This is a genomic window from Trichococcus sp., from assembly GCF_049684335.1.
In the GTDB taxonomy this organism is placed as follows: domain Bacteria; phylum Bacillota; class Bacilli; order Lactobacillales; family Aerococcaceae; genus Trichococcus.
Map to the genome: position 1 here is coordinate 1 of NZ_JBAVFV010000043.1, position 98,535 is coordinate 98,535.

Here is a 98,535-nt window from a genome sequence, read left to right on the forward strand (position 1 = left end):
ATAACTTAAGGAACCATCTAAATACTCTTTTACAACTTTCAATTTAAATTCTGCACTAAATTTCTTCATAAATTATGACCCCCAAAATGTTTGATTTCACTCTAACTTTTGGGGGGCGGGACCATGCTGAGTGACATTCGACAATTTCGGTAAAATTCTTCTTCTGTTTCTCGAATAAGTGACACTTATTCGAGTTTTTGGCCCGGATCTTAGTCCATAGTCCAGCTAAAAGGTTTGAACAGCCGGCTAGTTTTTAGTTTCTTCCGGTGGGCAATCGTTTTTTTCCTCAAGGCTTTCTTCAGTTTGTTCGGGCTTCATCGCTCCCAATGGGAAGGTCGGTAGGATTTCTTCCGATCCTTTCAAGCGATACTTCAGCGCTCCGGATGGGCAGGTATGGATGACACGTGCCACTTCTTCAGGCGAATCTGCATCAGCCAAGATCCAAGGTTTTCTTTTCGTGTCAAAGATGGCATTGTTCCCCCGCACGCAGTTACCGGAGTACGTGCAGACGCTTAAGTTGAAGTAGACATCGACCTTTTCTCCTGTATATTTTCGGTAACCGTTCGCTAACAGTTCAGACTCATTCATAATGGTGCCTCCTCTTTTGGGTCGCTTTTTGAAAGCGAGTTCATTTGCATCTATTATATCATTCTGACCTTGAAATCAGTACAGGAATGGTGGCCATATGCGGTGATAAGTAGTAGACTAGGTTTGGAGAGTAGGGAACTTTTCGATGTCCCTGTGTGGCATAAAGAACAAACAGATTGAGGTGAGGTCAAATGGACGCAGATAGTAGTCAGGGTATAGCAGACAAACCACCTAGGTGCGGTTTTTGCCTGAATGGTTCCGAGTGGAGCCAGCCATCAGGTCTGTTTGTATCCTCAGCCCAAACGCAGATAATATAAACCGGAAACTTGTCATCTAGAATCCGTCTGTTATGCCTTCAAAAAGATGAATCAATTTGGAGGTGTAGACATGGAATTGAACGAATTGTTGTTGAACGCAGTAGCAAACCAAAATGTTACGGAATTGAAAGAGCTCATCGGTGATCACTATCCTGTGGATGTCGCAACGGCTCTGTTTGAATTTGAAGATGAAGAATTGGCCGGCTTGCTTAATTTATTGGATGCGAAGGGAATCGCCGCCATCATAGAGGAGGCGGAAGAAGAACTCCAGCAAGGCATGATCGGTCTGCTGGACTCGAAAAAAATCGTTAAGTTCTTCGCCTATATGTCGCCAGATGACATTACCGACATCCTGGGAACGATCGGTGTCGGACAACGCAAAGAAATTTTGGGGATGATGAAAAAAAGCGACTCGAATGAGATCCAGATGCTGTTGGGGTATGGACCTGACACGGCTGGGGGGCTCATGACGACGAAATACATCGCCTTGAGAAGCGAACTCAGCATGAAAAATGTGCTGCAGGAAATCCGGCGCATCGGCCCTAAAACAGAAATTATCGAAACGATTTTTGTCGTCGATAAAGCGAATGAACTGATTGGATCGGCCGACTTGCGGGATATTTTGGCATCCGCTGAAGATGTCAGTTTGGAAGAAATCATGAACGACAATGTACTCTCTGTCCGCCCGGAAACCGACCAGGAGGAAGTCTCGCTTATCGTTTCCAAATACGATCTGAAAGTCATCCCTGTCGTGAACCGCCGAAACGCCATCCTCGGCATCATCACGATCGATGACATCATCGACGTCATCGTCGAAGAACAAACAGAAGATTTGCTGATGCTGTCAGGGGTAAGCAAGGATGAAAAGGTCGGCAACAAAATCAGCACTTCTGTTGTCAGACGGCTGCCTTGGTTGGTCATCAATTTGATGACTGCCTTCCTGGCTTCCTTTACGGTCGGGATGTTCGAGGATGTCATCATTCAAGTAGTCGCCCTTGCGGCTGCGATGCCGATTGTTACCGGAATGGGCGGGAATGCCGGCTCCCAGACGTTATCCGTGGTCATAAGGAGCATCGCGTTGGGGGAAGTGGATATAAAGAACGATTGGAAATATGTTTTCAACGAGGTCGGCTTAGGGTTAATCAACGGGGCGGTGACTGGTTTGATAACTGGCATCATTCTTTACTTGAGATACGATAATTTCTTTTTGGGACTCATCATTTTCATAGCCATGATCGGAAATCTCATCATCGCGGGTTTCTTTGGATTCTTGATTCCCTTAGTCTTAAAAAAATGGGATTTGGATCCCGCAATTTCTTCATCCATTTTCCTCACTACGGCTACTGATGTATTCGGGTTCTTTCTCTTTTTGAGCTTGGCAAAAATGTTCTTGCCGCACTTGTTGTGAGAGGAAGCTAATTTTGTATTCAATAAGGACTATCCGAGAGGTGCTTACGAGATAAGCGGCCTCTCTTTCTTTCGATTTATGGCAGGTGTTATATAATGTGAGTAAATCAGTTTTCTTGCAAGTTTCCCTATGACATTTTGGAGGGATGGACGATGTTCAATAGAAACCACAGGATGAAAGTCCTTTTTGCAACACTAATAATAGTGACGGCTATGGCAGGCTGTGCGAAGGAACCATACAGGGATTCCGCGATCGAAGAATCGGTGGCAACAAAAGATGCTCCTCATACATTGGATGTATTCCATATAGCCTTTGCCCCCGGAGCGGATGAAACGGAGCGGACTTTCAGTTGGCATACCCGGGGCATGAACAAAAAAGCCGTAGTGGAGCTGAGCCAATTGGATGAAGAAGGCAATGTCCTGTCGAGCGAAACGTTTGAGGCGGCTGTCGAAGGTATTTTACGCGGTTTTTCAAGCCACAAAGCCACCATCACCGGACTGGAGGAGAAACAGCTTTATTCCTACCGCTTCGGTGATGGCCACCGTGCCTGGTCGGAATCCTATACATTCCGGACGCAGGCGACCGAGGACGATGACTTCAACTTCCTGTTCTTCGGCGATCCGCAGATTGGAGCGGGCGATGGCACCCGGATCGATGCGGATAGATGGGACCGGACGGTGACGACCGCGACGGAAATGTTTCCCGACACAGACTTTCTTGTATCAGCGGGTGATCAGGTGAACACAGCCTACAATCTGAAACAATATGATGGCTGGTTCTTCCCGGAAGAGCTGACCGCCTTTCCCATCATTCCGATTGTCGGGAACCATGATGCTGCCTCGTTTGCGGAGTATTTCAATGTGCCGAATGAAACATGTTGGGGAGGTGACTCCGAAGGCAGCGATTTTTACTTTTCCTATGAAAACACTTTGTTCATAGCGCTGAATTCCCAAAGCGGCGATGTCGAGGAGCACCGTAAAGCGATGAAACTGGCGATTGCGGCAAATCCAGATGCTGTCCATCGGATCGTGCTCATGCACAAATCGATCTACAGCAGCGCGGACCATGCGCTCGACGAAGATGTCCTGGCCGTGCGCGCCGGTCTGGTGCCTGCATTCGATGAATTGAATATCGATGCCGTACTGATGGGGCACGACCACGTGTATGTGCGGACCCACCAGATGAAAGGCAATGCGGTAGTCGGTGAAACCACCTACAACGAGGAGGGCGCGGCCGTCGATCCGAACGGCACCGTCTACCTGACCGGCAATTCAGCCTCCGGTTCGAAATATTACGATATGCGGGAGCCATCGGTTTACGAGCGCTATGCCGCTGTCGCGCTGCAGCTTGAGGAGCCGACCTACATGAACGTCGAAGTGACCGACGATTCGCTCACCTTCACAACGTACAAAGTATCCGATCTGTCGGTGGTGGATGAGTACAGCATTATTAAGACGGTTGGAGAATAATAGATAGAGCGCCTTTTTGTTGGTATCAGAGATACTTTTCTCCTGATATCAATGAAAAGGTTTTTTAGTGCTTGATGTTAGGGCAGAAAGATGTTCTAATTTACTCATAAAAGAATTGCAGAAACAGAAATGAGGGAACACACTGTGAATCTAAGCCAAAGCCACAATCTGACCCAGACGCAGACACAAAAGCAAGCGCTTTCCCAAAGGGCGCTGCAGGGGATTCATTTGCTGCAATTGGGCAGATTGGATTTACGTGATTATCTGGAAAACAAGGTTCTGGAAAATCCTTTCCTGCAGCTGGAAGTCAGGGAGTCGCGAACTTCGGGAAACAAAAGCCAAGCCAATGATCTGAGCTGGATACCCGACCGCAAACAATCCCTTTTTGAATACGTTACGGAGCAAGTTATGCTGACTTACCGCGATACGTATCTCCGCACGTTGATTTTTTGGTGGATCAACCAGTTGAACGATAAAGGCTATGTCATCAAAAGCCTCGAAGAAGCAGTTGCCGAAACAAAGGCTGCCCCCATCCAATTGATGGATGCCCTGACGTTGCTGCAGCAACTGGATCCGCCGGGCATCGGCGCACGCAATCTGCAGGAGTGCTTGATGTTGCAGACAGAACGGCGGGAGGATGCGCCCGACATCGCTTATCTTGTATTAGAAGAATCATTCGATGATCTGATCAACAGAAAATGGGGCGCCATTTCCAAAAGGTATGCGGTATCGATGGAGAATATCCAAGCGGTTTTTGACTTTATCCAGCATCTGAATCCTTCTCCCGGGGCAGCTTTCCAAGCTGAAGAGCAGATTTCCGTCAGGCCGGATATCATCGTCACCATCAAAGACTCGCAGCTGATGATAAGAGAAACCAAATATGGCGTGCCTATTCTGTCCTTCAACAAAGAATACGCGGGGGAGGTGGGGCAACTCCAAGATAAAGAAGTAGAGCAATACATTAAAGACAAAAAGAAGGAATACGAAGTGTTGCAGGAAAGTTTGGCGCTCCGCAGCGAAACAATCTTACGCGTCAGTACGGCAGTCGTGCACAGACAGGCCGCTTTTTTCTTTGATGAAGCCCATCCGCTTGTTCCGCTGCAATTGAAGGATATCGCGGATGAGCTGGGTCTGCACGAGTCCACCATCAGTCGCGCAATCAACGATACGTACATTCAAACGGATTCTGGCATCTATGAACTGAAACACTTTTTCTCGCGGAAAGCAAAAACGGAAAACGAAGATGCACTCTCCACAACATCAGTCCAACAGATGATCCAAAAACTGATTGATGAAGAGGACAAACGCAAACCTCTGTCCGATCAGAAAATAGTCGATCTATTGGTAAAGGAACAAATTGATATTTCTAGGCGGACAGTGGCTAAGTACCGGACAGAACTCAACATTCCCGCCACTTCCAAAAGAAAAAGATTCGATTGACCCTTTGTTTTTGACATTCTTTTTGACTGACCGGCAAGCCGCGAAAATCGGCTTGCTTTTTTATGTTTTATACTTTACTATTACGATGTAATCCGCTTTCTTTCTTATGGATGTTTCTTTCTCTCACACACAACATTTATGAAAGAAGGTTTTACTGTGATTTATGATTATGTGAAAAATTTGGATGTGTACGCAGCTTTGCTGCCAAGGATCGAAAACTACATCAAGTTTATGGTTGATTCCTGGGATTTGCCTGTCGGCCGCTATGAATTGAGTGACGGCGATTTTGTTCTTGTTCAGGAAGGGGCCACAAAACCTGTTTCTGAAGGCAAATTTGAGGCGCATAAAAACTTTTTGGATCTGCAGGTAGTAGTTGCCGGCAAAGAAAACATCAAGTGGCAAAATATCGCTTTCCTTAACGAGACTGTACCTTACGATGAAGCCGTCGATAAAGTGAATTTTTCCGGTGAGGGAGATACCCTGAGCATCAATGAAGGCATGTTTTACATCATGTTTCCGGAGGACGGGCATATGGCTTGTGTGCATCTTGACGCACCTAGCTCCTATCGGAAATTGGTTATAAAAATCAAATTGTAGACCTTTAATATAGAAAAACCGCATTGAAACGGGGAATGAAACCTCGTTTAATGCGGTTTTTGCATAAACCCTCATGACTGGAGGCATCGCGGATGGCTGGAATTGTATTCATCAGTCCTTATCAAGAGTTGACGAATACCGTCAACAGAGTAATCGAAAAGTATCAAATCACCAATATGGAGGTTCTTGAAGGCAATCTGGATCAGGGGCTGATTTTGGCGCAAAAAGCGGTCAATGACGGCGCGACAATCGTCATTTCCCGGGGAGGGACCTACAAATTATTAAAAAGTAAACTGCATACGATCGTGTTGGAACTGAAGCTGACGATTTTCGATATCGAGAACAGCATCGGGACGATCGTGAAATCAGAAGAAGATATCGCGATCATGGGCTATGATAATATGATCCAGGCCTACAGAATGTTGGCCAACCTGAACCACGATCACATCCATATCCATCAGCTGCAATACGACGAGAAAGTGGAACCCTACATCAAGAATTTCGTGAAGAAAGGGATCCATTCTTTTATTGGGGATACGATCGTAACGGAGCACTGCAGGAGGCTGGGCTATCCTTGCCAAATCATCGCGAGCAGCGATGAGTCCGTCAAGATGGTTATCGATGATGCCCAAGCCGTTCTGGAAGGGCAAAAAAAAGAGAGCGAGTTCAACAAACGCTACACAGCTCTGATGGACAGTGTGCATGATGGCTTTATCGCAACGGATGAGAAAGAAACTGTGATTGCCTGCAACCTGATGGCTGAAAAGATTCTGAATCTGGACAAGAATCATCTGATCGGAAAGACGATCCGATCAGTGCCTGAACTGAAGGATTTCTTGAAGATATACAGCGAAGAAGAAACCGTCATCGAAGAGCTGGCCCTTATCGACGGCAGGAATATGGCCGTCAGCAATGTACCGATCCAAGTGCAGAACGTAAATCGCGGTTCCGTTCTGATTTTCCAGGAAGTGGCCACGCTGCAAAAATTCGAGAATAAAATCCGGAAAAAGGTTCTGGGAACGGGCTTTGCGGCTAAATATCTACTTTCGGACATCAAGCACAGTAGCCGCATCATGCGGGAGTGCATCATCCGCGCAAAAAAATACAGTCAATATGACAGCACAATCCTGATTGAAGGAGCGACCGGCGTCGGCAAGGAACTGTTCGCCCAAGGGATCCACAATCAGAGCTCGCGGAGGTATCAACCGTTTGTGGCTGTGAACTGTGCGGCGCTGCCTGAAAGCTTGATAGAGAGCGAATTGTTCGGTTATGAAGAAGGTGCCTTTACGGGAAGCCGGAAAGGCGGTCGGCCGGGCATGTTTGAAATGGCCCATAACGGCACGATCTTTTTGGATGAAATAAGTGAATTGCCGCTTCAAACCCAAGGGCATCTGCTTCGCGTGCTGCAAGAACGCCAGATTGTGCGGGTAGGCGGGACCTCGATTGTGCCGATCGATGTGCGCATCGTTTGTGCTTCGAACAAAAACCTGGAGAAGGAAGCGGCGGCAGGAAGGTTCCGCGAGGACCTACTGTATCGTGTGAATATTTTGAGCCTGAAGATCCCGCATTTAGATGAGCGCAAGGAAGATATCCCTATCTTGATGAATTTTTACCTAAGTAAATACAGCAGAAAATACGATAAAAAAGGACTCGGTTTCAGCGAAGAAGTCGTTGAATATCTGACCGACTATCATTACAAGGGCAATGTCCGCGAACTTGAAGGGTTGATCGAAAGAGGGGTCATTCTGGCGGATGACGACAAAATCGCATTAGCCGATATCCAGAAAGAATCCTCCGTTAATGATAGCGTGCAGCTCAAAAAGACCGAAATAAAATCGGTTGAGGGATTATTTGCGGATTTGCCGACCCTGAAAGCATTGGAAGAAGAATATATCGCGTATCTGCAAAATAAGGTATCGACCACAAACGAATTGAGTGAAATTTTAGGGATCAACCGATCCACTTTGTACCGAAAATTGAACGAGAACAAGAAATGATGCAAAAGAAGAACATGAATGTTGCATAATGATACAAATTTAACATCGAGAAGTGATGAAAAAAAGCGGAAAGCTTGATTTCATCACTTTTTGTGTTGAATGAAAAAGTTGGCACGCTACTTGCTAATATATAAGTGTGAGAGAAAGAAACGAATACAGATAAAGGAGGGCGGGGCATGATTTTTATTATTGCTGATGATTTGACGGGCGCCAATGATAGCGCAATCCAGTTCAAGAAAAACGGATTTGCGACCTATGTTGCGATAACAGCCAATAATTTGGATCAAAACCAAATATCCGATTATGGCGCGGTCGCCATCAACACTGATACCAGAGCGGTAACGCCGACAGATGCGTTTGCTGCGGTCTACCGGTTGGTTAAGGAACAAAGAGCAGCATTCCCTGATGCAGAATACTACAAAAAAATAGACTCCCTATTTCGTGGGAATCCTGTTCAGGAAATTGAAGCACTTATGGATGCCGGTGCTTATAATTTTGCTTATGTAGTACCAGCGTTCCCTGAAGGCAACCGCAGCATGAAGCATGGGGAAATTTTGAATCTGGGAAAAACGATTGAAGTGACAGAGTTGTTCAACAATGAATCGATTAAAAAAATCGGGCATGTCGCTATCGAGGTGATCCGTGAAGGAAAAGAGCATTTACTTGCCTTTGTGGAAGACTTAAAATGTAAAGGTTGTCAAATTATTTTGTTTGACGGTGAAAACAGCTCTGATCTGGAAACGGTCCATTCGGTTTTTGAAGAAACAAGCAACGATGTTCTGTTGTGCGGAAGCGCCGGAATCGCAAGCTACATTAAAAATCAGTCCGATCAGTCTCAACCTATTCAATCGCCGAACGTAAGAGAAGGTATTTTGCTGTATGCCATCGGGTCAAGGAGTCAGGTGACAGCAAAGCAAGTGAGCTATCTGATGAAAGAGAGCTCAGACCTCAGCATAGCGATCCTCAATGCTGAAGAAATCAAGCAGGGGGATGCAGCAAAGGAAGTCGACAAAGCTCTGGAAGAACTTTTTAAAGAAGATTTGAAAGAGGAATGCCTGCTTGTCTTGGACAGTCTTTTTGAAGAATCAGCTTTTGACTTGAAAGTCACTGCGGAAATGGAAACAGCAGCCAAGAAAATAATGAAAGCAATCGGTGATATAGCTGTTCAGATCAATGCCAACAAACCCATTTCCAAAATCATTGCGACAGGAGGGGACACAGCCCTCGAAATATGCAAAACTTTCGGAGCCAGCGGTATCATCCTTAGGGAAGAAATCCTGCCGGGTATCCCATACGGGGAAATCGTCGGAGGCGACCTGGATGGAGCGGTCATTGCCACGAAGTCGGGTGGCTTTGGAGAAGAACAAGCACTCATTGATATAAGGAATTTCTTCCTAAATACATCGAAAGAGGTAATAAAATGGCAATCAATCAATTAAAAGTACCAGGAAAGGTATTCTCCGGAAATGATTCCTATCTGAAAATGAAGGACATCATCGAAAGCGAAGCAGTGAAAAATGTCCTGCTTATCACTGACAAAGGAATCGAGGGAGCGGGCATCATCCAGCCTGTTCTGGAGTTGCTGCGTGAAGCGGGAGTGAACACGGAAATATTCTATCATGTCCAAGCAGAGCCTACCCATAATGACGTGACACAGCTTGTCAGCGAGATTGGGGATACGCCAGCCGATTATATCGTCGCAGTAGGCGGAGGAAGCGTTTTGGATGTCGCAAAATTGGTTAGCGTCCTTAAAGGAGCGACTTATTCAATCGGAAATCTGTTGGAAACGCCGGGAATCGCCAAGAAACAAGTGAAATCATTATTGATCCCAACAACATGCGGGACGGGATCTGAAGCAACCTGCAACGCAATCGTCGGGGTTCCTGAAAAAGGAATCAAAATCGGAATCGTCAATGATGCCTTGATTCCGGATGCAGCAATCTTGGATGCGGTCTTCGTTAAAAATCTGCCGCAAAAACATTTGGCAGCCGCAGCGGTTGATGCGTTATGCCATTGCGTGGAGTGCTATACATCCAACAAAGCGAATGCATTCAGTGATATGTTTGCCGCTGAAGGGGCAAAGCTGATCTTCCACAATATCCGTGAAGCTTATGCCAATCCGGCGAATCTGGAAGCACGCTCGCAACTGTTGATCGGATCTTTCTATGGCGGGGTTGCCATCACTTCTTCCGGCACTACCGCGGTGCATGCGTTGTCCTATCCTTTGGGCGGGGAGTTCCATATCCCGCATGGCGTAGCGAATGCGATTTTGTTTGAAAAGGTGATGCGGGTCAATAAACCGGATATAACCAATGAACTGGCTGCTTTATGTGATACGGTTTACCCTGAAAAGGCGACGTTGTCCATAAACGAAAAAGCTGAAGTTATGATTGAGGACATCGCAGATATCGTCCAAAAATTGGACATTCCTACCGATTTGGCAGGGTTTGGCGTAGAACTGAAAGACTTGGATTTCCTTGTCGAAGCCGGAAGCGGTGTGCGCAGACTGTTGGACAACAACAAGCGCGCATTGACAAAAGAAGAGATCACGGAAATCTATCTGTCTGTACTGAATGATCAAACTGGGGGCGAAAAGAATGAGTAAAACGTTACCGATTATAGGAATCACGATGGGAGATCCTTCAGGAATCGGGCCTGAAATTGGCGTAAAAGCGTTGCTTGATGGATCGCTGTATGAACGCTGCAGACCATTATTCGTAGGTGACCCGAAAGTTTTTGAAAAGGCAGCTGGCTTCATTGGAGTGACAGATATTGAAATCATACCGATCAAAGAGGTTTCTGAAGCGAAGTTCGAACCGAACAAAATCGAAGTGATCGATATCGCTACTGAGGAATTCGATTACCCGATCGGAAAGGTATCAGCGCAATCCGGGGACATTGCTTTCAGAAGCATTGTTAAGGTCATTGATCTGGCCATGAAAAATGAAATAGATGCAACAGTGACAAATCCGATCAATAAAGAAGCAATGAACTTGGCGGGCCATCACTTCGCAGGGCATACGGAAGTCTATTCCCATTATACGAATACACCGAAATATTCCATGATGCTAGCGCATGAAGATTTAAGAGTCGTTCATGTGTCCACCCATGTTTCATTGCGCCAGGCCTGCGATCTCGTCAAAAAAGAGCGTGTGCTGGAAGTCATCAAATTAGCGAATACCGCTTGTAAAGGCTTGGGGATTGCGGAGCCTAAAATCGGGGTGGCGGGTTTGAACCCTCATTGCGGTGAAGGCGGCCTTTTCGGAACAGAAGACATCGAGGAAATCCTACCGGCTGTGGAAGCGGCTAAGGCTGCTGGGATAAATGCAGAAGGCCCGATTCCAGCGGATACGATTTTCTCGAAGGCTCGCGGCGGTTGGTACGACATCGTTGTTGCTATGTATCATGACCAAGGACATATTCCTTTGAAGGTTGTCGGCTTTGTCTATAATCGCGAAAAAGGCCAATGGGATGATGTTAGCGGAGTTAATGTGACGCTAGGTCTGCCGATCATCCGCGCCTCAGTCGATCACGGAACAGCGTTTGATAATGCGGGAAAAGGAATATCAAGTGCAGCAAGCTTGGTGAATGCAATCGATTATGCTTGTATGTTATCTGAAAATAAATAGGACCGGGAGGAAAAAATAGTGGTAGATATTAAGGGAATCATTTCCGCAAACGTAACACCGATGGATGCAAACGAGGACATCAACGAAAAAGAACTCCGCAACCATGTGAACCGTTCGTTGGCTGCCGGTGTGGATGGCGTGTTTTGCCTAGGAACAAACGGTGAGGCTTACGCCCTCAACAAGGAAGAGAAAAAATTCGTAATCGAAGCTTTTGTTGATGAGGTGAAAGGAAGAGTTCCTGTCTATGCAGGGACCGGAGCTGCCACAACAAGAGAAACAATAGAATTGTCGAAAATCGCTGAAGCTGCGGGTGCGGATGTATTGTCGATTGTAGCGCCATTTTTCGCCGCTGCTTCACAACAGGAAATCTACAACCACTATGAAGCAATCGCCAAGAGCGTGAACTTGCCGATCGTGATGTACAACATTCCTGCTCGTGCCGGGAATGCGATTGCTCCGGAAACCGTTCAGAGACTTGCGCAACTGGATAACATCGTTGGCGTGAAGGATTCAAGCGGGAACTTTGACAATATCCTGCAGTATATCGAGTTGACAGATCCAAAAGAATTCGCTGTCCTATCGGGCAATGATTCGTTGATCCTGTGGACGCTTCAAGCCGGGGGAGCGGGCGGCATCACAGCTGTAGCCAACCTGCTACCGGAAATCATGGTTTCAATCTATTCCAAGTTCTTGGAAGGCGATTTCCAAGGAGCCAAAGTGTTCCAGGATTCCATCCGCCCGATCAGAAATTGCTTTAAATACGGCAACCCGAATACAATCATTAAAAATGCAACCAATATGCTTGGTATGCCTGTAGGTAATAATCGGGCGCCATTCAATTATATTTCACCGGAAGCGAAAGATGCGATCCAAGCGACGTTGGAGCAATATTACTCTGAATATTTCGTGAAATAAGTCATAAACAAGCCGGCATGGGCCTTGTAACCATGCCGCTTGTGACTCGAACGAATGTAACCGTTAGCAAAATTAGATTCAGAATATAAACCAGAAGAATTCAATTATAGGAGGAATTATAGTGGCAGTAAAATTACCGAGTGTTAGACAATCTGAACCAAATGGTGTGGTGTATCATGATGAATTTTTGAATGTGGACTATGCTTTGATTCCAACAGGAGGAAAAAATACAGCGCATGCTCCAGCTTTGATCGAAACCGAAGATGGCGGTCTGTTATGTGCTTGGTTTGCCGGAAGTTTTGAAGGCAGTGGCGACATCTCTATCACTGTTTCAAAATTGGACCCGGAAACGCAAGTCTGGTCAGTGCCTGAAATTGTGTCCAGAGGTGTTGATCGCAGTGAACAAAACCCTGCTTTCTTCAGAGCACCGGATGGCCAAATTTGGTTGATCTACACTTCTCAAGTAAGCCGTCAAGAAGGCAAAGACAATATGCAATTCACTTCCATCATTATGGTTCAAAAATCAAGTGATGAAGGCCAATCTTGGGGAGATCCGGAAGTGCTGTTTACAAGCGAGGGAACTTTCTCAAGACAAGCTATTCAAATATTAAGCAATGGGCGTTGGATTTTCGCCACTTGGCTATGCGAAGACTCGCCAGAAGGGTTGACCAATGACCCGACCGAATTTCAAGTGTCTGATGATCAAGGCCAAACTTGGAAAGCGGTGCGCATGCCGGACAGCAACGGTCGCGTGCATGCCAATGTGGTTGAAGTCGAAGAAGGGCATCTAGTAGCCTTCATGCGCAGCCGTTTCGCTGACCATGTGTATACGAGTGAATCCCATGATTTCGGGGATACTTGGACTGTTCCGGAAGCGAATGTATTGCCCAACAACAATGCAAGCATCAGCGCCATTAAACTGCAATCCGGTGAAATCGCTTTAGCTTATAATGTGAACGCAGCCAACAATGCCGAATTCGGAAAAGTAGCTTGGCCGGGCCTGCGTAACCCGGTAGCCGTTTCCGTTTCGGAAGACTTCGGCAAAACATGGCCGATTGGAAGAGTGTTCGAGTGTGCAGAAGGATTTATCGGAATCGAAAACAAGACGAACAATGCCCAATACGAATATCCTACACTTTACCAAGACAGCAAAGGCGTTCTGCACCTGGTGTATGCATACAAAAACAGACTTTGCGTAAAATATGTTCGTTTTACAGTTGAAGATCTGTTTGGAGAAAAGAGAGAGACGGAAGGATTGTACAATCCGACTTCCGGAGAAGGCGTAGAAAAATAATAAGGCCCGGTCCGACGCGGTCAGCAGCTGACCGCGTCGAGACAAAGCCAAGTCAACAAAATATCCAATCAACTTAGTCATGAAAGAAAGAGGAGATGTAAAAATGACACTACAAATGATTCTCGCCCTTGGTATCCTGATTCTTATGATCGTAATGATCATGTCCGACAAATTTGCTTTCGGAGCACCGCCCCTTATGGCCTGTCTTCTTTTGGTAGTCACTGGTCTGTCCACTGTCCAGGAAGCTTTCGCAGGTTTCATCAACCCAAGTGTCGTCATGGTAGCTGGGTTTATGGTCGTGATGGCCGCGCTGATGAAAACCAGCTTGATCAGTAAGGTTCAGTCCGCTATGGTCGCTCTTGTAAACAAGGGCGGATATAAGAGTTATGCCCTTTTGCTCATCGTTGTTATGCTGGGTGCCAGCCTTGCGGGCGCCGGTGCCACTGGTTATTATGTACTTATTCTATCCTTAGTATCCACTATCCCTTACAATAAAAAAATGCCTACTTCTAAGCTGATGATGCCATTGGGATTTGCGACCAACCATCCTTTGATTCCTTTCAATGTAGCGCTCTTCTATGGAGTAACTGTTAGCGTGCTTGAGACCGCAGGTTATAGCGGTGGACTTTCCATGCCAAGATTTGCTATCGTGAATTTCATCTTGGCTCTTGGGTTCTTGGCATGGAGTCTGGTTGCTTATCGTCTGCTGCCGGATCATCCAATCATGCAAGCTTCTGAAGAAAGTGCGGCGGCGCAGCAACAAAATGCAGCACCAGTGATGCCTGCATGGAAAGAAACCATCACCATCGCTGCCTTCATCATCAGTGTTATCGGTATGATGATGATGAGCGTTTTGGGAAATGCAGCCTTTGTCATTCCTGGTATTGCAGGAGCAGTCTTGCTGATCATCGACGTGCTTGACTTCAAGGAAGTCCGTGACAATATGGGTGCACCTGTAATCATTATGATGGCTGGTGTAATCGGTGTGGCTGACGCTTTGGCCAACTCTGGATTCACCGTTATGATTGGGGATGTTGTGGCGAACACATTGGGCAACAATATCAATCCATTCATTCTTATCCTTATCTTCGCGCTTCTGACAAGTACAAGTGCTACTTTTACGGGATCAAATATGGGTTCTGTCTACATCTTTGCGCCAATCGCGATTGCAACCAGCATGAGCTTGGGACTTAATCCTGTCGCGGCTGCAGCTGCAGTTGTCGTATCCGGATGGAACGGCGGCTACATGCCAGTCGATGGCATGCCTGCTATGATCTTGGGTATGGGTAAATACAAACTTCCGGAGTTCTGGAAGTTCTCAGTGCCAATGTACCTGATCCGCATTCTTGCGCTGTGTGTAGCTGCTATGGTTATGTTCCCTGTGAACGGATAATCTTACAGTAGGAGCATTTTGTTAAAGGGGCTGTCTCATTCGAGACAGCCTTTTATACGTTACTTTCAATACGACTGGGAAGGGTGAATCTGATGGTTGATATTATTTCCACAAAAGCACTTTATTATTATATTTCCAGTAAGGCAGGCTGTGATCCATGTAAAACCATATATCTTTGCGCACCAACCGAAGCATCCACTTCAATAGAATCTGCTGAACAGTTTGCATTGAAGTCTGGTTGGCAAGCAATTGCAGAAGAACAGGGAGCAATACTGGTGGTTCCTGTGGCATTGAACGGGTGGAATGCAGAAGCGGTATCTCTCTTGATGGACATCTATAATGAGTCCAAAAACAGCTTCCACACTCGCAGTGGAGAATCTATCTGGGGACGCACGGGAACCTTATGGTGTTGGGAAACGATCCTATATCTGGTAGGTTATGAAGAGGGTGCAACGTTTGCTGGCAACGTACTGGTCAGTCATCCGAATATGTTTGCAGGAGTGGCATTGGTCAACGGTTTACCCAATGACTACTCTAAAGCAGAGGCACCGTCCAGTCATTGGATGATAAAAACTGTGAGTGAAGACTACGCTGTAAAGAACAGTGAAATTCCTGTACATCTTTGGTTGTTTGAAGAAAACGAAGAAGTAGCGCAAAAAGCAGTAGACTACTTTGGCAACAGCAGATCCGACGATAACCCGGCAGAACAGGTTCGTCTTTTCGTGGGTGACTATTCCTCGGAGGACACTAGGCTGAGTAAGATGATTTTTGAAGAATGCTTCAACCATGTCATTCGCTGGAAGAATAGCCCGGATGGGACTCTTGCTCAGATAGACAGTAAGAAAGAATTTTATGCAGATCCTCGTTTTATCCGAAAAAAAGCAGTTGTAGGGGAGCTCAGTTATGATTATTTTATTCATCTGCCAGAGAAGAAGACTGCCAATCAGGTTACGGGGCTTCCACTGGTGTTTACGCTTCATGGAAGAGGGGAACCGGCTTGGATGTTCACAACAAAAAACGGATGGGACCTATTAGCGGATGAGACCCAGGAATTTGTACTAGTGTCTCTTGATTCGCCGGGCAATATTTGGTTTATGCTTCGAGATAATGAATTGTTCGAGAAAGTAATTGCACAGATGATTGAGGACTATCGAATCGATGAAACTCGTGTATATTTGACAGGTTTCTCTAACGGAGCAATAATGGCTCGTGAAATGGCATATTGCCGACCTCATCTATTTGCCGGCATCTCGCCAAGCAATGGTCCGTGGTTTGATTCACGCAGTATGCAGCTAAAGAATGATTCCAAACCGCCAAAAGAAATGGCGCCAGAAGTATCTCAGATGATGAAAGAGTTTGAAAAGTCCGGATGGGAAATGCCTTGTGCTTTTTTCTATGGGGATAATGATCCTGCTGCAAATTCGCAGGAAAATTCAGCACTTGAATTCATGCTGCGAGTGAACCACTGTGAAGAAGGCTTATCCCGAGCATACACAGAGGAAAATTACTTTACACTGGGTAAAGGATATAAAGAGGGCGATCGGTTTCAAACAGAAGTATATTTCCGGGAAGATCAGAGCGCTCGTGTCTGTGTCACAGTGATGAAGAACATGCCACACGGTGCAATCGCAGAAGAGGCACGCTTTACGTGGGGATTTTTGAAACAATTTTATCGGCCTAAGGGGAGCAAAAAAGTATCTGAGATTTTAGGCATTAAATAAAATTTGGAAGGGTGAATCCGATGATAGATACGATGAATGAAGTTACGCTAATCTCACCGTTGGCCGGGAAATTGTTCCTGGAAAAGGTGGAAGGAAATGTCGCAGCTCAGAATACCCCTGAAAACAATATAGAGGTTGCTGTCGGGGAAAATCGGACGATGTATGTGTATGCCCCCGCATCAGGCTGCTTCGATCCTAAGCAGACGCAGGTGCTGATGATATTGAGGGATGAGGCGGATGAGGAATCCGCAGCAAGGTTGATGGTCTCTTTCGGTCTCGATAAATTGGCTGAGGAGAAACATTTGATTTTGTTGTTCCCGAATCCAACTGAGCTGGGGTGGAACTACGCAGAGAAGCAAGATCTTGAAAATGATATGGAGTTCCTGAAGCGCTGCTTTGTGAGTCTGGCTTTAGGTAAAGCAGGCGTAGCCGGGTTCAATGGGATGATTTTCTATCTCGCAACATCGGAATCCGCTTCTGCCATGATATTTACCTTGGCATCCCTTTCGCCTGTAGATGCTGCCGGAATCATGATCTCGGATTTTCCATCCGATTATCGGATTCCTTCCGGTGCACTGTACGCTCCGCAAGTGGCTTACATCAATAGCGAAAACAAATTGGCGGAAGAATACTTGCGGAAAAGCAACGGCATCTGCGGGATGAATAGCATAGAGGGTGGACGGCTCGCTTATTCAAACAGCAACAACGAATGCATCAGAAATGTCGTTTCCAGAAATAAGCTGGATCAGGAGGAAGTTTGGTTCGCTTGGGAATATCTTTTTTCCGAAACCAGACGTTGGCGAAATGATATTTTTGGCACATATCAGAGACGGACAAACTTCTCGGAGCGCGGTTTTGAACCGCATGTCAATGAATCCTTTCCTGATTTGACGGATGGCTCAACGCACACGTGGTATGAATATGTTCCCCCGCAACTGAGGGATAGCCAAGAAAAAGTCCCGTTGGTCATCTATTTCCATGGCATCGGCTGTGTGCCGCTGTATGGTGCCGAGCAAAGTGGGTGGCATGATATAGCCGACAGGGATAATTTCATAGTGGTTTATCCCGAGCCTTCGATAGAAAAAAGATGGAATGTTTGGGACGATGACCGTTTGCCAAGCGACTTTGATTTCATTTTTGCTTTGATTACGTATATGGAAAAGAAATATGCCATCGATCCCACACGAATCTATCTTTCCGGCTTCTCGATGGGGAGCATGATGACGAATGCCTTGGCAGCCGCGTACCCGGAAAAATTTGCGGCAGCGGCACCCTGCAATGCGCCGCATCTGGGCTATTTATCAACGCTATCCGGGATGGTACCGCTCATCATGAAATTGAATCCCAAATCGAATGTCCGCAATCTTACGTTGGAGCCGGAAGGTAAGGAGTCCGCAGTGAAAAGACTGGCGGATTCCAAAAAGCAGGCATTTGATTACCGGATGCCGGTCATCCAAAATATCGGTCTGTTGGATTTGGAATGGTCCTTGACGGATCCGGACGGGCCATGGCGAAAAACGTTCGATTACTGGAAGGAATATAACGGCATTGCCGACCAAGACCGTGAGACTGAGAGTCCGTATGAATCAGGTTTGATTGCGGATGAAAATGTGTATGATGATCTGAATCTGGATCAACGTTTTTTGCATCACAAATGGCACAGCGAAGATTTTCCGAGCAAGCCGCTCTATGAATTGATCTATGCGAAAAGGATGCCGCATGCTGTTGATCTCAGGCAGATTGAACTGGCATGGGAGTTCATGAAGCAGTTTTCAAGGAACGCGGATGGCTCGTTGACTTTGGTGCATGAGCGAACTTAATGAGTGTGTGAGGAGTGTGAGAAGATGAATAGCGATTCATTCAAAGATAAAATCGTTCTGATCACTGGTGGCGGCCAGGGCATCGGTAAGGGAATTGCGCTGACATTGGCAAAGGAAGGGGCTTCGCTGGCAATAATCGGCAGAAATCTTGCTGCGTTGGAAGAGACTCAAAAAGAGATCAGGAATTTAGGCGGAGAATGCCACTGTTTCCAAGGGGACATTTCGGAGGAACAAGCTTGTCAGGAAATAGTCGGAAAAGTAGTGGACACCTACGGAAGAATCGATGTTTTGATAAATAATGCTGGGATAATGAAGAGGGAGAGCACACTGGATACAAGCAATGATGATTGGCGAAGCGTCATTGATGTGAACCTCAACGGCGTTTTTTACTTGTCGAAGCTTGTATTGGCTGGAATGAAGGAAAGAAAAACAGGCAACATCATCAACATCACCTCCGCTAATGGCGTCACGCCGCATTCGAACGCTGCTCCCAGTTATGGGGCTTCCAAGGCTGCCGTGACCTATTTGACCAGGCATTTCGCAATGGAATTTGCGGGTGACGGCATTCGCGTGAATGCCATCCAATGCGGTCCGATAGAGTCTAAGATGACGGATCAATGGTCAGATGAATACCGTCAAAAATCACTGGGGAATATTCCTTTAGCAAGGTTAGGGACTGCGCAGGACGTGGCTGCTGCCGCTCTATTTTTAGCGTCCGAAGAGGCCGCATTCATAACCGGCACAAGCCTGAATCTGAGCGGGGGCAAGTTGATGCAGTAGAGGGCGTGCTCTCCCCCAATACAAGACGAAATCACAGAAAACAAGCTGATTGCGACTATGCAATCAGCTTGTTTCTGTGGAACAAGTTTTTTATTCTGGGTGTTACGCTTGGATGGCTGCTTCCAGCGCAACTATAATCATATCGTTGAATGTGGTTTGTCTTTCTTCGCTGGAGGTCAATTCGCCGGTGATTAGGTGATCGCTGACTGTCAGAATGCTGAGTGCGTTGACATGGAATTTAGAAGCCAAGTAATAAAGCCCAGCTGTTTCCATTTCGACGCCAAGCACGCCGTATTTGCTCATATTGTCTGTGATATTGGAATCACTGTAAAAGCTGTCAGATGAGTAGACATTTCCGACATGGATGTTCATTCCTTGTTCTTTCCCGAGCGTGTAGGCTTTATTGATTAAGTCATAATTTCCGATCGGTGGGAAAAAGGCTGGCGCGAAATCTTTGTAGATCATGGAAGAGTCCGTTGCCGCAGCTTGCGCAATGATGACGTCGCGGATATGTACATCTTCTTGGATAGCGCCGCATGTACCGATACGGATTAAGTTCTTGGCGTCAAAATCGTTGATCAATTCATGGATGTACAAGGTTGCGGACGGCATCCCCATTCCCGTACCTTGTACCGATATTTTTTTGCCTTTATAAGTGCCCGTATAGCCCAGCATATTCCTGACGGTGTTATAGCAAACCGCATCATCCAAAAATGTTTCTGCGATATACTTCGCACGAAGCGGATCCCCCGGTAATAGAACGATTTCCGCGATTTGCCCTTTTTCTGCATCAATGTGAAGACTCATAATAATTTCCTCCTCTTTAGTGGTTAGTACCAATGATAGAGCAAAGGAGGATGAAGCGTTATGAAATCGCTCTCATAGTAAGTGTGAGGATGTTCACACTTATTTTGTTAAAGGGTTCATTTTTAGAAAGCGTTTTCTTTGTTAACATGAAGGCACGACATCAGATACTTAGATGTTTGCGTAAGCTTCCAACTTAGAAAGGTTTAAGATGCGGATTTTTTTTGATTCCAAAGCAATGATTTTTTCATCCTGCAGATCTTTGAACGTCTTTGAGACGGATTCACGAGTCGCGCCGATAATGCTGGCAATCGTACTTTGGTTCGTATGCTGGATGATCAAATCAGTGGAAGCCTCACTGTTTTCGATAAAGTCAAGCAGGGTACGACAGACACGGGTGTGGACGCTATGGAATGTGAGATTCTGTATTTGTCTGTTCAATGCTTTAAATCGTTGGTTATAAATACGGAAGATATTTTTCAGAAGGGCATTATTTTCATAGATCAAGGTAGTGAAATCTGCTTGGGATAAATAGTAAATTTCTCCATCCTCAATCACTTCAACAGAAGATAGGGCATTGCCGTCTGAAAAAAGTTCGATTTCGCCAAGTACTTCGTGTTTTTTTACGAAACCGAGTATGAGTTCTTTACCCTCATGCATACGATATACCTTCAGCATGCCGCTCTTGATGATGTAAATTTTTTCGATTGGGTCATCCTCAAAGATAAGCATATGGTTTTTCTTGTACTTCCTCGATGGGAGTTTTGAAAGGATGGTTTGTACTTGTTCGTCGGTCATACCATCAAATAATTGAATGCTTTTACTCATAATTTCACCTCGTTCAAAATTGTAACATGAAACAGAAAGGAAGGATATCGTGAAAAGTAAACGAATACATTTGATCGTATTGGACTCTGTTGGGATCGGGGAGGCACCGGATTCGGCAGTTTTTCATGATAGCGGAGCACACACCATAGGCCACATTGCCGAGAATCTGGCATTGCGACTGCCCCATCTCGAAAGCTTGGGGTTAGGCAATATCGCAGACATAAAAGGGATAGAAAAGGTGAACCCAAGCAAAGCCTATTGGACAAAGCTGGCTGAAAAGAGTGCAGGAAAAGACACGATGACAGGCCATTGGGAAATTGCGGGCCTGCAGATCGATACGCCCTTCAGGGTATTCCCGGATGGCTTCCCCGAGGAACTGTTGGAAAAAATATCGTCCTACTCAGGAAGGGAAATTATCGGCAACAAACCGGCTTCGGGAACAGCCATCCTGGATGAGCTGGGACCGGAACAAATGGAGACGGGAGCATTGATCGTCTACACATCCGCTGACCCTGTCCTTCAAATCGCAGCACATGAGGGTATCATCCCATTGGATGAACTGTATGATATCTGCGAATATACGCGCCAAATCACAAAAGATGATCCCTATATGATCGGCCGGATCATCGCACGGCCCTACATCGGCGAACCCGGTTCCTTTCAAAGAACGGCTAACCGACATGATTATGCACTGAACCCATTCGGGAAGACCGTGTTGGATCAGCTGAAAGACAATGGGAAAGACGTCATCGCTGTCGGGAAAATCAACGACATCTTCAATGGCCAAGGCATCACCGAGGCCATCCGGACAAAGAGCAATATGGACGGCGTGGACCAGTTGCTGAAGGTTATGGATGAAACGTTCGAAGGGCTTTCATTTACAAACTTGGTTGACTTCGATGCGCTTTACGGGCATCGCCGGGATGTTCAAGGATATGGGGAAGCATTGATGGCATTTGATGCACGAATGCCGGAAATACTTGATCAAATGGCCGAAGATGACTTATTGATCATTACGGCAGATCATGGAAACGATCCGACAGCACCAGGAACGGATCACACGCGTGAATATGTACCGTTGCTGGTTTACTCGAAGCAATTGGTTCAAGCAGGAGAATTGACCACAGCCCATCATTTTGCGGATATTTCCGCAACCATCGCGGATAATTTTGATGTGCCACAAGCCGAACACGGAAAAAGTTTTTTGGCGGAGCTAAAATAAAAAAATCATAGGAGTGATTCAGATGAAAAAATTTACAGTTAGAACGATTGGTCTTTCTTTATTGGCAACAACCCTGTTAGCGGCCTGCGGAAACGGCGGCTCAAGCGACAGCAGCGAAAGCGGCACAACTGCCGGGAAAGAGTTTAAAGTCGGAATGGTAACGGATATGGGCAGTGTGAATGACAAGTCCTTCAACCAAAGCGCCTGGGAAGGATTGCAAAAATTACAAGCAGACTTCGGCTACGATGTGAAATATCTTGAACCACAATCCGATGCGGAAGTGGAACCGAGCTTGCTGCAATTCGTCAACAGCGGCACGGACTTGACATGGGCAACGGCAGCAACGTTAGCGGATGCCGTTACAAACATAGCCAAAAACAATCCCGATGCCAAGTTGGGAATCGTCGATGCCGATATCGAAGGGATCGACAATATTGTATCGATTTCATTCAAGGAGAATGAAGGGGCATTCCTGGCGGGGGTTGTTGCAGCGAGTATGTCTGAAACGGATAAGATCGGATTTATCGGTGGAATGGAAATCCCTGTTATCCAACGCTTCCAAGCCGGTTTTGAAGCCGGAGTCCGTGAAATCAATCCGGATGCGCAAATTGTTGTTAACTATGCGGGGGTATTCAACCGTGTGGATATCGGGAAATCCGCTGCCTCCACCATGTACAACGATGGTGTGGACGTCATCTTCCATGCTGCAGGCGGAACTGGAAACGGCATTTTCAACGAAGCACAAGAACGCTTCAAAGCTGGTGAAAAAGTTTGGGTCATCGGTGTCGATAAAGATCAGTCCTTGGAATTTGGGAATGATGTAACGTTGACATCCATGATCAAAAATGTCGACAATGCAGTCTATAAAATATCCAAACAAGCAGCCGACGGGGAATTCCCGGGTGGACAGGTGGTGCGTCTAGGATTGGCTGAAAATGGCGTCGGTTTGGCTGATACTTCCGATATCAATGTGCCAAAAGAAGTACTGGATGTAGTGGAAAGCTATAAGGAAAAAATCATTTCTGAAGAAATCACAGTGCCTGAACAGCCGTAAGGAGAATACTATGATGAATCAAACGAAGGTCGAGAAAGTATTGGAATTGAAGCACATCACAAAGAAATTTGGGGACTTTGTCGCTAATGATGATATTTCACTGACAGTAGGACGTGGAGAAATCCACGCTCTGCTTGGTGAAAATGGGGCTGGAAAATCCACTTTGATGAATGTGGTGTTTGGGATGTATCAACCAGATGGCGGTGCCATATCCGTTTATGAAAATAAAACGAAGATTGAGAATCCGAATCATGCCATTCACCTCGGCATCGGGATGGTCCATCAACATTTTAAACTGATCGAAAATTTTACCGTGACCGAAAACATCATTTTAGGGATGGAACCAAAGGACGGAATCCGGATTAATATGAAGGCGGCGGTGAAGGAAGTCAGTGATATCTCCACGAAATACGGATTGAAGGTGAATCCGACCAGTAAAATCGAGGATTTGCCCGTGGGTATGCAACAAAAAGTTGAAATCTTGAAATGCCTTTATCGCGGTGCCAATCTGTTGATTTTTGATGAACCGACTGCGGTATTGACCCCCGATGAAATTGGGGAACTGCTCCAGATAATGAAAAAATTAGTGGCAGAAGGCAAGTCCATCATTCTGATCACCCACAAATTGAATGAAATCATGAAAGTAGCCGACAAATGCACCGTCATCCGCAAAGGGAAATTCATCGCCAGCGTGGATGTGGCTGAAACGAATGAAGAACAGCTTGCCGAGTTGATGGTCGGAAAGAATCTTTCCCGTGAAATCGAGAAAGCAGCATACAATCCACAAGCGACCGTATTGGAAATCAAGCACCTTACCTCGTTCAGTGCCAGTAAAAAGCGTATTCTTGATGACATTAATCTGACTGTTGCGGCCGGCGAAATTTTGGGAATCGCTGGGGTGGACGGGAATGGGCAGAGTGAGTTAGTGGAAGCGATCGTTAAAATGCGCGCATTCGATGAGGGCGATGTCCTTATCAATGGTATTTCCACCAAAGATAAATCCACGCGTGAAATTTATGAATCCGGTGTGAGTTATGTGCCGGCCGACAGACATAAACATGGCCTTGTTTTGGATAACGACATAGCCGAAAACCTGATCTTGATCGAATATTACAAGAGCAAGCATAACCAAGGAATCAAACTGGACAAAGTACAGATGTATGAAGAAGCGCGTGAAGCGATGCAAAACTATGATATCCGTGCTGAAAATGAATATACGGTTGTGCGGGGCATGTCCGGCGGTAATCAACAAAAAGTCATCCTGTCGAGGGAAATCAGCCGCGACCCGAAACTCCTTATCATCGTGCAGCCGACAAGAGGTTTGGACATAGGCGCCATCGATTTTATCCATCGCCAAATCGTGCGTTTGCGTGACAAAGGAGTCGCTATCTTATTAGTTTCTTTCGAATTGGAGGAAATTTTGACCTTGTCAGACCGGATAGCAATCATCTTCGACGGTAAAATCGTTGGGGAAACAAAACCAGAGACAACTAACGACAGAGAGCTGGGTCTGATGATGGCTGGTAAAGGATCGGGTGAGGAATGATACCATGGGAAAAGTGAAAAAAAAGACAAAAAACAGTAATGTAATGGTTCCGATCATCGCTGTACTGATTGCACTCGTTATCGGAGCAATCGTGATGGTCATCGGTGGGTACAATCCGTTGGTTGCCTATCAGTCGTTGGTTACAAAAGTATTCGGCTCGGTTTATGATATCGGGGAAACGATTCGTGCCATCATTCCGCTGCTTTTAAGTGGCCTTGCTGTTGCAGTGGCCAATAAAGCTGGTGTATTCAACCTCGGGGTGGATGGTCAGATCATTATGGGTGCCGTCAGTTCCCTTTTGGTCGGGACGCTTATCGAGATGCCGCCTATTTTGCACGGAATTGTGGCAATCTTTGTCGGTGTCGTTGCGGGTGGATTATGGGGCGTTTTGGTTGCGGGTCTCAAGACCAAATTTGGGATCAATGAGGTCATCAGCTCGATCATGCTGAACTATATCGCTTTGTATTTCAGCCATATTTTGATCAAGAATTTCGCGGCGCAGGAAGGAACGGCACGTTCTGCCATGATCAAAGAATCTGCTGGCATCACGTTCCCTTCCTTGAACGAAGTGTTTGATGGCGCGCGGATCCATTGGGGATTCTTTCTGGTCCCATTCATCATCTTTGCTTTCTACTTCTTCTTTGAGAAGACCCGCTGGGGATATGAAACCAAAGTCGTGGGCTTGAATCCGAATGCAGCTTTCTATGCCGGCATCCGCGTGAACCGCATCCTGACACGCACGATGTTCCTTTCAGGGGCTTTGGGTGGATTGATCGGTACTTTGGATACGCTGGGTGTTTATGGATATGTCGCAATCAGTTCCTCCACAAGCGGTATAGGCTTCGATGGTGTGGCCATTGCGTTGCTTGGCGGGAATTCCGCGTTGGGAACTACCTTGTCCGGGATCCTGATCGGGGCTTTGAATTACGGTTCTCAAGGGATGCAGTTCGGTGCGGGCGTGCCGAGCGAAATCATTGGTATTGTGATATCGCTGATTATTTTCTTTGTGGCAGCACCCGGAATCGTCAAAGCAGTATTGCCAAAGAAACCATTGCATAAAGAGGAGGCGAAATAGATGGTAGCCAATATTATAAGCGGCAGTTTGATTTTTGCTACAGCACTGTTGTTCGGTGCGCTCGGCGGGATGCTCAGCGAGCGGGCCGGCGTCACCAACTTAGGGGTGGAAGGATTCATGATTTCTGGGGCTTTCTTCTCCGCTATCGGCGCCAACTTCGCCGAATCGATGGGAATGGGCGGGTTCAGTCCATGGATAGGGTTGTTATCAGCCTTTGTGTTCACTTCTTTGTTCTCAGCGATGCATGCGCTGGCGACACTGAAATACAAGGCTGATCATGTCATCAGCGGGGTGGTCGTCAACCTGTTGGCAGCGAACTTCACCTTTTTCTTGGTGAAATTGTTGTTTGATGGGGCGGCAGATACACCACGCTTACGGAATATGTTCGAAAAAGTGAACATACCGGTATTATCCGACATACCGTTCATTGGTGATGCTCTATTCCATTCCTATCCTACAACCTATTTGGCCTTCCTTATGGTCTTTGCCACCGGCTTTTACTTCTTCCGCACACCTGCAGGCTTACGTCTGAGAGGGGTCGGCGAAAATCCTGGATCCATCGACACTGCCGGGATCAACGTCATGAAAATTAAATTCTGGGCTGTGATGCTCAGTGGTTCGATCTCTTCTTTGGGAGGAGCGACCATTGTCTTGACGACAAACGGAAACTTTTCGTTCAATACGATTGCGGGGCAAGGTTTTATCGCGATTGCGGCAGTCATTCTGGGACGCTGGAACCCATACGGCGTCATGATGGGCGCGTTACTTTTTGGATTCGCACAAGCCATCAAGGACCAAATCCAAATCTTGGACTTTTCGAGTGCCATCCCGACTGAATTCTTCTATATGTTGCCATACATCGTGACCTTATTGGCGCTTATCTTCACAGGAAGAAAAACGCGGGGACCAAAAGCGCTGGGTGTCCATTATGACGCGAGCGTGAGATGATGGAGCTATTGCAAGAACTGTTTCATGTGAAAGAGAAAGGAAGTTCCTTACGAACCGAAATGTTGGCGAGTGCGACTTCCTTCTTCTCTATTGTGTATATTGTGGCTGTCAATGCGCTGATTTTGTCTCAAGCAGGCATGGATTATAATTCTGTTGTGATTGCGACGATACTGACAACGGCCATCAGTAACATTATGATGGGTCTGTATGCCAATTCCCCTTTGATACTGGCCCCAGGAATGAGCGACAATGCGTTCTTCACCTATATCTTGGTTGGTGCCTTTGCGTTTACTTGGCAAGAAAGCTTATCGATTATCTTTATCGTCGGTTTGCTCTTCTTCCTGTTGACGCATTTCAATGTGGTCGATCAACTCCTTCGCTCCATCCCGGTGACCTTGATCAAAGGGATGAGTGCGGGAGTCGGTTTTTTCTTGATATTCCTTGGCTTGAAGAACGGCGGAATCATCGTATCATCAGAGGGTACGATCGTGGCACTGAATAATATTTTTCAACCGGTGCCGTTGACGCTGTTGGCAACACTTCTGGTCGGATTGATTTTGTTCGTCAGAAATGTAAAAGGCAATTTTTTATTGACGATTATTTTCGGTGTTCTCATTTCCATTGCTTTAGGGGTAACGGACATCGGCTCATTTTCCTATTCTTTTATCGACCTGCGTTCTTTGGAGCCGTTTATCTTCCAACTTGATTTTTCGAGTGTTCTGTCGATGGACTATTGGGTGGCCGTATTTTCGCTCTTGATTTTGGTCGTTTTTCAGAATTTAGGGACGCAGGTCAGTTTTTTGACATCCGAACAGCCTAAAGTGCTGAAACGAACGCTGGAATCAAATGCGTTGTCAGTGATGATTGCTGGTTTATTGGGATGCAGCTCTACCTGCACGAGTGCGGAAGGCGCAACGGGCATCGCTGTGGGAGGTAGGAGCGGATTGACTTCCTTTATGGTGGGCGTTTATTTTCTGTTCACCATTGTGTTGATCCCCTTCATTGCCCTTATCCCGCTTGCGGTCATCTCGGCTTTGCTCATTATTGTGGGGTCACTGTTGGCTGCCAACAATCTGAAAGGCATCAATTTTGATGATTTCACGGAATATTTTCCGGCTATTCTGATGGTGCTGCTGATGGTGTTGACGTTCAACATCGCGGATGGTATCGGCTGGGGATTTATTCTGTACACGTTCATCAAAGTGTTTTCGGGTGATCGGCAAGCTGTGTCAAAAATGATGTATGGATTGACGGGTATCTTTGTTCTGTATTTTGTATTGAAATTCATTTAAAAAATGCAAAAAGCTGGTCTCTTTTGGAGATTGGCTTTTTGCCTTTTGAGCGATATCAGGATTGCGGGGGCTTATACGGAGTAAATCGCTGTATTCACCGATTCTGCACCTGAAAAAAACTGTATAGGATGAGATTGTCGAATAGTTGGAGTCTATTCGACAATTTTTCCTTAGCGGGGTTGCGATGCGACTCTTGTAGGCGAACTGATCTCCTTTTTTAACAGGCATAAACTTTTTACAACTAGGGGTTGCAAACGATTTCAAGTCGTGCTATATTGTTTGTGTAATCGGTTACACATTTACGGCTGATGGAGGTGAAGGAGAATGGCGACTATCAAGGAAGTGGCAGAACTGGCGGGTGTATCCGTCGCAACCGTTTCAAGATTCATGAACAACAGCGGATATGTAGGGAAGGCTTCACGCGAAAAGGTCGAAAAAGCAATCAAGCTATTGGATTTTTCACCGAATGAAGTGGCGCGCTCGCTCTACCAAAAAAAATCCAAGCTGATCGGGTTGCTGCTGCCGGATATCGCAAACCCATTCTTCCCATTGGTTGCTAAAGGTGTGGAAGATAAGATAAATGAACTTGGCTACAGCCTCATCTTGGGGAATGTTCAAGGCGATCTGGATAAGGAAAAGGAGTACTTAAAAATTTTCGCGCAGAATAATGTGGCGGGAGTACTGTCCGCAGTACAAGGGAGCACAAAAGAATTCCATGGCATGCCATATGTGTTGTTGGATCGGGTCAGTGAGGATATCGAATTTGCTGTTCATACCGACGATTTTCACGGTGGTGAATTGGCGGCGCAAGCCATCAGCGAGAGACAAGCAAAACATGTCGTTATCATGGTTGGGCCGAAAGATGTGCCAAGCTCACATGACCGGCTTTCCGGAAATCTGAAGGTATTGAACGAAAAAAATATTCCTTACCAACTGTACCAAACTGATACATATCAATTTGATTCGGCGGAAAAAACTGCGCAGCATTTTTTGGATCAATTTCCTCATGCGGACAGCGTGATTGCTTCCAATGACGTGTACGCATTGGCAGTCATGAAGGAAGCTATCAAAAGAGGAATCCGTATCCCTGAGGAACTTCAGATCATCGGCTATGACGATATGCCATTCGCCGCACTGATGTTTCCTGGGCTTTCCACAATTGCGCAACCAGCTTATGAAATAGGCTATCAAGCTGCAGATCTTCTTTGCAGACATATCGAAAACAAAATCATTCCGAAAAAAAGAATACAATTGCCTGTAACGTTAAAAATAAGAGAATCATTGAGGGAGAAGATTGAAAATGGGTAATATTATGGTGTTAGGAAGCATTTCAACTGATTTTGTCGTCACAGCCGACAGACGCCCTGAAACCGGGGAGACCATTACAGGGAAGGACTTCAGAACCACATTCGGAGGGAAAGGCGCTAACCAAGCAGTTGCCAGTGCACGCTTGGGCGGACACGTTTCGATGGTAGGGACTGTAGGCAATGACCTGTTCGGTACGGAACTGATTGAAAATTTGAAACGAAATGGGATTGATGCAAGAAATGTGGAACGGGTTACACATTTGCCTTCAGGATCAGCCCACATCACGATTGTCGACGGCGATAACGCGATCATCTATATCCCGGGTGCGAACAACGCATTCGAAAGCGCACGGCTGCAACACCTGGAAACAGAACTGGAGAAAGTCGAGCTGATGGTTATCCAGAATGAGGTGCCGCAGGAGATTGTCGAAGCCGTTATCGGACTGTGCTATGAGAAAGGTGTAAAAGTGCTCTACAACCCTGCACCCGCAAGAAAAGTGGATGAAGCTTTATTGGAGAAAGTTACCTTCATGACACCGAATGAGAGCGAATACAAAATTATGTTTCCTGAATTATCCCTTTCGGAAGGAATCAAGAAATACCCTGGAAAACTCATTGTGACACTAGGCTCTAAAGGCGTTTGTTACCATGATGGCTCAGTTGAGCGGAACGTTCCGGCATATGTTGTCGGACCAGTGGACACTACCGGAGCGGGAGACACGTTTAATGGTGCATTTGCGGTAGGCATCGCATCAGGATTGGATATCGAAGCCAGTCTGCAACTCGGAAATCTGGCAGCGGCATTATCCGTACAGAAATTTGGAGCGCAAGGCGGCATGCCGACACTAGCTGAACTGAAGGAGAATGAACATTATGAAAAAACATGGAATCTTGAATAGTGATATTGCAAAAGTTTTGGCGGATTTGGGACACACAGATAAAGTTGTGATCGGTGATGCGGGCCTGCCGATACCGGAAGGCGTCAAAAAGATCGATTTATCCATACGTTTGCACGAGCCTGCCTTTCAGACGATTCTGGAGCTGCTGATGGAAGAGATGGAAGTGGAAAAAGTATTTTTGGCTGAGGAGATAAAGGAGCAGAATCCGGACCAATTCGAGCGGACTATGGAGCGGTTGGCGGGCGTTGAGGTTGCCTTCGTCACTCATGAGACCTTTAAGGAAATGACGGGTGATGCTAAAGCCATTATCCGCACAGGGGAAGCGACACCTTATTCCAATATCATACTGCAATCAGGGGTCCTATTTTAGGAGGGAAAGAAATGGAAGTTGTGATGAAAGGAATCACGAAAAGCTTTGGCACCAACTACGTGTTGAGGGGAGTTGACTTCACCATCAAAGCGGGAGAAGTGCATGCCTTGATGGGGGAAAATGGGGCCGGCAAATCGACCCTGATGAATATTTTGACTGGACTTCATAAGCCGGATGCAGGAGAAATCTTGATTGATGGTACCCCAAAGCAATTTGATAGCCCTAAGGAAGCGGAGAAATTCGGGTTGAGCTTTATTCATCAAGAAATGAACACGTGGCCGGAAATGACGGTAGTCGAAAATTTATTTTTGGGAAATGAAATCCAAAACGCTATCGGATGGATCGACAACAAGAAAATGAGAGCGCTTGCCACTGAGACGTTCCGTGAGCTGGGGGTAACCTTGGATCTGGATGAAGAAGTGAAGAACTTGTCGGTAGGGCAGCAACAGATGATCGAAATAGCGAAGTCCTTACTTTCCGACGGCGAAGTGATCATTATGGACGAACCTACAGCAGCCCTGACGGAAAGGGAAATCGAGGTATTGTTCAGGATTATCCAGAACCTGAAGCAAAAGAATGTGGCCATCATCTATATTTCCCACAGGATGGAAGAAATTTTCAAAATCAGTGACCGCATCACGGTCATGCGTGACGGTGTATCCGTTGACACGAAGCGGACAGCTGATACTAGCAACGATGAAGTGGTGCGTAAAATGGTCGGCAGGGACCTCGCTGATTATTATCCGGCGAAGACCTCCAAAATCGGACCTATCGTTTTCGAAGCAAAGAAACTTTCATCTGAACGGAAATTCCAGGATGTGTCCTTCCAAGTGAAAGCAGGGGAAATCGTTGGTTTTTCGGGACTTATGGGAGCAGGACGGACTGAAATCATGCGGAGCATCTTTGGGATCGATCCGCTTTACGGAGGTGAAATGTATCTTGAAGACAAGAAAATAACCATTTCGAATCCAAATGATGCCATTCGGCAAGGCATAGGTTTCTTGACGGAGAACCGGAAAGAAGAAGGCTTGATTCTTGATTATTCCATCAGTGAAAACATCAGCCTTCCTTCAATAGACGGTTTCCGCAAGAATGGGCTGATCGACACACAAGCCGAGAAGGCTTTTGTTGAACTGCTGATGCAACGTTTGCAGGTCAAATCCGAAGGGAGCGACGATATCGTGTCCGGATTATCCGGAGGGAACCAACAGAAAGTCGTTTTGGCCAAATGGATCGGCATCGGCTCCAAAGTTTTGATTTTGGACGAACCGACGCGCGGTGTGGATGTAGGTGCCAAACGCGAAATCTATCAATTAATGAACGAACTTGCTGACAGAGGCGTTGCAATCATCATGGTTTCAAGTGATTTGCCTGAGGTACTTGGTGTCAGTGATCGCATTGTAGTTGTCCATGAAGGAAAAATATCCGGTGAGCTGCAGCGTGGAGAGGCGACAGAAGAGAAAATCATGAAATTAGCAACGGGGGTAATGTAAATGAATCTAGGAATACAAACCTTAAAAAGTAACAAAGAAAAGGGACCAGCAAAAAAAAGGCTGAATAAATTGGGGCCTTTGCTCGCATTAGTTGTGCTGGTCATATTTGTCACCATCATGAACCCGAGCTTCATGTCACCCACCAATCTCCTGAACCTTTTGAGACAAGTTTCCACAAATGCACTTATCGCTTTCGGTATGACCTTTGTCATCATCACGGGTGGGATTGACCTTTCTGTAGGTTCAACGCTTGCGCTCAGCAGTGCTTTGATGGCGGGCCTGATCGCTTCCGGTCTGAATCCTGTCCTTGCGATGGGAGTGGGCTTGGTGCTTGGTGCCTTTTTGGGAGCCTGCAATGGTGTAATGATCACAAAAGGGAAGATGGCGCCATTCATTGCGACGCTTGCAACGATGACGATCTATCGCGGACTTACTTTAGTGTACACAGATGGGAATCCAATCACCGGTATCGGAGACAGCTTCATATTCAAATACATGGGCCGAGGTTATCTTTTCGGCATTCCTTTCCCCGTAGTTGTGATGCTGCTCTTCTTCGGAGTATTGTATGTACTTTTGCATAAAATGACATTCGGCAGAAAGACCTTTGCGCTTGGTGGGAATGAGAAGGCCGCTTTCATTGCCGGCATCAAGAGCGACCGCATAAAAATTGCCATCTATTCCATTTCCGGACTGATGGCTGCAGTCGCCGGTATCATCATCACTTCACGTTTGAACTCTGCTCAACCGACTGCCGGTAATGCCTATGAAATGGACGCAATCGCATCCGTTGTTCTAGGCGGAACAAGTCTATCCGGAGGACGCGGAAGATTGGTGGGGACATTGATCGGAGCATTGATTATCGGTACGCTGAACAACGGTTTGAACCTGTTGGGCGTATCAAGTTTCTATCAGCAAGTGGTTAAAGGGGTTGTCATCATCATCGCTGTTTTATTGGATCGTAAGAACAAAAAATAGGAGGAATAAAAATGAAAAAATTATTGGGATTGACTGCTGCTTCTTTGTTACTGTTGGCTGGATGCGGAGGCGCTACATTGGAAGGCGACAACGCAGAAAGTGTTGCTGTGGAAGAGAAGGAAGCTTCCGAATTGGTTGTGGGAGCCTCTATTTCAACTTTGAATAATCCGTTCTTTGTTTCACTGGAAGCCGGTATCACTGGACTAGCGGAAGAAAATGGCACGAAAATCATCAGTGTCGATGCCCAGGATGATACGGCAAAACAGACGAATGATGTGGATGACCTTATCCAGCAGGGAGTCGATGTATTGCTGATCAATCCGGTTGATTCGGCTGCGATTGCTCCTGCTGTGGAAGCCGCAAACAGCGCAGGCATCCCTGTCATTACAATCGATCGTTCCAGCGACGGCGGAGAAGTAGTTACCTTGGTTGCCTCAGATAATGCAGCCGGAGGAGAGTTGGCTGCGCAATACATTGTCGAATTATCAGGAGAAGGAGCCAACACAGTCCAATTGGAAGGCGTTCCTGGTGCTTCTGCAACCCGTGAAAGAGGAGAAGGCTTTGCGAAAATCGCTGAGGAGGCATTGAATCTGTTGGACAGCCAAACAGCCAATTTTGACCGCGCTGAAGGACTGACGGTTATGGAAAACATGCTGCAGGCACATGCGGATATCCAAGCGGTATTTGCTCAAAATGATGAAATGGCATTGGGTGCCATTGAAGCCATCGAAGCTGCCGGTTTGACAGGGAAAATCCAAGTGGTTGGATTTGACGGAACGGAAGATGGCATGAATGCCGTTGAAGAAGGAAAAATGAGTGCGACAGTCGCACAACAACCTGAAGAAATGGGCAGATTGGCTTTACAAGCAGCCTTTGATTTCTTTGCCGGCAAGGAAGTAGATGCGTACATCGCTTCTCCGCTTGAGTTGGTCAAAAAATAAATAAAGAGTGTCTTGCAGGACCTCGAAGTGACTGCAAGTAAAGAAAGCCCCTGCCCTCGCGCCTTAATTGCGTGAGGGCAGGGGCTTTTTGGTGCAAGCCAGTTGTGTGTGCTGTGCATGCCTTTCGAGGTGCTGGATTTTAGCGGTCTTAGTTGATCAGAATAGTTCCTCTATTGTATCAATATTTTCCCTTTCCAACTGAAAAACGCTTGTAAATAGGCCGTCATAATGGTACATTCTCATTATAATCTAATCATCGGAAGAAAGAAGGGAACCCCATGAATTACGTTTTTATCTCTCCCCATTTTCCCAGTAATTTCAAGAATTTCGCAGTCGGTCTGAAGCGTGCGGGCGTGAATGTCTTCGGTGTCGCTAGCGAGCCGTTTGAGATGTTGGATGCTGACTTGCGCGAGAGCCTGACCGAATATTATCGCGTCAATGATATGGAAAATTATGACGAAATGCTGCGTGCGGTGGCTTACTTGACTTACAAGCACGGCAAGATGGACCGCATCGAATCGCACAACGAATACTGGCTGGCGCAGGATGCGCGTCTGCGCACCGATTTCAACGTCTTCGGCTTCAAAAACGAGGATATGGCCTTCGTAAAACTGAAGTCTGCCATGAAAGAAAAATTCAGAGAAATCGGCATCCGGGTAGCGCGTGGGCGTGTCATCGGCGATTATCATGATGCTCTCGGATTATGCCACGAATACGGATTTCCGGTCTGCATCAAGCCTGATTCCGGTGTAGGTGCGGCGGATACGCACAAGATCCGTTCCGAAGAAGAGCTCGGGCACTTTTTCCATGTGAAGAATCCATATGAGTCCTATATTTTGGAGGAATTCATCGACGGCAAGATCGTCACATATGACGGTCTGACCGATGCCGCAGGGAATATCCTTTTCGATGCCACGCTTGTTTACGAAAAAGCAGTGTTGGAAATCGTTGAAAAGAATGCGGATATGTTCTACTATGTGGACCGCAATATGCCGGGTGATCTGCGCGAAGTCGGAATCCAGCTCGTTCAAGCCTTCAATGTCCGCGAGCGTTTCTTCCATTTTGAGTTTTTCCGTTTACCTGATGGCAGCCTTGTTGCCCTGGAAGCCAACCTGCGTCCGCCTGGCGGGCATACGATGGACATGTGGAACTGGGCAAATGATGTCGATCTGTATGCAGCTTATGGAAATCTGGTTGCGACCGGCAATTTCACGGCGCAGATGAACACGCCTTACTACTGCTGCTACGTCAGCCGCAAGGGCGTCCATCCTTACCGCTTCACGCATGAGGAAGTGATCGCCCGTTACGGAGGCAACGTGGTCCTGTTTGAAGAAATGCCGGGAATTTTTGCGGCTATCATGGGTGATTTTGGTTATGTCATCCGTGCGGCAGAATATCAAGAACTGATGGACATTATCCATATGATTTCCATAACCGAATAGACTGGGGGAAATAAAATGCACGTAGAATATTCATCACAATGGAGCGGTCACTTGAACCGTGAGATGCGTTTCAATCGCTATGGACATGCGGGTAAACCGATCATCGTCTTCCCATCATCCGGAGGCAGCCACAACGAATACGCGGACTTCGGCATGATCGAAGCCTGCCAATGGTTCATCGACCAAGGCTTAGTGCAGTTTTATACACCGGACAGCATGGACAACGAATCTTGGCTGTGTGAATGGAAAAGTCCGTACGACCGCGCCAACATGCACGAACGCTATGACCGCTACATCATCGAAGAACTGGTGCCGCACATCAAGCATCAGACGAACCATCAGGGACCGATGATTACTACCGGCTGCAGCATGGGCGGCTATCACAGCCTGAACTTTTACCTGCGCCATCCGGACGTTTTCGACAGCGTCATCGCCTTGAGCGGCCTTTACGATGTCCGTTATTTCTTCGGGGACTACCATGACCGCAACGTTTACGAAAATTCCCCGATCGATTACCTTTGGAATCTGAACGACGGCTGGTTCTTGGACAAATACCGTTCCGGCAACATCATCGTCGCGACCGGCCAAGGCAACTGGGAAGAAGTCAGCATTAAAGACACACGCAAGATTGAAGAAGTGATGCGCTTCAAGAACATCCCCGCCTGGATTGATTTCTGGGGCGAGAACGTCCACCACGACTGGGAATGGTGGCGCGTCCAGATGCCGTATTTCCTGGGCAAACTGAATGAGCAAGGCAAGCTATAATAAATTAGAAATTTCTGTCCTTTCAGCGCTTCGCTGGGAGGGCTTTTTGTTGCGTGGGGATAAAACGGTCGGGGCCGAGGTCGGGTCGGTCGCCTTTTTTGCGCGTAAACATGGATAACTGGCCGGTATTCATGTTTTTCGTCCGGCGGCGGCTCAAAAAGATGGATTAATAAATTTTATTCATCTTTTTCATATGCCAGACACTCGAAAAGATGAATACTTGAACTTTATTCATGGTTTATCGATCCATAACCAACCCAAGCAAATCGTTGAACGTTTTTGCCTATCAACAGTGATCGATAATCCAGATTATCACAAAATTTAGATAGATGTTATGATAAACAAACACAAATGTAAATACGAATAATTAATTGGATATAATATAATGCGAAAAAGTGCCCAGGGGGAACGATATGAGAAGAGAAAAATGGTTGTTTTCAACAACATTGGCTATTAGTTTGGTACTTGCAGGTTGCTCGACAGGAGGAGCTGAAAGTGCAGGAAGTGATGCTGCAAGTAACTCCACGGCGAAAGCGGAAGTGGAACAGGTCATCACCGTGACGAACAGCGGTGAATTGGGAACTTTGGATAACGCCTTGGCTCCTGATATATCGAGTATGGTCGTCATCGGGAACGCTATTGAAGGCTTGTATCGTATCGGTGCTGATGGCGCATTGGAACTTGGGGTTGCTTCCGAGGAACCAAGCGTCAGCGAGGACGGTCTGGAATATACTTTTAAGATCAAGGAGGATGCGAACTGGTCCAACGGAGATCCGGTTACGGCGGAGGATTTTGTTTATACCTATCAAAAAATTGTGGATGCGAATACCGGCTCTCCAAATGTAAACAAGTTTTATGTCTTGAAGAATGCCCAAGCGATCAATGGCGGTACAGTGGATAAAACGGAATTAGGTGTGGAAGCCATCGATGAAAAAACAGTTAAATTCACTTTGGCGTATCCTACCACTTATTTCAAGGAACTCTTAGGGATGGTAGCTTACCTTCCTCAGAACCATACAGTGGCTACCGAATTGGACAGCAAGTACGGAACGAACAGTGAAAATACCGTCTACAACGGGCCTTTCATCGTGGAAGGCTGGGAAGGCACAGACCTAAACTGGTCATTTGTTCCGAATGAAGCATATTGGGATGTTGAAAATGTGCAACTCGACCAGATCAATTGGGAAGTCACGAAGGATGTAGCGACGAACGTCAATCTTTTTGAATCAGGCGATGTACAATTTACCCAAATCGGTAACCCGCATATAGAACAATATGAAGGCTCCGACGCTTTGGTCACTGAACCTAAAGCTTTGGTCGGCTATCTGTGGTTCAATCAAGATCGAACAAGTACGGGAAATGTTCATTTGAGAAAAGCCTTGTCGCAGTCTTTCGACAAGGAGGCATATGTTGAAACGGTCCTGAATGACGGATCTGTTCCTTTAAACGGCCACGTTCCTTCAAACTATGCCTATAATCCGGAGACGGAAGAAGATTTCCGTGCAGAAAATGGAGACTTGAGCGTGACTGATATTGAAGCTGCCCAAGCAGAATGGGAACTTGCCAAAGCCGAATTGGGCATTGAGACATTGGAAATCGAACTGTTGACATCCGATGCCGATACCTCCAAGACGACTTCTGAATTCCTGCAGGCTGAGTGGCAAAAAAATCTGCCTGGACTGACCGTCACAATCCGGAATGTTCCTTTGAAGAGTCGTCTGGAAGCTACTGCCAATGGTGAATACGACATTGCCTACGGTACCTCAACTCCTAGCTATGCGGATCCGATTGCCTTCTTGGACATGTACGAATCGACGAATGCTATGAATAGCTCCAATTACGCCAATGAGGAATACGATGCATTGCTTGCCGACACAAGAGGTGCATACGCAAACGATCCGGAAAAACGTTGGGGAGCTTTGCTGGCTGCCGAGAAATTATTGCTGACCGAAGATGCTGCGGCAGCGCCGATTTATCAGGGAGCCAACGCAAACTTGGTTGATCCTTCTTTGAAAGATGTCCAAATACAACCGGTCGGTATTCCTATGTACTTCCGTACGGCCTATGTCGCAGAATGATGAAGTGATATAAAGAGAAACTCCCGCCCTTTCAGGTGAACCTGAAGGGACGGGAGTTTTTTTCAGGAATGACAAAGATTGCCTTTTACCCAAGCCACGCCCCCACTGTTCGGTTTTCCCTGTCAACCCTGTTCGGAATCGTGTGCTTTTCAGGCCGTGGCTGCGGTGATAGACTGTGTCTATGAATCAAAGCCATACAGAAAAAAGCAAAGAAGAGGAAAGTACTTGTTGGATAGTCCTTCAGAGAGCTCTTGGTCGGTGGAAAAGAGCGGACGGCAGCACAGGAAAAATGGCCTCAGAGTTGATGCGCTGACAGGGAGTTTCCTTCAGGCGCGTCCGGATGCCCCCGTTAGACAGGCAGCAGTATCGGAGGCGATGAATCCCTCTGTACTGATTGAGATGGCAGTCGTAAGATTGTCATGAAGCAAGGTGGTAACGCGATCTAACCGTCGTCCTTTCTGGAATCGATCCAGGGAGGGCGACTTTTTATTTACACTTTAGGAGGAAAATATATGACAGACAATAACAGAAGAAAATTGATTTTTGACGCTTTCGACAACAAAGAAACGGAGCGTGTGCCGGTTGGCTTTTGGTTTCACTTTGTTTTCGGTGATGATCAATTCCGTGGTTTGGAGGACAGATTGGTTTTGGATCGAGTGATCGACGGGCACAAGGATTTCTATGATGCCTTCAACCCGGATTTCGTGAAAATTATGAGCGACGGCTTCTTCGGGCATCCGAGCCTTTTGGAAAAAAAAATCGAGCATGCGGATGACTTATACAACGTCAAGGCTGTGGGGCCGAACCACCCTTGGATAACGGAGCAGGTCAAGACGGTCAAACAAATCAAGGAATCCTTCAACGGCGAAATCGCAACCTTCTATAATATCTTTTCGCCAGCAAACTATATCCGGATTGCCTTCGAAGCGTGGGATAAGGATCCCGAAAAATTCACCCGTTTCTTTGAGACGGACCCGGGCGCTCTCGCTTATGCGGCTAATGAAATCGCCAAGGACGTGGCGCTTCTGACAAGGAAAGTCATCGAAGAGGCAGGTGCGGACGGCATCTACTTGAGCGTGCAGAATGTCCAAACAAGTGCAGCCACAAAAGAAGCCTACCACACCTATATCGCGCCGAGTGAATTGGATGTATTGGGGGCGGCGAACGCAGTCAGCGACTACAACATCCTGCACATCTGCGGCTATGAGCATAATCAAAACAATTTGTCGTACTACCGGGACTATGAAGCAAAAGCCTACAACTGGGCGGTCCACACTGAAAAAATCAGCCTGAAGGAAGGCAAAGATTTCTTCGGGAACAAAGCGGTGATCGGCGGCTTCGACAATAACGCCGGTACGCTGTTGGATGCAGGAAACGAAACGGACATCGCCCAGTTCACCGCCGACCTCATCCATGAAATCGGCGATACAGGCGTTATCATCGGAGCGGACTGCACAGTCAATCCAGAAATCGAACTAGAGCGTTTGGCCTTGGTCCGAGAAACAGCTGCAGGCGTGTCGGGCAAGAACCGCAAACAAGCGACTCCCTCGGCATAATTGAATTGACCGCCTGTGCCGGTGTTCGGCACAGGCGGTCAACCCTGATAGACAATCGGTATTATTTTTAAAAGAGCAGCCGTGATAGAATCAAGCACATAACTAAAACAGCCGTCTTCCGAAGAATCGGAAGGCAAAGAAAGGAGGGGTCCTATGGTCGGGGTTGTCATTATCGGTTGCGGGGATGTTTCGAAACAGAGGCACGCCCCTCTAAGCCACAAAAACGAAAAAGTCGATCTGATTGGATTCTATAACCGAACGATTGCCAAAGCAGAAGCTTTCCAAAAGAAGTACGGCGGAAAAGTCTACCGAAACCTTGAGGAAATCTGGGATGACGGAACGGTCGATGCCGTCATCGTTGCTACGAACGAACAATCGCACAGCCCCATCACCATCGCTGCACTTGAAGCAGGTAAGCATGTGCTGTGTGAAAAGCCAATGGCGGATTCGGTGGCCGAGGCAGAACGAATGCAGCAGGCAGCCGAAAAAACGGGCAAAAAGCTGATGATCATCCATAACCAACGGCTTTATCCCGCACATCAGCTGCTGAAAAAATTACTGGCGGAAGGTACACTCGGAAGGGTCCATGCTTACCGGACGACATTGGCCAACCAAGGCCAGGAAAATGACGGTTGGGGTACGGCATTCCCTGATTTCTACGACCGCATCGGCCATACGAACGGGGCTTTGGCTCAAGTGGGCGTCCACCGCATTGACTTGTTGAACTACTTGTTCAGTGAAGATCCCGTCATCGCAGTATTGGCTCACACCATGACGCAAGGCAAGCAGTTGGAGGACGGAAGCCCGGTTCCTTATGAGGATTACGCGGTACTGCAACTCCAACATCGCTCAGGCATCCAAGGGACCTTGCTGACCCACTGGTTCGATTATTCGAACGAAAGGCAGACCGTCATCTACGGAGAAAAGGCTACTGCCGTTACTTATGCGGACGGGCACCCGGTGGCAATCTACCGGAAGAACGGGGAAAAGACATACTTGGATGATCCGTCGCAGGACGGCTTGTACGTAGAACCATTGACACCAATCGTCGACAAGTTTGTCGAAAGCATCGAACAGGACACCATCCCTTTTGTGACAGCGGAACAGGGGATAACGGCATTGCGCATTCTTGACGCTGCCTACCGGTCGCAGGAAACGCAGACATGGACACCAATCGAACAGGAGGACGCACAACATGACAGAAACATTTAATGGAAGAAAAAGAATAGAAGCAGCACTCGCAAAGCAACCTTTGGACAGACCGGCCATCTCGGGTTGGCGCCACATGCCATTGGTCGATCGGGACGTCGAGGCATTTGCCGCAGCGACGATCGCCTTCACGGATGAGAACGATTGGGATCTGATCAAGCTGATGTCACAAGGGCAATTCTTCGCTGAATCCTACGGAACTCCTATCGAATTCTCGAAGGATGCGAAGGAATGGGCAGGCAAAATCCTGGAGTATCTGATCCGGAACGCGGAAGATTTGACGCGCTTGAAGCCGTTGCAAGCCGATAACTCTGTTCTCCAACGCGAAGCCGCTTTTGCCAAGGAAATCGTGAATCATTATCGAGGCGAAAAAGTGGTCGTCGGCACCGTGTTCTCGCCTTTGTCATGGGTGAAGCAATTTGCACCGGGTAACGATTCGATTGCGCATATCGTCGACGGACCTGAAGAAAGCCCAATCGCAGATTTTCTGGAAAACCACCGTGAGGAATTGAAGGCAGCCCTCGATGTGCTGCATGCCTCCAATAAGGTATTTGTGGATGAATTGATCGCTGCCGGCGTGGACGGTTTCTTCATCGCCGAGCAATACAGCCAACGCGGCGATATTTCCGAAGCGGACTACGCAGCTTTCGCCAAGCCTTATACGGATGACCTGTTGGCATACATCAACGACCGCACCTGGTTCAATATCCTGCATGCACATGGGCATGTCGATCTGGCTGTGGAACGTTTTATTGATTACGATGTCCAGGCCATCAACTGGGAAGACGGCAGCGATCACGCTGAAGACCCAACCCGGTTGAGTTTCCGGAAGCTGCGGGCGTTGACTGACAAGCTGCTGATCGGCGGTATCTCACCGAAAACTGATCTGACATTTTCGGACAATGCCCAGAAAGTCGAGGACTTGCTGGTCGATCGATTGGCGGACGTCCTCGCCGAAACAGGCGATACGGGCATCGTATTTGCACCGGGCTGCGCAATTTCATTGGAAGCCAACCCGGATTTTTATCAACGCATCAACGCTGCCGCCCAAAAAGTGAGCGCGACAACCATAAACGCAACGAACCATTAAACAAATCGGAAACATACAGGAGGAGCAAATTATATGAAGAGAAGAAGATTATTGACGACAGTAAGTTTATTGGGAGCGGCATTTTTGGCCGGATGCGGCCAGACGGATGCGGAAACGACGAGTGAGGCAACAAGCAGTTCCGTAGCTGAGACGGTGGAAGTGACAACAGTGACAGTCGCGCATACGCAAAGTTCAGCACCGATGAATTATGTGGATGAGAACGGCGAATCCACCGGCTATGAAGTCAGCGTTTTGAAAGCCATCGACGAGCTGTTGCCGCAGTATGAATTCGAATATGTGCCGACATCCGACGAGGATCTGCTGATCGGAATCGAATCCGGCAAGTACGATGTCGGAACCAAAGGCGCTTGGTACACAGAGGAACGCGCCCAGAAATTTATATTCCCTGAGAATTATATCGGTGCCAGCAGTATCGGGGTGCTGATCCGTTCGGAAGATGCCGAAGAAATCACCGACTTGGAGTCCTTTGCGGCTGCGGGCAAGAGCCTGGTTCCGATTTCGCCGAACAATGCCCAGTACAACGTGATCGAGGACTTCAATGCGGAACATCCGGATACACCAATCGAATTGACTGCGGCTGATGTATTCGAAATCGCCGATGCCTATACATGGTTGTTGGAAGGGCGCTATGATGGCTACTTCGCCGTCAAGACCGCTTATGAAGTAAATGTACTGGCAGAAGGCGCGCCGTACAGCCAATATAAGGATGACTTCTCTTACTTTGTCTACGAAGCGCTGCCAACTTGGCCGTTGTTCAACAAAGAACAGCAGGAACTGGCTGACGCATATGATGAAGCCTTCCTGCAATTGGAAGAGGACGGTACGATCGATGATTTGATGATCGAGTTCCTTGGCGAAAACACATTCCAATACGTGAAGGAATAAGCATAATAGTGCCGATGGGGACGGGTGTGCCGGGGAAAGCATCTGGATCAGCCGCAGACCCGGAAAATTTCCGAATAGTAGGGGGACATCCGACAAATTTGGCTCGATTATAGGTGGATTTGTCGAATGCAGACAGACATCCGACAAATCGACACCGACCACAAGAAAAATTCTCGAATGACAGACAGATATCCGACAAATCGGGTCTCCTGGCGTTGGCGGAGAACAGGAACAGGACAGACAAAGCTACAAAAGGAGGCTAAATGATGAATCGTCCATTTGACATCACTTATATTTGGAAGGCCGTGCCGGAAATTTTATCGGGTCTCGGCGTAACGTTGCAATTTTTGATCGGTACGATCGTGATCGGGGGGCTTTTGGGATTCTTGGCTACCTGGGCAAGGATCAGCGGTCCGAAATGGCTGCGGGCAATCGTCCTTAGCTACATCTGGATCATCCGCTGCACGCCTTCGATCGTCATGATGTTCTTGGTCTTCTACGGCTTGCCGGAGGTGCTGTTGGGCGTCTTCGACATCGACATCAACAGCTGGAATCGCCTCTACTTTGTCGTCATCGCCCTGTCGCTCCTGTTCTCGGCGCCTTGTTCGGAAATCATGCGTTCGGCTTACTCGGCAGTCGCTAAAGTTCAGCGTGAGGCTGCCCTCAGTATCGGCCTCAGCGAAGCGCAAGCGTTCAGAAGGATTATTTTGCCCCAGGCTCTGGTGAGTGCGTTGCCGAACCTCGGCAATTCTTTCATCCTGTTGATGAAAGAGGGGGCTTTGGCCTACACCATCGGCATCGTCGACATCATGGGTAAAGGCCAGCTGATCATCGGGCGCAATCTCGGCGGTTATTCGATCGAGACCTATATCGCATTGGCGGGCATCTATTGGCTCTTGACGCTGGCAATCGAGAAGGCGTTCAAGCTGGCGGAAGACAAATTATCGGCAGGAAAACAACCGTTGCGCGCGGCATAAGAGAGAGGAGCAAGACGCATGACCATTGATTTAGCCTATGTGAAGGAAATTTTGATCCTTGTGTTGAAGGGCATCCCGACAACGCTGCGCTTGACCTTTATACCGTTGCTCATCGCGTTGCCGTTCGCTTTCCTGATTGCGGTGGCGAGACAGCGGAACGTCAAGGTATTGGCCCGCATTTCCCAAATTTATGTGTCCTTCATCAGAGGGACGCCCTTGATCGTCCAGATTCTGGTGATGTACAGCCTAATCCCGAGTTTGTTGAACGTTCTCGTGAAAAGATGGGGACTCGATTACGATGTCTTCGGCATCAATCCGATCTATTACGCCTACATCGTCTTTACCTTGAATACAATCGCGATCCTGTCCGAGGTTTTCCGTTCGGCCCTCGAAACAGTCGACAAACGCCAGCTGGAGGCGGCCCTTTCGATCGGTCTGCTGCCGGTTCAGGCCTACAGTCGGATTGTGATTCCGCAAGCGTTGGTGGCGGCCACGCCGAACTTGTGCAACAGCACCGTCAATCTGCTGAAATCGACATCGCTGGCCTTTCTGATGTCGGTTCAGGACATCACGGCCATCGCCAAGACGGAAGCGGCATTCGGCTACAACTATCTTGAGTCTTACCTGGTGATTTTCATTGTGTACATTGTCCTTTGCTCGCTCGTTCAGGTGTTTTTCCAACTGCTGGAGCAGCATTTGTCCCTCTACAAGCGTGGACGTAAAATTACGGTAAAATCAGAAAATGATAAGCAGCCGGAGTATTTTGAAGATGCACGAAAGGAGCGATACCATGCTGGAATTGAGGAATATTCATAAAAAATTCGGCGAATTGGAAGTACTGAAAGGTGTGGACATAGAAGTCGAAAAAGGCGATATCGTCGTGATCCTGGGCCCAAGCGGTTCGGGCAAGACGACCTTGTTGCGCTGCATCAACTTTCTGGAGCGAGCGGACGAAGGATCGTTGCATTTCGATGAAATCCAGACCGAATTTTCGAAAGCAAGCAAGAAGGACATCAACGCGGTAAGGAAAAAATCGGCATTCGTTTTCCAAAATTATGGCCTGTTCGACAACAAGACGGTGCTGGATAATGTCACCGAGGGCCTGATCATCGGAAGGAAAGTGCCGAAGAAGGAAGCCATTGAGATTAGCATCCGCGCATTGGAAAAAGTCGGCTTGAGCGATCGCTTGGCTTACTACCCTTCGCAATTGTCAGGAGGCCAGCAGCAACGGGTGGGCATCGCCCGCGCCTTGGCTGTGAATCCGGATGTCATCCTGTTCGACGAACCCACTTCGGCTTTGGATCCGGAACTGGTCGGCGAAGTGCTGCAGGTCATCCGCAAACTGGCCGAGGAAGGGACCACCATGGTAATCGTCACGCATGAGATGACCTTCGCCAAGGAAGTGGCCAACCGGGTCATCTTCATGGACCAGGGCGTCATCGTGGAAGAAGGCACGCCGGAGGATATTTTCGGCAATCCGAAAGAAGCCCGCACCAGAGGGTTCCTGCAGCGGATTCTGGCCCGGGCTTGAGCCCGGAGCAATCCCCTGCATCGCTCGTCCTGCCGTTCACAACGGGGGACGGGCTTTTTCTGTTTTGTGATGTATCGCTTTTACCTATCACACGTGTTCGGAAATCGGAATTATCCTTAAGCCAGTCTGAATGGTAAGCTACTTGTACATACATATAAAAGAAATGAATTCCAATATAGGAATAAAAATAATGAAAATCGTCAGGAGGAACAGTATGTTAAAAGATAAATGGGTCATCACTACAACGCTAGCGATAAGTTTGGTGTTGGCGGGCTGTTCGACTGGTGATGCCGCAAATACAGAAAGCAGCGAAGGCACAGCTACTTCATCTACTACCAACGCTGCAGAGCAAGTCATCTCGGTCACGAACACGGGAGATTTGGCATCCTTGGATAATGCAGTCTCCGCGGACAACGCAAGCTTGGTGGTGCTTGAGAACGCGAACGAAGGTCTTTACCGCGTCGGCGACGATGGTGCATTTGAATTGGGTATCGCCGCCGAAGAGCCGGTTGTCAGCGAAGACGGACTGGAATATACTTTCAAGATAAGAGAAGATGCAAATTGGTCGAACGGGGATCCGGTGACCGCGGAAGATTTCGTCTATACCTATCAAAAAATCGTGGATCCGGCGACGGCTTCCCCGAACGTCAATAAACTGTATCCCTTGAAGAATGCGGAAGCGATCAACAATGGGGAGTTGGATAAGGCGGAACTGGGAATCGAAGCAATCGATGAGAAGACCGTGAAGTTCACTTTGGGTAATCCGACCGCTTATTTCAAGGATTTGTTGGGGACGTCTTCCTATTTACCGCAGAACCACCAAGTGGCGAGCGAATTGGGCAACGCCTACGGAACGAACAGTGAAAACACTGTGTACAACGGACCTTTCATCGTGGAAGGTTGGGAAGGCACGGATCTGAACTGGTCGATGGTTCCGAACGAAGCCTATTGGGACGCGGAAAATGTCCAATTGGATCAAATCAACTGGGAAGTCAGCAAAGAAATCGCCACGAACATCAATCTGTTCGAGTCCGGTGAGGTCCAATTGACGCAGATCAGCAATCCTTACATTGAACAGTATGCAGGATCCGACGCTTTGGTGACGGAACCGAAAGCTCTGTCCGGCTATGTCTGGTTCAACCAAGGCCGCACGAGCACAGCCAATGTCCATCTGCGGAAAGCCTTGTCCTATTCATTCGACAAGGAAGCATATGTGGATACCGTTTTGAATGACGGTTCCGTTCCTTCAAATGGTTTTGTGCTTTCCAATTACGCCTTCAATCCGGAAACCGATGAAGATTTCCGCGAAGAGAGTGGAGATTTGGCCGTTTACGATGTGGAAACGGCTCAGACCGAATGGGAAACCGCAAAGGAAGAATTGGGCATCGAAACGCTGTCGATTGAATTGCTGACTTCCGATACGGAAACATCCAAAACAACTGCCGAATTCCTGCAATCGCAATGGCAAGAGAACCTGCCGGGCTTGACGATCACGATCCGCAATGTGCCTTTGAAGAGCCGGATGGAGTCAACCACGAACGGTGACTATGACATCGCCTATGGAACGTATACGCCGAGTTATGCCGATCCGATCGCTTTTTTGGAGATGTATGAATCAACAAGTGGCCTGAACAGTTCCCGCTTTGCGGATGAAGGCTACGATGCTTTGCTGGATGACACCAGAAGCACGTACGCCAACGATCCGGAAGGCCGTTGGGAAGCACTGTTGGCGGCTGAAGAAACACTGATAGCCGAGAACGCCGTGAATGCGCCAATCTATCAAGGCGCCAACGCCAACTTGGTCGATCCATCCTTGAAGGATGTGCAGATCCAACCTGTAGGTGCAGCGATGTATTTCCGCACGGCTTACGTGGAAGATTAAACTGAAAGCAGACTGAAATCAAGCACTTGAGAAAATATCCGCTTAACGGACTGCCTTCAGAAGGCGGCCGTTAGTCGGATATTTCCTTATATAGATACTAGAAGCGTCTAGGAAAGGCGGATGAGGAATATGAACGAAAAACTATTGGAAAGATTCATCGCATACGCAAAGGTCGACACGCGTTCGGACGACAGCAGTTACACGGTACCGTCCACGCACAGCCAAGTGACATTCGCCCTGGAATTGGCGAAAGAATTGATTGCGATCGGTTTGGAAGAGGTCGAATACAATGAAACGAACGGCTTCCTGACGGCGACCTTGCCGAGCAATACGGCAGAAGCAGTGCCGGTCATCGGTTTCATTGCACATCTGGACACGGCCGATTTCAACTCGGTTAATATCCGTCCGCAGGTCCACTCTGCTTATGATGGCGGTGACATCGTCCTGAACGAGGCCGAGCAGATCGTCCTTTCGCCGAAGGAATTCCCGCGCCTGCGCAACTATATCGGGGAGACGGTCATCACGACGGATGGTACAACTTTGTTGGGCGCCGACGACAAAGCTGGCATTGCTTCCATCGTGACCGCCTGCGAGCAATTCCTCGCACATCCGGAACGGAAGCACGGGAAGATCCGCCTCGCTTTCGGACCCGACGAAGAACTGGGAGCTCGCGGGGCGAAACTGTTCGATGTGGAGCATTTCGCGGCTGACTTCGCCTACACGATCGATGGCGGACCGATCGGAAATCTGACCTACGACAACTTCAATGCGGCCCAAGCCGAACTCACCATCCGCGGCACGAGCGTCCATCCCGGTTCCGCAAAGGATACGATGGTCAACGCTTTGCTGGTCGCCAGCCAATTTGCGATAGCTTTGCCTCAGCACGAAACTCCGGAACGCACCAGTGGCTACGAAGGATACTACTTCCTGACTTGCCAGAGCGGGACCGTCGACGAAGTCAAACAGACTTACTACATCCGCGATCATGACCGGGAAGGCTTCGCTGCCCGTAAGCGACTCTTCACCGAACAGGTGGCAACTTTCAACTCCCAATTTGCCGATCCGCGTATTTCCTTGACGTTGTTCGACCAATACTACAATATGCGCGACATCATCGAGCGGCATCCGGTCGTCGTTGACCTGGCTGTGCAGGCTTATGAATCCTGCGGCATCACGCCGGTCTTCAAACCGATGCGTGGCGGTACGGACGGCTGCATCATCTCGCACAAAGGCTTGCCGACCCCGAACCTGTTCTCCGGCACAGAAAATGGCCATGGGAAATACGAATTCGTGACGCTGGAGACGCTGGAGAAATCCGTCGATGTCATCATGGCGATCGCCGAAAAGAATGCTGCGTTGGTTGGAACTGCCGAGGTTGCCGGGAATACCGGGCATGTTGCGGTTGCCGAATACAGTGTGGAAATTGGATAACTATAAACGGATGTGATGCCAAAAAAAACGGATTCCGCAGCGGAATCCGTTTTTTTCTACCCCAAATAGTCTGTATGGAATTGCAGATGTTCTTCTATAAAGGAAGCAATCGTAAAGTAACTATGATCGTAACCATCCAATTTTTTGTAGCTCACTTTTTTACCTTCAGCGGCTTTCAGGAAGGCTTCCTCGTTCAGCTGGACTTCATAAAAATTGTCAGCTGTCCCTTGCGAAATATGGATGGGCGGAGCTGTAGGGCTTTGCGCGATCAAGCTGGTCGTATCCCACGCTGTCCAGTCTTTTTCATCGGACCCCAAGTAGGCGGTGAAGGCTTTTTGGCCCCAAGGAACCTGTGACGGATTCAGGATAGGTGCGAAAGCGGAAATGGAGCAGTAGCGTTCCGGATTTTTCAATCCGATCACCAACGCACCGTGTCCACCCATCGAGTGGCCCATGATACTCTCTTTTCCTGAAAAATTGGGAATCAGAGTGTAGACAAGTTGAGGCAGTTCTTCCGTCAAATAATCATACATCCGATAATTTTTTGCCCACGGTTCATGGGTCGCGTTCAGATAGAATCCGGCGCCTTGGCCCAGATCCCAGCTTTCGTCATCCGCCACATCCGTTCCGCGCGGTGAAGTATCCGGCATGACGACTGCCAATTGGTGTTGGCTTGCGTATTTTTGGAATGCGCCTTTTTGGCTGAAGTTGTCGTCCGTGCAAGTCAGTCCCGAAAGCCACCAAACCAAGTGTGTCGGCTTGTTGTCTGTTTGTTTCGGCAGGAACAGGCTGAAAACCATGTCGCAATCCAGTGCTTCAGAATAGTGACGGTATTTTCTTTGTTCGCCCTCAAACACTTTATGTGTTTCGATCAAAGTTATTGTCATATATTTATTCTCCATAGGTCAAGATCGTGCGGATGGACTCCCCTTTGTGCAACAGATCGAAGGCTTCGTTGATGTCGGTGAAATTCAGATGATGCGTGATGAAGCTGTCCAAATCGATTTCGCCGTTCATGAAATCATCCACCATTCCGGGTAATTCCGTACGGCCTTTGACACCGCCGAACGCGGAACCTCTCCAAACGCGGCCTGTCACCAATTGGAACGGGCGTGTATGGATTTCTTTGCCTGCTCCCGCGACACCGATGATGATGCTTTCACCCCAACCTTTGTGGCAAGCCTCCAAAGCGGCTTTCATGACTTCGACATTTCCGATGCATTCAAAACTGTAATCCACGCCGCCGTTGGTCATTTCAATCAAAACTTCCTGGATCGGACGATCATGATCGCTTGGGTTGACGAAGTCAGTGGCACCCATTTTTTGGGCCAATTCCCATTTTGCGGGGTTCATATCGACAGCGATGATGCGTTTGGCTTTGGCTTTTTTCAATCCTTGAATCACGGCCAAACCGATTGCGCCCAAACCGAATACTGCCGTCACAGCACCTTCTTCCACTTTAGCGGTGTTTTCGACGGCACCGAGTCCGGTCGTTACCCCGCAACCGAACAAAGCGACTTTATCGAGCGGTGCTGCCTTGTCGATTTTCACTAGGTTGATCTCGTTGACGACCGTGTATTCGCTGAAAGTGCTTGTCCCCATATAGTGATAGATCGGCTCGCCGTTATAGGAGAAACGGGTCGTGCCATCCGACATCAAGCCTTTGCCCTGTGTTTCGCGCACGGCTGAACACAGATTCGTCTTCCCGGACAGACAGAATTCGCATTCCCCACACTCGGGTGTGTACAAAGGAATGACATGGTCCCCTGGCTTGACGGAAGTGACTTCATCGCCTACGGAAACGACCACGCCGGCTCCTTCGTGGCCCAGTACAGCAGGGAAAACACCTTCCGGATCTTCGCCTGATAAAGTGAAGGCATCCGTATGGCAGACGGAAGTGTAAAGGATTTTCACCATTACTTCTTTAGATTTTGGCTCTGCTACATCTATTTCCACGATCTCCAACGGTTTGCCTGATTCAAAAGCGACAGCTGCTCTACTTTTCATAATTTTATTTCCTTCTTTCTTGAAAATTGTATTTCGTTCTGTTTCAGAATACTATATAATGACTGTTATGTGAATACTGACATATTTGTCACCGTGATGAATTTTCAAGAAACGAGGCAGTCCTATGATCCAATACCAAGAGAAAGAATTTTACAATACAAAAGATTTAGCCCTATCTGTTGTGGGGGGAAGATGGAAAATTGCAATCATCTGGTCCTTGCTACATAACGGCACGCTGCGGCTGAGCGAGTTCAATAAGATCCTCCCTGATATCAACCAGCGGATGCTGATTCGGCAGTTGCGGGAGCTGGAGCGCGACCTGATCATCGCAAGGACGGTCTATCCCGTAGTTCCGCCGAAAGTGGAGTATCATCTGACGGACATCGGCAAGGAATTGGCGCCGGTCGTCCAATCCATTTGTGACTGGGGAGACCAATATCTGAAAGTCGTAACGGCAGAATAGGCTCTGATCGAATCATTAGCCAGATGTTTATAAGGCTGTAAGAATCCTGAAGACCCGCCAAACCCGTTTTGGCGGGTTTTTAGCGTCGAAAGGTAAGCGGAATACACCTCCAAAAACCAGTTGGCCGCCTATCTCAGCGAATATAACGTAAAATAAACGGCCAAACGACCGTTGGCGGGTTATCTCAGGCAGAAGGGTTCTGGCTTTACTTCCGGCTGCGTTTGCTCGATAATGAACATGTATGCGGCACTTTTGTTACAGAAAATTACCTGAAAGGAGGATGATGAAATATGCTTACTTTTTTCCAAACGATTGAGCCGTTGGAATTGCTGTTCATCATCGGGGTGGCCGGCACTGTCCTGACATTCCCGCTCAATGATATTTTGTCTGTGGGATTCTACGATATCACTGACTTTTTCCTGGGTATTTTGACGACGAGCCTGCTCGTCAATGCGCTGCAAAAATCGGATGGCTGGTCATTTGGATTATTTGCATCGGCTTTTCTGGTTGTTTCAGCCCTCATCATCGCCTTCAAGATTTTCTTTGTCCTGCCCTTATTGAAACGGGCAGAAAACAGTACCGTCACGAGTTCGAAAGATTTGGAAGGCAGGGAAGCAACGGTGACTGTGCCAATCGGGCAGACCACGATCGGGGAAATCATCGTATCGACTGGGTTCGGTAAAATGAACAGAATGGCGCGCATCTACGCCAGTCCAGATACAGAAGAGGTGCGGAACATCGCCAGCGGGGAAACGGTATTGATCATTGAAATCCGGGATAGCATCGCCTATGTCACACCGTACAAAAATGCTATCCACAATCTGGTGGATGAGCCTACTACATGGAATCAAAAAAAATACAAAGGTGGGAAATAAATGACGAATTTTTTGGATCAGTTTATGGGTATTGGTATTTTAGTGGTTTTACTGGTGGTTGCTTTGATTATTTTCATCGGGCGATACAAGACAGCTTCACCGGATAAAGCACTGATCGTCAGCGGGAGTTTTCTTGGCAGCAAAAACACGCACATCGACAAAGCTACAGGCAACACGATGAAGATTGTCCGCGGTGGCGGTACTTTTGTCATCCCGGTATTTCAGACAGCCAAGGAATTATCGCTCTTGTCGAGTAAATTAGAAGTCAGCACGCCGGCTGTCTATACGGAGGAAGGTGTCCCTGTTTCTGCGGATGGGACGGTCATCATCAAGGTCGGTTCCACAGTGGAAGAAATTGCCACCGCGGCCGAACAATACTTAAGCAAGCCGACAGAGGATTTGGAGAATGAAGCCCGCGAGGTGTTGGAAGGACATCTGCGTTCCATTTTGGGTTCCATGACGGTCGAGGAGATTTATAAGAACCGCGATAAGTTTTCGCAAGAAGTGCAAGCGGTCGCCAGTGTGGATTTGGCGAAGATGGGCTTGGTCATTGTCTCTTTCACTGTAAAGGAAGTGACGGATGAAAATGGTTATCTGGATGCTCTTGGGCAACCACGTATCGCCCAGGTAAAACGGGATGCGTATATCGCTCAGGCAGAAGCTGACAAGGAGACGCGCATCAAGCGTGCCCAAGCTGAACAAGAATCACAGCAAGCCGAAATTTTGAGAGAGACCCAAATCGCGGAATCGAATAAACAAAAAGAATTGAAATTGGCTGCATTCCGTCAAGAGCAAGATGTAGCCAAAGCAAAAGCCGATAACGCCTATGCTTTGGAAAAAGCGCAGCTGGATATCTTGTTGAAAGAAAAAGAAATGAACGTTGAAATCACGGAACGTGTGAAACAAATCGAACTGGAAGAGAAAGAAATCGTCCGGAGAGAAAAACAATATGATGCAGAAGTGCGTAAAAAAGCCGATGCGGAGCGCTATGCAATCGAAACGAAAGCGGCAGCCGACAGACAGAAATCAATCTGGGAATCCGAAGCGCGTGCCAAGGAGAAAGAGTTGAACGGTTTGGCGGAATCCGCCAGTATCCTTGCGATTGGGGAGGCCGAAGCGAAAGCGAAGGAAGCGTTAGCGAATGCATTGAAACAATATGGGGAAGCAGCCATCTTGACGATGCTGATCGAAAAATATCCGGATATCGTGCGTGCTGCTGCTGAGCCAATTTCCAATATCGACAGAATTACGGTGATAGACGGCGGCAATGGCAGCCAAGGCGCTGCCAAAGTAGCCAATTATGCCAGCCAAGTCCTGACTGCCACCCAGGAAGGGCTCAAAGAAACGACCGGGTTAGATGTAACGGCATTGATCGAATCGTTCGTCGGAAACAAAAATATCGGCAGCAAATTGGGAGTGCTCAATGAGACAATGGCAGCAGAAATTTCAGCAGGTAAGGTGATTAGTCCTTCTGGAGCCGACAAAGAAGCGGAAATGGAAGCCACCATTTCTTAAAAGTAGGCATGCAGGCAAGGCTTTGCAAACAGAATACGCATAAAATCATAATCCTTCGGAAGCATAAGACCCCCGAAGGATTTTTTGATTTTGATTGAGCTAGCTGTGGTAAAATAAAGGCATGATAAATAAATCGCAAATGGAAAAGGGGCGCACATATGGCTTATCATGTTTTTCGGTCGCCTAGCCGGTATATTCAAGGAGTAGGTGCTATAGACGCATTGGGGAAGGAAGCGGCTGTCTACGGGAAAAAGGCATTCCTGCTTACGGATGATTTCGTTTGGGGCTTGCTCCAGGAAAAAGTGGAACGGGCTCTGGAGGGTTTTCCCTATCATTATGAAGCATTCACTGGTGAAGCCTCGCTGGAAGAAATGGTCCGCTTGGCTGACGAGGTCGCCGATGCGACGGCGGACGTCATCATCGGCCTCGGAGGCGGTAAAATCATCGATGTTGCGAAAGGCATCGCAGCTGCATGCGAATTGCCGGTCGTGATTGTCCCCACCACCGTTTCCACGGATGCACCGACTAGCGCCATCTCTGTTCTCTATACGCAGGACGGGTTGTTCGACCATTACCGTTTCTATGCGAAGAACCCTGATCTGGTGCTTGTTGATACGCAAATCGTTATCCAAGCACCGATCCGTTTTTTTGCAAGCGGGATGGCGGATGCCTTGGCGACCTGTGCGGAAGCGTTGGCAACGAAAGCTTCCGGGGAGAATGCGTTGGCCGGAGGATTGCCTACCATCGCCGGCACCGCGATTGCGAAGGCCTGCGAAGAAACCTTGTTCCGTGAAGGCCTCAGCGCGTTCGCTGATGTCCAAAAAGGATTGGTGACGCCGGCTGTCGAGGCGATTGTCGAGGCGAATACGCTGCTGTCGGGACTGGGCTTTGAAAATGGCGGCTTGGCTGCCGCGCATGCGATCCATAATGGCTTCACAGCCATCAAAGGCAAGGTCCATCGCTTGACGCACGGGGAAATAGTCGGCTTTTGCCTGTTGGTCCAACTCGTTCTTGAAGGGCGCCCTCACGCAGAATTCAAAAAATACAGCCAGTTCCTGGCGGCGATCGGCATGCCGACGACTCTGGATGGGATGCATCTGACCGGAGCCACGCGGGAAGAGCTTGTTAAAATCGGAAAACTTGCAGTGGCACAGAGCAACACCATGAAAAATCTAAATAAAAACATAACGGCTGAGCAAGTCGCCGACGCCATTTTGGCGGTGGACGGATTTGTCGGAAAGGACTGATCGGGATGATCATCGGAGTGCCGAAGGAAATCAAAAATAACGAAAACCGGGTGGGTGTGGTGCCTGCAGGTGTGCAGTTGCTGGTCCAGAACGGCCATCAAGTGTGGGTCCAATCCGGCTGCGGCCTCGGCTCGGGATTCGAAGACGGACAGTACGAAAAGGCAGGGGCGACAGTATTGGAAGACGCAACCAAAGTATGGGCCGCCGAACTGATCATCAAAGTGAAGGAACCGCTGGAATCGGAGTACCCATACTTCCGCGAGGACCTGATTCTGTTTACCTACCTGCACTTGGCTGCCGCACCGGAATTGACGAAGGCGATGCTGCAAGCGGGCATGACTGCAATCGGCTACGAAACGATGGTCGGCAAAAAAGGTGATTTGCCGTTGCTCACGCCGATGAGCGTCATCGCAGGCCGTCTTTCCGTCCAGATCGGCGCGCAGTTCCTGGAAAAACCATACGGTGGCAAAGGTGTTTTGCTAAGCGGCGTTCCGGGTGTGGCGAACGGGAAAGTCGTCATCATCGGCGGCGGTGTGGCTGGACGCAACGCGTTGCAGATCGCGTTGGGGCTCGGTGCCCATTGCACAATCCTGGACGTCAGACCGGAGATCTTGACGGAAATCGAGAATTTGTACGGGAATGCAGTCATCACCTTGCTTTCGAACGAGTGGAACATTGCCCATGCCATCAAGGATGCCGATGTTGTTATCGGGGCTGTCCTGATTCCCGGCCGGAAAGCGCCGACGTTAGTGACCGAAGAAATGGTGAAAAGCATGCAGCCGGGTTCCGTAATCGTCGATATCGCAGTGGATCAAGGTGGCATCTTTGAAACCGAAGACCGTACGACCACACACGATGATCCGGTTTATGAACGATATGGCGTCCTGCATTATGCGGTGCCGAACATGCCGGGCGCCGTTCCGCGCACAGCCACGATTGCGTTGACGAATGCCACGCTGCCTTATGCAGTGGAAATCGCGAACCAAGGCGCGCGGCAAGCGGCGGCAAACAATCCGACCATCCAGACCGGATTCAATGTGCACAGCGGCAAACTGACGAACAAAGACGTCGCCGAATCGATCGGCGCAACCTATACTCCAATCGAAACTTTGTTGTGAAAGGCACCGGATTTCCTGAGATATCAAACAGGAAGTCCGGTTTTTGCATAGAATTCGTCAACGCGCACTTGTATTTTTCCGGTTGGTTTACTATACTATTTGTACGGACATATACAGAGGGAGAACACGCGATGAAAACAAAATACCAGGTGATTGCCGATGAGATACGCTCAAAAATACTTTCGAACGAATTTGTGGTAGGCAAGGTCATTCCGCCCGAACTGCAGCTGCAGAAGGATTATGGGGTCAGCCGCCATACCGTCCGGGAAGCGATCGCCTTGCTGGTGAATGAAGGCTTTCTGCGCAAGGAGAAAGGTTCCGGAACCTATGTCGACGATACGTATCAGAGGCGTGGTGACGGGGTGTCATCCAGCAAAACGATCGGCGTCATCACGACTTATCTGTCGGACTATATTTTCCCGTCGATCATCCGCGGCATTGAGCAGAAGTTGCGGGAGAATGGCTACTCTTTGCTGCTGGCGAGCACGAACAACGACGTCGATCAGGAGCGGGAGTGTCTGGAACAGATGCTCAGCCAAGGTGTTTCGGGATTGATCGTGGAACCGACAAAAAGTAACCAATACAATCCGAATTTGGCCTATTACCTTTCCTTCAAGGAACGCGGCATACCGGTTGTCATGATCAATGCCTACTATGAAGAACTGTCGGTCCCATTCATTTGCGTCAATGACACGAAAGCGGGCTACCTTGCCACGAAACATCTATTCGAGCAGGGCCATCAGCATTTGGCGCTGATCACGAAGATCGATGACCTGCAAGGGAAGTACCGGATGAAAGGCTTCATCAAAGCCCACGAAGAGATGCGGACAAATTTCGATCCGAAAAACGTGTATACGTACACGACCGAAACGAAGAGGCAAGTTTTCCAGACGATTCGGGAGAAGCTGGCGAGCGATCAGGAAGTCACCGGCATCGTCTGCTACAACGATGAAGTGGCGCAGGGCTTGATCCAAGCGCTTGCTGACATGGGCAAACGGGTCCCGGAAGATTATTCGGTGGTCGGCAACGATGACTCGTTCTTGAGTACGGCAGGCAGCGTGAAGCTGACGACCCTTTCCCATCCGAAAGAAGAATTGGGCGAGGCCGCTGCCGAGTGGATTATGTTGGCCGTACAGCAAGAAGTGACTGGCAACAAAATATTCGAGCCGGAATTGATCATCCGTGACTCGGTCAAACGGATCCAATAACCAAAAAGGAAGCTGTCCCTGAGCCGGGACGGCTTCTTTTTTGTCATTTATTCGGATATCTCTTGAAGAGAACCCTGACATTTCGAATAAATGTGGGCACTCGGGAGATAAGGATGTCCGATTCCTACAGAATATCGGACAAGATTAGCCTACTATGTCTCCAGATTGTCGGATACATAGCGGATATCCGACAATCATCAACCTAACAAATCACCCGCACAGCCGCATATAAATAAAATCAGAGCCCTTCTCTTATTTTTGTTCGGACAAATATTCAAATTTCCTATTTACATGTACGTACATATGGCATATAATATCCCTAAGAAGAACGGACAGCATCCGGAAAGGGTGCACCGCAAAAAGGAGGAAATATTTTGACTGAGAAGTTACAAGCGATAGTCACTGATATCGAATCGCGGCAGACGAGCATCGGAATCGAATTCGGCTCCACGCGCATCAAGGCGGTGCTGATCGATTCCCGCTTCGCTCCAATCGCATCCGGCAGCTACGAATGGGAAAATCAGCTAGTCGACGGCATCTGGACGTATTCGCTGGACCAGATTTGGAAGGGCCTTCAAACAAGCTACGCAGAACTGACGCGTGAGGTTAAAGAAAAATACGGCGTGACCTTGACCGCAGTTGGATCGATCGGTTTCAGCGCGATGATGCACGGCTACATGGCGTTTGATCAGGAAAATGAATTATTGGTTCCGTTCCGGACTTGGCGCAACGCCATCACGGCTGACGCCGAAAAGGAACTGACCGCTCTGTTCAACTACAATATCCCACAGCGCTGGAGCATCGCCCACCTGTATCAAGCGGTTTTGAATAAGGAAGAACACACAAATGAAGTCGCTTTCTTTACGACTTTGGCAGGCTACATCCATTGGCAACTGACAGGCAAGAAAGTTTTGGGGATCGGCGATGCATCCGGGATGTTCCCGATCGATGTCGAGAAGAAAAATTATGACGAACGCATGATTGGTCAGTTCGATGCCTTAGTCGCAGAAAAAGGCGCGACTTGGAAATTGGCGGATCTGCTGCCGGAAGTATTGTTGGCAGGGGACGCGGCCGGGAATCTGACGGAAGCGGGAGCAAAACTCCTTGATCCGACAGGCACACTCGAAGCGGGCATCCCGTTGTGTGCTCCGGAAGGGGACGCCGGCACCGGTATGGTCGCTACGAACAGCGTGGCGGAACGCACCGGAAATGTATCCGCCGGGACTTCGGCATTTGCGATGATCGTCTTGGAGCAGGACTTGAATGAAGTGCATCCGGAAATCGATCTCGTGACGACACCGGCAGGCAGTCTGGTCGCGATGGTCCATACCAATAACTGCTCATCCGACATCAATGCCTGGGTCAAGCTTTTCCGGGAATTCAGCGAAGCTGCAGGTTTCGCAATCGATACGGACAAATTGTTCACCACTCTATTCAACAAAGCGCTTGAAGGCGATGCCGATTGCGGCGGATTGCTCTCGTACGGTTATTACTCGGGCGAGAACATCACCCATTTAGCGGAAGGACGGCCTTTGTTTGTCCGCACACCGAAAAGCAACTTCAACTTGGCCAACTTCATGCGCGTGCACCTCTTCACCGCTTTTGGCGCCATGAAGATCGGCATGAACATCCTGAAACAGGAACATGTCACGATCGACAAAATTGTCGGCCACGGCGGCATCTTCAAAACCCCTGAGGTCGGCCAGAAAGTATTGGCTGCCGTCATGGACGCACCGGTCACCGTCATGGGAACGGCCGGAGAAGGCGGGGCATGGGGCATCGCATTGTTGGCTGCCTACACTGACCGCAAGGAAACGTCAGAGAGTTTGGATGTATTTTTGGACAAGAAAGTATTTGGTGCCGATGAAGGCATCACGATCGCTCCTGATGCGCGCGACGTTGAAGGTTTCGGCATCTTCATCGAACGCTACCAAAAAGGGCTGGCAATCGAACAAGCTGCAGTCGAGCATTTGAGTTTGAGATAGAAGGGAAGGAAACATCTTGCTGGAACAATTAAAAGAAGAAGTTTTTCAAGCCAATCTGGAATTGCCGGAACGAGGACTGATCAAATACACGTGGGGAAACGTCAGTGCGGTCGACCGCGAAAAAGGCTTGTTCGTCATCAAGCCCAGCGGTGTCGGCTATGACGACATGCAGGCGAGCGATATGGTCGTTTGCGACTTTGACGGCAACGTCATCGAAGGGGATCTGAACCCGTCATCCGACATGCCGACGCATGCCGTCCTGTACAAAGAATTCCCGGAAATCGGTGCGGTTGTGCACACGCATTCGACTTGGGCCACGATTTGGGCGCAAGCCGGATTGGATGTGCCGGCCATGGGTACGACACACGCGGATACCTTTTACGGCACGGTTCCCTGCGCCCGTTTCCTGACGCAGGCGGAAATCGACCGGGGTTACGAGGAAGAAACGGGAAACGCTATCGTGGAAACGTTCCGCGAACGCGACATCAAACCGATGGAAGTTCCCGGCGTATTGCTGCATGGGCACGGACCATTCACTTGGGCCAAGGACGCTAAGGGTGCAGTATTGAATGCCGTCGTCTTGGACGAGGTCTGCAAAACCAATCTGTTCGCCCGTCAATTGAATGCCTTCGCGGAGGAACTGCCGCAGCGCATTCTGGATAAACATTATTTGCGAAAACACGGAGAGAACGCCTACTATGGGCAAAAAAATTAGAGGAGCTGAAAATATGTTAGAAGTAGGGAAAAAAGAATTTTGGTTCGTAGTCGGTTCGCAACATTTATATGGTGAAGAAGCTTTGCAGACAGTAAAAAACAATGCGGCGGTCATCGTGGAAAGTCTGAACAACAGCGGCAAACTGCCTTATCCGCTTGTGCTGCAGGAATTGGCGGTAACGCCCGATACGATCACGAAGATCATGAAAGAAGTGAATTACCGTGATGAAGTGGCCGGTGTCATCACTTGGATGCATACTTTCTCGCCAGCCAAAATGTGGATCCGCGGCACGAAATTGTTGCAAAAACCATTACTGCATCTGGCAACTCAATTCAACGAAAGCATTCCATGGGCAACAATCGATATGGATTTCATGAACTTGAACCAAGCAGCACATGGCGACCGCGAGTACGGCTTCATCAACGCACGTCTGAAAAAGAACAACAAAGTCGTTGTCGGTTATTGGGAACGTGAAAATGTCCAAACCCAAATCGCGGAATGGATGGACGTGGCGGTAGCCTACAATGAAAGCTTCTCCATCAAAGTGGCGCGTTTCGGCGATAACATGCGTAACGTTGCCGTGACGGAAGGCGACAAAGTGGAAGCACAGATCCAATTCGGTTGGACAGTCGATTACTACGGCATCAGGGATCTAGTGGACTACGTCGATGCGGTCGAAGATGCAGAAGTCGATGCTTTGTTCAATGAATACAAAGATTTGTATGATTTTGACTACGGTGACTATGAACAAGGCAAATGGGAAGCGCACGTCAAAGTGCAGGCGCGTCAAGAAATCGGCATCCGTCGTTTCTTGGAAGCGGGCAGCTATACGGCCTTTACCTCAAACTTTGAAGATCTGCATGGTTTGCAACAATTACCTGGTTTGGCCGTGCAACGTTTGATGGCAGAAGGCTACGGATTCGCAGGTGAAGGCGACTGGAAAACAGCAGCAATCGATCGCTTGATGAAGATCATGTCCCACAACATCGACACCGGCTTCATGGAAGACTATACGTATGAAATGGCTGAAGGCAGAGAAGCCATTCTGCAATCACATATGTTGGAAGTCGATCCTGGACTGGCATCCAACAAACCAAAAATCTTGATTGCGCCATTATCGATGGGGAACCGTGAAGAACCAGCCCGTCTTGTCTTCGACGGCAAAGCAGGGGACGGTGTTGTCGTTTCGATGGCTGATTTCGGAACGCACTACAAATTGTTGGTGAATGAAGTTGTTGCTTTTGAACCGACTGAGGCAGCTCCGAACCTTCCAGTCGCACGCGTCCTATGGGAAGTGAAACCGAATTTCCATGACGGCATCCGCGCTTGGATCGAAGCTGGCGGCGGTCACCACACTGTCGTTTCATTGAGTTTGAGCACAGATCAGATCCTGGCTTGGGCAAAACTGGTCGGTCTTGAAGTAGCCTTAATCAAATAGTTTTTTTTCGATCGGTTTGACAGAAAATCGTCAAACCGATTTTTTGGAGGACGTTTGTGAAGTTTCTATCAAGTGTTTTCAATAATAAAAATGAAAAGGAGCAACAAACATGACTGCATTTGATTCAAAAGAGTATCTGGACAAGGTGGATGCCTTCTGGCGCGCCGCTAATTTCATCTCCGTGGGGCAATTGTACCTGAAGGACAATCCCTTGCTGCAACGCCCGATCGAGGAAACCGATGTGAAGCTCCATCCGATCGGCCACTGGGGAACGATCTCCGGCCAGAATTTCATTTATGCCCACTTGAACCGCGTCATCAACAAGTATGACCTGAACATGTTCTACGTCGAAGGGCCAGGGCATGGCGGCCAAGTCATGGTTTCGAACTCTTATCTGGACGGCTCCTACACGGAAATCTATCCGGACATCACCGAAGATCTGGAAGGGTTGACGAAACTCTACAAACAATTCTCCTTCCCCGGCGGGGTCGCTTCCCATGCGGCACCGGAAACACCCGGTTCGATCCATGAAGGCGGCGAACTCGGCTATTCGCTTTCCCATGCCACAGGCGCCATCTTCGACAATCCGGAAGTGATCGCAGCGACTGTCATTGGTGACGGGGAAGCTGAAACCGGCCCGTTGGCGGCTGGCTGGTTCTCCAATGTGTTCATCAACCCGGTAACCGATGGGGCTGTTTTGCCTATCCTGTATTTGAACGGCGGCAAGATCTCCAACCCGACGATCCTGGATCGCAAATCGAACGCAGAATTGACCCAGTATTTCAGCGGCATGGGCTGGGAGCCGTTGTTCGTGGAAGGAACCGAACCGGAAGCTGTTCATCCGATCATGGCTCAAGTGTTGGATACGGCTGTAGAAAAAATCAAAGCGATCCAAACAGAAGCCCGCAAAGGCTCCGCTGCCGAAGCGAAGATGCCGGCTTGGCCTGTCATCATATTCCGCACACCGAAAGGCTGGACGGGTCCGAAAACGTGGGACGGCGAACCGATCGAAGGCGGCTTCCGTGCCCATCAAGTGCCGATTCCTGTGGATGCCCACCATATGCAACACATCGACGCACTGGTTGATTGGATGCAGTCCTATCGTCCCGAAGAGTTGTTCACTGCGGATGGCCAACTGGTGGCTGAATTGAAAGAAATGGCACCGAAAGGCGACCGACGGATGGCTACGAATCCGATCACGAATGGCGGTATCGATCCGAAACCGCTCGTCATTCCGGATTGGAAGCAGTATGCCGTCGACACGACCGTTCCAGGCGCAGTCATTGCCCAGGATATGATCGAATTCGGCAACTTTGCGCGCGACCTGATTGTGGATAACCCGGATAATTTCCGCATCTTCGGACCGGATGAAACCAAATCGAACCGCCTGAACAAGGTCTTCGAAGTGACGAACCGCGTCTGGATGGAAGCGATCGATCCTGCTTACGATGAATGGCTTTCTCCATCAGGCCGTGTCATCGATTCCCAGTTGTCCGAACACCAAGCCGAAGGCTTCCTGGAAGGGTATGTCTTGACCGGGCGTCATGGTTTCTTCGCCAGTTACGAGGCCTTCCTGCGTGTCGTCGATTCGATGATCACCCAACATTTCAAATGGTTGCGCAAAGCCAAAGAACAGACATGGCGCAAACACTATCCGTCCTTGAACTTGATCGCGACTTCGACTGTTTTCCAACAGGACCACAATGGCTATACTCATCAAGATCCAGGTTTGTTGACGCATTTGGCTGAGAAAAAACCGGAATTCATCCGGGAATACTTGCCGGCGGATGCGAACTCCTTGATGGCCGTGATGGCAGAAACGATGGCTTCCGAGGAACAAATCAATCTGATCGTGTCTTCGAAACACCCACGTCCGCAATTCTACTCTGCTGAAGAAGCGGAAGTATTGGTCAAAGATGGCCTGAAAGTCATCGACTGGGCTTCCACTTGCGGAGACGAAGAACCGGATGTCGTGATCGCAGCAGCGGGAACGGAACCGAACCTGGAGGCACTTGCGGCAGTCACGATCCTGCACAAGCAGTTCCCGGATCTGAAGATCCGTTTCATCAACATCGTTGACCTGTTGAAACTGCGCCACCCGGATGTGGATCCGCGCGGCTTGAGCGACGAAACATTCGACGCTTATTTCACGGCGGACAAACCGATCGTCTTTGCCTTCCATGGTTTTGAAGGCTTGATCCGTGATATCTTCTTCGACCGTCACAACCATACCCTGCACATCCACGGATACCGTGAGAATGGGGACATCACGACACCGTTCGACATGCGTGTATTGTCTGAGATGGATCGCTTCCACTTGGCGCAGGATGCGGCCAACGCCGTCTATGGCGAAGAAGCGTCAGCCTTCTCGCAAAGGATGACGGAAACGGTGGACTTCCATCACCGCTTCATCCGCGAGAACGGCGAGGACATTCCGGAAGTGATGGAATGGAAATGGGAAGCTTTGGAAGGTGCTACTGTAGCCAAAGAGCTGGTCGCAAACAAAGCGGACTGACGTAAGAAATCCCATTTAAATATCAAAAGATGCGTTACCGGCCTTGGAGCAGTTGCTCCAAGGGACGGAAACGCATCTTTTTTGCTTAGCTTAATAGCATTCGATTTCTACACAAGTGTATCTATTATGCTCGTGTATGAGTGCGGCGGAATTCTTTCGGGGTCTGGCCTTCCCGTTTTTTGAAGAGGTAGCTGAAATAATTGGGATCGTTGTAGCCGATGTCCATCGCGATGGTAGACAGTTTATCGTCTGTCCCGATCAACAACTCCTTCGCATGCTGAAGTCGGCATTCCGTCAGGAAGTCGATGAAGGTCTGCCCTAAAGATTGCGAGAAAATGGTGCTGAAATGCGACGGACTAAGGTTTACGGAATCGGCCACGACATTCAGGGAGATATCCGGATCGGTAAAATTCTCCTTGATGAATCCCAAGGCCTTTTGGATGACGCTCTGATACTTCACCATGGAAGGGTGGATATGTGCTGCCATCAAAAAAGATAACAGCTTTTCGATGATTTGGGTATATTCCGCGGCATTGGCCGCCACTGCCGCCAATTGATCAAGGTCGTTCATTTTTTCAAGCAAAGGCTGCTCCGAACCGGGCTTCTTTTTTTGGACAAGATTGCCCAATTCGGTCAGCACGAAAAAGCGGAAGAGGCGGTTGCGTTCTTCAGTATCACCGGGCGTTCCCTGAAGCTCCAGCACCAGTTCCTCCAGTTCATCCGCTTCGGTCTGGGCAATTTTTTGGGCCAGATCGAGTTTGAAAGGATTCGTCGGGGAAACTTCGCCGTCCTTGATGTCATCCTCGTAGCTGATGATCCGTTCGGTCCGCAGCACCCCATAGGTCTGGAGCATGTTTTGCGTATAGCGGTAGGCCTGCGGGATTTCACTGAGCCGTTCGACGATCGGGCCGATCGAAACGATCAGGTCCTCCGCTTCTTCGTCCTTCAGTTCATGAACGAGCGTCTGAGCCAGTTGGTAACTTTTTTCCAAAAGCCTGTCCGCATCGCTGTCCATCAGCAGAAACTTGATGAAGCGCGATGAGATGCTGGAGAAAATGATACTCTCGTCCTCTCCGAAAAGGAAATGCAAATAATTGCTGAAGCGGAAATAATCGTCGAAGTTCTTATCGTAATGATTGGTGGCCAACACGATGCAGGTCTTTTTCCCGACGATCGAGCGCTTTAAGGCGGCGGATTCCTGCAGCACTTCCGGAACCGATAAGTCACCGCGGAAGATGCCATTCAGGAAATGATTTTTTTTCAGCTCGAAGACGAAATTATCCGCATGCGTATCCCGTTCCATGACGGGTTCTTTTTGTTTGTCCAATACCGCGATGACAGACTCGAGCGTTTGGATCAGCTCGGTGTCTTTGATTGGCTTCAGAAGATAGGCGTCTGCCTGCACTTGGATGGCGGTGCGCGCATATTCGAAATCATCGAATCCGCTGATGAAGATGATGCGGATCCACGGGAAAATTTTCCGGACTTCCTTGGCCAGACTGAGGCCATCCATGAAAGGCATCCGGATATCGGTCAGCAGGATATCGGGTTTGACATCCATGATCGAGGCCAATGCCATTTCCCCGTCGGAGGCTTCCCCGGAAAAGATCAGCGGGTGTGTTTCGGCAAGGGACAGCAGTTGGTTCCGCAGGCTGTCCCGGATCAGATGCTCATCCTCGACAATAAAGACTTTATACATGCTTGTTCGCTCCTTTTAGGTAATCTTAGGTACTGTCACAGTAATGGTCGTGCCTTTTCTGTAGGTGCTGTCAATCTGGAGGGAAGCGCTGTTGCCGTAATACAACAACAGACGTTTGCGGACGTTGTAAAGGCCATACCCGCCTTCACCGGATTCATCGACAGTGGCTTGATCAAGCCGTCTATGGATTTCGAGCAGACGATCTTCCTGCATGCCGATACCGTTGTCGGTCACGAAGAATTGGATCGTATTATTGGTATCAGTCGCCGCGACGGTCACTTTCCCGGCCCGACGGACATGCTTGGTTCCGTGGTATACTGCATTTTCTACCAACGGCTGCAGAATCATCTTCAGCACTTCCGTCTGGAGGATTTCCTCCGGGATATCGATGGCGAACGTCAACATGGCCCCGTAGCGGATCTGCAAAATCGTCAGGTAATCTTCGACGTGGCGGATTTCTTTCTCGATCGTGATCCAGTCCTGGCCTTTGCTTAAGGAAATGCGCAGGAAATCGGAGAGGGCGTAGGTCATCTTCTTCACCTGCTCGCTGTTGCCTTGTTCAGCCAAGGACAGGATGGCATCCAGGGTATTGTAGATGAAGTGGGGCGTAATCTGCGCCTGCAGGACCCGCAGCTCACTCTGGGCCAGATCGAATTGCTTCACGGCGTTTTCTTCTATCAGCACATGCAGATTCCGCGCCATGTCATTCATGCTTTCCGTTACGACGCGCAGTTCGGTGACTTCTGGCTCTTTTGCCCGGTAATCGAGATGGCCTTGCGACAGTTCCTCGGAAAGGATGATCAGCTCGTTCAACGGCTCCTGGATCTGCTGCGTCAAGAAGCGGTTATTCTTCCGGGCGTAGTAGATGATCGAGAGCACGATGATGAGCTCAAACAGGATCAGATAATAGAGCGACACAAGGATATCATCGCTGGTTTTCCCCGCGATTTCGATTTCGACGCGCACAAAGTCCTGCAGGATAGCATAAAGCAAGACCGTGACGGCATCGACTTGGACCATGATGGTTTCATTTTCATCGAACGGCCGTTCATTGGCGACATTGCTTTCCATCTCGGAAATATAATGGTCAAGTGTGTCCAAGGTCCGCAAAGCGACATCCAGTGTGGCAGATTCCTTTGTGGTAGTGGTATTGGCCTGGATCTCTTCGATGGAGAGGCGCACCTTGTCAAGCTCGTTGCCGGACTCGTAATCGGTGACTTGGATGAGGCCGAAGACCAGGTCCCATAGTTCCTCCAGAACATTTTCCTGGACAATAGTCGAAACGGCATTTGCTTCCTCGACGTTCGCCAGTGCGCTGCGGTAGATCAGAATATTGCGTGTGTAAAAGATACTGATCACCAGCAAGGGAATCAGGGTGATGCTGAAGAGCAGGCGATTGGTCTGCTGGAAAATATCTTTGATGCTGGCTATTTTTTCCATCACGTTGCCTCCCTAATATTCCCTTGGCGGAATGCTGTCGATATTCCCTTTATCGGAGAAGACAGTTTCGGGCATATAAATTTCATCAGGGATGGTATTGCCGTTCAAATAACGCTTAATGGTGTTGCGGACATACCAGCCGGCGTTCGGATTGCATTCGACTACGCAATTGACTTTGCCGGCGCGCAGGTTTTCGATCATTTCCGCTTGGCCGTCGATTGTGACGATGATGATGTCCTGGCCGGGGACGATGCCGTTTTCTTCCATGATCTCCAGCATGCCCAGCGTCATCTCATCGTTATGGCTGTAAAGGACATCGATATCTTCCCAGCCGTTCTCCTCGATGTATTTCCGGAAGACATCCTTCGCCTTGGAACGGATGAAGTCCCCTTCCAAGGAGGCTGCGATGGATATCCGCGAATCGCGGCTGATCACTTCCAGGAACCCTTCGCTGCGGAAATTGGTCGGCGAAGTATTCGCAAGCCCTTTCATTTCCAGAATCTTCACGAGGGACTGGGAGGTGTTTTGGAAATGATTGGTGATGTAGAGTCCCGCCCGATTGCCTTCAGCCTTGAAGCTGGAACCGATGTGTGTTAAATACAGATTATCTTCTGTTGTGCGGATATGGCGGTCGACAACGATGACGGGAATGCCAGCAGATTTAGCTTCCAACAGAACGGCATCCCAACCGTCTTCCACGATCGGCGTGAAGACAATCATATCCACTTTATAGGCGATGAAGGTACGCATGTCCTGGATTTGGCGGTCTTGGTTCATGAAACCATTCCGGTACAGCACTTCGTAACCTTCTTTATCCAATTCTTCTCTTATTGATTCTGTGTGGCGCTTGCGCCAATTGCTCTCCGTTCCGGATTGCGAAAATCCGATGACGATGTTTGCCGCATCTTCTTCTGTATTCGGAGCATTGGTGCAGCCAGCCATTAGGAAGAGGAATAAGAGCAAACGTAATAAATATTTCATGACTGGAAAACTCCTTCCTATATTATGTATAAAATAAAACGCTACCATCGAATAGTTTAGCACAGTTTATGGGGCCTTCGAAAAAAAACAAAGAAAATCGGAAAAAATCCATATGGAAACGGATACAATTCAGTAAGAATGTCAAGAAACTGGATAAGATAGTGAATGTAAGCGGTATCCTTTGGAGGTACAATACGTATATCAAATAAAACAGCAGTGGAGGAATTCGGAATGAAATTCAATTGGAAGAAAAGTTTTCTCACAGCAACAACGTTACTATCGGCCGTAGTCTTAGGCGCTTGCGGAAGTGGTGACGCATCAACCGGAGAAAGCGGTTATGTCGGAATCGCGATGCCTACGAAGTCAGCAGAGAGATGGATTGCGGACGGCAACAACATGGTTACGGAGTTGGAAAAACTGGGGTATAAGACGGACCTTCAATACGGCGAGGACAAAGTAGAAAACCAAGTAGCCCAGATCGAAAACATGATCACAAAAGGTGTGGATATTTTAGTAATTGCTTCTATCGACGGATCCGCCTTGACGGATGTGCTGGGAAAAGCAGCGGACGAAGGCATCGAAGTCATCGCTTACGACCGTTTGTTGATGAATTCCGAACACGTGGACTATTATGCAACTTTCGATAATTTCGGAGTGGGTGTGCTGCAGGCTTCCTATATTGAAGATGCATTGAACTTGAGTGAAGGCGAAGGCCCGTACAATATCGAACTGTTCGGCGGCTCTCCGGATGACAACAACGCCTTGATCAATTACAACGGCGTGATGTCCGTATTCCAACAATACATCGACAGCGGCCAATTGGTCATCCCTTCCGAACAAACGAAATTCAACCAGATTGCAACCCTGCGTTGGGATGGATCGACTGCACAAGCACGGATGGACAACTTGTTGAGCGCAAACTACACGGATAAAACATTGGATGCGGTCTTGTCTCCTTATGATCCGATCAGCTTGGGGATCATTTCTTCCTTGAAAGGTGTAGGTTACGGCTCAGACGACAAACCATTGCCGGTCATTACAGGTCAAGATGGAACCCAAGCAGGCGTGAAATCGATCATTGCCGGCGAACAGACACAAACTATCTTCAAAGATACGCGTATCTTGGCTCAAAACACAATCGAAATGATCGAAGCGATCTTCAACGAGGAAGAAGTTCCTGTAAACGATACGGAAACTTATGACAACGGCGTGAAAATCGTACCGACTTATCTGGCTAATCCGATTTCAGTCGATAAAGAAAATTATCAGGCGGAATTGATCGATACAGACTACTATTCTGAAAAAGATTTAGGACTATAAAAATGTGAATAATCGAGACTTCCTTTGCGGCGCCAAGGAAGTCTCTTCCATAGAGGAGGGGTATCATGGCGGATTATATATTGGAGATGCGGAATATCGTCAAAGAATTTTCTGGCATCCGGGCATTGAGTGATGTGAATCTGAAAATTGAGCGTGGCGAAATCCATGCCCTATGCGGCGAAAATGGCGCGGGGAAATCAACGCTGATGAATGTTTTGAGCGGTTTGTATCCTTACGGCAGCTATGAGGGGGATATCGTCTACAACGGCGAGCCCTGCAAATTCAAGAATCTGAAGGACAGCGAAAATGAAGGCATCGTCATCATCCACCAGGAGTTGGCGCTCAGCCCGTATCTGTCCGTAAGTGAAAATATTTTCCTCGGTAATGAACAGGCGAAGCACGGCATCATCGACTGGGATTTGACGGAAAAGAAGACAACTAATCTGCTGAAGACGGTTGGGTTGAAAGTGAATCCCAATACGCTCGTTTCCCAGATTGGGGTCGGACAGCAGCAATTGGTCGAAATCGCGAAAGCATTCTCGAAATCGGTGCGCCTGCTGATCTTGGATGAGCCGACAGCCGCGCTGAATGAGGAAGAGAGTGCCAATTTATTGGAGCTGATCAAGGAATTCAGAAGGCAAGGCATCACGTCCATCATCATTTCCCATAAATTGAATGAGATTGTCAATGTGGCCGACCGCATCACGATTCTACGCGACGGCAAAACGATCGAAACGCTGGAAAAAGAGGCCATCAACGAGGAACGCATCATCCGCGGCATGGTCGGAAGGGACTTGACGAACCGTTATCCCGAACGCCATCCGAACCTCGGCGAAGTCTACTTAGAAGTGAAGGATTGGACGGTCCATCATCCGATTGATGCGCACCGCATCATGAACGATAAGATCAACTTTAATATCCGCAAAGGCGAAATCGTCGGGATTGCGGGATTGATGGGGGCAGGCCGGACAGAATTCGCGATGAGCGTCTTCGGACGTTCCTACGGCAGCAACATTTCCGGAAAAGTCTTTAAAGAAGGACAAGAGATTTCGGTCAAGGATGTGCCGGCTGCCATCGAAAACGGGCTTGCTTATGTATCCGAGGACCGGAAGGCATTAGGCCTGAATCTTTTGATGGATATCCGCGAGAACACGACGATCGCAAGCTTAGGGAAAATCAGCAAAAAAGGCGTCCTGGATAAAGAAAAGGAAGTCCAGATAGCCGAGGAATACCGCAAAAAAATGCGGACGAAGACGAGCTCGATTTATCAAAAAGTCAGCAGCCTCAGCGGGGGGAACCAACAGAAGGTTGTCCTTGCCAAATGGCTGATGACGGAGCCGGATGTTTTGTTCTTGGATGAACCGACACGCGGGATTGACGTCGGCGCCAAATACGAAATCTACACGATCATCGAAGAGATGGCAGCTGCCGGCAAATGCGTCTGCATCATCTCGTCTGAATTGCCTGAGATCTTGGGGATGTGCGATCGCATCTACACAATGAATGACGGCAAATTCACAGGTGAGGTTTTACGCAAAGACGCAAACCAAGAATCGCTGATGAATTTAATGACTAGGGAAGAAGAAGGTGTGCTATAGATGGAAACGACAAACGGCATAAAAAAAGAAAAGCAAACGATGAATCTAAAAACAAAGGCGCTTGATATTTTCAGCAAATACAGTATGGTAATCATTTTAATCGGTTTGCTGCTAGCCTTCCAGCTCATGACAGACGGCATCTTCTGGAGACCGTTGAACATCACGAACATCGTGCTGCAGAACAGTCATATTCTGGTGTTGGCGGCGGGTATGTTGTTAGTGGTTCTGTTGGGGCATGTCGATCTTTCGGTCGGTTCCGTGATGGCTTTTGTAGGTGCCATCTCCGGCATTTTGATGGTCAATTGGAATATCAGCCCTTGGTTGGCGGTGCCGATCTGCATCGCGATCGGAGCGATCATCGGTGCTTGGCAAGGTTACTGGGTAGCCTACTTCGGCATACCGGCTTTCATCGTCACGTTGGCGGGGCTGTTGATGTTTCGTGGCCTGACGCAGGTCGTACTGGGCGGGCAATCCTTGGCGCCTTTCCCGGAAATATTCCAAAAAATCTCTACAGGCTACTTGCCTGATCTGACGGACAGCAGTATTCATCTATTGACGATGATCCTGGGCGTCCTCATCGCGGCAGCGCTCGTTTTCGGGCAATGGCGCACACGCGAAAAACGCAAAAACAATCTGTTCGAAGTGGAATCGATGAACGCTTTCACGCTGAAAGCTGTCATGACGGCAGTGGTGATGATCGGTGTGACTTATATCTTCGCATCTTACCAAGGCTATCCCGTCATTTTGGTCATCTTGGGAGTCATCGTAGCAGCCTATGCCTTCTTGACGAACAAGACAGTTGCGGGACGCCAAATCTACGCAACCGGCGGAAACCGTAAAGCGGCAGAATTGTCCGGTATCAAAACGAAAAAAATCACTTTCTGGGTATTCGTGAACATGGGTGCGATGGCTGCGTTGGCTGGCTTGATCTTGGCTGCTCGTCTGAATGCAGCCACACCGCAAGCGGGTACTTCCATGGAGTTGGATGCGATGGCAGCCGTATACTTCGGCGGAGCCTCCACTTCAGGCGGAATCGGCACCATCGTGGGAACAATCGTCGGCGGTTTGGTCATGGGTGTCTTGAATAATGGGATGTCCATTCTCGGCGTCGGCGTCGATTGGCAGCAAGCAATCAAAGGTTTGATTTTGTTGTTGGCCGTCGTATTGGATATCTACAACAAGAAAAAGAAAGCAGCATAAGGGGTTGAGCAGATGACCAAACAAAAGACAGCCTTATTAATTTGTACAGCAGGCATCACGACCGGATTGCTGGTGAAGAATGTGCAGAACGCGGCGGATGAAAGGGGATTGGACATCCATGTCTACTCCGCGCCGGCGATCATCGCGGAGCAAGCAATCCAAAGCCAAGCGATCGATGCGCTGATGATCGGCCCGCAATCCAAATACGAAATCGCGCGGCTGAAGGATTTTCTGACCTATAAGGCGGTGCCCTACAAGCTGATATCTAGGGAAAATTATGAGATCCTGGACGGGGAAGCTGTGTTGGAGGAAATCATTGCGTTGATGGGAGAATAAACACAAACAAGAATGGAGCCGTCTCAAGTTTGAGGCGGCTCTTTCTTTACAGGTAACTTCAGGATATCAGCGAAAATATCGTCGAACGTCTCTTTTGATGCTTACCTCCGGCGAGCGTGGCCTCGCCGGAGCTGGGGATAGATTTTGAGTTTTCCTTCAATCGCGAGGGCATCTGAGTATATTTTCCTGACAGTTTCTTCTTGACTTAAACTAACCTCAAGGGTTTATGATGGAATAATCAACTAAGATTCGGAACGGAGGAAAATGAAATGAACAGACCTTACAAGGTGATTTGCCACATGGCGATGTCGATAGACGGGCGTGCGGCGGGGCATTATCTGGCTGCGCCCGAGTTCGGGCCGTACGGGAATGCCTATGAGGAGACGCTACAAGCTTACGGTTCGGACAATTGGATCTGCGGGCGGATCACGTTCGAGCAACACATCACATTCGGGAACAAAGTGGATCTGTCCGCATACTCGGATGAATCCATCCCGAGGGAAGATTACATTCATCCGGCTGCATTCAGCACTTACGCGATTGCGGTCGATCCGGAAGGGAAACTCGGCTGGCAAACGAATGTGATCGGTGACGAGTATCCGGAAAGAAGAGGCGACCACATCGTCACAATCTTGAGCGAGGCGGTCTCTGACCGGTATCTGGCCCATCTTAGGAAAACCGGTGTTTCCTACATCTTTGCGGGGAAGAGCAAACCATTGTCCATGACGGTTGCCTTGGATAAGCTGCACAAACATTTTGGCATCGAAACTTTCATGCTGGTCGGCGGAGGATTTGTGAACGGATCGTTCGCGAGCGAAGGCTTGGTCGATGAAATCAGCCTGATCATCGCTCCACTTGTCGAAGGCGTTTCCGATTCCGTTTCTTTGTTCGAGTTCGGGAGCAGTACGGATCAGCGTATCCGGAAGTTCAGGCTGGATAAATTTAAACGGATCGGCCTAGACGGCATCCACTTGATCTATCTTTCGGAGTAAAACGAGGGACATAAAGAACGAAATAACCACCGGATCCAGGGCGTTTTCCCTCGGATCCGGTGGGTTATTTGACTTAACTTTGCTCGGAGCGCGTGGCCCGCTTATTCAGCCGTTTCCCGGACTGCATAGTAGTTGCCGTCCCTGTCGGGGAAGTTGAAAGTCCTGGCGCCGCCCATTTCGACGATGTCGCCGACCATCTCGTTGTTTTCCTTGAAGCGCGCGTAAAGCCCATCGAAATCAGAGATGTCGAACAATAAAGAAGGCTTGTTGGACGCCACTTCCGGAGAATTTTTTTTGATGAAATCAATATCGAACAGCTGCAGGTTGCAAGCAGGGTTCACCGCTAGCACAATGCTGATGGAATCCCCAAAGTCAAAGCGGTCGACTTCTTTGAAATCGAGATATTGTTTCCAAAAATCGGCATTCGCTTCCACATCCTCTACATAAAGCATGATATTCGCTGTGGTCATGTCATTTCCTCCGTTTCTTATCGGTCATATGCTCATTATACGCCGGGAATTATTTGGAGGCCAACGTGAGGAACTTTTGCAGCAGGCATCCTTGGATGAAAGGCTTTGGATTCGTATTTCCCGCTTTGAATTGTTAGAATAGAAGTATAAAGAGAGCAACTAGAGAGAGGGCGAAAGCGATTGAGCAGCAATAACGAAGCATTTATGAGTTATTTCAATGACATCGAAAGTTTCTTCAACAAGGAATACAAGCCGGACCGCGGGAAATCCTATTACAGCTTTTACGAACTTGTGGAGAACGCCGCGCGCTACGACAGCTATGTGAAAAGGAAACGTGATGACTTCCAGATATTGGGGGATCTGCGCAATTTTCTGAGCCACGGAAACCAAAGCGATCTGGTGCTCGTCGAAGAGGCTGCGATGAATATGATCAAAGCGATCCACGAACAACTGTTGAAACCGAAGACCGCTTTCGACATCAAGTCGGACGATGTGAAGTTCTTCAAGGAGACGACTCCGCTTTCCGCAGTCCTTGAAACGATCCGGAACACCGATCTGACCCAATTCCCGATCAAGGACGGAAACGGAAAAGTGATAGGGTTGATGACGGAGAACGGCATCACGCGCTGGCTGTCCCAACATGCGAATGATGCAACCGTGTCTATCGGCGGAACGCTTGCGCGGGACATCCTTTTGTTGGACGAGAACAAAAATAATTTTGCCTTCATCAAAAAAGATGCGACCATCTATGAAGCCGAAGCCCAGTTCGATAACCAAAAAATCGATGCGCTGTTGGTGACAGACAGCGGCAAAAATACGGAAAACCTGCTCGGCATCATCACGCGTTTCGACTTGGTGGAAGTGTAACGACAGATAATTAACAAGAAAAAATAGCTCCCTCGCCCTGAAGATTCAGAGTAGGGGAGCTATTTGTCTATTTTTTATTGTGGATGGATATCCGTTTGAAAAGGGCTGAACTTTGCGGGTTCGCACCGGTAAACGTCGTTTTCACGCCTTGTTTTTTGTTGCGGGTGATTAGCTTATCGATCGCTTCAACAGCTGTGGAATCCCATAACGTCATGGCGCTGATGTCGATGACGACTTCTTCCTCGTGCTCGATTTCTTCAGCGAAAAAGTCCAGGAATTTTTCGGCGGAAGCGAAGTAAAGGTGGCCGTCCACTTTGTAGTGGTGATCATCATCGGCAGTCCCGGTTGCAACGTGTAGATGGGACATTTTGAAAGCGGCGAAGACGGCGCTGACCAAAGTGCCGGCTACGACACCATAAGCCAAGTTATGCGTTCCGATAACAATGGTGACGGTCAGGAGCATTGCGAAGCTTTCGTTTTTAGGGTTCGTACGCAGGCGTTTGATCGAGTCCCAGTTGATGGTTTCGATGGAGACAACGACCATGACGGCTGCCAAAGCGACAACCGGAATCTGCACGACAGAACCGTTCAAAAGAACAACCGACGACAACATGAAGAATCCGGACAGGAAAGTCGCAAGACGGCCAAGGCCGCCATAATTCAAGTTGATGATCGTCTGTCCGATCATGCCACAACCGGCGATGCCGCCAAAGAATCCGGAAACGACATTCCCAAGACCTTGGCTCAACGTTTCCTGATTTTTGTCACTCTTCTCTTCAGTGATTTCATCGACCAATTGTGCAGTCAACAAGGACTCAACCAATCCGACGATGGCAACCGAAAGTGCAGTGGGGAAAATGATCCGCAAAGTTTCCAATGTCATCGGAACAGCCGGGATGCCGAAGCGCGGCAAATCCGTAGAGATGGAGCCCATATCGCCCAACGTTTTCACATCCAAGCCAAAGCCCAGCACAATCGCGGTGATGACGAAAATCGCAACGATAGGCGCAGGGATTTTCTTCGTAATCCGAGGGAACAGGAAAATGATCGCGATTCCCAACAGCCCCAGAAGCGGCAAAAGCAGGCTGCCTTGGAAATGGTCCAATTGCGAAGTGAACATCATGATCCCCAAGCCGTTCACGAAACCAGTCATGACAGGCTTCGGAATGTAACGCATCAAAGTACCGATTTTTAGGAATCCCAAGACGACCTGCAGGACTCCTGCCAGAATCGTAGCGGCAAAAAGATACTGGATTCCGTATTCGGAAACCAAGTGGGCCAATACCAAGGCCACGGATCCTGCGGCGGCTGAAATCATGCCCTTGCTGGACCCGAAAAAGGCTGCGATGGCTGTGATGAAGAACGTGGCGTAGACTCCCACAACTGGGGGTACTCCAGCGACGATCATGAAACCGATGACTTCAGGGAACAGGGCCAGACAGACGGCGATGCCTGCCAAAATATCCCCTTTGATATTACCGAACCATTCTTGTTTGTATTGTTTCATGGATACCTTCCTTCTTGAAAAAATAGTGATTATTTGACGCTCAAAATTATTTGATTAGGACGCAAAAGTACATATTAACATACAACTGAAAACAGAGGAACAATAATTTATCTTAAAATTTAATGGACTTTAAACCTGCTTGAAAGGCCTGATTCCTGAAAACAAAATAAAAGGAAGATGCCCCCAGCCTCATAATTGAAGCGGGATCCATCATCCTTTTTTGTTTATTCCATTTCGAGCAGCTGCTCGATTGCGGCCAATACGCCTTCTTCATTGTTCGAAAGGGCACAGTATTTGGCGGCTTTTTTGACGTCATCGGCTGCGTTCGCCATCGCGAAACTGTAGGCCACATGCTCTAGCATCTCGATATCATTCCCGCTGTCGCCGAATGCAGCGGTTTCCTCATCGGAAATGCCCCACAGCTTCTGCAACAGTTGTATGCCTGAAGCTTTATGCATGCCGGGAATGATGAGGTCGATGGAGCCATGGCCGGTCGGTACAGGGGAGACGACATCGCCTACTTCGCGCGTGAAGTGCTCCAAGAGGGCAGGGACTTCATCTTCAGCGAAGCCGGATGCAAATTTGAAGATGATATCATCTATTTCAGAGAAAGAATCCACACGTTTCAAGCGATGATAGAAGCGTTTCGTATTTTGGAAAAAGTAATCGGAAACGGAACTGTCGACGTAGGCACTGTTTTTGCCGCAAACGACCAATTTTGAATAGGCATCCAACTCCTTGAAGATCCGGAGCACTTTATCGATGGTCTCCTGCGTCATCTCGCCGACGGACAGCTCCTTGTTGCAATCCACGACGAAAGCGCCATTTTCCGCCACAAAAGCAATATCATCCTGTATCTCAGGGAAAAAAGAACGCAGTTGGTAGTATTGGTTTCCGCTGGCCACGACAAAACGGATATCTTTTTCGAGCATGCGTTTGTATAAGGCATCGAAGCGCTCCTTGTTGAATTTCTTCCGGCTGTCCAGGAAAGTCCCGTCCATATCGACGGCGATCAGTTTGATGGGCATGGCGAATCTTCCTTTCGTCGGATGCAAGAATCTTCCGGCTGGGGCCATCAGTTTTGAGCATCCGCTTATGTTTACAACATCTTAACACGTTTCCTTACTATTCCCAAGAGGGGGAGAATGCTTTTAGCGGTTTTTCCGAAGAAGGAAATGGTTGACAAAAAGAACGTACGTTCGTATTATGGAGTTAAAGGATGTGACTGATATGGGAAATGGGATTTGCCTGAAAGGTTCAGTGGGAAAAATCAAGATCCTGAAACTGGAGGAAATGCCGCTGATCCGCTTTACGCTGACGGTGGACAAGGAAGAGAATCAGAATTGCCTGATCCGCACGCATTCATTGGATTTTCTGTATCAGGTCAACGAAGGGAACGCAATCGTGATCTACGGCAGGAAGAACAAGCGCAATCAAGTCGTGGTGCAGAAATATCATGTGAATCAAAGCTGAAGGCTGATGGGTAGGGTGAGGAAAATGAGGCTGGTACAAAAAGGAATCTGGAGAAAAAAGTTGGATGTCGCCGATCTGTTGGAACGAAAAGGCTGCTATGAGTTTACACTGTTGGAGGATAAGCTTTCCGTCAGGGAGGAGCTTTTCGAAATCTGGTGGTACGCCTATGATGGAAATAATCATATTCTGGCCAAAAACAAAAATTATCCGCATCATCTCTATTTCCTTTTGCTGGAGCCCGGTGATCTTTTTGGGGTGAATGACTTCCGGGATTTTCTTGAGACAGGCGAATTGAAGCAACCCATTGCGATCGATTTCAAGAAAAACGGCTGATAATCAGAACCAGCCGTTTTTCTTGAACCAACGATACATGGAGACGCCAATCACAAGCATCAGGCCGATAGCCAAAAAGTAGCCGTATTTCCAAGTCAATTCCGGCATGTATTCGAAATTCATCCCGTAGATGCCGGCGATCAAGGTCAGCGGAGAGAAAATCGAGGTGATGATGGTGAGGATCTTCATCACCTCGTTGGTCTGATGGGAATTGAGCGACAGATAGCTGTCGCGCATGTCAGTTGTCACTTCGCGATTAGAGGTGATCAGCTCGGACACCTTTAGCAAGTCATCGTGGATATCCGAAAAATAACTGCGCCTTTTGCGGACGCCTTCCAAATGCTGGGAATTCAGCATCCGATACAGCAAGTCCCGCATCGGATTGACGGTCTGCATCAGGCTCAACAACCGATGGCGGATGTCGATCAGCTGTGGCATCTGATCGGCCGAGCGCCTGGTTTGTGAGCCGTCCTCGATGCTGATCAACTCATCTTCAATGTCGTGAAGCAACGGGAAATAGTTATCCACGATTTTGTCGAGCACTTGATAGAACACGTAATGGGGGTCCCATTTTTCAGTGTTTTGTTGCGCAAGCAGGCGCTCGCGGATGTAGTGTACTTCTTTTGAAGATTTATAATGGAAGGTCACGATGAATTTTTCCGCGACAAAAAAGTCCAGTTCTTCCTTGATGATTTTCTTCTGCTCCGCATGGACATGATGGGTGACGTAGAAGGTATAGCCTTCGTAATAATCCAACTTCGGACGCTGCAGGAACTGGAGGCAATCTTCAATAGCTAAAGGATGGAAGTGGAAAGTATCCTTGAGATGCTGGAACTCCTCGGTTGTTGGGTTATCGAAGTCGATCCAGATCCATTTGTAGGCGGAGAGATCCGCGGAATTCAGATTGAGGTCTGTTTTGATTTGATTTTCAGTTGTGATGCCAATGGCAGTTATCATATGCTTGCACCTTCTCTATTAGGATTTCAAAGTTCATTATACGGGAATCGCACAACCGACGCCATTCGGAAGGTTTTTCTGCTCCAGTCTGCCGACTGTCAGAAGCCGGAAAGTATGCGATAATGGAAGGGAGAAATTTATCGGAACGGAGGACACCGGATGATCAAGTTGATTTTGACTGATACTGACGCGGTGTCGCATACAATCCTGCAGTTGCTTGCGTTGCAAGGCTGAGATCTTGTCTAAGCGGGCCCAGCCCATTTGCCTGCAATTTCCATTTGACTTGGAGTCCACTCCAAGGTGTAGGATGTAACTGAGGGTAACAATCAGGATAGGTTTTGATGCCGAAAGGATGGACGAAATGATAAACATAAAGAAAGCCAGCGAGCAAACGGGTGTATCGGCTGATACGATCCGCTATTATGAGAGGATTGGTCTGATTCCTCCGATAAAAAGGAATGAAAACGGGGTACGTGAGTTCGATGAAGAAGATCTGAAGTGGATCGTTTTCAGTCGCCAGATGCGCAATGCAGGCTTATCGATCGAATCGTTGATCGAATATCTCGCGCTTTTCCGCAGCGGCGAAGAGACCGTTCCGGCAAGAATGGATCTGTTGGCCGAACAACAGCGTGAACTGCAGGAGCGGATCGACGTCATGCAGCAGGCAATGGAGCGGCTGACATTCAAAATCGAAAATTATACGAGCCATATGGTTCCGAGCGAAAATAAGTTGAGAGAATTCAAGTAGATGTAACGACAAAAAAATCCCATCAGGCCTTGTTTGGCAGGCTGATGGGTTTTTTTCAAAATATATAATATTTTGAATTTGAAAGTGTGTCACCGTAGTTGTTTAACAGATTCGCAAAATGTTTCATGCAATCAAATTAGATGGCTAGCTTCACGGGTAAGCCCTTCGGAAAGGATAGAGGAACCCCTTGTCTCTACGAGCCAAGGATACTGTTCGACTAACCTGCTGACGCAGGAAGTCTCTCAGCATATTGCGCTCTACGATGCTCAGTTGCATGGGAGTCTTAGGGATTCATCCCTTAGAGTCCCAGTACAAGGTGACCGTAGGGAACGTTGCAAGGCTCGATTTCCTAAATTTCTTTCAGGGCTGAACGAACCCGTTCCGCTTTTCTGATTTTTTTAATTGGTCCGTATCCACTGGGTCGACATGTCGACGCCCGCATCCAGCATGAGGTTATAGACGGGACATCTTCTTTCGACTTCAGCCGCCAACTTCTCGATGGCTTCGTCGGTCTCATCAGTCTCGATATGATTTACGAGTGTGACTTCCTGGAAGTAGGTCCGGATATCATCCTCCCCGGCAAAACCGCGCGGATCAAAGGTGCCTTCGACGGTGAACGACAAGCTTCTGTATGCGAGTCCTTGTTGTTCGGCCACATAATAGGCAATGATCGAGGTGCAGCCTGCCAGCGAACTCAAAAGATATTCCAGCGGATTCGGCCCTTTGTTATCGCCGCCCATCCGTTCCGATTCATCCACAAAAAATTCGGGCAGATTACGGACTTTTACTGTAGTGGTGATGCCTTGGTGTGATTGGCCAGTGATTCTCAGTTTCGATAATTTTGTTTCTGTCATCTGGATAACCTCGTTTCTATGATTTGTTCAGTCAGCGCTTATAAGTCCATTTTATCATAGCTTATCAGGATAGACTTAACAGAAGCACTCCCTCCAAACGAGCAATGAGCAACGGAAATATAGCGGCCATCCATTGCTCGGTGGATGTCCAAAACAGCCTGGGAGTGGTATACTATCCATGAAGGAAAAGTGCGGGAAAGTGTTGAAGGACAGGCCTGTGTTCACGTTTTTTAAGCAAATGATCGTCTGTTTGATTCATGAAGAAAAGGGGTTTTTTCAATGGAAAAGAAGGATTTGAAACTGATATTGGCCAATTTCGGACCGGAAAAGGAATTCATCGGCGATGGCTATTTCCGCATCCGCGACAAAGGCAATGAGCATTATGAAATCGCCTATCTTGTCTCAGCATGCTGCGGAACAACGAACTACTACCCACAGATTGCTGTCCATGTCGAAGGCGACAAGGTGGTTCCCGACTCCGTTCTGGATCTGGTATCCAATCCGGCAAAAATGCTCAGCTATTCACCTGAGACGAGTGCTGTTATGGAAGAAGAATTGGATAAACTCTGCCAAAAGTTTTTGGATATCAAGAACTTGAAAGCAACAAACGTTGGAACACCAGACTAATCTCTGGTGTTTTTTTCATAGCAGGAATCAAAAAGGAGCAAGTGAGTGCGTCATTCCGCATTCCCTTGCTCCTTTTTGTTTTTTTCGATTGGATTAATAAGGCTTTGCCGCTTCAAATGAACCTTCGATGACGCGATTGCAGTCTCCGCACTTCAGCCAGTGGCCAAGATCGTTGCTTTCCTGGTATACGCTCGATGGCTTCTTGCATTGGCAGTAAAGGATTTCGGTTTCTTGAGGGGGATCTTCGGGAATGATATCCAGATAGGGTTCTTCCGTTAACCAAGTGGCATCGATAGAATCGTGTTCATCTTTTGGTAGTTTATCCATCATAACCCCTCCTATGGGTAAGTTGTACGTTCTTGTACGCAAAGTTTAAGGAGCATCTTTGCTCACTTTGATGATACAACTTCTGCTGCCGAAGGCCAAATGATATGGTTCCGAACGGAATAAGCGGAGCCCCTTTTCTTATGCAGACGCTAATTTTTAAATGGAATCGCTGTAGGCTTTCATCAGCTCCTTCGCCATATCGATCATGGCCAAGTCGACTGAGGAAAGGGTCTTTTCTTTGCTGTAGGCGATGAAATAACGGGTGCGGACGATGCTGGTTTCGATATAAAAAATATTGTAGCTATCCATCAATTCGCTATTATTGAGCGCACTCTTCGGCAAAAAAGTCAGCCCCATCCCTTTTCTCGCAAGCGCTGCTGCGGTTGAAATGTTCTGAGATTCCATGACGACATCCGCTTTGATATCCAGATGCTTCAGGAATTCGTTTGCCTGTTTGCGGATCCCAGATTGGGAAGTGGTAAGCACATACTTTTCGTTCTTCAGCAGATTCAAAGGATAAGGGAATTTTTCTATCTCCTTCAAACCATGTTGATACAACGGGCTCGTGTCCGGAACGATGACGCACCATTTATCTTCCGCAAGCACGGTGTAGGAAAGTTGTTCATTATGGATCGGCATCATGCCCAAGTAGAGATCGACTTTGTTTTCCAGTAGGTCCATCTCCGTCGTTTTGGCGTCCTGTTCCATAATCTTCAGGACGATGCCGGGATATTTTTCATGGAACTTCGGCAAAATCAGCGGAAGCAGAAAGGATCCCATGATCGGATGGACGCCGATGCGGATCCGGCCATATTTCAGTTTTGTGATCATCGTCAATTCGTTGACCATATCTTCGTACTGGTTCTGCATCTTTTTCATGTGCGTCAGGAACCTTTCGCCGGCATAGGTCAATTCCATCGGCGTCCGATTGCGCTCGACCAACTGGGTTTGCAGTTCCTCTTCCAGTTTCGTAATGGTTTTGCTGAGGTAGGGTTGGGAAATATATAGAGACTTTGCCGCCTGCGTGAAGGTCCCTTCACTGACGATAGCATCCAGGTAGGCAATGATAGTGGTCTGTTGCATCATTTTTTAGTCATCCTTTCGATCGCGATGTTCTACTGATGGTTATACGGGAAAATGATTAAGAATTGCAAGCGTTATTGTACCTCATTTTCGATTGTGAAAGATAAAATAATCACAATTATAACAGAAGAGTTATGGATATGATATCTATTCAGAACAAAAAAGATATGGACGAAGAACGCCCCATTAAAAAAGAGGTGTATTATATTTGTTCATAAACTCACTAATAACGAGCTTTCCATTCCAAATCTAATTATTTCATATAACCAAATGGTTATGATAAACGGGTGAAGATTACTATTTCACAAATAATCGGATCAATTCTATAATGCAACTATCAAGAGAAAAGGTGAGCAAGCGGAACGGCAATTTCAGCCGACCATGCACACTCATCACTCACAGTTCAAGGAAGAAGGAAAAACAGATGACAACAATATGCGAAATGCTAGGAATAGAATATCCTATTTTTCAAGGAGCGATGGCACGTATCGCAACGGCTGAAATCGCTTCTGCCGTTTCAAATGCAGGCGGGCTTGGCATCATCGCTTCAGGCGGAATGACAGCAGATCAATTGCGTGCAGAGATCCAAAAATGCAAAACGATGACGGACAAACCTTTTGCCGTCAACTTGATGCTGATGATGCGTAATTGTCCGGAATTGGTTGATGTCGTGATTGAAGAAGGCGTCAAAGTCGTGACAACTGGAGCAGGCACACCGAAACCATTCATGCCGAAATTCAAAGAAGCCGGCATCAAAGTGATTCCAGTAGTAGCTTCCGTGAAACATGCACAAAAAATGGAAGCTTTAGGCGCGGATGCAATCGTAGCTGAAGGAACAGAAGCGGGCGGACACGTCGGCGAAACAACGACCATGTGCTTAGTGCCGCAAGTGGTCAGTGCAGTCAACATCCCAGTATTGGGAGCCGGCGGAGTCGGTGACGGCCGCGGAGTCGTTGCGATGTACGCGATGGGTGCTCAAGGGATCCAAGTAGGAACACTGTTCTTGTCCGCTGAAGAATGCCCGGTTCCGGCTACATTCAAACAAGCCGTACTGGATGCTGATGATACAGCTACGATCGTTACAGGCCGCCGCAACGGAGCGCCTGTCCGTTCCATCAAAAACAAGATGCTTACGAAATTCCAAGAACTGGAAAACAACAATGCATCCCGTGATGAATTGGAAGAGTTGGCGTTGGGCTCATTGAGCAAAGCTGTATTCGAAGGAGATGTAGAGAACGGATCGGTCATGGCCGGCCAAATCACTGGTATGGTCCGCACTATCCGTCCTGCCAAAGAAATCATCGAAACATTGTTCAAGGATGCTGAAACAATCGCAGGTTCATTGAAGATCGCTTATTAATCAAAACTGAAAAGCTCAGATCAAGGCTGAGCTTTTTTCTTACTTACTTATGTGAATGAACGAGCAAATAGGAGGGTACACTTATGACAAAAGTAATCACAGCTGCGGAAGCGGCAAAACTGATCAAAGACAACAGCACGGTGGCGTTGACCGGATTCGGTATGGCCTGTGTAAACGAAGAAATGGCGATTTCCATCGAAGATCGCTTTAAAGCGGAAGGCCATCCGAACAACCTGACAGTCATCCACGCGAGTGCTGTGGGGGATCGCCGCACAAAAGGGATGAGCCACCTTGCCCACGAAGGCTTGATCAAACGTTGGATCGGCGGCATCGTCAGTGCTTCTCCGCAACTCAGCGACCTGATCGTCGAAAACAAATGCGAAGCCTACAACCTTCCGCAAGGGGTCATCACCCAACTGTACCGTGAAATCGCCGCAAAACGTCCGGGCTTATTCACTAAAGTCGGCATGCGCACCTTTGTCGATCCGCGTCTGGAAGGCGGCAAGCTTTCCCCGCGCACGACTGAAGATATCGTCAAAGTGGTTGAAATCGAAAATGAAGAATGGTTATTCTACCCGACTTTCCCGATCAATGTCGGTCTGATCCGCGGAACGGTAGCCGATGAAAAAGGCAACTTGACGCTTGAAAAAGAAGGTTTGCACATGGAAGTGCTGCCGGTAGCTCAAGCAGTCAAAAACTCAGGCGGTATTGTGATTGCACAAGTGGAAACGTTGGCGGCTGCGGGCACACTGCATCCTAAAGACGTAAAAGTACCAGGTATCATGGTCGACTACATTGTCGTGGCACAACCAGGCAATCAATTCCAGACAGAAAACACGGAGTACAATCCGGCTTTCTCCGGCGATACAAAAGTACCAATGGATGCTGTAACAGCACTTCCGTTGGATGCCCGTAAGGTTATCGCCCGTCGTGCTGCGATGGAGTTGGTTCCGTCTGCTATCCTAAACCTTGGCGTAGGGATTCCTGTCAATGTTGCGACAGTCGGTGCGGAAGAAGGCATCAGCGACCAATTAGTGTTGACGACCGAAGCAGGTTCAATCGGCGGCGTTCCGGCAGGGTTGCGGGATTTTGGACATGCCTTCAACAGCGAAGCAATCATGGATCACCATGCTCAATTCGACTTCTACGATGGTGGCGGATTGGACTTATCCGTGTTGGGGCTTGCTCAGACCGATGCATACGGAAACGTGAATGTATCCAAGTTCGGCAACCGTGTCGCTGGTTGCGGCGGCTTCATCAATATTTCCCAAGCTGCCAAAAAATTGGTGTTTGCAGGAACCTTTACTGCCGGCGGTTTGCAGCAGGAAGTCAAAGATGGCCGTCTGACGATCATCCAGGAAGGGAAAGCGAAGAAATTCGTAGCTGAAGTCGAACAAGTGACTTTCAGCGGGGAATACGCGTCCGAAGTGGAACAGGAAGTATTGTATGTGACCGAACGTGCGGTATTCGACCTCGAGAAAGGCAAATTGCGCCTGATCGAAATCGCGCCTGGCGTCGATCTGGAAAAAGATATTTTGGGACAAATGGGCTTCAAACCGGTCATTGCCGAAAATCTGAAAGTAATGAACGAAGGCATGTTCCGCGAAAATTGGGGAGAACTAAAAAACATCGTCATGGCGAATGGGAAATAAGGGAGTGTTGTTGATGAAAAAGGAAATTAATCGTTGGGCTGTCTTGGTCAGCTCCATGGGTATCTTGATGTGTACGGGTGCGGTTTATGCTTTCAGCGTGTTGGCAGGACCGTTGTCTGCCGCAAGGGGTTGGACAATGGCTGAGGTCATGGTAGCCTTCGCGATCAACGCGGCTTTAGGGCCGATTCCGATGATCTTAGGCGGCTTCTTGACCGACAAAGGTTGGTCGAAATGGAGCACGATGGCCGGAGCGGTATTGTTCGGCGTCGGTTTTGCTTTGGCGGGTACAGCTACAACTTTGACTGAATTGTATGTGTATTATGGTTTGATGGCCGGTTTCGGACAAGGCTTCGCTTACTCAGGCTGCCTAAGCAACACGATCCGTTTCTTCCCGGATAAAAAAGGTTTGGCTTCCGGCTTGATCACAGCAGGTATGGGCGGAGCAGCCATCATCGCAGCTCCGATCGCGAACCAACTGATCCAAAGTATTGGCGTTGCCGATACTTTCGTGCGGATGGGTATCGCCTATGCCATCATAAGCTTCACTTGCAGCCTCTTCATCAAGGTTGCACCGAAAGATTACATGCCAAAAAATATGAACGCAGCGGCAACTGCAGCAGCAAATAAACCGGTAGTAAACAAGAACTGGAAAGAAATGTTGCAGGATCCAAAATTCTATATGATCATTCTGATGTTCGCCATGGGTGCTTTCTCAGGCTTGATGATCGCTTCAAACGCTTCACCGATCGGACAATCTATGTTCGGCCTATCCGCAGCAGCGGCAGCCGTTTATGTCAGCGTGTATTCTCTCAGCAATACAATGGGTCGCGTTATCTGGGGCGCTGTTTCCGATAAATTGGGCCAACCAACGACTATCAGCATCATGTATAGTGTCATCATTCTTACTTTCTTGGTTCTTATTTTCGTAAAATCGATGTTCGGTTTTACACTAGGAATCGTTGGTTTAGGCCTATGCTTCGGCGGTGTGATGGGCGTGTTCCCTTCATTAGTCATGGATAACTTCGGACCGAAATTCCAAGGCGTCAACTACGGTATTGTGTTCATCGGTTACTCGACATCCGCTTTCGTTGCACCTAAAGTAACAGCGGGTATCGCTGCTGCGAACAACGGTGACTTCACCAAAGCTTTCTATGTCGCGATCGTGGTTGCGGCTGCAGGTCTGATCCTGGATCTTGTTTACAAGAAAAAAACAGCAACCAAATCGATTACAGAAACAGCTCAATAGGCAATTCCTTATTAAGAAATAAGCATAAAAACCATCTCCTGCACTCACATTCGAGTGCAGGAGTTTTTTGCTTGTGGTTGTCCGATAATTGGGTGTTATCGGACAACCCGGCCATACGCGATATGTCCGACAACAAAAGGCAAGCATTCGGCTCAATAAAAGCCCGAATGCTTGCCTTTTGTTATTGTCAGCCGGTCAAAGATGGCCGCCGTCATCTTCCCATTCATCTTCGTCATCATCCAGGGCTATCCATTCATCTTCATCAAGCCCCGGCAGGCCTTCGCCTAAGCCGCTGACGTTCAGATAGGCCAATTCTTCATTGATTGCTTTCGCGATTTCCCCGGAATCTTTGTACGCGAGGTCTAGTGTGCCGTCGGTGATGTCCAGGCGGGTATGGTCTTCCTCAGGCGTCAGATTCTCGGCGCGCACGCAACGGGGATAGAGAACGTCTGCCTTTGCTTCAAAGGCTTTTTGCAGGATGATTTCATGTTCCCAGTTTTCTTCCATGTTGTACGTGTAAATGATTTTATCGTCTTTTCCTTGGATATGGTCCCGCAGACGATCGGTTTCTGCCAATGTATCTTTATGCGGCTGGGCAAACCGGAAAGTATGTGGGTGGAGATCGGACCAATTGAATGCACTTTGGAGAATGAAATGCAGATCGGAGAAAGTCGTGTCGTCATCCAATTGTATATCCCGCCAAACCGGTATGCCAACATCCAAAAGTGTAACCCTGAGTTCGAACATCATCTGAAAAACCACCTTTTTTTATTTTCAGTATAGCGTTTTCATGTCCCAAGTTCAAATAGGAGGTGGTGCGCGAATCACAAAGAGAACTTAGTAGCGTAGTGCTGGTCAATCCGCAAACCGGACTTATTCCGATTCACGTGCTATAATGACGAAAAAATGAAAGAGGAAGAAGGTCAAATTGTGTTTTATCCAAATAATTTTCAACAAGCAAGTTCAATAGAAGAAATCCGTCACTTCATCACTGATAACAAATTAGCGTTCGTATACATTTCCCGGACGAACTGCGGCGTCTGCCATGCGGTCCAACCGCAAGTGCAGGAGATGCTGGAAGAGTTCCCGGCAATCAAAGCAATCCAGGCAAACGCCGATGACATCCCGGAAGTCGCGGGCGAATTCACCGTCTTCACCGTTCCGGCGTTGCTGTTGTTCGCCGAAGGCAAAGAGATGATCCGCGAAGCCCGCTTCGTGGTGATGGACGAGCTGCATCACCAATTCCAGCGGATTGCGGATAACTTCTGATAGCTTGATAAAGGAACGATAGCCTGAAGCGCAAAGCTTGGGCTATCGTTTTTTGTGCACAAATTAGGTGCTTCTGGTGTAAACTAAAGATAATCATTTTCCGGAAAGGAGCGGTCATGTTTAATTTATTCATTTTGATATTGGAGCGGGTCGGGCTGATCATCATTTTGGCTTACCTGCTGATGAATATCCACTATTTCAGGGACAGATTAGGGGAACGCCAACGCTTGAGCACTAAAATGGCGCTGATTGTCGTATTCGGCCTCTTCGCGGTCATATCGAACTACACGGGCGTTGAGATCAGCCAGGACCGCATCGTATCCGACCAAGTGCTGATGAAACTTTCTGAAGGAGCATCCTTGGCGAACACACGGGTGCTCACGATCGGCGTCGCCGGTCTGATCGGCGGGCCGTTGGTTGGCACATCCGTCGGCATCATCTCGGGCGTCATCCGTTTCTTCCAAGGCGGGGAAGAGGCCTATATTTATGTGATTTCTTCCATATTGATTGGGCTCATTTCCGGTCTGTACGGCATCAAAACGATGCGGAAAAATACCTATCCAACGATAAAGGAAGGCTTTATGCTTGGCGCCGTGACGGAGGGTGTCCAAATGCTCAGCATCCTGATTTTGAGCCGCAATCTTCAGTCCGCCTGGGATCTGGTGACATTCATTGCATTTCCGATGATTCTCGTCAACAGCATGGGGACCGGCATTTTCCTATCCATCATCGGATCCACGCTGCGCCAAGTCGAACAGACGAAGGCTGTGCAGACGCATGATGTGCTCCAATTGGCGAACGAGACGATGCCTTTTTTCCGTTCCGGGATGAACGAGGCTTCGTGCACGGAAGCGGCCAAAATCATCCAACAATTGATGAAGGTATCCGCCGTAAGCATCACGAACACCGAACAGATTTTGGCCTATGTCGGCGCAGCCAGCGATCACCACATCGCCTCAAATGAAATCTTGACGGATTTGTCAAAAGAAGTGCTGCGGACAGGGGAACTCAGGGAAGTCCATTCCCATGACGAAATCGGCTGCAACCATCCGGACTGTCCCTTGGAAGCGGCGCTCGTCATTCCGCTCAAGGCGCAAGGTAAAACGATCGGTACTTTGAAACTGTATTTCACGGATGCGGCGAAATTGACCTTTGTGGAAAGGCAGTTGGCGGAAGGCCTTGGCAATATCTTCTCCAGCCAGATCGAATTTGGGGAGATCGAACTGCAGAGCAAGCTGTTGCAGGATGCAGAAATCAAATCTTTGCAGGCACAGGTGAATCCGCATTTCTTCTTTAACGCCATCAACACTGTTTCGGCGTTGATCCGAGTCGACAGCGAAAAAGCGCGGAAGCTGCTGATCCAACTCAGTAACTTTTTCCGGGCCAATCTGCAGGGCGCCCGCACCAACCTGATTCCGTTGATGAAGGAACTGATGCAAGTGGAAGCTTACCGTTCATTGGAACAAGCTCGTTTCCCTGATCGCTACCAAGTCGATATTTCCGTGGAGGAAGGCTTGGAGGAAGTTCTGCTGCCGCCTTTCCTGATTCAGATTTTGCTGGAGAATGCGTTCAAGCATGCTTTCGGCAGCCGGAAAACCGATAATCGGGTATTGATCGACGTGAAAAACAGTCCGGATGGGGTGTTTATTTCCGTCCGGGACAACGGGGAAGGCATTGATTCCAATCGCTTGGAGAAGTTAGGCAAAGAAACATTGTCATCGCTGGAAGGCACCGGGTCGGCATTGGAAAATCTGAATAAACGGCTAATCAGCCTGTTCGGCGAATCGGCCAAATTACATTTTGTATCTTCACCAACAGGAACGACCGTCTATTGTACGGTACCCTATCAAGAAAGGCAGGGATGAATATGCGGGTATTGATTGTGGATGACGAACCATTGGCAAGGGATGAACTGGCGTACCTGCTGGGACAATGCGAAGGCGTCAGTGCCATCGCCCAAGCGGAGTCGATCGAGGAAGCGCTGGGGGCGATGCTCGAGGAACCGATGGACCTGATTTTTTTGGACATCCACCTGACGAATGAAAGTGGCCTCTCGCTGGCCGGTAAGATCAATAAAATCAAGAACCCGCCGATGATCATTTTCGCTACGGCCTATGACGATTATGCTGTCAAAGCATTTGAACTGAATGCGACCGATTACGTGCTGAAGCCTTTTGAATTGGAGCGGATCCAGCAGGCGGTCAAAAAAGCCTACGGACAGTACCGTAACCAGCAGATCGGTGAACTGGAACCGTCGCAGCTGAAGGATATGGGGCTGCAGGTGCTGCCCATCCAAATGGACGAGCGCATCTATATGCTGCAGGTCCCGGAAATCATCGCCATCGGGATCGAGAACGGCGAAACGACCATCTATACGAAAAATATGGAGTACATCATCCACGAACCGCTCAGTGCGCTCGAGAAAAAGGTCGGCGGACACCCGTTCCTGAGGGTTCACCGCGCCTTTCTAATCAATCTGAAGGAAATAAAGGAAATCCAACCATGGTTCAACAATACATTCCAACTGACGATGAGCAACGGTTTGAAGATACCCGTCAGCCGTTCTTATATGAAGGACTTTAAGGAAATAGTAGGTATCTGATCCAAAATTAAATGAATTTCAGGACTGCAGGCGTGCAACTCAGCCTGCAGTTTTGTCGTTTCGGGCGCAAATGACCCAAAAGTTTCTTTTTCTCCAGTAAAGTAAGGGCATAGAAAGAACGTGTTGGCCGCACATTTATATTGAAGGAGGAAAAAAGATGCTTACTTTACTTGGAGGAATCGCCTTACTGATTCTAGGTTACTTTACTTATGGGCGCTACATCGAAAAGAACTTTTCCATCGATCCGGAAAGAACGACCCCCGCTGAAGCACTGAAGGATGGATATGACTTTGTCCCGATGTCAAAATCAAAAAATGCCATCATTGAATTGTTGAATATTGCCGGAACGGGTCCTATTTTCGGGCCGATAATGGGAGCGCTTTACGGGCCAGTTGCCTACATCTGGATCATCGTTGGCTGTATCTTCGGAGGAGCCGTCCATGATTACATGGTCGGGATGATTTCCTTGCGGAACGACGGCGCGCACTTGCCGGAGTTGGCCAGCAAATACCTAGGCAAACCAGTCAAGCACGTCGTCAACATCTTCGCTATGCTGCTGTTGATGCTGGTAGCTACAGTCTTTGTTATCTCGCCGGCCAATCTGATCGCCAGCATCACGCCCGATTGGATGACGATCGGCATCATTACTTTTTTGATCTTTGCTTACTATCTCATCTCCACTATCCTGCCGATCGACAAGGCGATGGGGAAAGTCTACCCTTGGTTCGGCGCAATCCTGATCATCAGCACAATCGCCATCGGCATCAGCTTGCTGACGGGCGGCCATAACCTGCCTGAATTGACGATGGGCACTATGCAGAATTTCCATCCGAAAGGCACACCGATTTTCCCGGCCATCTTCTTTACGATTTCCTGTGGGGCCATTTCCGGTTTCCATGCAACCCAAGCGCCGATGGTCTCTAGGACGTCGACGAATGAGCGGGAAGGCCGCTTCCTTTTCTACGGCATGATGATTGCAGAGGGCGTCATCGCCATGATCTGGGCTGGAGCTTCCATGGCCTTGTTCGACGGCCAAACATTGAGTCAAATGATTGATGCCGGTACGCCATCAGCAGTCGTCAACCAAGTTTCCACTATGTTGTTGGGGAATGTCTTCGGTACGGTCGCCATCATCGGCGTCATCGTATTGCCGATTTCTTCAGGTCTCTCCGCTTTCAGAAGTCTGCGCACGATTTTGGCTGACTACATGAACATCAAACAGGATTCAATGAAAAAGATCCTGATGATGACGATTCCATTGTTTATCATCTCGTTCTTCCTTACTAAAGTGGATTTTAACCTGATCTGGAGATACTTCAACTGGGCGAACCAAGTTACAGCCGTCATCGCTTTGCTGATGTCGACGCGTTACTTGTACCTGAAAAACAAAAATTACCTGGTTACCTTATTGCCTGCAACATTCATGCTTTATGCCTGCGTCGTCTATATCCTGAGCGAGCCGATCGGATTCCGGATGGGGCTGCAGACGGCCACTTACCTGGTCGGTCTGGTCGCAACCGTAGCGATCATGGCACTTTACTGGACAACCGGCGTGAAACAGAAAGCTGCATTGGATCCAGAATCGGAACTGTTGAACGATCATCTTCCGATCGGAACGTTCTCTTCCGCTGAAGCAGTGCCTGCAGTAGTAGCCGAATAACTAATGGAAGATAAAGAAACTCCCCGAAGGAGCCCTGCATTTTTGCAGGTCCTTCGGGGAGTTCTTTCTATAGATACTGTTTTAAGGATTCGGCGATGTCTTCCAGCATGGCCAGCTCATCATTTGACGGGTTTTCCAACGTGATCAACGCTTCCTCAGCGCGGGCTGTAGCGTTGCCCTCTGCATCTGTTAGGACATCCAGTATCAGCAGTTCGGCATAAAGATCATCCAAATCCCGTTGCGGCTGCACGAAGAATTCAAACGTACCTTCCGGATGGCTTGCTTTGAATGCTGCAATCTTTTCAATCAATTTTTCAAGATTCATTTATTTCCGCCTTCTTTCTGTTCATGTTCATTTGCTCCAAGGCTTATTATACATCATTAAACCGTCGTATGTATCGTGTAACAGGATTAAACCGAACCGGAAGGCAAGATTTTGGACTGGGGGATATATCGTTTCGGCTTGGAAGCCGGTATACTTGATAATAAAAAAATCCGCATCGCTTTCGAAAAGGAAGGAGCCGTTCCATCAAGGGTTATCCGATGCCAGTCGAAGGGCTCTGTGCTATACTGAGTGCATAATAGGGTATCAGTATCTTGATGTTTTGTCTGGCTATTCCGGAGTCGAACGTTGCGAAAAGGACGGTGGAGAAATGGAACAAACATTGCAGGCGCACATTCAATTATCAGCCGATCTGGATGTGAAATATGCGCTGTTGCCGGGTGATCCAGCCCGCGTTGAAAGAGCGAAATTACTATTGGACGACGCAGTCGATTTGGCGTTCAACCGTGAGTACAAGAGTGTTCTGGGGACTTATCAAGGAATGAGGGTATTGGTCATTTCCTCCGGGATCGGCGGACCATCCACAGCGATAGCAATCGAAGAGCTGGCAAAGATCGGAATAGAAGGCATCATCCGTATCGGCAGCTGCGGGTCCTTACATCGGGAAGTGCATTTGGGCGATGTGATCATCGCGACGGCAGCGGTCCGGGATGATGGTGCCAGCAAGGCCTATGTCGATTCCACATATCCCGCCGTTGCCGATCTGGATTTGTTGATGCATCTGCGGGAAATTGCGGAAACGGAGCGGATCCCTCACCGTTTGGGGATTGTCCGCAGCCACGACAGTTTCTACACCGCCCGTGAAGCGCAACTTACTGCTTATTGGAGCGGCCACGGCATCGTCGGATCGGATATGGAAACGGCCACTTTGTTCGTTGTTGGGGCACTGAGAGGGTTGAAGACCGCTTCATTGCTGAATGTCGTCGTCGGTCCGAATGAAGGGATGGAAGAAGGCGTCCGTCAATTCGTTTCCGGAGAAGCGGCAACCAAGCAAGGGGAACAGAATCAAATCAAACTGGCATTATCCGCTTTTCATGCGTGGCATCAGGCAAAAGGAGGAAAATAAAATGAATGCAGAAACAAAAAGGAAACTGAGCTATAAGTTGTCTACGGCTTCCATCGTCCTGATCCCGATCGCGATCGGGATCAATTATCTCGGCAAATACATCGCGGGCGTATTGCGTCTGCCGCTTTGGCTGGATTCGATCGGAACGGTATTGTCCGGTATGTTGGCGGGACCGGTCATCGGTGCCGCTTCCGGGATCATCAACAATGTCATCTACGGCGTCACGGCTGATCCGATTTCGACAGTTTATGCGGTCACCAGCGCAGTCATCGGTTTGATGGCGGGTCTGTTTGCCGCTAAAGGCTGGTTCAAGGACATCAAGACCGTGCTGTTGGCCGGTTTGATCATCGGATTGGTTGCAGCCACCGTCTCAACGCCTTTGAACATCCTCTTTTGGGGTGGCCAAACCGGGAATGTCTGGGGGGATGCACTCTACGCTTTGTTGATTTCGAACGGACAACCGCAGTGGCTGGCTTCTTTCCTGGACAGCATCGTTGTGGATGTGCCGGATAAATTAGTGACGGTGCTCATCAGTTACTTTGTCTTCAAGGGTTTGCCGAAGAAACTTACGAACACTTTCCTGAAGGATGGCGCGATAGAAGAATTATAGGGGCTGATTTGAATGGATGCAATGACCTTGTATGTGCCGCGCAACTCGCCGATCCATCGTTTGGATCCGTTGACGAAGATGCTTTATGTCGTCGTGAGCATCGCCGCGGCCTATTTACTGGATAATCTGTGGGAAGTCGCAGCAGTCATGCTGACCAGTTTTGGCATCTTGTTGGTGGGGAAAGTTTTCCGCAACGTTATGCCGGTGATTGCGCTTAGTTTTTTATTGATTTTGTCGATCGTCATAGTGCAGGGTTTTTTCAATCCTGCCAATGAAACGTTGCTTTATGAATTGGGCCCGATAAAATTCTACAAAGAGGGCCTGGTTATCGCCTTTCGTCTGACTATGCGCGTCATCAATATGGTCAGCGCCTTTGGAGTATTGGTGCTGACGACTTCGCCGACTGAACTTGTCGAACGGCTGCAGCAGAAAGGCATGTCCCCGAAAATCGGCTATGTCATCCTTTCAGTCCTGCAGATCATTCCGCAACTTCGAGCCACTTATGGCAAAATCCAGGATGCGCAACGGTCGCGCGGGATGGAGACTGAGGGCAGTCTGTTTGTTCGGATAAAGGCCTTCTTCCCGTTGTTGGGACCGGTCATCCTGAACGCCCTGAACGATACCCGGGAAAGAGCGATCGCGCTCGATGTCCGCGGTTTCGACAGGGACACGCCGAAAACCTATCTGAATGAAGCAAAGTCCTATCGTTACAGTACTTTGTTGAATATTTTGCTGTTGTTGATTCTGGCCGGTTTGATCGTCTGGAGGGTGATGGGATGAGCATCATAGAAGTAAAGAATCTGAAATATCGCTATCCCGACACGACGAAATTGGCGTTGGACGGCATCAGTTTTTCGGTCGAGGCGGGCGAATTCATCGGCCTGATTGGAAGGAACACCGCCGGTAAATCGACTTTGTGCTATGCGCTGAGCGGTTTGGTGCCGCACTTCTTTAAAGGGGCCTACGGCGGAGCGGTAATGATAGCCGGTTTGGATGTGCGTACGACGGATGTGAGTGAAGTTACTGCAGCAGCCGGTTTGGTGTTCGAAAATCCTTTTTCCCAGATTACGGGCTCGCGGTTTACAGTGTATGAGGAAATCGCCTTTGGTCTGGAGAACATGGGACTGCCGCGCGACGAAATCATCAAGCGGATCGAAGAAAGCTTGGACTTGCTGGACATCCGCAAAGTGAAGGACAAGAACCCGTTCGATCTTTCCGGCGGGCAAATGCAGCGGGTTGCGATCGCCGGTGTGGTCGCGATGAAGCCGAAAGTGCTGATTTTAGATGAACCCACTTCCCAACTGGATCCGCAAGGGTCAGAAGAGGTCTTCAAAGTGGTGGAGAACCTTACAAAAGAAGGCATCACGATCATCATGGCCGAGCAGAAAATGGAAAAAATCGCGCAGTACGCCGACAGGGTCTTGCTTTTGGATGATGCAAAATTGATCGCCTATGATACGCCCGAAGCGGTTTTTTCACGCGAGGACTTGGCGTCTCTGGGAGTGCAACCGCCAGCCGTTACCGCGATCGCCCGCCATTTGAACAAACGGAAGACCAATGGGCATTATCCTGTGGAATTGGATGAGCTGAAAGTGCTGCTTGCGGAAGAAGGTGTCCCTCATGAATAAACTGGAAATAGAGAAGCTGCATTTTGCCTACGATAAAGCGACACCCGTCATAAAGGGTATCAATCTAGTGTTGGCTGATCGGAAAACTGCCATCATCGGGCAGAACGGCTCGGGCAAAACGACCTTCGTGAAGCTGCTGAAGGGACTCTTGCGCCCTGATTCCGGCAGGATTCTGCTGGACGGGACTGACTTGAAAACTTTGACGGTTGCCCAGATTTCCAAGAAAATCGGCCTGGTTTTTCAGAACCCCGATGACCAGATTTTCAAGAATACCGTTTTGGATGAAGTCATGGTCGGTCCGTTGAACATCGGGCTGTCCTTGGATGAGGCGAGGGCCAGTTCCCGCGCGGCTTTGGCCCAAGTAGAACTGGTTGATGTCGAGAAGGTGAACCCATACGACCTCAACTTGGCCCAAAGAAAGATGGTGGCCTTGGCTTCGATTTTGGCGATGGACACGCCTATCGTTATTTTCGATGAACCCACGATGGGGCAGGACGCGGCCGGGAAAGCAATCATCAAAAAGGTGATCGAAGACCTGCAGGCAGAAGGGAAAGCCGTATTGTGCATTCTGCATGACATGGACTTTGCGGCAGCCGTTTTTGAACGCGTCGTCGTCTTCAGTCAAGGACAATTGCTGATCGAAGGCGCTGCCAGGGAAGTCTTCAGCAAAAAAGACCTTCTGCAGCAAGCCTATCTGGATCAGCCCCAAGCCATGAAGATCGCACAGGCTTTGGGCATCCCGGGGGATCTGCTGACTGTGGAAGAAGTGGAAATCGCTTTGGAGAAACGCAAATAAGGGGCAAAATGAATGGAGAAAGAATTTAAAATAGTAATCGCTGCCGATTCCTTTAAGGGCAGCGCGTCAACCATCCAAGTGGAGGACTAAATCGAACAAGGAATCCTGCGCCTGAACCGTAAAGTGGAAATCGTCAAGGTTCCTGTCGCTGACGACGGAGTCGGGATGGCGCAAGCAATGGGGGTCTCTTTCAAGGATAGCGAAGGGAATGAAATCCCTTTTGGCGCAGGGAAGTTGGGAGACATTACTTCTATAAGATGACAGTGGTTTGAATACACGCATCCATGACGTCACCTTCACGATCCTGTCTGATGTGACGAATCCTTTATGTGGAGAGAACGGAGCCTCCTATATTTATGGTCCTCAGAAGGGGGCGACCCCGGAAGATGTCCGGAAATTGGACCAGTTATTGCGTCACTATGGTGAAAAGGTTGAAGAATGTTTAGGGATAGCTGTACTTGAAGCGCTCGGAGCGGGTGCGGCAGGAGGATTGGGAGCCGGTTTGATGGCTTTTTGTGGAGCGAAAAGCTACAGCGGCATCTCGAAAGTCCTGTCCATCCTCGAAATCGAATCACATTTCATTGATGCTGACCTTGTCATCACCGAAGAAGGCAGAATGGATTCGCAATCATTGAACGGAAAAGCGCCGGTGGGCATCGCCCAACTGGCGAAGAAACATCACTTACCGGTCATCGCGGTGGTCGGCAGCAGTGATGATGACCTCGGACCGATCTATGCGACAGGCATCGACCTGGTTTTGGATATCATCAACAAACCGATGGATTTGGATACAGCCATTTCGCAAACGGAAAAACTGATCACAAATGCCGGCGAATCGGCCTTTCGGGCTTTTCTGCTGGCAAGGAAAGTGCCTCTTTCCGTGTGATTGCTCTTAAAGAAACTGCATCAGCAAGGACTTCCAAGAAGTCAGGAAGTCCTTGCTGATGCAGTTTCTTTGCCTAATGGGCTATAGTTGTTCATCTTTTACGAAGGAGTGTACAGGGGGCATCTGAGGATACTGAAAGAGCCAATCTCATTTTGGTCAATTTTGTGTTCAAAAAGCATTGACAAAGGCTGGGGCCAAGTGTTAGTATTAATAAGTTATCTGAAGCACCGAACAATTAAACGCAAAAAATGTGTTGACAGTGCGGCTTCGTAATGATAATATATAAAAGTTGCTGCTCAAGCGATTTTGCTTCAAGAATAATAAGAATAAATAATTCAAAAAAGTTCTTGACGAAATCGGAAAGTTGCGATATTATAAATAAGCTATCACGTACCAAGTGATGCACGATTGACCTTTGAAAACTGAATAAAGAATGAACGAACCAAATGTGCAAGGAGCTTAGACTTCGGTCGAAGCAAACGAAGACGATACGTAGTATCGCAAACATAAAGTCAGCAAAAAATTAAGAG

88 protein-coding genes, 1 pseudogene and 1 other annotated feature are annotated in these 98,535 nt (G+C 48.4%); of the genes and pseudogenes, 72 read left to right on the forward strand and 17 right to left on the reverse strand.

The genetic code is table 11. The features are described 5' to 3' along the window. Nucleotides 1-246: 246 nt before the first annotated feature. Nucleotides 247-588 (reverse strand): (4Fe-4S)-binding protein, encoded by a 342-nt coding sequence (locus WBM30_RS07375; RefSeq protein ID WP_424900093.1) that lies wholly within the window; start codon nt 586-588, stop codon nt 247-249. A 387-nt stretch (nt 589-975) separates the two neighbouring features. On the opposite strand from WBM30_RS07375, the gene mgtE reads away from it, so the two are divergent. The 14 genes from mgtE to WBM30_RS07445 all read left to right on the forward strand — a co-directional run bounded on the left by mgtE (nt 976) and on the right by WBM30_RS07445 (nt 19,368). Further along, nucleotides 976-2,313, forward strand: coding sequence for a magnesium transporter (gene mgtE, locus WBM30_RS07380; RefSeq protein ID WP_424900094.1), 1,338 nt, complete (start codon nt 976-978; stop codon nt 2,311-2,313). Nucleotides 2,314-2,465: 152 nt separating this feature from the next. After that, nucleotides 2,466-3,782 carry a fibronectin type III domain-containing protein gene (locus WBM30_RS07385; protein ID WP_424900095.1) on the forward strand — a complete coding sequence of 439 codons (1,317 nt, stop codon included), beginning with the start codon at nt 2,466-2,468 and terminating at the stop codon, nt 3,780-3,782. A 144-nt stretch (nt 3,783-3,926) separates the two neighbouring features. Further along, nucleotides 3,927-5,222 carry an RNA polymerase factor sigma-54 gene (gene rpoN, locus WBM30_RS07390; protein ID WP_424900096.1) on the forward strand — a complete coding sequence of 432 codons (1,296 nt, stop codon included), beginning with the start codon at nt 3,927-3,929 and terminating at the stop codon, nt 5,220-5,222. 156 nt (nt 5,223-5,378) lie between these two features. Beyond that, entirely contained in the window at nt 5,379-5,819 is a 441-nt protein-coding gene (locus WBM30_RS07395) for a YhcH/YjgK/YiaL family protein (RefSeq protein ID WP_176974232.1), read from the forward strand. 92 nt (nt 5,820-5,911) lie between these two features. Then, a complete protein-coding gene (locus WBM30_RS07400) occupies nt 5,912-7,816 on the forward strand; it encodes a sigma 54-interacting transcriptional regulator (protein ID WP_424900097.1) in 1,905 nt (634 codons plus the stop codon). Nucleotides 7,817-7,992: 176 nt separating this feature from the next. Continuing rightward, complete coding sequence (locus WBM30_RS07405) at nt 7,993-9,255, forward strand: four-carbon acid sugar kinase family protein (protein ID WP_424900098.1); 1,263 nt, start codon at nt 7,993-7,995, stop codon at nt 9,253-9,255. Next, complete coding sequence (locus tag WBM30_RS07410) at nt 9,237-10,421, forward strand: iron-containing alcohol dehydrogenase (protein ID WP_424900099.1); 1,185 nt, start codon at nt 9,237-9,239, stop codon at nt 10,419-10,421. The genes WBM30_RS07405 and WBM30_RS07410 overlap by 19 nt, the downstream gene beginning before the upstream one ends. Then, on the forward strand, nt 10,414-11,445 hold the full coding sequence (gene pdxA / locus WBM30_RS07415) for a 4-hydroxythreonine-4-phosphate dehydrogenase PdxA (RefSeq protein ID WP_424900100.1): 1,032 nt from the start codon (nt 10,414-10,416) through the stop codon (nt 11,443-11,445). Before WBM30_RS07410 ends, pdxA begins: the two co-directional genes overlap by 8 nt. A gap of 18 nt (nt 11,446-11,463) precedes the next feature. Then, a complete protein-coding gene (gene dapA / locus WBM30_RS07420) occupies nt 11,464-12,360 on the forward strand; it encodes a 4-hydroxy-tetrahydrodipicolinate synthase (RefSeq protein WP_086986142.1) in 897 nt (298 codons plus the stop codon). Nucleotides 12,361-12,481: 121 nt separating this feature from the next. Then, nucleotides 12,482-13,654 (forward strand): sialidase family protein, encoded by a 1,173-nt coding sequence (locus tag WBM30_RS07425; protein ID WP_424900101.1) that lies wholly within the window; start codon nt 12,482-12,484, stop codon nt 13,652-13,654. Between the two features lie 103 nt (nt 13,655-13,757). Then, a complete protein-coding gene (locus WBM30_RS07430; protein WP_086986140.1) occupies nt 13,758-15,047 on the forward strand; it encodes an SLC13 family permease in 1,290 nt (429 codons plus the stop codon). Nucleotides 15,048-15,139: 92 nt separating this feature from the next. Then, a complete protein-coding gene (locus WBM30_RS07435) occupies nt 15,140-16,768 on the forward strand; it encodes an alpha/beta hydrolase family esterase (protein ID WP_424900102.1) in 1,629 nt (542 codons plus the stop codon). Nucleotides 16,769-16,788: 20 nt separating this feature from the next. After that, nucleotides 16,789-18,588, forward strand: a complete 1,800-nt coding sequence (locus WBM30_RS07440; RefSeq protein WP_424900103.1) for an alpha/beta hydrolase family esterase — start codon at nt 16,789-16,791, stop codon at nt 18,586-18,588. A gap of 24 nt (nt 18,589-18,612) precedes the next feature. Further along, nucleotides 18,613-19,368 (forward strand): SDR family NAD(P)-dependent oxidoreductase, encoded by a 756-nt coding sequence (locus WBM30_RS07445; RefSeq protein WP_424900104.1) that lies wholly within the window; start codon nt 18,613-18,615, stop codon nt 19,366-19,368. Nucleotides 19,369-19,470: 102 nt separating this feature from the next. On the opposite strand, the gene deoD is transcribed toward WBM30_RS07445, so the two are convergent. Further along, nucleotides 19,471-20,175 carry a purine-nucleoside phosphorylase gene (deoD, locus tag WBM30_RS07450; RefSeq protein ID WP_424900105.1) on the reverse strand — a complete coding sequence of 235 codons (705 nt, stop codon included), beginning with the start codon at nt 20,173-20,175 and terminating at the stop codon, nt 19,471-19,473. Nucleotides 20,176-20,343: 168 nt separating this feature from the next. Continuing rightward, nucleotides 20,344-21,000: a Crp/Fnr family transcriptional regulator gene (locus tag WBM30_RS07455; protein WP_424900106.1), complete on the reverse strand. Its 657-nt coding sequence runs from the start codon at nt 20,998-21,000 to the stop codon at nt 20,344-20,346. A gap of 49 nt (nt 21,001-21,049) precedes the next feature. Here WBM30_RS07455 and deoB point away from each other — a divergent pair, with 49 nt between their 5' ends. From deoB to pepT, 24 genes and pseudogenes are all read left to right on the forward strand, one after another. Then, nucleotides 21,050-22,222, forward strand: coding sequence for a phosphopentomutase (deoB, locus tag WBM30_RS07460; RefSeq protein ID WP_424900107.1), 1,173 nt, complete (start codon nt 21,050-21,052; stop codon nt 22,220-22,222). A 22-nt stretch (nt 22,223-22,244) separates the two neighbouring features. Then, nucleotides 22,245-23,276 (forward strand): BMP family lipoprotein, encoded by a 1,032-nt coding sequence (locus WBM30_RS07465; RefSeq protein WP_424900108.1) that lies wholly within the window; start codon nt 22,245-22,247, stop codon nt 23,274-23,276. 13 nt (nt 23,277-23,289) lie between these two features. Then, on the forward strand, nt 23,290-24,822 hold the full coding sequence (locus WBM30_RS07470; protein ID WP_424900109.1) for an ABC transporter ATP-binding protein: 1,533 nt from the start codon (nt 23,290-23,292) through the stop codon (nt 24,820-24,822). Nucleotides 24,823-24,826: 4 nt separating this feature from the next. Continuing rightward, the gene (locus WBM30_RS07475; RefSeq protein ID WP_424900110.1) at nt 24,827-25,897 is read left to right on the forward strand and encodes an ABC transporter permease; all 1,071 of its coding nucleotides are present in this window, start codon (nt 24,827-24,829) and stop codon (nt 25,895-25,897) included. Then, nucleotides 25,898-26,845 (forward strand): ABC transporter permease, encoded by a 948-nt coding sequence (locus WBM30_RS07480; protein ID WP_424900111.1) that lies wholly within the window; start codon nt 25,898-25,900, stop codon nt 26,843-26,845. Beyond that, nucleotides 26,842-28,137 (forward strand): NCS2 family permease, encoded by a 1,296-nt coding sequence (locus WBM30_RS07485; RefSeq protein ID WP_424900112.1) that lies wholly within the window; start codon nt 26,842-26,844, stop codon nt 28,135-28,137. Before WBM30_RS07480 ends, WBM30_RS07485 begins: the two co-directional genes overlap by 4 nt. 324 nt (nt 28,138-28,461) lie before the next feature. After that, on the forward strand, nt 28,462-29,445 hold the full coding sequence (locus tag WBM30_RS07490; protein ID WP_424900113.1) for a LacI family DNA-binding transcriptional regulator: 984 nt from the start codon (nt 28,462-28,464) through the stop codon (nt 29,443-29,445). Beyond that, nucleotides 29,438-30,343 carry a ribokinase gene (gene rbsK / locus WBM30_RS07495; protein WP_424900114.1) on the forward strand — a complete coding sequence of 302 codons (906 nt, stop codon included), beginning with the start codon at nt 29,438-29,440 and terminating at the stop codon, nt 30,341-30,343. Before WBM30_RS07490 ends, rbsK begins: the two co-directional genes overlap by 8 nt. Then, a complete protein-coding gene (rbsD, locus tag WBM30_RS07500; RefSeq protein ID WP_086629881.1) occupies nt 30,318-30,713 on the forward strand; it encodes a D-ribose pyranase in 396 nt (131 codons plus the stop codon). Before rbsK ends, rbsD begins: the two co-directional genes overlap by 26 nt. Nucleotides 30,714-30,724: 11 nt before the next feature. Next, nucleotides 30,725-32,206: a sugar ABC transporter ATP-binding protein gene (locus WBM30_RS07505; protein WP_424900115.1), complete on the forward strand. Its 1,482-nt coding sequence runs from the start codon at nt 30,725-30,727 to the stop codon at nt 32,204-32,206. Beyond that, nucleotides 32,207-33,181, forward strand: a complete 975-nt coding sequence (locus tag WBM30_RS07510) for an ABC transporter permease (RefSeq protein ID WP_424900116.1) — start codon at nt 32,207-32,209, stop codon at nt 33,179-33,181. It abuts the gene before it with no gap. Nucleotides 33,182-33,192: 11 nt separating this feature from the next. Continuing rightward, a complete protein-coding gene (locus WBM30_RS07515; protein WP_424900117.1) occupies nt 33,193-34,122 on the forward strand; it encodes a substrate-binding domain-containing protein in 930 nt (309 codons plus the stop codon). 278 nt (nt 34,123-34,400) lie between these two features. Then, entirely contained in the window at nt 34,401-35,564 is a 1,164-nt protein-coding gene (locus WBM30_RS07520) for an ATP-grasp domain-containing protein (RefSeq protein WP_424900118.1), read from the forward strand. A gap of 15 nt (nt 35,565-35,579) precedes the next feature. Continuing rightward, complete coding sequence (locus tag WBM30_RS07525) at nt 35,580-36,329, forward strand: esterase family protein (protein WP_424900119.1); 750 nt, start codon at nt 35,580-35,582, stop codon at nt 36,327-36,329. Nucleotides 36,330-36,742: 413 nt separating this feature from the next. Further along, nucleotides 36,743-38,407, forward strand: coding sequence for a peptide ABC transporter substrate-binding protein (locus tag WBM30_RS07530; protein WP_424900120.1), 1,665 nt, complete (start codon nt 36,743-36,745; stop codon nt 38,405-38,407). A gap of 200 nt (nt 38,408-38,607) precedes the next feature. Beyond that, nucleotides 38,608-38,867: a binding site (T-box leader), on the forward strand. Nucleotides 38,868-38,919: 52 nt separating this feature from the next. Beyond that, nucleotides 38,920-39,963: a uroporphyrinogen decarboxylase family protein gene (locus tag WBM30_RS07535; protein ID WP_424900121.1), complete on the forward strand. Its 1,044-nt coding sequence runs from the start codon at nt 38,920-38,922 to the stop codon at nt 39,961-39,963. A gap of 153 nt (nt 39,964-40,116) precedes the next feature. Beyond that, the gene (locus tag WBM30_RS07540) at nt 40,117-41,175 is read left to right on the forward strand and encodes a Gfo/Idh/MocA family protein (protein ID WP_424900122.1); all 1,059 of its coding nucleotides are present in this window, start codon (nt 40,117-40,119) and stop codon (nt 41,173-41,175) included. Next, the gene (locus WBM30_RS07545; protein WP_424900123.1) at nt 41,159-42,262 is read left to right on the forward strand and encodes a uroporphyrinogen decarboxylase family protein; all 1,104 of its coding nucleotides are present in this window, start codon (nt 41,159-41,161) and stop codon (nt 42,260-42,262) included. Before WBM30_RS07540 ends, WBM30_RS07545 begins: the two co-directional genes overlap by 17 nt. A 33-nt stretch (nt 42,263-42,295) precedes the next feature. Next, complete coding sequence (locus WBM30_RS07550; RefSeq protein ID WP_424900124.1) at nt 42,296-43,168, forward strand: transporter substrate-binding domain-containing protein; 873 nt, start codon at nt 42,296-42,298, stop codon at nt 43,166-43,168. Nucleotides 43,169-43,434: 266 nt separating this feature from the next. Continuing rightward, nucleotides 43,435-44,145 carry an amino acid ABC transporter permease gene (locus WBM30_RS07555; RefSeq protein ID WP_424900125.1) on the forward strand — a complete coding sequence of 237 codons (711 nt, stop codon included), beginning with the start codon at nt 43,435-43,437 and terminating at the stop codon, nt 44,143-44,145. A gap of 24 nt (nt 44,146-44,169) precedes the next feature. After that, nucleotides 44,170-44,847 (forward strand): annotated as a pseudogene (locus WBM30_RS07560) (amino acid ABC transporter permease); the annotation flags it as partial. Nucleotides 44,848-44,935: 88 nt separating this feature from the next. Then, complete coding sequence (locus WBM30_RS07565) at nt 44,936-45,676, forward strand: amino acid ABC transporter ATP-binding protein (protein WP_424900126.1); 741 nt, start codon at nt 44,936-44,938, stop codon at nt 45,674-45,676. A 214-nt stretch (nt 45,677-45,890) separates the two neighbouring features. Then, nucleotides 45,891-47,558, forward strand: a complete 1,668-nt coding sequence (locus WBM30_RS07570; RefSeq protein WP_424900127.1) for a peptide ABC transporter substrate-binding protein — start codon at nt 45,891-45,893, stop codon at nt 47,556-47,558. A 129-nt stretch (nt 47,559-47,687) separates the two neighbouring features. Next, nucleotides 47,688-48,989 carry a peptidase T gene (gene pepT / locus WBM30_RS07575; protein ID WP_424900128.1) on the forward strand — a complete coding sequence of 434 codons (1,302 nt, stop codon included), beginning with the start codon at nt 47,688-47,690 and terminating at the stop codon, nt 48,987-48,989. A gap of 56 nt (nt 48,990-49,045) precedes the next feature. Here the strand turns inward: pepT and fghA are convergent, their stop codons facing one another. Both fghA and WBM30_RS07585 read right to left on the reverse strand, forming a co-directional pair. Next, nucleotides 49,046-49,876, reverse strand: coding sequence for an S-formylglutathione hydrolase (gene fghA, locus WBM30_RS07580; RefSeq protein ID WP_424900129.1), 831 nt, complete (start codon nt 49,874-49,876; stop codon nt 49,046-49,048). Nucleotides 49,877-49,880: 4 nt separating this feature from the next. Then, on the reverse strand, nt 49,881-50,996 hold the full coding sequence (locus tag WBM30_RS07585; protein ID WP_424900130.1) for an S-(hydroxymethyl)glutathione dehydrogenase/class III alcohol dehydrogenase: 1,116 nt from the start codon (nt 50,994-50,996) through the stop codon (nt 49,881-49,883). Nucleotides 50,997-51,120: 124 nt separating this feature from the next. On the opposite strand from WBM30_RS07585, the gene WBM30_RS07590 reads away from it, so the two are divergent. The 10 genes from WBM30_RS07590 (at nt 51,121) to WBM30_RS07635 (ending at nt 64,075) form a co-directional block, all read left to right on the forward strand. After that, nucleotides 51,121-51,459 (forward strand): winged helix-turn-helix transcriptional regulator, encoded by a 339-nt coding sequence (locus WBM30_RS07590; RefSeq protein ID WP_424900131.1) that lies wholly within the window; start codon nt 51,121-51,123, stop codon nt 51,457-51,459. A gap of 290 nt (nt 51,460-51,749) precedes the next feature. Next, the gene (locus tag WBM30_RS07595) at nt 51,750-52,334 is read left to right on the forward strand and encodes an NfeD family protein (protein ID WP_424900132.1); all 585 of its coding nucleotides are present in this window, start codon (nt 51,750-51,752) and stop codon (nt 52,332-52,334) included. A 12-nt stretch (nt 52,335-52,346) separates the two neighbouring features. Beyond that, complete coding sequence (locus tag WBM30_RS07600; protein WP_424900172.1) at nt 52,347-53,849, forward strand: flotillin family protein; 1,503 nt, start codon at nt 52,347-52,349, stop codon at nt 53,847-53,849. A gap of 158 nt (nt 53,850-54,007) precedes the next feature. Next, nucleotides 54,008-55,096 (forward strand): glycerol dehydrogenase, encoded by a 1,089-nt coding sequence (locus tag WBM30_RS07605; RefSeq protein ID WP_424900133.1) that lies wholly within the window; start codon nt 54,008-54,010, stop codon nt 55,094-55,096. Between the two features lie 5 nt (nt 55,097-55,101). Then, a complete protein-coding gene (gene ald / locus WBM30_RS07610; RefSeq protein ID WP_424900134.1) occupies nt 55,102-56,214 on the forward strand; it encodes an alanine dehydrogenase in 1,113 nt (370 codons plus the stop codon). A gap of 131 nt (nt 56,215-56,345) precedes the next feature. Next, on the forward strand, nt 56,346-57,422 hold the full coding sequence (locus WBM30_RS07615; protein ID WP_424900135.1) for a GntR family transcriptional regulator: 1,077 nt from the start codon (nt 56,346-56,348) through the stop codon (nt 57,420-57,422). Nucleotides 57,423-57,796: 374 nt separating this feature from the next. Further along, nucleotides 57,797-59,407 (forward strand): xylulokinase, encoded by a 1,611-nt coding sequence (locus tag WBM30_RS07620; RefSeq protein ID WP_424900136.1) that lies wholly within the window; start codon nt 57,797-57,799, stop codon nt 59,405-59,407. A gap of 16 nt (nt 59,408-59,423) precedes the next feature. Next, complete coding sequence (locus WBM30_RS07625; RefSeq protein WP_424900137.1) at nt 59,424-60,122, forward strand: L-ribulose-5-phosphate 4-epimerase; 699 nt, start codon at nt 59,424-59,426, stop codon at nt 60,120-60,122. A 13-nt stretch (nt 60,123-60,135) separates the two neighbouring features. After that, nucleotides 60,136-61,560, forward strand: a complete 1,425-nt coding sequence (gene araA / locus WBM30_RS07630; protein ID WP_424900138.1) for an L-arabinose isomerase — start codon at nt 60,136-60,138, stop codon at nt 61,558-61,560. Between the two features lie 109 nt (nt 61,561-61,669). Then, nucleotides 61,670-64,075, forward strand: a complete 2,406-nt coding sequence (locus tag WBM30_RS07635; RefSeq protein WP_424900139.1) for a phosphoketolase family protein — start codon at nt 61,670-61,672, stop codon at nt 64,073-64,075. Nucleotides 64,076-64,199: 124 nt separating this feature from the next. On the opposite strand, the gene WBM30_RS07640 is transcribed toward WBM30_RS07635, so the two are convergent. Genes WBM30_RS07640 through WBM30_RS07650 form a run of 3 tightly spaced genes read right to left on the reverse strand, consistent with a single transcriptional unit; the run spans nt 64,200 to nt 68,195 of the window. Beyond that, complete coding sequence (locus tag WBM30_RS07640) at nt 64,200-65,774, reverse strand: response regulator transcription factor (RefSeq protein ID WP_424900140.1); 1,575 nt, start codon at nt 65,772-65,774, stop codon at nt 64,200-64,202. 15 nt (nt 65,775-65,789) lie between these two features. Next, nucleotides 65,790-67,214: a histidine kinase gene (locus WBM30_RS07645; RefSeq protein WP_424900141.1), complete on the reverse strand. Its 1,425-nt coding sequence runs from the start codon at nt 67,212-67,214 to the stop codon at nt 65,790-65,792. A gap of 12 nt (nt 67,215-67,226) precedes the next feature. Further along, nucleotides 67,227-68,195, reverse strand: a complete 969-nt coding sequence (locus WBM30_RS07650; protein WP_424900142.1) for an ABC transporter substrate-binding protein — start codon at nt 68,193-68,195, stop codon at nt 67,227-67,229. Nucleotides 68,196-68,426: 231 nt separating this feature from the next. Here WBM30_RS07650 and chvE point away from each other — a divergent pair, with 231 nt between their 5' ends. The 5 genes from chvE to WBM30_RS07675 all read left to right on the forward strand — a co-directional run bounded on the left by chvE (nt 68,427) and on the right by WBM30_RS07675 (nt 73,641). After that, the gene (gene chvE, locus WBM30_RS07655; protein WP_424900143.1) at nt 68,427-69,515 is read left to right on the forward strand and encodes a multiple monosaccharide ABC transporter substrate-binding protein; all 1,089 of its coding nucleotides are present in this window, start codon (nt 68,427-68,429) and stop codon (nt 69,513-69,515) included. A 65-nt stretch (nt 69,516-69,580) separates the two neighbouring features. Further along, nucleotides 69,581-71,113, forward strand: a complete 1,533-nt coding sequence (gene mmsA, locus WBM30_RS07660; RefSeq protein ID WP_424900144.1) for a multiple monosaccharide ABC transporter ATP-binding protein — start codon at nt 69,581-69,583, stop codon at nt 71,111-71,113. Next, on the forward strand, nt 71,114-72,313 hold the full coding sequence (gene mmsB, locus WBM30_RS07665) for a multiple monosaccharide ABC transporter permease (RefSeq protein WP_272162522.1): 1,200 nt from the start codon (nt 71,114-71,116) through the stop codon (nt 72,311-72,313). It begins immediately after the preceding gene. A gap of 12 nt (nt 72,314-72,325) precedes the next feature. Further along, nucleotides 72,326-72,649 (forward strand): PTS sugar transporter subunit IIB, encoded by a 324-nt coding sequence (locus tag WBM30_RS07670; RefSeq protein ID WP_424900145.1) that lies wholly within the window; start codon nt 72,326-72,328, stop codon nt 72,647-72,649. A gap of 269 nt (nt 72,650-72,918) precedes the next feature. After that, nucleotides 72,919-73,641, forward strand: a complete 723-nt coding sequence (locus WBM30_RS07675; RefSeq protein WP_424900146.1) for a dihydrofolate reductase family protein — start codon at nt 72,919-72,921, stop codon at nt 73,639-73,641. Between the two features lie 101 nt (nt 73,642-73,742). Here the strand turns inward: WBM30_RS07675 and WBM30_RS07680 are convergent, their stop codons facing one another. Beyond that, nucleotides 73,743-74,111: a VOC family protein gene (locus WBM30_RS07680; protein WP_424900147.1), complete on the reverse strand. Its 369-nt coding sequence runs from the start codon at nt 74,109-74,111 to the stop codon at nt 73,743-73,745. A gap of 180 nt (nt 74,112-74,291) precedes the next feature. On the opposite strand from WBM30_RS07680, the gene WBM30_RS07685 reads away from it, so the two are divergent. Then, complete coding sequence (locus WBM30_RS07685; protein ID WP_424900148.1) at nt 74,292-74,978, forward strand: CBS domain-containing protein; 687 nt, start codon at nt 74,292-74,294, stop codon at nt 74,976-74,978. 67 nt (nt 74,979-75,045) lie between these two features. Here WBM30_RS07685 and WBM30_RS07690 read toward each other — a convergent pair whose 3' ends face one another. Together WBM30_RS07690 and WBM30_RS07695 are read right to left on the reverse strand one after the other, a co-directional pair. Then, nucleotides 75,046-76,485: a SulP family inorganic anion transporter gene (locus tag WBM30_RS07690; RefSeq protein WP_424900149.1), complete on the reverse strand. Its 1,440-nt coding sequence runs from the start codon at nt 76,483-76,485 to the stop codon at nt 75,046-75,048. Nucleotides 76,486-76,709: 224 nt separating this feature from the next. After that, the gene (locus WBM30_RS07695; protein ID WP_424900150.1) at nt 76,710-77,513 is read right to left on the reverse strand and encodes a Cof-type HAD-IIB family hydrolase; all 804 of its coding nucleotides are present in this window, start codon (nt 77,511-77,513) and stop codon (nt 76,710-76,712) included. 151 nt (nt 77,514-77,664) lie between these two features. On the opposite strand from WBM30_RS07695, the gene WBM30_RS07700 reads away from it, so the two are divergent. Both WBM30_RS07700 and WBM30_RS07705 read left to right on the forward strand, forming a co-directional pair. Next, nucleotides 77,665-77,958 (forward strand): hypothetical protein, encoded by a 294-nt coding sequence (locus tag WBM30_RS07700; RefSeq protein ID WP_424900151.1) that lies wholly within the window; start codon nt 77,665-77,667, stop codon nt 77,956-77,958. A gap of 24 nt (nt 77,959-77,982) precedes the next feature. After that, nucleotides 77,983-78,291: a hypothetical protein gene (locus WBM30_RS07705; protein WP_424900152.1), complete on the forward strand. Its 309-nt coding sequence runs from the start codon at nt 77,983-77,985 to the stop codon at nt 78,289-78,291. Nucleotides 78,292-78,294: 3 nt separating this feature from the next. On the opposite strand, the gene corA is transcribed toward WBM30_RS07705, so the two are convergent. Then, on the reverse strand, nt 78,295-79,248 hold the full coding sequence (corA, locus tag WBM30_RS07710) for a magnesium/cobalt transporter CorA (RefSeq protein ID WP_424900153.1): 954 nt from the start codon (nt 79,246-79,248) through the stop codon (nt 78,295-78,297). A 364-nt stretch (nt 79,249-79,612) separates the two neighbouring features. Here corA and WBM30_RS07715 point away from each other — a divergent pair, with 364 nt between their 5' ends. Next, complete coding sequence (locus WBM30_RS07715; RefSeq protein WP_424900173.1) at nt 79,613-79,996, forward strand: MerR family transcriptional regulator; 384 nt, start codon at nt 79,613-79,615, stop codon at nt 79,994-79,996. 398 nt (nt 79,997-80,394) lie between these two features. On the opposite strand, the gene WBM30_RS07720 is transcribed toward WBM30_RS07715, so the two are convergent. Next, nucleotides 80,395-80,850, reverse strand: a complete 456-nt coding sequence (locus WBM30_RS07720) for an OsmC family protein (protein WP_424900154.1) — start codon at nt 80,848-80,850, stop codon at nt 80,395-80,397. A 279-nt stretch (nt 80,851-81,129) separates the two neighbouring features. Between WBM30_RS07720 and WBM30_RS07725 the strand changes: the two genes are divergently transcribed. After that, a complete protein-coding gene (locus WBM30_RS07725) occupies nt 81,130-81,477 on the forward strand; it encodes a hypothetical protein (RefSeq protein WP_424900155.1) in 348 nt (115 codons plus the stop codon). Nucleotides 81,478-81,570: 93 nt separating this feature from the next. On the opposite strand, the gene WBM30_RS07730 is transcribed toward WBM30_RS07725, so the two are convergent. Both WBM30_RS07730 and WBM30_RS07735 read right to left on the reverse strand, forming a co-directional pair. Continuing rightward, nucleotides 81,571-81,804 carry a hypothetical protein gene (locus WBM30_RS07730; RefSeq protein ID WP_086630189.1) on the reverse strand — a complete coding sequence of 78 codons (234 nt, stop codon included), beginning with the start codon at nt 81,802-81,804 and terminating at the stop codon, nt 81,571-81,573. 156 nt (nt 81,805-81,960) lie between these two features. Further along, a complete protein-coding gene (locus WBM30_RS07735) occupies nt 81,961-82,890 on the reverse strand; it encodes a LysR substrate-binding domain-containing protein (RefSeq protein WP_424900156.1) in 930 nt (309 codons plus the stop codon). Between the two features lie 421 nt (nt 82,891-83,311). On the opposite strand from WBM30_RS07735, the gene WBM30_RS07740 reads away from it, so the two are divergent. From WBM30_RS07740 to WBM30_RS07750, 3 genes are all read left to right on the forward strand, one after another. Next, nucleotides 83,312-84,247 (forward strand): nitronate monooxygenase, encoded by a 936-nt coding sequence (locus WBM30_RS07740; protein ID WP_424900157.1) that lies wholly within the window; start codon nt 83,312-83,314, stop codon nt 84,245-84,247. Between the two features lie 83 nt (nt 84,248-84,330). Next, entirely contained in the window at nt 84,331-85,899 is a 1,569-nt protein-coding gene (locus tag WBM30_RS07745; protein ID WP_107996410.1) for an acyl CoA:acetate/3-ketoacid CoA transferase, read from the forward strand. 13 nt (nt 85,900-85,912) lie between these two features. Then, nucleotides 85,913-87,145 carry an L-lactate MFS transporter gene (locus WBM30_RS07750; protein ID WP_424900158.1) on the forward strand — a complete coding sequence of 411 codons (1,233 nt, stop codon included), beginning with the start codon at nt 85,913-85,915 and terminating at the stop codon, nt 87,143-87,145. 195 nt (nt 87,146-87,340) lie between these two features. On the opposite strand, the gene WBM30_RS07755 is transcribed toward WBM30_RS07750, so the two are convergent. Further along, the gene (locus WBM30_RS07755) at nt 87,341-87,895 is read right to left on the reverse strand and encodes a plasmid pRiA4b ORF-3 family protein (RefSeq protein WP_424900159.1); all 555 of its coding nucleotides are present in this window, start codon (nt 87,893-87,895) and stop codon (nt 87,341-87,343) included. 180 nt (nt 87,896-88,075) lie between these two features. Here WBM30_RS07755 and WBM30_RS07760 point away from each other — a divergent pair, with 180 nt between their 5' ends. The 4 genes from WBM30_RS07760 to WBM30_RS07775 all read left to right on the forward strand — a co-directional run bounded on the left by WBM30_RS07760 (nt 88,076) and on the right by WBM30_RS07775 (nt 92,676). Next, nucleotides 88,076-88,414 (forward strand): thioredoxin family protein, encoded by a 339-nt coding sequence (locus WBM30_RS07760; protein WP_424900160.1) that lies wholly within the window; start codon nt 88,076-88,078, stop codon nt 88,412-88,414. 116 nt (nt 88,415-88,530) lie between these two features. Continuing rightward, nucleotides 88,531-90,279 carry a LytS/YhcK type 5TM receptor domain-containing protein gene (locus tag WBM30_RS07765; protein WP_424900161.1) on the forward strand — a complete coding sequence of 583 codons (1,749 nt, stop codon included), beginning with the start codon at nt 88,531-88,533 and terminating at the stop codon, nt 90,277-90,279. Nucleotides 90,280-90,281: 2 nt separating this feature from the next. After that, nucleotides 90,282-91,016, forward strand: a complete 735-nt coding sequence (locus WBM30_RS07770; protein WP_424900162.1) for a LytTR family transcriptional regulator DNA-binding domain-containing protein — start codon at nt 90,282-90,284, stop codon at nt 91,014-91,016. Nucleotides 91,017-91,173: 157 nt separating this feature from the next. Further along, entirely contained in the window at nt 91,174-92,676 is a 1,503-nt protein-coding gene (locus tag WBM30_RS07775; protein WP_424900163.1) for a carbon starvation CstA family protein, read from the forward strand. Nucleotides 92,677-92,743: 67 nt separating this feature from the next. Here WBM30_RS07775 and WBM30_RS07780 read toward each other — a convergent pair whose 3' ends face one another. Continuing rightward, complete coding sequence (locus tag WBM30_RS07780) at nt 92,744-93,001, reverse strand: hypothetical protein (protein ID WP_424900165.1); 258 nt, start codon at nt 92,999-93,001, stop codon at nt 92,744-92,746. Nucleotides 93,002-93,329: 328 nt separating this feature from the next. Here WBM30_RS07780 and WBM30_RS07785 point away from each other — a divergent pair, with 328 nt between their 5' ends. The 7 genes from WBM30_RS07785 to WBM30_RS07815 all read left to right on the forward strand — a co-directional run bounded on the left by WBM30_RS07785 (nt 93,330) and on the right by WBM30_RS07815 (nt 98,005). After that, nucleotides 93,330-94,085: a nucleoside phosphorylase gene (locus WBM30_RS07785; protein ID WP_424900166.1), complete on the forward strand. Its 756-nt coding sequence runs from the start codon at nt 93,330-93,332 to the stop codon at nt 94,083-94,085. A gap of 1 nt (nt 94,086) precedes the next feature. Then, entirely contained in the window at nt 94,087-94,695 is a 609-nt protein-coding gene (locus WBM30_RS07790) for an ECF transporter S component (RefSeq protein ID WP_424900167.1), read from the forward strand. A 12-nt stretch (nt 94,696-94,707) separates the two neighbouring features. Further along, entirely contained in the window at nt 94,708-95,475 is a 768-nt protein-coding gene (locus WBM30_RS07795; protein WP_424900168.1) for an energy-coupling factor transporter transmembrane component T family protein, read from the forward strand. Further along, a complete protein-coding gene (locus WBM30_RS07800; RefSeq protein WP_424900169.1) occupies nt 95,472-96,323 on the forward strand; it encodes an energy-coupling factor ABC transporter ATP-binding protein in 852 nt (283 codons plus the stop codon). Before WBM30_RS07795 ends, WBM30_RS07800 begins: the two co-directional genes overlap by 4 nt. Beyond that, nucleotides 96,316-97,119 (forward strand): energy-coupling factor ABC transporter ATP-binding protein, encoded by an 804-nt coding sequence (locus tag WBM30_RS07805; protein WP_424900170.1) that lies wholly within the window; start codon nt 96,316-96,318, stop codon nt 97,117-97,119. The genes WBM30_RS07800 and WBM30_RS07805 overlap by 8 nt, the downstream gene beginning before the upstream one ends. Before the next feature lie 177 nt (nt 97,120-97,296). Beyond that, the gene (locus WBM30_RS07810) at nt 97,297-97,380 is read left to right on the forward strand and encodes a hypothetical protein (protein WP_424900174.1); all 84 of its coding nucleotides are present in this window, start codon (nt 97,297-97,299) and stop codon (nt 97,378-97,380) included. Between the two features lie 7 nt (nt 97,381-97,387). After that, nucleotides 97,388-98,005: a glycerate kinase gene (locus tag WBM30_RS07815; RefSeq protein ID WP_424900171.1), complete on the forward strand. Its 618-nt coding sequence runs from the start codon at nt 97,388-97,390 to the stop codon at nt 98,003-98,005. The last annotated feature ends 530 nt before the right edge of the window (nt 98,006-98,535 follow it).

Coding starts and splice junctions, on each gene's coding strand:
- WBM30_RS07410 (WP_424900099.1), top strand. CDS start 9,237: ATGGCAATCAATCAATTAAAAGTACCAGGAAAGGTATTCTCCGGAAAT.
- WBM30_RS07705 (WP_424900152.1), top strand. CDS start 77,983: ATGAGGCTGGTACAAAAAGGAATCTGGAGAAAAAAGTTGGATGTCGCC.
- WBM30_RS07595 (WP_424900132.1), top strand. CDS start 51,750: ATGCTTACTTTTTTCCAAACGATTGAGCCGTTGGAATTGCTGTTCATC.
- WBM30_RS07525 (WP_424900119.1), top strand. CDS start 35,580: ATGCACGTAGAATATTCATCACAATGGAGCGGTCACTTGAACCGTGAG.
- pdxA (WP_424900100.1), top strand. CDS start 10,414: ATGAGTAAAACGTTACCGATTATAGGAATCACGATGGGAGATCCTTCA.
- WBM30_RS07780 (WP_424900165.1), bottom strand. CDS start 93,001: ATGAATCTTGAAAAATTGATTGAAAAGATTGCAGCATTCAAAGCAAGC.
- mmsA (WP_424900144.1), top strand. CDS start 69,581: ATGGCGGATTATATATTGGAGATGCGGAATATCGTCAAAGAATTTTCT.
- WBM30_RS07745 (WP_107996410.1), top strand. CDS start 84,331: ATGACAAAAGTAATCACAGCTGCGGAAGCGGCAAAACTGATCAAAGAC.
- WBM30_RS07550 (WP_424900124.1), top strand. CDS start 42,296: ATGAAGAGAAGAAGATTATTGACGACAGTAAGTTTATTGGGAGCGGCA.
- WBM30_RS07510 (WP_424900116.1), top strand. CDS start 32,207: ATGAATCTAGGAATACAAACCTTAAAAAGTAACAAAGAAAAGGGACCA.
- chvE (WP_424900143.1), top strand. CDS start 68,427: ATGAAATTCAATTGGAAGAAAAGTTTTCTCACAGCAACAACGTTACTA.
- WBM30_RS07475 (WP_424900110.1), top strand. CDS start 24,827: ATGGGAAAAGTGAAAAAAAAGACAAAAAACAGTAATGTAATGGTTCCG.
- rbsD (WP_086629881.1), top strand. CDS start 30,318: ATGAAAAAACATGGAATCTTGAATAGTGATATTGCAAAAGTTTTGGCG.
- WBM30_RS07775 (WP_424900163.1), top strand. CDS start 91,174: ATGCTTACTTTACTTGGAGGAATCGCCTTACTGATTCTAGGTTACTTT.
- WBM30_RS07385 (WP_424900095.1), top strand. CDS start 2,466: ATGTTCAATAGAAACCACAGGATGAAAGTCCTTTTTGCAACACTAATA.
- WBM30_RS07570 (WP_424900127.1), top strand. CDS start 45,891: ATGTTAAAAGATAAATGGGTCATCACTACAACGCTAGCGATAAGTTTG.
- WBM30_RS07555 (WP_424900125.1), top strand. CDS start 43,435: ATGAATCGTCCATTTGACATCACTTATATTTGGAAGGCCGTGCCGGAA.
- WBM30_RS07790 (WP_424900167.1), top strand. CDS start 94,087: ATGAATGCAGAAACAAAAAGGAAACTGAGCTATAAGTTGTCTACGGCT.
- WBM30_RS07485 (WP_424900112.1), top strand. CDS start 26,842: ATGATGGAGCTATTGCAAGAACTGTTTCATGTGAAAGAGAAAGGAAGT.
- WBM30_RS07565 (WP_424900126.1), top strand. CDS start 44,936: ATGCTGGAATTGAGGAATATTCATAAAAAATTCGGCGAATTGGAAGTA.
- WBM30_RS07695 (WP_424900150.1), bottom strand. CDS start 77,513: ATGCCCATCAAACTGATCGCCGTCGATATGGACGGGACTTTCCTGGAC.
- ald (WP_424900134.1), top strand. CDS start 55,102: ATGATCATCGGAGTGCCGAAGGAAATCAAAAATAACGAAAACCGGGTG.
- WBM30_RS07800 (WP_424900169.1), top strand. CDS start 95,472: ATGAGCATCATAGAAGTAAAGAATCTGAAATATCGCTATCCCGACACG.
- deoD (WP_424900105.1), bottom strand. CDS start 20,175: ATGAGTCTTCACATTGATGCAGAAAAAGGGCAAATCGCGGAAATCGTT.
- WBM30_RS07455 (WP_424900106.1), bottom strand. CDS start 21,000: ATGAGTAAAAGCATTCAATTATTTGATGGTATGACCGACGAACAAGTA.
- WBM30_RS07590 (WP_424900131.1), top strand. CDS start 51,121: ATGATCCAATACCAAGAGAAAGAATTTTACAATACAAAAGATTTAGCC.
- WBM30_RS07750 (WP_424900158.1), top strand. CDS start 85,913: ATGAAAAAGGAAATTAATCGTTGGGCTGTCTTGGTCAGCTCCATGGGT.
- WBM30_RS07670 (WP_424900145.1), top strand. CDS start 72,326: ATGACCAAACAAAAGACAGCCTTATTAATTTGTACAGCAGGCATCACG.
- rbsK (WP_424900114.1), top strand. CDS start 29,438: ATGGGTAATATTATGGTGTTAGGAAGCATTTCAACTGATTTTGTCGTC.
- WBM30_RS07505 (WP_424900115.1), top strand. CDS start 30,725: ATGGAAGTTGTGATGAAAGGAATCACGAAAAGCTTTGGCACCAACTAC.
- WBM30_RS07720 (WP_424900154.1), bottom strand. CDS start 80,850: ATGACAGAAACAAAATTATCGAAACTGAGAATCACTGGCCAATCACAC.
- WBM30_RS07680 (WP_424900147.1), bottom strand. CDS start 74,111: ATGACCACAGCGAATATCATGCTTTATGTAGAGGATGTGGAAGCGAAT.
- WBM30_RS07785 (WP_424900166.1), top strand. CDS start 93,330: ATGGAACAAACATTGCAGGCGCACATTCAATTATCAGCCGATCTGGAT.
- WBM30_RS07795 (WP_424900168.1), top strand. CDS start 94,708: ATGGATGCAATGACCTTGTATGTGCCGCGCAACTCGCCGATCCATCGT.
- WBM30_RS07765 (WP_424900161.1), top strand. CDS start 88,531: ATGTTTAATTTATTCATTTTGATATTGGAGCGGGTCGGGCTGATCATC.
- pepT (WP_424900128.1), top strand. CDS start 47,688: ATGAACGAAAAACTATTGGAAAGATTCATCGCATACGCAAAGGTCGAC.
- WBM30_RS07755 (WP_424900159.1), bottom strand. CDS start 87,895: ATGATGTTCGAACTCAGGGTTACACTTTTGGATGTTGGCATACCGGTT.
- WBM30_RS07635 (WP_424900139.1), top strand. CDS start 61,670: ATGACTGCATTTGATTCAAAAGAGTATCTGGACAAGGTGGATGCCTTC.
- WBM30_RS07735 (WP_424900156.1), bottom strand. CDS start 82,890: ATGATGCAACAGACCACTATCATTGCCTACCTGGATGCTATCGTCAGT.
- mmsB (WP_272162522.1), top strand. CDS start 71,114: ATGGAAACGACAAACGGCATAAAAAAAGAAAAGCAAACGATGAATCTA.
- WBM30_RS07730 (WP_086630189.1), bottom strand. CDS start 81,804: ATGGATAAACTACCAAAAGATGAACACGATTCTATCGATGCCACTTGG.
- WBM30_RS07445 (WP_424900104.1), top strand. CDS start 18,613: ATGAATAGCGATTCATTCAAAGATAAAATCGTTCTGATCACTGGTGGC.
- WBM30_RS07725 (WP_424900155.1), top strand. CDS start 81,130: ATGGAAAAGAAGGATTTGAAACTGATATTGGCCAATTTCGGACCGGAA.
- WBM30_RS07520 (WP_424900118.1), top strand. CDS start 34,401: ATGAATTACGTTTTTATCTCTCCCCATTTTCCCAGTAATTTCAAGAAT.
- WBM30_RS07515 (WP_424900117.1), top strand. CDS start 33,193: ATGAAAAAATTATTGGGATTGACTGCTGCTTCTTTGTTACTGTTGGCT.
- WBM30_RS07770 (WP_424900162.1), top strand. CDS start 90,282: ATGCGGGTATTGATTGTGGATGACGAACCATTGGCAAGGGATGAACTG.
- WBM30_RS07545 (WP_424900123.1), top strand. CDS start 41,159: ATGACAGAAACATTTAATGGAAGAAAAAGAATAGAAGCAGCACTCGCA.
- corA (WP_424900153.1), bottom strand. CDS start 79,248: ATGATAACTGCCATTGGCATCACAACTGAAAATCAAATCAAAACAGAC.
- WBM30_RS07605 (WP_424900133.1), top strand. CDS start 54,008: ATGGCTTATCATGTTTTTCGGTCGCCTAGCCGGTATATTCAAGGAGTA.
- araA (WP_424900138.1), top strand. CDS start 60,136: ATGTTAGAAGTAGGGAAAAAAGAATTTTGGTTCGTAGTCGGTTCGCAA.
- WBM30_RS07540 (WP_424900122.1), top strand. CDS start 40,117: ATGGTCGGGGTTGTCATTATCGGTTGCGGGGATGTTTCGAAACAGAGG.
- WBM30_RS07690 (WP_424900149.1), bottom strand. CDS start 76,485: ATGAAACAATACAAACAAGAATGGTTCGGTAATATCAAAGGGGATATT.
- WBM30_RS07465 (WP_424900108.1), top strand. CDS start 22,245: ATGAAAAAATTTACAGTTAGAACGATTGGTCTTTCTTTATTGGCAACA.
- WBM30_RS07615 (WP_424900135.1), top strand. CDS start 56,346: ATGAAAACAAAATACCAGGTGATTGCCGATGAGATACGCTCAAAAATA.
- WBM30_RS07480 (WP_424900111.1), top strand. CDS start 25,898: ATGGTAGCCAATATTATAAGCGGCAGTTTGATTTTTGCTACAGCACTG.
- WBM30_RS07435 (WP_424900102.1), top strand. CDS start 15,140: ATGGTTGATATTATTTCCACAAAAGCACTTTATTATTATATTTCCAGT.
- WBM30_RS07430 (WP_086986140.1), top strand. CDS start 13,758: ATGACACTACAAATGATTCTCGCCCTTGGTATCCTGATTCTTATGATC.
- WBM30_RS07470 (WP_424900109.1), top strand. CDS start 23,290: ATGAATCAAACGAAGGTCGAGAAAGTATTGGAATTGAAGCACATCACA.
- WBM30_RS07405 (WP_424900098.1), top strand. CDS start 7,993: ATGATTTTTATTATTGCTGATGATTTGACGGGCGCCAATGATAGCGCA.
- fghA (WP_424900129.1), bottom strand. CDS start 49,876: ATGACAATAACTTTGATCGAAACACATAAAGTGTTTGAGGGCGAACAA.
- WBM30_RS07535 (WP_424900121.1), top strand. CDS start 38,920: ATGACAGACAATAACAGAAGAAAATTGATTTTTGACGCTTTCGACAAC.
- WBM30_RS07640 (WP_424900140.1), bottom strand. CDS start 65,774: ATGTATAAAGTCTTTATTGTCGAGGATGAGCATCTGATCCGGGACAGC.
- WBM30_RS07375 (WP_424900093.1), bottom strand. CDS start 588: ATGAATGAGTCTGAACTGTTAGCGAACGGTTACCGAAAATATACAGGA.
- WBM30_RS07530 (WP_424900120.1), top strand. CDS start 36,743: ATGAGAAGAGAAAAATGGTTGTTTTCAACAACATTGGCTATTAGTTTG.
- WBM30_RS07650 (WP_424900142.1), bottom strand. CDS start 68,195: ATGAAATATTTATTACGTTTGCTCTTATTCCTCTTCCTAATGGCTGGC.
- WBM30_RS07585 (WP_424900130.1), bottom strand. CDS start 50,996: ATGAAAAGTAGAGCAGCTGTCGCTTTTGAATCAGGCAAACCGTTGGAG.
- mgtE (WP_424900094.1), top strand. CDS start 976: ATGGAATTGAACGAATTGTTGTTGAACGCAGTAGCAAACCAAAATGTT.
- WBM30_RS07810 (WP_424900174.1), top strand. CDS start 97,297: ATGGGGGTCTCTTTCAAGGATAGCGAAGGGAATGAAATCCCTTTTGGC.
- WBM30_RS07740 (WP_424900157.1), top strand. CDS start 83,312: ATGACAACAATATGCGAAATGCTAGGAATAGAATATCCTATTTTTCAA.
- WBM30_RS07400 (WP_424900097.1), top strand. CDS start 5,912: ATGGCTGGAATTGTATTCATCAGTCCTTATCAAGAGTTGACGAATACC.
- WBM30_RS07675 (WP_424900146.1), top strand. CDS start 72,919: ATGAACAGACCTTACAAGGTGATTTGCCACATGGCGATGTCGATAGAC.
- WBM30_RS07490 (WP_424900113.1), top strand. CDS start 28,462: ATGGCGACTATCAAGGAAGTGGCAGAACTGGCGGGTGTATCCGTCGCA.
- WBM30_RS07645 (WP_424900141.1), bottom strand. CDS start 67,214: ATGGAAAAAATAGCCAGCATCAAAGATATTTTCCAGCAGACCAATCGC.
- WBM30_RS07805 (WP_424900170.1), top strand. CDS start 96,316: ATGAATAAACTGGAAATAGAGAAGCTGCATTTTGCCTACGATAAAGCG.
- WBM30_RS07440 (WP_424900103.1), top strand. CDS start 16,789: ATGATAGATACGATGAATGAAGTTACGCTAATCTCACCGTTGGCCGGG.